The sequence below is a fragment of the Pseudomonas sp. Lz4W genome, assembly GCF_000346225.2.
GTDB lineage: Bacteria > Pseudomonadota > Gammaproteobacteria > Pseudomonadales > Pseudomonadaceae > Aquipseudomonas > Aquipseudomonas paraversuta.
Genome location: NZ_CP017432.1, coordinates 2,049,091 through 2,164,433 on the forward strand (window position 1 = coordinate 2,049,091; position 115,343 = coordinate 2,164,433).

Annotated in this window: 92 protein-coding genes, 1 tRNA gene and 2 pseudogenes (2 of these 95 only partly in view); 53 read left to right on the forward strand and 42 right to left on the reverse strand. The window is 60.2% G+C overall.

The window, feature by feature from the left end; genetic code table 11:
• From B195_RS09685 to B195_RS09725, 9 genes are all read left to right on the forward strand, one after another.
• Positions 1-994, forward strand: partial view of an MATE family efflux transporter gene (locus B195_RS09685; protein WP_003446464.1) — the 3' portion only. 362 nt of this gene lie to the left of the window's left edge; 994 of the gene's 1,356 nt are visible here — the last part of the coding sequence; the start codon falls outside the window, past its left edge; the stop codon is at positions 992-994.
• Between the two features lie 284 nt (positions 995-1,278).
• The gene (locus tag B195_RS09690; RefSeq protein ID WP_003446465.1) at positions 1,279-2,259 is read left to right on the forward strand and encodes a YCF48-related protein; all 981 of its coding nucleotides are present in this window, start codon (positions 1,279-1,281) and stop codon (positions 2,257-2,259) included.
• The gene (locus B195_RS09695; RefSeq protein WP_003446467.1) at positions 2,256-4,688 is read left to right on the forward strand and encodes an RND family transporter; all 2,433 of its coding nucleotides are present in this window, start codon (positions 2,256-2,258) and stop codon (positions 4,686-4,688) included. Before B195_RS09690 ends, B195_RS09695 begins: the two co-directional genes overlap by 4 nt.
• Before the next feature lie 166 nt (positions 4,689-4,854).
• Positions 4,855-6,099: a helix-turn-helix transcriptional regulator gene (locus B195_RS09700; RefSeq protein ID WP_369826381.1), complete on the forward strand. Its 1,245-nt coding sequence runs from the start codon at positions 4,855-4,857 to the stop codon at positions 6,097-6,099.
• A 52-nt stretch (positions 6,100-6,151) separates the two neighbouring features.
• Positions 6,152-6,919: an SDR family oxidoreductase gene (locus tag B195_RS09705; protein WP_003446472.1), complete on the forward strand. Its 768-nt coding sequence runs from the start codon at positions 6,152-6,154 to the stop codon at positions 6,917-6,919.
• 16 nt (positions 6,920-6,935) lie between these two features.
• Positions 6,936-7,769, forward strand: a complete 834-nt coding sequence (locus B195_RS09710; protein WP_003446474.1) for an SDR family NAD(P)-dependent oxidoreductase — start codon at positions 6,936-6,938, stop codon at positions 7,767-7,769.
• A 244-nt stretch (positions 7,770-8,013) separates the two neighbouring features.
• Entirely contained in the window at positions 8,014-9,051 is a 1,038-nt protein-coding gene (locus B195_RS09715) for a Rieske 2Fe-2S domain-containing protein (RefSeq protein WP_003446476.1), read from the forward strand.
• A 28-nt stretch (positions 9,052-9,079) separates the two neighbouring features.
• Positions 9,080-10,255, forward strand: coding sequence for an MFS transporter (locus B195_RS09720; protein ID WP_003446478.1), 1,176 nt, complete (start codon positions 9,080-9,082; stop codon positions 10,253-10,255).
• A 75-nt stretch (positions 10,256-10,330) separates the two neighbouring features.
• The gene (locus B195_RS09725; protein WP_003446479.1) at positions 10,331-11,359 is read left to right on the forward strand and encodes an AraC family transcriptional regulator; all 1,029 of its coding nucleotides are present in this window, start codon (positions 10,331-10,333) and stop codon (positions 11,357-11,359) included.
• A gap of 97 nt (positions 11,360-11,456) precedes the next feature.
• Here the strand turns inward: B195_RS09725 and B195_RS09730 are convergent, their stop codons facing one another.
• The 5 genes from B195_RS09730 to B195_RS09750 form a co-directional block, all read right to left on the reverse strand.
• Complete coding sequence (locus tag B195_RS09730; RefSeq protein WP_003446481.1) at positions 11,457-12,980, reverse strand: SulP family inorganic anion transporter; 1,524 nt, start codon at positions 12,978-12,980, stop codon at positions 11,457-11,459.
• A 73-nt stretch (positions 12,981-13,053) separates the two neighbouring features.
• Positions 13,054-13,782 (reverse strand): carbonic anhydrase, encoded by a 729-nt coding sequence (locus tag B195_RS09735; protein WP_003446483.1) that lies wholly within the window; start codon positions 13,780-13,782, stop codon positions 13,054-13,056.
• Between the two features lie 268 nt (positions 13,783-14,050).
• A complete protein-coding gene (locus tag B195_RS09740) occupies positions 14,051-15,106 on the reverse strand; it encodes a permease (RefSeq protein ID WP_051060451.1) in 1,056 nt (351 codons plus the stop codon).
• A 100-nt stretch (positions 15,107-15,206) separates the two neighbouring features.
• The gene (locus B195_RS09745) at positions 15,207-15,428 is read right to left on the reverse strand and encodes a YgdI/YgdR family lipoprotein (protein WP_003446487.1); all 222 of its coding nucleotides are present in this window, start codon (positions 15,426-15,428) and stop codon (positions 15,207-15,209) included.
• A 286-nt stretch (positions 15,429-15,714) separates the two neighbouring features.
• Entirely contained in the window at positions 15,715-16,389 is a 675-nt protein-coding gene (locus B195_RS09750) for a histidine phosphatase family protein (protein WP_003446489.1), read from the reverse strand.
• 207 nt (positions 16,390-16,596) lie between these two features.
• On the opposite strand from B195_RS09750, the gene B195_RS09755 reads away from it, so the two are divergent.
• From B195_RS09755 to B195_RS09765, 3 genes and pseudogenes are all read left to right on the forward strand, one after another.
• A complete protein-coding gene (locus B195_RS09755) occupies positions 16,597-17,301 on the forward strand; it encodes a YoaK family protein (protein ID WP_029612987.1) in 705 nt (234 codons plus the stop codon).
• Between the two features lie 85 nt (positions 17,302-17,386).
• A pseudogene (locus B195_RS09760) lies at positions 17,387-18,137 on the forward strand (electron transfer flavoprotein subunit beta/FixA family protein).
• A 2-nt stretch (positions 18,138-18,139) separates the two neighbouring features.
• Entirely contained in the window at positions 18,140-19,096 is a 957-nt protein-coding gene (locus B195_RS09765) for an electron transfer flavoprotein subunit alpha/FixB family protein (RefSeq protein WP_003445058.1), read from the forward strand.
• A gap of 78 nt (positions 19,097-19,174) precedes the next feature.
• Here B195_RS09765 and mgtE read toward each other — a convergent pair whose 3' ends face one another.
• Together mgtE and B195_RS09775 are read right to left on the reverse strand one after the other, a co-directional pair.
• Positions 19,175-20,560, reverse strand: a complete 1,386-nt coding sequence (gene mgtE / locus B195_RS09770) for a magnesium transporter (RefSeq protein ID WP_003445057.1) — start codon at positions 20,558-20,560, stop codon at positions 19,175-19,177.
• A 1,165-nt stretch (positions 20,561-21,725) separates the two neighbouring features.
• Positions 21,726-22,055 (reverse strand): hypothetical protein, encoded by a 330-nt coding sequence (locus B195_RS09775; RefSeq protein ID WP_003445056.1) that lies wholly within the window; start codon positions 22,053-22,055, stop codon positions 21,726-21,728.
• Between the two features lie 605 nt (positions 22,056-22,660).
• On the opposite strand from B195_RS09775, the gene selD reads away from it, so the two are divergent.
• From selD to B195_RS09810, 7 genes are all read left to right on the forward strand, one after another.
• Positions 22,661-23,695: a selenide, water dikinase SelD gene (gene selD / locus B195_RS09780; RefSeq protein WP_003445053.1), complete on the forward strand. Its 1,035-nt coding sequence runs from the start codon at positions 22,661-22,663 to the stop codon at positions 23,693-23,695.
• The gene (mnmH, locus tag B195_RS09785) at positions 23,695-24,780 is read left to right on the forward strand and encodes a tRNA 2-selenouridine(34) synthase MnmH (RefSeq protein ID WP_003445051.1); all 1,086 of its coding nucleotides are present in this window, start codon (positions 23,695-23,697) and stop codon (positions 24,778-24,780) included. Before selD ends, mnmH begins: the two co-directional genes overlap by 1 nt.
• A gap of 129 nt (positions 24,781-24,909) precedes the next feature.
• The gene (locus B195_RS09790) at positions 24,910-26,574 is read left to right on the forward strand and encodes an AMP-binding protein (protein ID WP_003445050.1); all 1,665 of its coding nucleotides are present in this window, start codon (positions 24,910-24,912) and stop codon (positions 26,572-26,574) included.
• Positions 26,575-26,601: 27 nt separating this feature from the next.
• Positions 26,602-27,369 (forward strand): SDR family NAD(P)-dependent oxidoreductase, encoded by a 768-nt coding sequence (locus tag B195_RS09795; RefSeq protein ID WP_003445049.1) that lies wholly within the window; start codon positions 26,602-26,604, stop codon positions 27,367-27,369.
• Between the two features lie 10 nt (positions 27,370-27,379).
• Positions 27,380-28,573: an acetyl-CoA C-acyltransferase gene (locus B195_RS09800; RefSeq protein WP_003445048.1), complete on the forward strand. Its 1,194-nt coding sequence runs from the start codon at positions 27,380-27,382 to the stop codon at positions 28,571-28,573.
• 9 nt (positions 28,574-28,582) lie between these two features.
• Positions 28,583-29,710: an acyl-CoA dehydrogenase gene (locus B195_RS09805; protein WP_003445047.1), complete on the forward strand. Its 1,128-nt coding sequence runs from the start codon at positions 28,583-28,585 to the stop codon at positions 29,708-29,710.
• A 16-nt stretch (positions 29,711-29,726) separates the two neighbouring features.
• Positions 29,727-30,500, forward strand: coding sequence for an enoyl-CoA hydratase (locus tag B195_RS09810; RefSeq protein ID WP_003445046.1), 774 nt, complete (start codon positions 29,727-29,729; stop codon positions 30,498-30,500).
• 737 nt (positions 30,501-31,237) lie between these two features.
• On the opposite strand, the gene B195_RS09815 is transcribed toward B195_RS09810, so the two are convergent.
• The 5 genes from B195_RS09815 to B195_RS09835 form a co-directional block, all read right to left on the reverse strand.
• Positions 31,238-32,389 carry an acyl-CoA dehydrogenase family protein gene (locus B195_RS09815; protein ID WP_003445040.1) on the reverse strand — a complete coding sequence of 384 codons (1,152 nt, stop codon included), beginning with the start codon at positions 32,387-32,389 and terminating at the stop codon, positions 31,238-31,240.
• Between the two features lie 3 nt (positions 32,390-32,392).
• Positions 32,393-33,499 (reverse strand): enoyl-CoA hydratase/isomerase family protein, encoded by a 1,107-nt coding sequence (locus B195_RS09820; protein ID WP_003445038.1) that lies wholly within the window; start codon positions 33,497-33,499, stop codon positions 32,393-32,395.
• Positions 33,500-33,646: 147 nt separating this feature from the next.
• Entirely contained in the window at positions 33,647-34,417 is a 771-nt protein-coding gene (gene hbdH / locus B195_RS09825; RefSeq protein ID WP_003445036.1) for a 3-hydroxybutyrate dehydrogenase, read from the reverse strand.
• A gap of 118 nt (positions 34,418-34,535) precedes the next feature.
• Complete coding sequence (locus tag B195_RS09830; RefSeq protein WP_003445034.1) at positions 34,536-34,817, reverse strand: peptidylprolyl isomerase; 282 nt, start codon at positions 34,815-34,817, stop codon at positions 34,536-34,538.
• Positions 34,818-34,920: 103 nt separating this feature from the next.
• Positions 34,921-36,006 (reverse strand): 3-deoxy-7-phosphoheptulonate synthase, encoded by a 1,086-nt coding sequence (locus B195_RS09835; protein ID WP_003445032.1) that lies wholly within the window; start codon positions 36,004-36,006, stop codon positions 34,921-34,923.
• 721 nt (positions 36,007-36,727) lie between these two features.
• Here B195_RS09835 and uvrY point away from each other — a divergent pair.
• The 9 genes and pseudogenes from uvrY (at position 36,728) to B195_RS09875 (ending at position 48,996) form a co-directional block, all read left to right on the forward strand.
• Positions 36,728-37,366 carry a UvrY/SirA/GacA family response regulator transcription factor gene (gene uvrY, locus B195_RS09840; protein WP_003445030.1) on the forward strand — a complete coding sequence of 213 codons (639 nt, stop codon included), beginning with the start codon at positions 36,728-36,730 and terminating at the stop codon, positions 37,364-37,366.
• Between the two features lie 2 nt (positions 37,367-37,368).
• Positions 37,369-39,192 carry an excinuclease ABC subunit UvrC gene (uvrC, locus tag B195_RS09845; protein ID WP_003445027.1) on the forward strand — a complete coding sequence of 608 codons (1,824 nt, stop codon included), beginning with the start codon at positions 37,369-37,371 and terminating at the stop codon, positions 39,190-39,192.
• A 224-nt stretch (positions 39,193-39,416) separates the two neighbouring features.
• The gene (gene pgsA, locus B195_RS09850; RefSeq protein ID WP_003445025.1) at positions 39,417-39,974 is read left to right on the forward strand and encodes a CDP-diacylglycerol--glycerol-3-phosphate 3-phosphatidyltransferase; all 558 of its coding nucleotides are present in this window, start codon (positions 39,417-39,419) and stop codon (positions 39,972-39,974) included.
• A gap of 65 nt (positions 39,975-40,039) precedes the next feature.
• Positions 40,040-40,115, forward strand: a tRNA-Gly gene (locus tag B195_RS09855).
• A gap of 895 nt (positions 40,116-41,010) precedes the next feature.
• Positions 41,011-41,256 (forward strand): annotated as a pseudogene (locus tag B195_RS23235) (Ig-like domain-containing protein); the annotation flags it as partial.
• A gap of 21 nt (positions 41,257-41,277) precedes the next feature.
• Positions 41,278-43,602: an Ig-like domain-containing protein gene (locus tag B195_RS09860; protein WP_158525121.1), complete on the forward strand. Its 2,325-nt coding sequence runs from the start codon at positions 41,278-41,280 to the stop codon at positions 43,600-43,602.
• 317 nt (positions 43,603-43,919) lie between these two features.
• Positions 43,920-46,271 carry a type I secretion system permease/ATPase gene (locus B195_RS09865; RefSeq protein WP_003446300.1) on the forward strand — a complete coding sequence of 784 codons (2,352 nt, stop codon included), beginning with the start codon at positions 43,920-43,922 and terminating at the stop codon, positions 46,269-46,271.
• Positions 46,268-47,512 carry an HlyD family type I secretion periplasmic adaptor subunit gene (locus B195_RS09870; protein WP_003446301.1) on the forward strand — a complete coding sequence of 415 codons (1,245 nt, stop codon included), beginning with the start codon at positions 46,268-46,270 and terminating at the stop codon, positions 47,510-47,512. The genes B195_RS09865 and B195_RS09870 overlap by 4 nt, the downstream gene beginning before the upstream one ends.
• 2 nt (positions 47,513-47,514) lie before the next feature.
• Entirely contained in the window at positions 47,515-48,996 is a 1,482-nt protein-coding gene (locus B195_RS09875) for a TolC family protein (RefSeq protein WP_003446302.1), read from the forward strand.
• Positions 48,997-49,046: 50 nt separating this feature from the next.
• Here B195_RS09875 and B195_RS09880 read toward each other — a convergent pair whose 3' ends face one another.
• The 4 genes from B195_RS09880 to B195_RS22930 form a co-directional block, all read right to left on the reverse strand.
• Positions 49,047-50,384: an MFS transporter gene (locus B195_RS09880; protein WP_003446303.1), complete on the reverse strand. Its 1,338-nt coding sequence runs from the start codon at positions 50,382-50,384 to the stop codon at positions 49,047-49,049.
• Between the two features lie 232 nt (positions 50,385-50,616).
• Entirely contained in the window at positions 50,617-51,258 is a 642-nt protein-coding gene (locus tag B195_RS09885) for a 3-oxoacid CoA-transferase subunit B (protein ID WP_003446304.1), read from the reverse strand.
• 8 nt (positions 51,259-51,266) lie between these two features.
• Positions 51,267-51,959, reverse strand: coding sequence for a 3-oxoacid CoA-transferase subunit A (locus tag B195_RS09890; protein WP_003446305.1), 693 nt, complete (start codon positions 51,957-51,959; stop codon positions 51,267-51,269).
• A gap of 208 nt (positions 51,960-52,167) precedes the next feature.
• Positions 52,168-52,311, reverse strand: coding sequence for a hypothetical protein (locus B195_RS22930; RefSeq protein WP_158525122.1), 144 nt, complete (start codon positions 52,309-52,311; stop codon positions 52,168-52,170).
• 36 nt (positions 52,312-52,347) lie between these two features.
• Between B195_RS22930 and benA the strand changes: the two genes are divergently transcribed.
• The 8 genes from benA to B195_RS09930 all read left to right on the forward strand — a co-directional run bounded on the left by benA (position 52,348) and on the right by B195_RS09930 (position 60,844).
• The gene (gene benA, locus B195_RS09895) at positions 52,348-53,712 is read left to right on the forward strand and encodes a benzoate 1,2-dioxygenase large subunit (RefSeq protein WP_003446307.1); all 1,365 of its coding nucleotides are present in this window, start codon (positions 52,348-52,350) and stop codon (positions 53,710-53,712) included.
• Positions 53,709-54,197, forward strand: coding sequence for a benzoate 1,2-dioxygenase small subunit (gene benB, locus B195_RS09900; protein ID WP_003446308.1), 489 nt, complete (start codon positions 53,709-53,711; stop codon positions 54,195-54,197). The genes benA and benB overlap by 4 nt, the downstream gene beginning before the upstream one ends.
• A gap of 62 nt (positions 54,198-54,259) precedes the next feature.
• Entirely contained in the window at positions 54,260-55,273 is a 1,014-nt protein-coding gene (gene benC, locus B195_RS09905; RefSeq protein WP_003446309.1) for a benzoate 1,2-dioxygenase electron transfer component BenC, read from the forward strand.
• Between the two features lie 34 nt (positions 55,274-55,307).
• The gene (locus B195_RS09910; RefSeq protein ID WP_003446310.1) at positions 55,308-56,066 is read left to right on the forward strand and encodes a 1,6-dihydroxycyclohexa-2,4-diene-1-carboxylate dehydrogenase; all 759 of its coding nucleotides are present in this window, start codon (positions 55,308-55,310) and stop codon (positions 56,064-56,066) included.
• Between the two features lie 60 nt (positions 56,067-56,126).
• Positions 56,127-57,464, forward strand: coding sequence for an MFS transporter (locus B195_RS09915; RefSeq protein ID WP_003446325.1), 1,338 nt, complete (start codon positions 56,127-56,129; stop codon positions 57,462-57,464).
• A 22-nt stretch (positions 57,465-57,486) separates the two neighbouring features.
• A complete protein-coding gene (gene catA, locus B195_RS09920; protein WP_003446327.1) occupies positions 57,487-58,425 on the forward strand; it encodes a catechol 1,2-dioxygenase in 939 nt (312 codons plus the stop codon).
• Between the two features lie 74 nt (positions 58,426-58,499).
• A complete protein-coding gene (locus B195_RS09925) occupies positions 58,500-59,699 on the forward strand; it encodes a benzoate/H(+) symporter BenE family transporter (RefSeq protein ID WP_003446328.1) in 1,200 nt (399 codons plus the stop codon).
• A 170-nt stretch (positions 59,700-59,869) separates the two neighbouring features.
• Positions 59,870-60,844, forward strand: coding sequence for an AraC family transcriptional regulator (locus B195_RS09930; RefSeq protein WP_003446329.1), 975 nt, complete (start codon positions 59,870-59,872; stop codon positions 60,842-60,844).
• A gap of 17 nt (positions 60,845-60,861) precedes the next feature.
• Here the strand turns inward: B195_RS09930 and glcF are convergent, their stop codons facing one another.
• From glcF to B195_RS09965, 7 genes are all read right to left on the reverse strand, one after another.
• Positions 60,862-62,079, reverse strand: a complete 1,218-nt coding sequence (glcF, locus tag B195_RS09935; protein ID WP_003446330.1) for a glycolate oxidase subunit GlcF — start codon at positions 62,077-62,079, stop codon at positions 60,862-60,864.
• Between the two features lie 3 nt (positions 62,080-62,082).
• Positions 62,083-63,147 (reverse strand): glycolate oxidase subunit GlcE, encoded by a 1,065-nt coding sequence (gene glcE, locus B195_RS09940; RefSeq protein ID WP_003446331.1) that lies wholly within the window; start codon positions 63,145-63,147, stop codon positions 62,083-62,085.
• On the reverse strand, positions 63,147-64,646 hold the full coding sequence (glcD, locus tag B195_RS09945) for a glycolate oxidase subunit GlcD (protein WP_003446332.1): 1,500 nt from the start codon (positions 64,644-64,646) through the stop codon (positions 63,147-63,149). The genes glcE and glcD overlap by 1 nt, the downstream gene beginning before the upstream one ends.
• Before the next feature lie 716 nt (positions 64,647-65,362).
• Positions 65,363-66,571, reverse strand: a complete 1,209-nt coding sequence (gene gltS, locus B195_RS09950) for a sodium/glutamate symporter (RefSeq protein ID WP_003446333.1) — start codon at positions 66,569-66,571, stop codon at positions 65,363-65,365.
• A gap of 357 nt (positions 66,572-66,928) precedes the next feature.
• Positions 66,929-67,468, reverse strand: coding sequence for a DUF1523 family protein (locus tag B195_RS09955; protein WP_003446335.1), 540 nt, complete (start codon positions 67,466-67,468; stop codon positions 66,929-66,931).
• Between the two features lie 225 nt (positions 67,469-67,693).
• Positions 67,694-68,134: an EamA family transporter gene (locus B195_RS09960; protein WP_003446337.1), complete on the reverse strand. Its 441-nt coding sequence runs from the start codon at positions 68,132-68,134 to the stop codon at positions 67,694-67,696.
• 272 nt (positions 68,135-68,406) lie between these two features.
• Complete coding sequence (locus B195_RS09965; protein WP_003446339.1) at positions 68,407-69,633, reverse strand: acyl-CoA dehydrogenase family protein; 1,227 nt, start codon at positions 69,631-69,633, stop codon at positions 68,407-68,409.
• Between the two features lie 381 nt (positions 69,634-70,014).
• Between B195_RS09965 and B195_RS09970 the strand changes: the two genes are divergently transcribed.
• Complete coding sequence (locus tag B195_RS09970) at positions 70,015-71,415, forward strand: LLM class flavin-dependent oxidoreductase (protein WP_003446341.1); 1,401 nt, start codon at positions 70,015-70,017, stop codon at positions 71,413-71,415.
• Positions 71,416-71,493: 78 nt separating this feature from the next.
• The gene (locus tag B195_RS09975; protein WP_003446343.1) at positions 71,494-72,930 is read left to right on the forward strand and encodes an FAD/NAD(P)-binding protein; all 1,437 of its coding nucleotides are present in this window, start codon (positions 71,494-71,496) and stop codon (positions 72,928-72,930) included.
• A 131-nt stretch (positions 72,931-73,061) separates the two neighbouring features.
• On the opposite strand, the gene mgrA is transcribed toward B195_RS09975, so the two are convergent.
• From mgrA to msuE, 5 genes are all read right to left on the reverse strand, one after another.
• Positions 73,062-74,099, reverse strand: a complete 1,038-nt coding sequence (mgrA, locus tag B195_RS09980; protein ID WP_003446361.1) for an L-glyceraldehyde 3-phosphate reductase — start codon at positions 74,097-74,099, stop codon at positions 73,062-73,064.
• A gap of 31 nt (positions 74,100-74,130) precedes the next feature.
• Positions 74,131-75,231, reverse strand: coding sequence for a sigma-54-dependent Fis family transcriptional regulator (locus tag B195_RS09985; RefSeq protein ID WP_003446370.1), 1,101 nt, complete (start codon positions 75,229-75,231; stop codon positions 74,131-74,133).
• Positions 75,232-75,239: 8 nt separating this feature from the next.
• Positions 75,240-76,427 carry an acyl-CoA dehydrogenase family protein gene (locus B195_RS09990; RefSeq protein ID WP_003446372.1) on the reverse strand — a complete coding sequence of 396 codons (1,188 nt, stop codon included), beginning with the start codon at positions 76,425-76,427 and terminating at the stop codon, positions 75,240-75,242.
• Between the two features lie 177 nt (positions 76,428-76,604).
• Entirely contained in the window at positions 76,605-77,744 is a 1,140-nt protein-coding gene (gene ssuD / locus B195_RS09995) for an FMNH2-dependent alkanesulfonate monooxygenase (RefSeq protein WP_003446374.1), read from the reverse strand.
• Positions 77,745-77,754: 10 nt separating this feature from the next.
• Complete coding sequence (gene msuE / locus B195_RS10000) at positions 77,755-78,318, reverse strand: FMN reductase (protein ID WP_003446376.1); 564 nt, start codon at positions 78,316-78,318, stop codon at positions 77,755-77,757.
• 377 nt (positions 78,319-78,695) lie between these two features.
• Here msuE and B195_RS10005 point away from each other — a divergent pair, with 377 nt between their 5' ends.
• Entirely contained in the window at positions 78,696-79,796 is a 1,101-nt protein-coding gene (locus B195_RS10005; protein ID WP_003446378.1) for a polyamine ABC transporter substrate-binding protein, read from the forward strand.
• Positions 79,797-79,902: 106 nt separating this feature from the next.
• Complete coding sequence (locus B195_RS10010; RefSeq protein WP_003446379.1) at positions 79,903-81,000, forward strand: P1 family peptidase; 1,098 nt, start codon at positions 79,903-79,905, stop codon at positions 80,998-81,000.
• Between the two features lie 583 nt (positions 81,001-81,583).
• On the opposite strand, the gene B195_RS10015 is transcribed toward B195_RS10010, so the two are convergent.
• Positions 81,584-83,323: a dipeptidase gene (locus tag B195_RS10015; protein WP_003446381.1), complete on the reverse strand. Its 1,740-nt coding sequence runs from the start codon at positions 83,321-83,323 to the stop codon at positions 81,584-81,586.
• Between the two features lie 107 nt (positions 83,324-83,430).
• Positions 83,431-84,219 carry a helix-turn-helix transcriptional regulator gene (locus B195_RS10020; RefSeq protein WP_003446382.1) on the reverse strand — a complete coding sequence of 263 codons (789 nt, stop codon included), beginning with the start codon at positions 84,217-84,219 and terminating at the stop codon, positions 83,431-83,433.
• 92 nt (positions 84,220-84,311) lie between these two features.
• Here B195_RS10020 and B195_RS10025 point away from each other — a divergent pair, with 92 nt between their 5' ends.
• Together B195_RS10025 and B195_RS10030 are read left to right on the forward strand one after the other, a co-directional pair.
• Positions 84,312-85,136, forward strand: coding sequence for a carbon-nitrogen hydrolase family protein (locus B195_RS10025; protein ID WP_003446384.1), 825 nt, complete (start codon positions 84,312-84,314; stop codon positions 85,134-85,136).
• A complete protein-coding gene (locus tag B195_RS10030; protein WP_003446385.1) occupies positions 85,133-86,233 on the forward strand; it encodes a polyamine ABC transporter substrate-binding protein in 1,101 nt (366 codons plus the stop codon). Before B195_RS10025 ends, B195_RS10030 begins: the two co-directional genes overlap by 4 nt.
• 58 nt (positions 86,234-86,291) lie before the next feature.
• Here the strand turns inward: B195_RS10030 and B195_RS10035 are convergent, their stop codons facing one another.
• The 5 genes from B195_RS10035 to nikA are packed head-to-tail and all read right to left on the reverse strand — an operon-like array spanning position 86,292 to position 91,208.
• Entirely contained in the window at positions 86,292-87,095 is an 804-nt protein-coding gene (locus B195_RS10035) for an ABC transporter ATP-binding protein (RefSeq protein WP_003446388.1), read from the reverse strand.
• Complete coding sequence (locus B195_RS10040) at positions 87,092-87,865, reverse strand: ABC transporter ATP-binding protein (protein ID WP_003446389.1); 774 nt, start codon at positions 87,863-87,865, stop codon at positions 87,092-87,094. The genes B195_RS10035 and B195_RS10040 overlap by 4 nt, the downstream gene beginning before the upstream one ends.
• Positions 87,862-88,707, reverse strand: a complete 846-nt coding sequence (gene nikC, locus B195_RS10045; RefSeq protein ID WP_003446390.1) for a nickel ABC transporter permease subunit NikC — start codon at positions 88,705-88,707, stop codon at positions 87,862-87,864. The genes B195_RS10040 and nikC overlap by 4 nt, the downstream gene beginning before the upstream one ends.
• Positions 88,704-89,645, reverse strand: a complete 942-nt coding sequence (gene nikB / locus B195_RS10050) for a nickel ABC transporter permease subunit NikB (RefSeq protein WP_003446393.1) — start codon at positions 89,643-89,645, stop codon at positions 88,704-88,706. The genes nikC and nikB overlap by 4 nt, the downstream gene beginning before the upstream one ends.
• A 3-nt stretch (positions 89,646-89,648) precedes the next feature.
• The gene (gene nikA / locus B195_RS10055; RefSeq protein WP_369826383.1) at positions 89,649-91,208 is read right to left on the reverse strand and encodes a nickel ABC transporter substrate-binding protein; all 1,560 of its coding nucleotides are present in this window, start codon (positions 91,206-91,208) and stop codon (positions 89,649-89,651) included.
• A gap of 106 nt (positions 91,209-91,314) precedes the next feature.
• Between nikA and nikR the strand changes: the two genes are divergently transcribed.
• Positions 91,315-91,734 carry a nickel-responsive transcriptional regulator NikR gene (gene nikR / locus B195_RS10060; RefSeq protein WP_003446397.1) on the forward strand — a complete coding sequence of 140 codons (420 nt, stop codon included), beginning with the start codon at positions 91,315-91,317 and terminating at the stop codon, positions 91,732-91,734.
• On the opposite strand, the gene B195_RS10065 is transcribed toward nikR, so the two are convergent.
• Together B195_RS10065 and B195_RS10070 are read right to left on the reverse strand one after the other, a co-directional pair.
• Positions 91,725-92,885: a phytanoyl-CoA dioxygenase family protein gene (locus B195_RS10065; RefSeq protein WP_003446399.1), complete on the reverse strand. Its 1,161-nt coding sequence runs from the start codon at positions 92,883-92,885 to the stop codon at positions 91,725-91,727. The genes nikR and B195_RS10065 overlap by 10 nt on opposite strands.
• A complete protein-coding gene (locus B195_RS10070) occupies positions 92,882-93,724 on the reverse strand; it encodes an SDR family oxidoreductase (RefSeq protein ID WP_003446400.1) in 843 nt (280 codons plus the stop codon). Before B195_RS10070 ends, B195_RS10065 begins: the two co-directional genes overlap by 4 nt.
• Before the next feature lie 136 nt (positions 93,725-93,860).
• Here B195_RS10070 and B195_RS10075 point away from each other — a divergent pair, with 136 nt between their 5' ends.
• A complete protein-coding gene (locus B195_RS10075) occupies positions 93,861-94,883 on the forward strand; it encodes a LacI family DNA-binding transcriptional regulator (protein ID WP_003446401.1) in 1,023 nt (340 codons plus the stop codon).
• Positions 94,884-95,083: 200 nt separating this feature from the next.
• Here the strand turns inward: B195_RS10075 and B195_RS10080 are convergent, their stop codons facing one another.
• Together B195_RS10080 and B195_RS10085 are read right to left on the reverse strand one after the other, a co-directional pair.
• Complete coding sequence (locus B195_RS10080) at positions 95,084-100,126, reverse strand: RHS repeat-associated core domain-containing protein (protein ID WP_100917158.1); 5,043 nt, start codon at positions 100,124-100,126, stop codon at positions 95,084-95,086.
• Positions 100,127-100,291: 165 nt separating this feature from the next.
• On the reverse strand, positions 100,292-101,335 hold the full coding sequence (locus B195_RS10085) for a LacI family DNA-binding transcriptional regulator (RefSeq protein ID WP_003444854.1): 1,044 nt from the start codon (positions 101,333-101,335) through the stop codon (positions 100,292-100,294).
• A 153-nt stretch (positions 101,336-101,488) separates the two neighbouring features.
• Here B195_RS10085 and B195_RS10090 point away from each other — a divergent pair, with 153 nt between their 5' ends.
• From B195_RS10090 to B195_RS10105, 4 genes are read left to right on the forward strand one after another with little or no spacing between them, the layout of a single operon-like run.
• Entirely contained in the window at positions 101,489-102,568 is a 1,080-nt protein-coding gene (locus B195_RS10090) for a fatty acid desaturase family protein (RefSeq protein WP_003444855.1), read from the forward strand.
• 29 nt (positions 102,569-102,597) lie between these two features.
• On the forward strand, positions 102,598-102,918 hold the full coding sequence (locus tag B195_RS10095; protein WP_003444856.1) for a MocE family 2Fe-2S type ferredoxin: 321 nt from the start codon (positions 102,598-102,600) through the stop codon (positions 102,916-102,918).
• 17 nt (positions 102,919-102,935) lie between these two features.
• A complete protein-coding gene (locus B195_RS10100) occupies positions 102,936-104,177 on the forward strand; it encodes an NAD(P)/FAD-dependent oxidoreductase (RefSeq protein ID WP_003444857.1) in 1,242 nt (413 codons plus the stop codon).
• 1 nt (position 104,178) lies between these two features.
• Positions 104,179-105,048 (forward strand): sugar phosphate isomerase/epimerase, encoded by an 870-nt coding sequence (locus B195_RS10105; RefSeq protein ID WP_003444858.1) that lies wholly within the window; start codon positions 104,179-104,181, stop codon positions 105,046-105,048.
• Here B195_RS10105 and B195_RS10110 read toward each other — a convergent pair.
• Positions 104,966-106,207: an MFS transporter gene (locus tag B195_RS10110; protein WP_003444859.1), complete on the reverse strand. Its 1,242-nt coding sequence runs from the start codon at positions 106,205-106,207 to the stop codon at positions 104,966-104,968. The two genes, B195_RS10105 and B195_RS10110, sit on opposite strands and share 83 nt — an antisense overlap.
• A 599-nt stretch (positions 106,208-106,806) precedes the next feature.
• Here B195_RS10110 and B195_RS10115 point away from each other — a divergent pair.
• From B195_RS10115 to B195_RS10125, 3 genes are all read left to right on the forward strand, one after another.
• A complete protein-coding gene (locus B195_RS10115; protein WP_003444860.1) occupies positions 106,807-108,138 on the forward strand; it encodes an MFS transporter in 1,332 nt (443 codons plus the stop codon).
• 159 nt (positions 108,139-108,297) lie between these two features.
• Positions 108,298-109,524, forward strand: coding sequence for an OprD family porin (locus B195_RS10120; protein ID WP_003444861.1), 1,227 nt, complete (start codon positions 108,298-108,300; stop codon positions 109,522-109,524).
• 132 nt (positions 109,525-109,656) lie between these two features.
• Complete coding sequence (locus B195_RS10125; RefSeq protein WP_003444865.1) at positions 109,657-110,370, forward strand: GntR family transcriptional regulator; 714 nt, start codon at positions 109,657-109,659, stop codon at positions 110,368-110,370.
• 2 nt (positions 110,371-110,372) lie between these two features.
• Here the strand turns inward: B195_RS10125 and B195_RS10130 are convergent, their stop codons facing one another.
• Positions 110,373-111,323: a PDR/VanB family oxidoreductase gene (locus tag B195_RS10130; protein WP_003444867.1), complete on the reverse strand. Its 951-nt coding sequence runs from the start codon at positions 111,321-111,323 to the stop codon at positions 110,373-110,375.
• A gap of 59 nt (positions 111,324-111,382) precedes the next feature.
• A complete protein-coding gene (locus tag B195_RS10135; protein ID WP_003444870.1) occupies positions 111,383-112,441 on the reverse strand; it encodes an aromatic ring-hydroxylating dioxygenase subunit alpha in 1,059 nt (352 codons plus the stop codon).
• Positions 112,442-112,720: 279 nt separating this feature from the next.
• On the opposite strand from B195_RS10135, the gene B195_RS10140 reads away from it, so the two are divergent.
• Complete coding sequence (locus B195_RS10140; protein WP_003444872.1) at positions 112,721-113,860, forward strand: metallophosphoesterase; 1,140 nt, start codon at positions 112,721-112,723, stop codon at positions 113,858-113,860.
• A gap of 1,347 nt (positions 113,861-115,207) precedes the next feature.
• Positions 115,208-115,343, forward strand: the start of a protein-coding gene (locus B195_RS10145) for a sugar transporter (RefSeq protein ID WP_003444849.1). The gene runs 1,049 nt beyond the window's last position; the window shows 136 of its 1,185 coding nt (coding positions 1-136); its start codon is at positions 115,208-115,210; the stop codon falls past the right edge of the window.

Here is a 115,343-nt window from a genome sequence, read left to right on the forward strand (position 1 = left end):
CACTCCGGCCGATGTGCTGGATGAAGCCGTCGGTTATGCCCAGGTAATGATGCTGATCCTGCCCTTGCTGATGGTGTTCATTCTGTTCACCCAACTGCTGCGCGGGGTGAGCGATACCCTGTCGCCGTTGCTGGCGCTGATGGTATCCACCGCGGTGGGCCTGCTGCTGACCCCCGCCTTGATCAAGGGCTGGGTCGGGCTGGCGCCCATGGGTATTCAGAGCGCTGCACTGGCCGGTCTGGTGGGCAACCTGTTGGCCATGCTGTTTCTGGGCTATCGCCTGCGTCATAAAAACAGTGTGATGGCACCGGACCGCGAGCTGTGGGCTGCGCTGCGCCTGAACCGGGAAATTCTCGGCAAGGTGCTGCGCATCGGTTTGCCCACCGGGGTACAGATGGTGGTGTTGTCGCTCTCGGAGCTGGTGATTCTGGCGCTGGTCAACAGCCACGGCTCCCAGGCCACAGCCGCCTATGGCGCGGTGACCCAGATCGTCAATTACGTGCAGTTTCCGGCGCTGTCGATTGCCATCACGGCGTCGATTCTCGGGGCCCAGGCAATCGGGGCAGGGCGCAACGAGCGTATCGGGCCGATCCTGCGTACCGGCATGCTGATCAACCTGTGCCTGACCGGCGCTCTGATCGTGCTGGGCTATGTGTTGTCGGACTGGCTGCTGGGGCTGTTCATTACCGATGTCGATGCGCGGATTCGGGCCGAGCACCTGTTGCACATCATGCTCTGGAGCATTCTGGTGTTCGGTTTCCAGGCGGTGATTGGCGGCATCATGCGTGCCAGCGGCGTGGTGCTGGTGCCCATGGGCATCACGATTTTCTGCGTGTTGTGCATCGAACTGCCGGTGGCCTATGCCCTCAATGCCCACTTCGGCCTGGAAGGGGTGTGGATGGCGTTCCCGGTCACCTACCTGGCGATGCTGGGATTGCAGACGGCGTATTACCGTCTGGTATGGCGGCATAAGCAGATACAGCGTTTGGTCTGAACCCGTACCCCTGAAACCCTGTAGGAGCGAGCTTGCCTCGCGAGCTGTTGGCCATTTTAAAGCCCGCTCCTGCAGATATGTACATATGCAGATACATAGAGAGGCAAGTCAGGCCGTCCGGGCTAGGCCATTTGGACGATGTGCCCGTGACCCACCAGTCCGAAGATCGAAGGCAGGTTCTAGGCACCTCGCCGCCGAGGTAGCCAGAGCATCCACGATAATAAAAAGAGGACTGGCTGCATGAACTCTGCCCAGCAACTGAATCGTGCAGCGAGGCTTCGACCATGCGTGCAATGATCGGCTATCTGGTTTGCCTGATTGTCGCGGCAACCGTCGTTTTCACCTTCACTCCCCATCCTGCACCCGTTGTCGCCTCTGTTCAGTTGCGTCCCGATCGTCTGCAGATCAACGGCATGCTGTACCTCGATCAGCGCGTGGTGGCTGTGGGTGAGCGCGGCAATATTCTGCTCAGCGACGACCAGGGTTTGTCCTGGCAGTCCGCCGTGGTCAAGCCGCAACGTGACTTGACCCTCACCGCGCTGGTGCAGCTGTCGGACAAGACGCTGTTGGCTGTCGGCCATGATGGCTGGATTTTGCGTTCCGCAGACGGGGGCGCGAACTGGACTGAAGTGCGTCACGACGATGAAGTCGCCGAGCCTTTGCTGGGAATCTGGAATGCCGGAGGCAAGCACGTGCTGGCGTTCGGCAGTTTTGGCAAGTTTTACCAGTCCGATGATGACGGCCGTACCTGGCAAGCCCAGCCGCTGGAAGTCGACAGTGCCCACCTGAACGGCATGGACGGCGGCGCGGATGGCCGGCGGATGCTGGTGGGCGAGCAGGGTCTGGTGATGCGCAGCGACGATGGCGGGCGCAATTGGCAGAAACTGCCCGCGTTCTATAACGGGTCACTGTTTGGCGTGGTGCGTTTGAGCCCCGACCGCTGGGTAACCTACGGCATGCGCGGGCATGTCTTTGTCAGCCAGAACTTTGGTCAGAGCTGGGATCCGGTGGCGGTGGGCAATCAGTTGCCGCTCTATGGCCATGCCCTGTTGCCCAGCGGCGGCGGGCTGTTGATAGTTGGCGCGGGCAGTTCCGTGGTGCGTCTGGATGGCAACGGCCATTTAGTCAGTGCCAGCCGCTTGCCCGGTCTGGGCACCTTGACCTCGGCGGTGCTGGTGGGCTCACAGCGGTTGCTGGTGGGCGGTGAGCGCGGGGTATTCCAGGGCACTGATGGCAGCGTTGCTGCGTTGGGAGATGCCAAATGAGCACGGCTAAATCTGCAGTTGACCGCGTCGTCGAGCGTACCGCCGACCTGTTGATCGCCTGGCGCAAGGGGTTGCTGGCACTGTTTGTGTTGCTGACCCTGGCCCTGGGCTACAGCGCCACCCACACTCAGCTCGATCCGGGCTTTAACAAGCAAATCCCGGTGCGCAACGAGTTCATGGTCAATTTCCTCAATTTCAGTCAGTACTTCACCGGTGCCAACCGTTTTCTGGTCAGCGTGAAGTGGAAAGGTGAGGGCGATATCTATAATCGCGAGTACCTCGACACCCTCAACAAAGTCACCGGCGACGTGTTCTTTATCAACGGCGTCAGCCGCGCCAGTGTTACCTCGTTGTTTACCGCCAATGTGCGCTATATCGAAATCACCGAAGAAGGCTTCTTCGGGGATGTGGTGGTGCCGCCGCGTTTTACCGGGTCTGGCGAAGACCTGGCCCAGGTTCGCAGCAATATTGCCCGCTCTGGGCAGATCGGGCGGCTGGTGGCCAATGACCTGAAGTCGTCGATGGTACGTGCCGACTTGCAGGACCTGGACCCGCAAACCGGCAAGCCGGTGTCCTATGCCGAGGTCGCCAAGCGGCTGGAGGACATTCGCGCCAAATACAGCAACGACGATATCGAGATCAATATTGTCGGCTTCGCCAAGCTGGTGGGGGATGTGATTGAAGGTTTGACCACGGTAATCAGCTTCTTCGTGATTGCCTTTGTGATCACCGGCTTGATGCTGTGGCTGTATTCCCGCTCCTGGCGCCTGACGCTGGTGGCGCTGGTGGTGGCTTTGCTGCCGGTGGTGTGGCTGCTGGGCCTGCTGCCTTTGCTGGGGCTGGGGATCGATCCGATGTCGATTCTGGTGCCGTTCCTGATTTTCTCCATTGGCGTGTCCCACGCGGTGCAGATGACCAATGCCTGGAAGCAGGACGTGCTGGCCGGCAGCCCTTCGGTACAGGCGGCCCACAGTGCATTTTGCAAGATTTTCATTCCCGGCTCGCTGGCGTTGCTGATGAACGCTCTGGGCTTTGGCGTGATCATGCTGATCGATATTCCCATCGTCCATGAGTTGGGGGTGACTGCCTGTATCGGCGTGATGCTGATGATCATCACCAACAAGTTGATGCTGCCGATCATCCTTTCTTATCTGAAGCTCGAACCCCGCGCTCTGGCCCAGGGGCTCAAGGCTGCCGGGGGCAAGCATGCACTGTGGTGGCGGCTGTCGGCACTGGCCGAGCCCAAACCGGCGCTGGCGGTGTTTGTCATCAGCCTGTTGCTGCTGGGTGTGGGTGCCTACAAGGCGCGGGATCTGGCCGTGGGCGATATCGGCGTCGGGGCTCCGGAGTTGCGCGCCGATTCACGCTACAACCAGGACAACCAGAAAATCATTAACAGTTACTCCATCGGCCTGGATGTGATGTCGGTGTTTGTTCAGGTCAAAGGCATTGAAGAAGGCTGTCTGGCGCCGCAGGTGATGCGGGCGATCGAGTCGTTCGACTTCCAGATGCGCAGCGTGCCCGGCGTGCAGTCGGTGCAGAGCGTGGCCGGCATGGGCAAGAACGTGATTGCCGGCAACAACGAAGGCAACCCGCGCTGGTCGGCCATTCCGGGCTCCGAGCGCGGTTTGAGCCAGGGCGCACGGGCCTATATGCCGGACGACGGACTGGTGACCGAAGGTTGTCAGCGCATGCAGATTCTGGTGTTCCTGACCGATCATGAGGGGGCGACCGTCAGTCATGTGGTCAAGGAAACCCAGCGCATCATTGCTGGCCTGCAAACCCCAGAAGTGCAGTTCTTGATGGCCGGCGGCAATGTGGGGGTGATGGCGGCTTCCAACGAGGCGGTGAAACAGGCCGAAGTGGTAATGCTCGCCGCCCTGTTCGGTTCGGTGGCGCTGTTTTGCTGGCTGACCTTCGGCTCGTTTCGTGCGGTGCTGTGCATTCTGGTGCCGTTGGCGATCGTGGCCATTCTGTGCAACGCCCTGATGGCGACCCTGGGCATAGGCCTGAAAGTCGCAACCCTGCCGGTAATGGCGCTGGGAGTCGGGGTGGGGGTCGATTACGGGATTTATCTGTACGAGCGCATAGCCCATGAAATGGCTGACGGCAAAGATCTGCGCAATGCGTTTTACCAGGCCATGTGCCAGCGTGGTACGGCAGCGGTATTTACCGCACTGACCATGTCCATCGGTGTGTGTACCTGGGCTTTTGCACCGCTCAAGTTCCAGGCTGACATGGGCGTGCTGCTGTCCTTTATGTTCCTGGTCAACGTGCTGGGGGCGATTTTCCTGCTGCCGGCCCTGGCTGCCTGGTTCAACCTGGGACGGCCGCTGGTCAAGGTCAGGACTGTGGTTGAACCACAGGCCCATGCCGGGCATTACCCGCTCAAGCAGAGCGTGTCTGCCAAGGATCAGTCAAACCGTTGAAATAGAGGGTTGGCCGGGCTTGTATGCCGGTCAACATAAAGAAATACTGAGTCGCTTTTGCGCAGGGTTGACGGAGCATCCCGCTTCTGCGCAAAGGCAAGTCGCTAGTCATAAAAACAATAATGAGGGCAGGTCTTTGAATCTGGCCCAATGCGAGGAAATGTCCGTGGATACAGTGACCCTGAATCACCAAACCCTGACCAGTCTGGGACTGGATTTGTCCGATTACGATCAAATGATCGGCAGGTTTTATGATGGAGCGCTGGACCCTAAGGTCATGGGCCGTACCCTGTGCGCCGTGCGTGAAATGTTTGCTGCCAACTATGCGACGCTGATTCTGCGGGTGCCGGATCAACCGGACCTGGGGTTGATGATTGTGGCGGGTGACATCGAAGGCGAGGGTGAGCTGACCTATCAGACGTACCCCCAGACCAACACGCCTTTTGCCGGCCAGGCCCTGGATCAGGTCTTCACCGTCGAGGACCTGATGAGTGAGTCGGACTGGACCCACTCTGCCTATTTCAAAGCCTATTGCGGGCCGCAGAACGTGTATCACGTGATGGGCGCCGACATCTCCACCCCGGACGGCGGCAAGCTGCGTTTCCGGATCACCCGGCCTAAAACCTCGCCCAGATTTTCCACTGCGGAACGTGCCCTGTGCGGTATGTTTTTGCCCCATTTGCGCCGCGCCCTGCACCTGCACAATCTGCTGGACCGCAGTGAGTCCATGAGCGAGCTTTATGCCCAGGCCATCAGCCGGCTGTCGGTGGCGACCATTGTGCTCGACGAGACGGGCAAGGTGCTGCGCCTAAACCCGGTGGCCGAAGAAATCCTTAAAAGCGCCGATGGCCTGAAACTGGTGGGCGGCCGACTGGAGGCCACCTATCCCAGCGACAACCGCGAATTGCAGCGTCTGGTCAAACACGCGTTCAGCCCCGAAGTACGCGAGGGCGGGTTGACCGCCGATGCCATGTCCGTGACCCGGCCTTCGGGTCAGGTCAGCCTGGGCCTGGTGGTGGAGGCGATTCCGTCGCTGGAATGGGCTGAGGGCAAGAGCAAGCCGGCGGCGGTGATCTATATCCGCGATTCGGTGGGCAAGTCCCTGGCCAGTGAAGTGGTGACCAAGCAATTGTTCAACCTGACCAAGGCCGAAACCGCGCTGGCCATGGAGCTGGCGAACGGCTTGTCCCTGGAAGAAGCGGCCGAGAACCTGAACATCCGGCGCAACACGGCGCGGGCACACTTGCGCTCGATCTTTTCCAAAACCGGTGTGCGCCGTCAGACCGAGCTGGTAAGGATTCTGCTGAACAGCGTGGTCGCGCTGGGAAAGCCCAAGTGCGCCTTGCGGGGGGATGAGTCGGTGATTGTACCGGCGCCGCAGTTGGCGCGGCCCGTTCGTAAAAGCGCTTAAGCACTCACGTCAGTCAGGCTCGCGGTGAGCCTGCATTATCAAGGAAAGTCTTATGCCAGTTACAGCTGTCAGCGGTTCCGCTTCCGGGATCGGCGCCGCCGTGTGTGCGCAATTGCGGGCTGCGGGGCACCGCATCATCGGAATTGACCGGGCCAATGCCGAGGTGGTCGCCGACCTGTCCACCCGTGACGGGCGCCGGGCGGCAGTGGCCCAGGTGCTTGAACAGTCTGGCGGTGTGCTTGACGGGCTGGTGTGCTGTGCCGGACTGGGCGTTACCGCGTCTTCCAGCAGCCTGGTGCTGGCGGTGAACTATTTTGGTGTCAGTGAATTGCTTGACGGCCTGGCCGATGCGTTGGCCAAGGGCGAGAACCCGGCGGCGCTGGTGATAGGTTCAGTGGCGGCCACCCAGCCCGGTGCCGATCAGCAGCCAATGGTTGCAGCGCTGCTCGCCGCTGACGAAGCGCAGGCCCTGCAACTGGCCGATGCCCTCGGCCAGCCGCATGTGGCCTATGCCAGCTCCAAGTACGCGGTGACCTGTGAGGCCCGGCGCAAATCGGTGCAATGGGCCAGGCAGGGAATCCGTTTGAATGTGGTTGCCCCTGGAGCCGTCGAGACTCCGCTGCATCAGGCAGCCAAGGATGACCCGCGGTTTGGCAAGGCGGTGAGTGATTTTGTTGCGCCATTGGGGCGCGCCGGTCATCCCGAGGAAATCGCCCGGGTGGTGGCGTTTTTGCAGTCGCAGCAGGCCAGCTTTGTCACCGGCAGCGTGATCTTTGTCGATGGTGGTATGGACGCGATGGTGCGTGCGCAACGCTTCTGATTTTTGAGGAACCCCTATGAACAAAGTGGCATTTATTACCGGCGCCAGCCGTGGCATCGGGCGTGAAACAGCTCTGGCATTCGCCCGTGCAGGTTTTGATCTGGCCATTAGCGCGCGCAGTCTGGATGAAGGTGAAAGTCATGTGCACGGCTTGCGCAACCCGGACGGCACGGCACTGCCCGGCAGTCTGAACGGCACCGCGGCAGAGATTCGCGAACTGGGGTGCAAGGTTCTGGTGGTGCCCATGGATCTGCTCGACAGTGACTCGGTACTGGCCGCCAGTGAGGCGGTGTTTGCCGAATATGGCCGGGTGGATGTGCTGGTCAATAATGCGATTTACCAGGGTCGCGACCTCAACTCGCCCTTTATGGAGTTGCAGCCCGAGACCTTGCAGCGGGTGTTTCAGGGCTATGTGCTGACCCCGTTTTTGCTGACCCGGGCGGTGGTCGGGAAAATGCTGGAGCAGGGTGGCGGGGTGGTGATCAACGTCACTTCCGGGGCCGGTGAAACTGACCCTCCAGTGGCTGCCGGCAAGGGTGGCTGGGGCTATGCCTATGGTGCAGGCAAGGCTGCGGTGTCGAGGTTGTCGGGTATTTTGTCGGTGGAGCTGGGTGAGCAGGGGATACGGGCTTATACCCTCAACCCCGGGGTTGTGACCACTGAGGCGCTGCGCGCAACCATTGGCGATAAAGGCGTGATTGCCCTGCGCGCCGGCTCTGCGCCGCCAGAGGTTCCGGCGGCGGTGATGCTGTGGTTGGCGACTGACGAAGCCGCGCGCGATTACCAGCGTCAAACCATTCACTGCCAGCCGTTTGCCCGTGAGCACGGGATAGTTGCCGACTGGCGCTGACACGCCGGGCTCCTGCAGGGGTTATGCATTTTCATGGCTGCACTCTGCAGGAGCGGGCTTGCCCCGCCACAGGATCGGCGGGCTGTCTGTGCCTTGGCCGGTTGCCTGCATCGCCGGCAAGCCTGGCTCCCAGAGGATTTGTGCAAGTCCTGTCTCTAGTCCATCTGAACGATGAGCCCGCCTCCCGCCTCGGTGAAGATCAATCAGGCACGCGTCCTGGTCCCTAACCTGAGGAATAATAAAAATGACTAAACTCGCTGAAATCCACGTCGAGAATGCGTTAGCTCCGCGCTTTGGCCGGGGATGGCATTGCCTGGGCGAGGCGGATGAATACCGTGATGGAAAATTACATACCCTGAACATCTTCGGCTCCCGCCTGCTGGCCTACGCCACCTCCAAGGGCGAGATCAGTGTGCTCGACGCCCATTGCCCGCACATGGGTGCCGACCTGTCCCAGGGCACTATCGAGAACGACCGTGTGGTCTGTCCTTTTCACCATTGGCAGTACGAAGCCAGCGGGAAATGTGTCGAGATCCCGTATTGCAAGCGTATCCCGCCCAAGGCCAAAACCCGCGCCTGGCTGACCTGTGAAGTGAACAAGCTGCTGTTTGTCTGGAACAACCCGGAAGGCAAGCCGCCCGCTGAAGATGTGGTGATTCCGCACCTGCCGGAAATGGACAGCGATGAGTGGCTGCACAGCTGGCATCTGGACAAGATGATCATCGACACCAATCCTCGCGAGTTGGTCGACAACCTGGTGGATGCCCAGCATTTCGGCCCGGTGCACGGCACGCCGACCAAGTATTTCCACAACGTTTTCCAGGGGCATATTGCCGAGCAGATTTTCCATGGCGACTCCGAGCGCCTGGGCGGGGATCTGGTGGCGGAGTCGGCCTATTACGGCCCGGCCACTCACCTGACCCGCATGCGCGCCATGTTCGACGGTCAGGAAATCAAGTCCATTCTGCTCAACTGCCACGTGCCGATCGGCCCCAACAGTTTTGAACTGCGTTTTGGCTGCATGGTGAAAAAAGTCCCGGGCTGGAGCGATGCTCAAAACGAAGCGCTGGCGCTGGATTATGTGCAGCGTAACCGCGATTCGTTCTATCAGGACGTTGATATCTGGACCCACAAAGTCCGGGTCAATAATCCGGTTCTGGCCGAGGGCGACGGCCCTGTGTATCAGCTGCGCGAGTGGTATCAGCAGTTCTTCACCGATGAGGCCGGCGTGCCGGCGAGCATGGCCGAACGCCGTGAAATCACGACCGTTGATCAACGCTGATTGATCAGCTCAGGGAAGGGCACTGCCAATGATGTTGAATCAACGCAAAACGCTGGTGTTTATGCTGGCCGCGAGTCTGGCATCGACCATTGGCGGTTTGCCTTTCAATACGCTGCCTATTTTGCTGGGTTCACTGGCGGATAGTTTTGGCTTTGCAGCGAGCCAGATCGGCTTGCTGGGGTCTGTGTGCTTTACCGGTTATCTGCTGGGTACCCTGGTGGCCGTGGGCTTTATTGACCGTTGCAACTGGCGCGCACTGACCTTCGGGTGTGCGCTGGGCTCGGCGCTGGCGTTGCTCGCCTCCTCGCAGTTACCTGCAGCTGCGCAGTTGCCCTTGTGGGCCCTGATCGGTTTTTTCGCAGCGCTCATGACCTGTCTCGGGTTGCGCATCATGGCCGAAATGCCTGACAAGGAGCGGGCCTTGGGGATGCGCCAGGGCATTGAACTCGGTCTGGTGGCACTGGTGCTGTTTGTCCTGCCCTCGCTGGTGATTGCCCATTTTCACTACGCAGGGGCTGCGCTGGTGTTGGCGGCAATGATTCTGTTACTGAGCCTGAGCGCATTTGCATTGCCCGGGCGCAGTGATTTCGCGGTTGATCAAGCGAAAGACAGTTCCCTTCAAGGCCGTTTTCGCTTCCCGGTGCCGGCATATTGGGCCCTGGGCTTTTTCTTCGTGTTTGGCGCCGGTCAGATTGGCCTGTGGGCGTTTCTTGAACGCCTGGGGCATGGGCTGGATGTGGCACCGGCGCAGATGGGGGTGGTGTTTGCGGTGCTCAAGTTGCTGGGCGGCGCGGCTGCCCTGGCGCTGGCCCTGATCGGCGACCGCCTGGGGTCGCGCTGGCCGCATTTGCTGGTGTTGGCCGTGATTGGTGTCGGCTTGCTGTTGTTGGCCTATGCCCAGGGCTTTGTGATGTACGCCCTGGGGGCCTGGATCTGGGAAGTGGGTTTTTGCTGGGGCTGTATTTACCAGAGCGCCGCTGTCGCCAGGCTGGATCCGAGCGGGCGCGCGATCATGTTGGTACCGGCAGCGTTCGCCCTGAGCTCGATGGTCGGACCGGCCCTTGCCGGGCAATTGGTCGCCGGCGGGTTTGACGGGTTGTTGTGGCTGGCACTGGGCACGGCCGTGGTGCCAGTGCTGGCCTTTGCCGGATTACTGGCCAGTCGCCTGACGCTGCGGCCGTTGGCGCTACCCGCACAAGGCTAAGGTACTACTGGCTTTTTGATCCGTGCTGCTTAAGATGTCTGACATCTGAAGGTCACCGGGCTTGGATCAGGGCCAATGCTGAACAAAGACACCATCTCTATTCATCTGGTGCGTGAGGCGCTGCTGCAGAGCTGCGCGCCGGGCAAGGCCATGGACGAAGTGCTACATAAGGTCGGGATCGACCCGCAGTTGCTCGGTCAGCCGCAGGCCCGGGTGCCTGCGGTTGTTTATGCGCGCCTGTGGCGACTGCTGGCGCGACGCCTGGATGATGAGTTCTTTGGCATGGACCCGCGCAAGCTCAGGCATGGCAGCCTGGCGTTCATGTCGCGCGCGGCCATGGTCCAGCCCACCCTGGCCCAGGGGCTGGAGCTGGTACTGGGGTTTCTGTCGTTGATGCTCGAACGCATGCCTGCGCGTCTGGTACGCCAGCAGAGCCTGGCGGAAATTGTCTTGCATGAATCTGACGCCGGGTCGGGCCGCGCTTTTACCTACTTCACCTACTGGATGATCGTGCATGGCGTTGCCTGCTGGCTGGCGGGCCGACGGATTCCGATCATGGCCATCGAGCTGCGCTGCGCGGCGCCTGATTACTGCGAAGATTATGAAGTGATGTTCTCCGCCAACCTGCGTTTTGACCGCCCGCGTACGCGGATGATCTTTGCCGCTGATTGTCTGGCAGCCCCGATCAAGCGCAGCCCCGAGGAGTTACAGAGCTTTCTGGCCCAGGCGCCGGCCAATATCCTGGTCAAGTACCGTGATCCGCAAAGTCTGGGCAGTCAGATCAAGCAGGATTTGCGGCAATTGCCTGCGCATCAGTGGCCGGAAACCGGGGGCATGGCCCAGCGGTTGTGCATGTCGGCTTCAACCTTGCGTCGGCGTCTGGCGGAGGAAGGGCAGACCTGGCAAGGAATAAAGGACAGTGTGCGCAAGGAGCTGGCTATTGGCTGGCTGGCAGAGCCGCAACTGAGCTTCGCCGATATTGCGCTGCGCCTGGGCTTTGCCGAAACCAGCTCGTTTTACAAGGCGTTCCGCAAATGGTCGGGGACCAATCCGGGGCATTATCGGAGTTTGATTTTGCAGGGGGCGGAGTCCCCGACGGCGTAGGCACGGATGGATAATCGATCGCTGTGCAATCGATCGATCGCAGCCTTGCGCAGCTCGTCAGCGACTACGCAGGTTGCGATCGGCGACGCGGTTGTCGTTAAGCCGAGCCTAGCCCTGTAGTCGTGCGTATCCTGCCTTCCAGGCGACGCTTGAGGCCCCGTGGTTCGATCATCAGTCTGGACCCCTTGGCCGCATTGGCCCGGCCCCATTCCTCAAACAGTTCCAGGCACGAGTGGTCGATATAGCTCAGGTTGTTGAGCGGTACATGCACGCTGCTACCGGCAGGAACCCGCGACAGTATCTGGGTCAAGGCCGGAACCTTGAGGAAGGTTGCCGCGCCGGTCAGGCGTAACTCCATTTCACCCGCCACGGGCAGTTCAATCAGGCTGATCTTGAGCCTCGATGCCTTCCACGCCAGTTTCGCCAGGGTCAGACCAAAGCCCACCAGTACCCCGGTCAGCAAGTCGCTGAAGATGATCGCCAGCGCTGTTGCCGCGTAGGTAAACATCGGCATCCGCCCATAGCGCCCAAGACCACGAAACGCCTTGAGATCCACCAGCTTGATCCCGGTATAGACCAGTACACCCGCCAGGCTCGCCACCGGAATGCTTTGCAGCACACTGGACAGCAGCAATACAAAAGCCAAAAGCCAGACGCCATGGAACATCGCCGAAAGCCGCGTCGTGGCACCTGCCTGTACATTGGCCGAACTGCGCACTATGACGCCGGTCATCGGCAAGGCTCCGACCAGGCCACACAGCATGTTGCCGACACCCTGCGCCGACAGTTCTTTATCGAAGTCGGAGCGCTGGCCATTGTGCATGCGGTCAACGGCTGCCGCCGAGAGCAGGGTTTCGGCGCTGGCGATAAACGCCACGGCGAACGCCGCAACCAGCAGGCTGGGGTCGGCCAGGTTGAGCAGGTCGGCAGGGCGTAGCCAGTCGATGGCGTCTGCCAGGTTTTCCGGGACTTGCACGCGCTTGACCTGCAAGGCCAACAGCAGGCTGGCACCCGTGGTCAGGCCCACGCCCAGCAAGGCGCCGGGGACAAAACGCAATTTATGCGGGCGTAATTTATCCCAGGCCCACATCACCAGCATGGTGGTCAGGCCAAGCAGGCCGGCTTGCCAGCCAAGACCGGGAATGGCCTCGGCCACGGCGGCCGGGAAGCCTGTCAGGTTGTCCAGCCCCGACGGTTGGGGGACGCCGTCGAGCATCACATGCACTTGTGACAGTACGATCAGTACCCCGATCCCGGCGAGCATGCCGTAGACCACGGCCGGGGCCGTAACGCGGAACCAGCATCCCAGGCGCAGACGCCCGGCCACCAGTTGCAGAAAGCCGGCCAGTAGCAGGATCGGCCCCAGCATGGCCATGCCGTGCTGGCGCACCAACTCGAAGACCAGGACTGCCAACCCGGCGGCCGGACCACTGACTTGCAGCGGTGAGCCGGCCAACCAGCCGACGACCAGGCCACCGATGATCCCGGTGATCAGGCCTTTGGCCGGCGGCATCCCGGAGGCGATGGCAATGCCCATGCACAAGGGCAGGGCGACCAGAAACACCACCACCGAGGCCAGCAGCTCCCGTGGCAGTACAGCTTTTAATTGTGCAGCACGCATGATGATTCTCCCTGAGGTTTATTGAGGCGCATCCAGGCTTGTCTGAACTGTGTAATGCGGTGGCAAGGAGGGGTCAGAAGCGCGCTCTGGGGGTCGCGCAAGGGATGTCTTGCAGGCTGTCCAAAGGCAGAAAACAGCCGCGCTCGGCGTCGTAGGCTTTGATCTGACTGGTTTCGATGTTGTAGACCCAGCCATGGATGAACAATTGTCCGTTGGCCATGCGCGAGGCCACGGACGGGTGAGTGCGCAGGTGCTGCAACTGGGCAATCACGTTTTCTTCGGTGAGGGCGTGCATGCCTTCGGCTTCATTGGCACAGGCACAGTTCTCCTGGACCATGGTTTTGGCAACTTCGGCATGGCGCAACCAGGCTTTGACCGTGGGCATTTTGTCCAGGCTGCGGGGGTTGAGCACAGCACGCATCGCGCCACAGTCGGAGTGCCCGCAAACGATGATGTGCTGCACGCCCAGTGCCAGGTTGGCGTATTCGATGGCCGTTGATACGCCGCCGTTCATCTCGCCGTAAGGTGGCACGACATTGCCGACGTTACGGGTCACAAACAAATCTCCGGGGGCACTCTGGGTGATTAATTCGGGGACGATGCGTGAATCTGCGCAGGCAATGAACATTGCCCTTGGTCGTTGGGCCGTGGCCAGTTTTTTGAACAGGTCTTTCTGTTGCGGAAAGACCTCCCGATGAAAATGTAAAAAACCTTCGACAATAAGGTGAAGCGCTGCGTCGGCATGTTCTGTTTCGGGAGGGGAACATGCTGCAGCCGATGACTGTGTGACTTTATTATCCATCATTCAACCTCTGTGGCAGAGCGGGTTAATAGTTAATGCGAGTCATTTGTGACTCGCCGGTCACACTAGCGCGCGAAACTTAACTAAACCTTAATGGGCCGCTCTAGAACAAGGGTTTGATGATGTTAAAAGGCAACTACAGTGGCGGTGTGAGAGGGGGGAGGGCGACCGTGGTGCCTGGGTCGCGAGCAGGCTTTTTATGACACAGAGCTCGCGAGCAAGCTCGCTCCTACAGGGTAGGGGGCAATAGCAGCCCCCGGTGCAGGGTTCAGAGCAACCACATCCCCGCCAGACCGCTGAGCACGCCCACCAGCATGGTCATCAGCGCCACGCTGATCAGGACCCGGGCGTCGAAGTCTTTGCGCAGCATCAACAATGACGGCAGGCTCACGCTCGGCAAGGTCATCAGCAGCGCTACGGCAGGGGCGGTGCCCATGCCCAGAGCCATCATGGTTTGCACAATCGGGATTTCAGCTGCCGTCGGGATCACGAACAGGGTGCCGATAATGGCCAGCGGTACCAGCCACATCAGGCTGTCGCTCATGGCACCGTCCACATGGGGGAACAGCCACACCCGCGCCGCACCCAGCAGCAGGACTGCCAGCAGGTAGACCGGGATGGTGTTCCAGAACAGTTGCCATAGCGTGCGGCCCCAGCGGCTGAAGAAATTCTGCTGATCGATCACACTGGCTTCCGATACGGCATCCAGGGCTGCTTCAGGGATGCTCTCGGGACGCGAGATGCGCTGCGCAATCAGGGACACGCCGATCACCAGTATCAGCCCTGCGACCAGACGCAGCGCGGTAAAGCCCCAGCCCAGTACAAAGCCCATGAACACCAGGGTGGCCGGGTTGAGGACCGGGTTGGCGATCCAGAATGCCAGTGCCGCACCGACCGATACTTTTTGCCGGCGCATGCCGGCGGCCACAGGTGCGGCGCAGCAGGTGCACATCATGCCAGGAAGGGCGAACAGGCCGCCGCGCAGGGTCGAACCTAGCCCGGCCTTGCCAAACAGGCGCAGTAGCCAGTCGCGGGGAATCAGGACCTGAATCAGTGAGCCGAGAATGACCGCCAGGACGGCTGCTTTCCAGATCGCCAGGAAATACACCTTGGCATAGGCCAGTGCAGCGGCAACGGGTTCGCCCTGATTGTCGTTGAGGATCGACGCACCGATGCTGTGGTTATCGGCGGCGACAAACGCCTTGAAGTAGTAGGGCGACCATTTGACGTAGTACAGACCGATCCCCGCGACCAGCAGGAACAGCAAAGGCTTCCACCAGAATGACCAGCCCCGGGCGGGTCTGGGTGAGGAGAGACTGGACATAAAGAATTACCGAACGCTGGGAAATAGCGCGGCATCATACCTGAGCGCACAGTCCGGGGGGTGGCTGCTTGCCCAGGAGCAACTTGCCAGTGACCGGGGGTCAGTCCGATTTAACGGTGGCGACGTCAGCGGCCTTGATTTTGATGTGCTTGCCGGCAATGTCGACGAATTCGTAAAAGCCATCCTTGCCGGTGGTTTTTGGCTGGTCTTTGGTCAGGTATTGCGTGCCGTTTTGCAGGGTCACGACCGTAGGTGATGCACAGCCCGCCAGGCCCAAGACAGCAGCCAGGAGTAAAGGCAAACCGATAACGTTGATCTTCATGCAAGTACCTTGGTTCGTTCGCAAATAAGCAGTTGGTCGTGCCGGGCCTGATGCAATGGCCAGCGTTGAAAGTGGTTGCCGCATGTGACCGCTTTTTACGTCGGGAGTGCGTCATGGGCAGAGATAAATTTTAAACGGCCGGTGCATCGCGACCGGGCCCGCAGCGTGGGCCGTATTAAACGCCAGCAGGCCCGGGAAAAGCCAGAAACTGTGGTACGTCACTGGTTTTACAGCGATTGCAGGGCGGCGGCGAGCATGGCCCCGGGCTCGATCAGGAGCTGACCCGTCAGGTCGGGCAACCTTTGGCGCCATTGTTCAGGCCCTGCTTGTCCACCCGGCTAAGGAGGCTGGCCTTGCCGTCTTTCCAGGTCAGGGTCAGCACATACAGGGAATCAAAGTCACCGCCGGACCAGTCGTCAGTCAGTGTGGTCTTTTTGCCCAGGGCTTTGCTGGCGACGCCGTTGATCAACTCGGGCAGATAGCCATGGGACCATGCGGTGTAGATGGTTGCATTGTGATACTTGTCGTCAGTCAACTCGTTGGCCAGGGCCCGGGTATCGTTGGCCGAGTACTCCAGGTTGATCGGCAAACCCAGTTTGATGGCGCTGGGATTGATGGTCATCAGCGGCCGGACATAACTGTAGGCGTCATCGTCGGCGCCTTCTTCAACCTGGCGCGAAGGGTCGGCGGCAAATACGTAATCGGCCTTGCCATAGCGTTGTGGCAGCAGGGTCGCCAAATCTATGGCACGGTTCAGTCCCTGGCAATTGAGTTGCCCAAGACCGTCGGCAGGTTTTTCCGCATGGCGCATGAAAACCAGTGTCTGCACACCGTCTATGGGTTGGGCAAAAACTTTATCGGCATGCACTGCCAGCGTGATCGCACCGGCGACGAGTAGCGCGGGGATGACGCCGAGCAGATAAGGCTTGAGTCGGGGGGTGTTCCAAACAGCTTTGGTCATGGGGCTCTTCTGGTTAGGTCCATTAAGGCTGACCTGCCTGGACGCGGCGAGTGGGGGTTCTCGGGCGTTGATCCCTGTCGTGTGTAAACGTCCTATGATTCTCCTCCTTGAGTCAAAGTGTCTATTAGACGCCTTTTTCGATATTGGTTCGGTTATACCTGTGCAATATGGGGATTTTCTTACAATTTAAGCCTGAGGGCCCGATCGATGCTTCCTGTGCCACTTAGAAGGTCCAGCAACCCCCTTCATCAGCGTGTGCGTGCCTTGCGCGGCCGGGTGGGGCTGGGGTTGGTCGCAAGTTTGTCGGTACTGGCGGGCATGACCGATGCCATCGGCTTTCTGGCCACCGGCGATTTCGTCTCGTTCATGAGTGGTAACACCACCCGAATGGCAGTGGCGATTGGCGAGGGTGATGGGTCCATGGCGCTACGCCTGATCTTTGCCGTGCTGGCGTTTATTACGGGCAACGCCGTGGGTGTTTTGCTGGGGCGTTTGAGCGGTCGCCGGGCGTTACCCTTGATGCTGGTGATTGCCGGTCTGTTGTGCACGGCGGCGCTGTTGCCGTTCGATACCCGGGTTCCGGCATTGCTGGCGGCAATTGTGGCCATGGGCATGCTCAATGCCGCTGTGGAGCAGGTTAACGGCCTGCCGGTGGGGCTGACGTATGTGACCGGCGCGTTGTCGCGTTTTGGCCGGGGGCTGGGGCGCTGGATGCTGGGGGAACGGCACAGCGGCTGGCGGGTGCAACTGGTGCCCTGGACCGGGATGTTGCTGGGAGCTGTACTGGGGGCATTGCTGGAGGCGCACTTCGGGCTTCGGGCCATGCTGTTCAGTGCCGGTTTTGCCACCGTACTGGGGCTGGTGTCGCTGAAGATTCCGCGGCGCTGGCAGCGAGATTACATGCCGCGCTAGGCGGCTTGTCTAACCCGAATGGTCGATACGCGGGTCAGTGCCTGCAGGATAAGCTGGGGCACCAATAGCCATCGGGGGAGAAATAATGAAGGTGCTGGCCTGTATCAAGCGAGTGGTCGATTACAACGTCAAGGTTCGCGTCAAAGCGGACAACTCCGGCGTTGACCTCGCCAACGTCAAGATGTCGATGAACCCCTTCTGCGAAATCGCTGTGGAAGAAGCCGTACGCCTGAAAGAGAAAGGCGTTGCGACTGAAATCGTCGTCGTCTCCATCGGCCCGACCACGGCTCAGGAACAGCTGCGTACCGCGCTGGCTCTGGGTGCCGATCGCGCCATCCTCGTCGAATCTGCCGAAGACCTGACCTCGCTGGCCGTGGCCAAGTTGCTCAAGGCCGTGGTCGACAAGGAACAGCCGCAACTGGTGATCCTGGGCAAACAGGCCATCGACAGCGACAACAACCAGACCGGCCAGATGCTGGCTGCGTTGACCGGCTACGGTCAGGGCACCTTCGCTTCCAAAGTTGAAGTGGCGGGCGACAAGGTTGCCGTTACCCGTGAAGTTGACGGCGGCGCGCAAACTGTTTCGCTGAGCTTGCCGGCCATCGTCACCACCGACCTGCGTTTGAACGAGCCGCGTTATGCGTCCCTGCCAAACATCATGAAGGCCAAGAAGAAGCCGCTTGAAGTGCTGACGCCAGAGGCGTTGGGCGTTTCGACCGCTTCGACCAACAAGACCCTGAAAGTTGAAGCGCCGGCGGCACGCAGCGCCGGCATCAAAGGTCAAGTCGGTGGCTGAACTGGTCGAGAAACTGAAAAACGAAGCGAAGGTAATCTAAAGATGACTATCCTGGTAATCGCCGACTTTTTAGAAGGAAAGGATGGCAAGGCGCTGGCTCCGGCCACGCTGAACACCGTGGCCGCTGCCGCAAAAATCGGTGGCGAGATCAACGTTCTGGTTGCAGGCCAGGGCATTGGTGCTGTGGCTGAAGCTGCTGCGCAAATTGCCGGTGCGGCTAAAGTGCTGGTGGCTGACAACGCGGCTTACGCCCATCAGTTGCCGGAAAACCTTGCTCCGCTGGTGGCCGCTCTTGTACAAGGAGCGGGGGCTGCGGGCTACAGTCACGTCCTGGCTGGCGCTACTTCCAACGGTAAAAACATCCTGCCGCGGGTTGCTGCGCAGCTGGACGTTGACCAGATCTCCGAGATCATCTCGGTTGTAAGCGCTGACACCTTCACCCGTCCGATCTATGCCGGTAACGCCATTGCCACCGTGCAGTCCACTGCGCCAGTCAAGGTGATCACCGTGCGTGCCACCGGTTTCGATCCGGTTGCTGCCCAGGGTGGTTCGGCAGCCATTGAAGCGGTTGCAGCAGTGCACGATGCAGGCATTTCCTCGTTCGTTGGTGAAGAGCTTGCCAAGTCGGATCGTCCAGAGCTGACAGCTGCCAAAATCGTCGTTTCCGGCGGTCGCGGCATGCAGAACGGCGATAACTTCAAATACCTGTATGCACTGGCCGACAAGCTGGGTGCAGGTGTCGGCGCCTCCCGTGCGGCGGTTGATGCCGGTTTTGTAGCGAACGACATGCAGGTCGGCCAGACCGGCAAAATCGTTGCGCCACAGCTGTACATCGCAGTTGGTATCTCCGGCGCGATCCAGCATCTGGCCGGTATGAAAGACTCCAAAGTGATCGTTGCGATCAACAAGGACGAAGAAGCGCCGATCTTCCAGGTGGCCGATTACGGCCTGGTTGCGGACCTGTTCGAAGCCGTTCCCGAGCTGGAATCTGCGGTCTGAACTACCCCATGTAAAAGGCCCTCCTGATCAGGAGGGCCGAAAGGGCTAAAGCGCGATGCTGCGGGGGTGTTGCGCAACTCAGGCGGTTGTTTGAGTCAGCAGGTCACCGAGGAAGGCATAGGCAAATCCGAAGTAAATGAATACACCCACCAGGTCCATCACTGAGGTGATCAGCGGTGAACTCAGGGTGGCCGGGTCGGTACCGATCCGGCGGGCCAGGAAGGGCAGCAGTGCACCGATTATTCCGCCCAGTGTGGTGCACACCAGCATGCTCAGACCCACCACCATGAGGATGTCGAAACCTACACCCTTGCTGAAGTGCGCCAGAACGATTTCCAGAACCGCGATGGCAATACCCAGTGCAGCCGCCACTGGCAGTTCGCGCTTGAGAATGAACCACACGTCACGCCAGCGCAGTTTCAGTTCACCCAGCGCCATGGAGCGGATCACCAGGGTCGCAGACTGGCTTCCGGTATTGCCGCCCATGTCGACAATGGGGGCGATAAAGGCGGCCAGGATGATTGCCTGGGACAGGATTTCCTCTTGGGCTGCCACGAAGTTGCTGGTGATGATGCCGAAGAAGGTCAAGATCGCCAGCCAGAAGACCCGCACGCCGAACATTTTCTTGAAAGGCGAGTTGCGCACATCCAGATCAGGCCCGCCCAGTGAAGCTGTACCCCCGAACCGCGCCAGCTGGGTAGCATCCTGCTCTTTTTCGATATCCATGGCGTCGTCGACGGTGACTATGCCGATCATGCGTTTGTCTGCATTGATCACCGGCAGTGCCAGCAGGTCATAGCGGCGAATGAGTTCGACAGCGGCTTCCAGCGGCTGCTGGGCCTGGGCAAGTACCGGTTCGTGCTTCATCAAATCACTGATCCGGGTGGCCGGGGTGGCCAGTACCAGATCGCGCAGGGCAACTGTACCCAGTAGACGCCGCTCAGTGTCGAGCACGAAAAGCACATCAAGGGTCTCTTTGTCCGGAGCCATCGCGCGCAGGGATGCGATGGCTTGTTCGACGTTCATTTCAACAGCCAGTGCGGCGTAGTCGGAGGACATGGCGGAGCCAACGGTGCCCTCCGGATAGGCTGCCAGCTTAAGGATGTCATCACGTTCGCTCTTGGTCAGTTCCGGCAGCAGTTTCTGCCGGGCATCTTTGCTCAAGCGGTTGAATATGTCGGCCCGGTCATCCGAAGGGAGCTGCTCGAACAGAGCAACCACTTCATCTGCCGGCATTGCTTGCAGGAGCAAGTCCTGGCGGGCCGCCGGGAAGTAAGCAAAAAGCGTTGCGCGTTGTTCGGCGCTCAAAAGCAGGAGCAAGCTGGCGGTCTGGACCGTATCGCAATGATCCAGTGCATCGATCACGTCGATGGCAGGGGTGGTGCTGACGATCTGGGCAAATACCTTGGCATCAAGTGAGCGAGCGAGGGTGCGGACAGCAAACAGCAGATCTTCGCGGTTCATTATTTTTCTCCCGCGGTGTGGGACTGGACGGTGTGACGTGCATGGGAGCGGATCAGTGGGCGTGCTGAACGCTGCAAATTACTCAGGCAGGCAGAGGAAAAGCTCAAAGGCATGACTTTCTCCTGGCTGGCTGCCCATGCAGAGGGGCCCGGGTGAAATCAAGGCGCGCCTCTGGCATGGAGCCAGACAATTGGACTGGAAATAAAAAGGACTATGGGTGGCGTTGATCTATCGGGGTCGGGGTCCATGAGACACCTCCATGGTTCACTGATGCGCTGAACGTACTAAGCACTGGTCAGTGGGGGACAAGCAGGGGCGAACACGCCGCAGGCTGACCCTGAGTCGATGAAAAAGGCCTTGCTGGTACTGTCGGCCAATAACCTGTGCGGCAGGGATCGGCATGACCTGGGCGCTGAAAATTGCGCGCAGTATCCGCGGCATTGCAACCCGGTCGGAGTTGTAATACCGGAAACAGTTGGAGTTGGCTAAAAGTGCGTAGTCTGGTTGCCCAGCGCTATAAGAAGCCGTATCTCGATCTTGGCGAGAAACGGCAGAAGAAAGGCTGCGCGTTATCTCGCTGAGATTTTACCGATTGTTTTAACTGGTCGGTCACTGTCGCTCGAACAAGTACCCACAAAGGTCTCCGCTATTAATAAGGCGCCGAGATAATAAACAGGAAAAGATAAAACTGTAAATTGGAAAGTTGTTGGCGGCAGAGTGTGTATTTGCCGATTCCCCCCGTCGCTCATGGCTGCAGGGCACGGGTTATAGGCGTGTGCTGGAGATGGGCGGGTATGGGGTAAAATGTAAGTGTATTTTTCTGATGATAACTGTCTTATCTAGACAGCATATAGACAGTATTCGAATGGCAAGCTGCCGGTTATTAATGGTTGAGAGAAAGTTGGAGCCGAGTTGCGGGTTTAACTATCAAGTAGGCGGCACTGGAGTGATATGACTTCAGGTCTTTGTAGAGCAGGCAGTATGAGGGGGGTTGATAGTTTGTTGCTGGTTTCGAGTCGTACATCTATTTGTCATAGTTGCGTGGTAGTGCATCGCCGGCTTGTGCAGATGTTTTGAAACAAGAAGGGCTGAGTTCCGTACGGAACTCAGCCCTTGGGCCCGGGTGTAAAACTGTTCCACCCGGGTTTTGCATTACCGAAGGTTATCAGCTGTAGCTGTTAACTTTGACCAGTACCGGCTCGGTTTGAGCCTTTTCCCAGGTCAGGGTCAGGGTTTGCAGTACGCGCGCCATGTAGTCGGTATCGGCAGCGGCCTTCTTGCCCACGTAGCCCTGGCCACGGCGGTACATCTTGAGATGGGCGCGCATTTGTGGGCGGTCCTTCTCGAATGCGGTTTCTTCCTTGCAGGCAGCGACCGGGTCGATGCGAACATCACCAGCTTCGCTGATCCACAGGATGTGGTCGTTCAACGTGTCTTTCTGGGCGGCGAAGAGTCGAGCCAGCTCATTAACAGTCGGTTGATTATTCAGGTTCATAGCTAACTCCTTGACCACTCGTTGATCTGTCTAATTGATTCGCGCAACTGCACCTGCAGCGCTACGTAGTGTCTATCTAAAGCAGATCCGGCCTTGAGTCAGTCCTGTGTAGTGGATATCTCAAGCACTACACAAACAGCGTACAGCGAGGGAGAGCAGCGTGAACCAGGATGCAAGGGTGACATGACACATCAGCCACAAGCGTCTTGAGGACGTTTCGCTAGCAACTCACGCCCTGAACGTGGACGATCAAGCCAGGTCAGCTTCATCAATTCTGCCTTGTGGGCAGTACCTATCCCGGAACAGCTCGACAGCTCGTCGAACATGCTTACAACAACCCTTTCCAGCGCTTCCGGTGGGGAAGACGTCTGCATAATGCTGGGGGAAAAGTGAGTCGTCAATACATATGTAGTGATTATTTTAAGGCACTACATATGTGACTCGGCAGTCTGTTTTCTGCATGCCGGTCATCGTCCGGGGCAAGGCGAATTGCCCGGGAGCGGGCCTGTCTGGCGATGATTGCACCCTGTGCTGCCTGATATAGCGGCTCCTGCCTGTACCCGCTCTGCTAGTATCTGGCGCTTTGACAACGACTAGAGGTACCCATGAGCGAGCCGATTCGCCTGACCCAGTACAGCCACGGTGCGGGCTGTGGCTGCAAGATTTCGCCTCAGGTACTGGAAGTGATCCTTGCCGGCAGCGGGGCGCAGAACCTCGACCCCAAACTCTGGGTAGGCAATGCGTCCCGCGACGATGCAGCTGTTTATGCCCTGGATGAGGAGCGCGGTGTGGTTTCAACCACCGATTTCTTCATGCCAATTGTTGATGATCCCTATGATTTCGGGCGGATTGCGGCCACCAATGCCATCAGTGACATCTACGCGATGGGCGGTGATCCGTTGATGGCGATTGCGATTTTGGGCTGGCCGGTACATTTGTTGCCCCCGGAAGTGGCCCGTGAAGTGATTCGCGGCGGCCGTGCGGTCTGTGACGAAGCGGGCATTCCTCTGGCGGGCGGCCACTCGATTGACACCCCGGAGCCAATTTTCGGTCTGGCGGTGACCGGTGTGGTCAACAAGCGCCATATGAAACGCAACGACACAGCCACCGCAGGTTGCCATTTGTACCTGACCAAACCCTTGGGCATCGGCATCCTTACCACTGCCGAGAAAAAGGGCAAATTGCGCACTGAAGACGTCGGCGTGGCACGGGACTGGATGTGCAGCCTGAACAAAATCGGCAGCCAGTTCGCCAGGCTCGAAGGGGTCACGGCAATGACCGATGTCACCGGTTTTGGCCTGCTCGGGCATTTGGTGGAAATGGCCGACGGCAGTCATCTGACTGCACAGATCAAATACGCCAAAGTGCCGAAACTGGCCTCGGTCGAGTACTACCTTGAACAGGGTTGCGTGCCCGGCGGCACCTTGCGCAATTTTGACAGTTACGCGAGCAAGCTTGCGCCGTTGCAAGAGCTGCACAAGCTGGTGCTCTGTGATCCGCAAACCAGTGGCGGACTGTTGGTGGCCGTCACTGCGCAGGGTAATCAGGCGTTCATTGAGATGGCTCGCGAGCACGGGCTGGAACTGGAATCGATCGGCCAGTTGGTAGAGCGACAGACGTACGCGGTTGAGGTGTCATGATGGCTCATGACGTAACCGACTTCCGCGAGCTGTTCCTTAATGACCGGCCGATGATGGACACCCGGGCGCCGATCGAATTCAACAAGGGCGCCTTCCCCGGCGTGGTCAACCTGCCGCTGATGACCGACCACGAGCGGGAGCGTGTCGGCACCTGCTACAAGCAACAGGGCCAGCAGGCCGCCGTGGTGCTCGGGCACCAGTTGGTGTCGGGCCAGACCAGGGCCGAGCGTCTTGAGGCCTGGGCCGACTTTGCCCGCGCCAACCCGGATGGCTGCCTGTATTGCTTTCGGGGCGGCATGCGTTCGCAAATCGTCCAGCAATGGCTCAAGCAGGACGCCGGGATCGACTACCCGCGGGTTACCGGCGGCTATAAGGCATTGCGTACCTTCTTGATCCAGACCGTCGACGACGCTGTGCAACAGTGTGACCTCACCGTACTTGGCGGCATGACCGGCACCGGTAAAACCGACGTGCTGGTGCAGCTCGACAATGCGCTGGACCTCGAAGGGCACGCCAATCACCGGGGTTCAAGCTTCGGCAAACGCGCTACCGGACAGCCTTCGAACATCGACTTTGAAAACCGTCTGGCCATTGATGTGCTGAAAAAGCGCGCCCGGGGCCACGAACGTTTGGTGCTGGAAGATGAAAGCCGCACGGTCGGTAGCTGTGCCTTGCCGTTAGCCCTTTATCAGCGCATGCAAGACGCGCCGATGGTCTGGCTCGAAGACAGTCTGGACAGCCGCGTCGAGCGCATTTTGCGTGACTACGTGGTGCAGCTGTGTGCCGAATTCACCGCCAAAAACGGTGAGCACGGCTTCACCCTGTTTTCACAACGCTTGCTGGAAAGCCTGTCCAATATTCAGCGACGTCTGGGCGGCGAACGTCATCAGCGTTTGCAGGCGGTGATGCAAGCGGCGCTCAAAGAACAGGCGAGTTGCGGGGCGGTTGATCTGCACCGGGTCTGGATCGAGGCTTTGCTGCGCGAATATTACGACCCGATGTATAGCTTTCAGCGGGAGAAAAAAGGTTCGCGCATTGTCTTTGCCGGCGATCAGGCGGCCGTGCTGGAGTACCTGCGAAGCTAGTTGCGCATTGGCCAAACCAGTCACTCAGCTTGAGCGGTTTGACTATTGTTGCAGAGCCCTCCCGAGGCGATCATCAGCAGGATTTTTCACGGTTCCCATCCTAAAAATAAAGACCGAGGGATTCTGCTGATGCGCGACTATCTGACCACGATGGCTGACTTTGATTACCAGCGAACGGTGACTGGAGCACTGGACGGTCATCTGGCAGCACTCAATGCCTGCGTCGAATGCTGCGACCGCCACGCCCTGCCGGGCCGTATTGCGTTGTTCTGGGAAGGGCGCGATGCCACCAGCGCGACCTACACCTTCAGCCGGTTACAGGAACAGGCAGCACGCTTTGCCAATTTCCTGCTGGCTCAAGGGGTCCGGCGCGGCGACAAAGTGGCAGGCTTGCTGCCACGCAATGTCGAGCTGCTGGTGGTGGCCTTCGCCGCCTGGCGTATCGGCGCCATCTACCAGCCCCTGTTTACCGCGTTCGGTCCCAAGGCTATCGAGCACCGTATCAACAGTTCGGGGGCGGCGCTGGTGGTCACCGATGCGGCTAACCGTTACAAACTCGATGAGGTCAATGCTTGCCCGCCGATTGTCACTGTGGCCGGTGCCAAGGGGCAGGGCCTGGTTCGCGGTGATTTCAGTTTCTGGGCCGAGCTGGACAACTACCCGCCGGTCTGTGAACCGGTGATGCTGACCGGCGAAGATCCGTTTTTGCTGATGTTCACCTCGGGCACTACCGGGCCGGCCAAGCCGCTTCTGGTTCCGCTCAAGGCAATTGTCGCGTTCCAGAGCTATACCCGCGATGCGGTGGATTTGCGCCCCGAGGATTCATTCTGGAACCTGGCCGATCCGGGCTGGGCCTACGGCATTTATTTCGGAATTGCCGGGCCGCTGTCGATGGGCCATCCCATCACCTTCTACGATGGTCCGTTCACGGTTGAAAGCACCTGTCGGGTGATCACCAAGTACGGCATCACCAACCTCACCGGTTCGCCCACGGCTTACCGCATGCTGATTGCCGCCGGAAGTGCGTTCTCAAGCAAGGTCAAAGGCCAGTTGCGTGCCGTGAGCAGCGCCGGTGAACCGCTGAACCCGGAAGTCATTCGCTGGTTCGCCGATGAGCTCAACGTCACCATTCACGATCACTACGGCCAGACCGAACTCGGCATGGTGCTGTGTAATCACCACGGCCTGGATCATCCCGTGCATCTGGGTGCCGCCGGCTTCGCCTCGCCGGGCCACCGGATTGTGGTGCTCGATGACAATCATCAGGAGCTGCCGGTGGGCCAGCCGGGGATTCTGGCCGTGGACCGCAGCCAGTCGCCGATGTGCTGGTTCGCCGGCTATCAGGGCTTCAACACCAAGGCATTTGTCGGCAATTACTACTTGAGCGGCGACACCGTGGAGTTGAATCCGGACGGCAGCATCAGCTTTGTCGGACGCAGCGATGATGTGATCACCACTTCCGGTTATCGGGTCGGACCTTTCGATGTTGAAAGTGCCCTGATCGAGCATCCCGCAGTGATCGAAGCCGCCGTGGTGGGCAAGCCGGACCCCGAGCGTACCGAGCTGGTCAAAGCCTTTGTCGTACTCGGCCCGCAGTACCTGGGCGATGCGCAACTGGCTGAAGCCCTGCGTTTGCATGTGCGTCAGCGTCTGTCGGCCCATGCCTATCCCCGCGAAATCGAGTTCGTCAGCGAATTACCCAAAACCCCGAGCGGCAAATTGCAGCGCTTTATTTTGCGCAATCAGGAAATCGCCAAGGCCGAACTGGCCGCAAGCGCCAAAGTCACGGCTTGACCGTCAGGCAAAATTTCAGGACATATCATGCAAATCGAGAACAAGGTTTTTATCGTCACCGGCGGTGCCTCGGGACTGGGGGCTGCAACGGCCGAGATGCTGGTCCAGGCCGGCGCCAGGGTCATGCTGGTGGACATGAACGCCGACGCCGTGGCCGCACAAGCCACCAGGCTTGGCAGCCAGGCCCGCAGCGCGGTAGCGGATATCAGCCAGGAAGGCGCGGCGCAGGCGGCCGTTGAGGCCACGCTAGCGGCCTTCGGCGCCGTCAACGGGCTGGTCAATTGCGCGGGGATCGTGCGCGGCGAAAAAATCCTCGGCAAAAATGGTCCCCATGCCCTTGAAAGCTTCAGCCAGGTGATCAACGTCAACTTGATCGGCAGCTTCAACATGCTGCGCCTGGCCGCCGAGGCGATTGCGCAAGCCACTGCCGATGCAGAGGGTGAGCGCGGGGTGATCATCAATACTGCCTCGGCTGCCGCCTTTGACGGTCAGATCGGCCAGGCGGCCTATGCCGCTTCCAAAGGTGCAATCGCCAGTCTGACCCTGCCTGCGGCGCGTGAATTGGCGCGTTTCGGGATTCGGGTGATGACCATCGCCCCGGGCATTTTTGAAACGCCGATGATGGCCGGCATGACCCCGCAGGTGCGTGAATCGCTGGCCGCCGGCGTGCCGTTCCCTGCGCGCCTGGGCAAACCTGCCGAGTACGCTGCGCTGGTGCGGCACATCATTGAAAACAGCATGCTCAATGGCGAGGTGATCCGTCTCGACGGTGCCTTGCGCATGGCCGCCAAATAAGAGGTATGAAATGACAATTGCCAATGATCCGGTAGTGATTGTGAGTGTGGCGCGTACGCCCATGGGTGGTTTTCAGGGCGACTTCAAAGGCCTGACTGCACCGCAACTGGGTGCCGCTGCCATACGTGCCGCGGTCGAGCGCGCCGGCGTAGCACCCGATGGCGTGGAAGAAGTGCTGTTCGGTTGCGTACTGTCTGCCGGTCTCGGTCAGGCCCCTGCCCGACAAGCCGCCCTGGGGGCAGGGCTGGACAAGGGGACGCGCTGCACCACCCTCAACAAGATGTGCGGCTCGGGTATGGAGGCCGCCATTTTGGCCCACGACCGGCTGCTGGCCGGCAGTGTCGATGTGGTGGTGGCCGGGGGCATGGAAAGCATGTCCAACGCCCCCTATTTGCTCGACCGTGCCCGCAGCGGTTACCGCATGGGGCATGGCCGGGTACTGGACCACATGTTCCTCGACGGCCTGGAAGACGCTTACGAGCGAGGACGTCTGATGGGCACTTTTGCCGAAGATTGTGCCCAGGCCCACGGCTTCACCCGTGAAGCCCAGGACGCCTTTGCCGTGGCTTCGCTGACCCGTGCCCAGCAAGCGATCAAGGACGGCAGCTTCAGCGCCGAGATCGTGCCGGTGCAGGTGACTGTCGGCAAAGAGCAGCACCTGATCAGTGATGACGAGCAGCCGCCCAAAGCCAATCTGGCAAAAATCCCGAGCCTCAAACCGGCTTTTCGCGAAGGCGGAACGGTGACGGCAGCCAACTCCAGTTCGATTTCCGACGGCGCGGCGGCCCTGGTGTTGATGCGCAGCTCGCAAGCGCAAAAACGCGGCCTCAAACCATTGGCGGTCATCCACGGCCATGCGGCCTTTGCCGATGAGCCCGGGCTATTTCCGACGGCGCCTGTGGGGGCGATCAAGCGGCTGATGAGCAATACCGGCTGGACCCTGGATACAGTCGATCTGTTCGAAATCAACGAAGCCTTTGCGGTGGTCAGTCTGGTCACCATGGACGAGCTGGCTATCCCCCACAGCAAGGTCAATGTCTACGGTGGCGCCTGTGCCCTGGGCCATCCGATTGGCGCCTCGGGCGCGCGGATTCTGGTGACTCTGATTTCGGCCTTGCGCCAGCACAAGCTCAAGCGCGGCGTAGCAGCGATCTGCATCGGCGGCGGTGAAGCCACGGCAATTGCCGTGGAATGTCTGGATTAAGGAACTCGTATGCTTGCCACTTCAGAACAATTACAGATTCGCGACGCGGCGCAGCAGTTTGCCCAGGAGCGTTTGAAGCCCTTTGCAGCCGAGTGGGACAAGCAGCATCGCTTCCCGCGCGAAGCCATCAACGAGATGGCCGGGCTGGGTTTTTTCGGCATGCTGGTGCCCGAAGAGTGGGGCGGCTGTGACACCGGCTACCAGGCTTACGCCATGGCCCTTGAAGAAATTGCCGCTGGCGATGGTTCCTGTTCGACCATCATGAGCGTGCACAACTCGGTGGGGTGTGTGCCTATCCTCAAGTACGGCACCGAGCAGCAGAAACGCGAGTTCCTCATCCCGCTGGCCAGTGGTGCAATGCTGGGGGCCTTTGCCCTGACCGAGCCACAAGCCGGCTCAGATGCCAGCGACCTGAAAACCCGGGCTCGCCGCGAAGGCGACTACTACGTGCTCAATGGCTGCAAGCAGTTCATCACCTCGGGGCAAAATGCCGGCGTGGTGATAGTGTTTGCCGTCACCGATCCTGCGGCGGGCAAGCGCGGGATTACGGCCTTTATCGTGCCCACAGATGCGCCGGGCTACAGCGTGGCGCGGGTTGAAGACAAGCTGGGGCAGCATGCCTCGGACACCTGCCAGATCCTGTTTACTGACCTGAAGATTCCGCTCGCCAACCGCTTGGGCGAAGAAGGGCAGGGCTACAAGATTGCCCTGGGCAACCTGGAAGGCGGTCGCATCGGCATTGCCTCACAGGCGGTGGGCATGGCTCGCGCAGCCTTTGAGGCAGCCCGTGATTATGCCCGCGAGCGCGTGACGTTCGGTCAGCCGCTGATTGAGCATCAGGCGGTAGCGTTTCGCCTGGCCGACATGTCCACCGAAATCGCCGTCGCCCGGCAAATGGTGCGCTACGCCGCTGCCCTGCGGGACAGCGGGCAATCGGCGCTGGTCGAGGCCTCCCAGGCCAAGCTGTTCGCCTCGGAAATGGCCGAGCGCGTCTGTTCCCGGGCGTTGCAAACCCTGGGCGGTTATGGCTACCTGAACGACTTCCCGCTGGAGCGGATCTATCGCGATGTGCGGGTATGCCAGATCTACGAAGGCACCAGCGATATCCAGCGCATGGTTATTGCGCGCAATCTTTGAATTGAGGACTTGATCGATGAGCTACGAAACCATTCTGCTGGACATCCACGACCATGTTGGCCTGATCACCCTGAACCGGCCGCAGGCGCTGAACGCCCTGAATGCGCAACTGATCAGTGAAGTGAACCATGCGCTGGACCAACTGGAAGCCGACAACAGCATTGGCTGCATCGTTATCACCGGTTCGAAAAAATCCTTTGCTGCGGGCGCAGATATCAAGGAAATGGCCGACCTGACTTACCCGCAAATCTATCTGGAAGACCTGTTTTGCGACAGTGACCGAGTGGCTACCCGGCGCAAGCCGATCATTGCCGCGGTGGCTGGTTTTGCCTTGGGCGGCGGCTGCGAACTGGCGATGATGTGCGACTTTATCCTGGCTGGCGATAACGCCAAGTTCGGCCAGCCGGAAATCAATCTCGGGGTGTTGCCGGGTATGGGTGGAACCCAGCGCCTGACCCGCGCAGTGGGTAAGGCCAAGGCGATGGACATGTGCCTCAGCGGTCGCTTCATGGGCGCTGAAGAAGCCGAGCGTTCAGGGTTGGTCTCCCGTGTGGTACCGGTTGATGAGTTGCTGGAAGAAGCCTTGAAAGTCGCCGCGACCATTGCCAGCAAATCGTTGCCGGTGCTGATGCTGACCAAGGAAAGCGTCAATCGCGCGTTTGAAGTCAGCTTGACGGAAGGCGTGCGCTTTGAGCGCCGGGTATTCCACTCCTTGTTCGCGACCCAGGACCAGAAAGAAGGCATGGCCGCATTCGTAGGCAAGCGCGCAGCACAGTTCAAAAATCAGTAACCCCCCCTGTAAGAGCGAGCAAGCTCGCTCCTACAGGTTTGTTGCCAGATCAGACATTTCTTCAGGTCCCGGGCAATCACCATGCGCTGAGTGAATCCGGCTGACTGGCACGCCGCGGCAAGCACCAACCCTCTGTAGGAGCGAGCTTGCCTCGCGAGCTCTAGAGGCTCGCGAGCAAGCTCGCTCCTACAGATTTGTTGTCAGATCAGATAGTTCTTCAGCCCCCGGGCAATCACCATGCTCTGAGTGAGTCCGGCTAACTGGCACGCCGCGGCAAGCACCAATTCTCTGTAGGAGCGAGCTTGCTCGCGAGCTCCAGAGGCTCGCGAGGCAAGCTCGCTCCTACAGATTTGTAGTCAAATCAGACATTTCTTCAGCCCTCGGGCAATCACCATGCGCTGAGTGAATCCGGCTGACTGGCACGCCGCGGTAAGCACCAATCCTCTGTAGGAGCGAGCTTGCCTCGCGAGCTTTAGAGGCTCGCGAGGCACTCGCTCCGACGGGGGTGTGGTCACATCAGATAATTCTTCGGCCCCCGGGCAATCACCGTGGCGAGCAAGCTCGCTCCTACAGGTTTGTTGCCAGATCAGACATTTCTTCAGGTCCCGGGCAATCACCATGCGCTGAGTGAATCCGGCTGACTGGCACGCCGCGGCAAGCACCAACCCTCTGTAGGAGCGAGCTTGCCTCGCGAGCTTTAGAGGCTCGCGAGCAAGCTCGCTCCTGCAGGTTTGTTGTCAGATCAGATAGTTCTTCAGCTCCCGGGCAATCACCATGCGTTGGATTTCACTCGATCCTTCATAGATCTGGGTGATTCGCGCGTCGCGGTAGTAACGCTCCACCGGATAATCTTCAAGGTAGCCATAGCCGCCATGGATCTGTATGGCTTTGGAACACACAAACTCAGCTATTTCCGAGGCAAACAGCTTGGCTTGCGAGGCTTCCGACAAGCACGGTTTGCCCGCGCTGCGCAGTCGGGCCGCATGCAGGATCAGCAACCGTGCTGCATTGAGCCGGGTTTGCATGTCCGCCAGCATGTTGGCCACACTCTGGTGCTCGATGATCGCTTTGTCGAACTGCACCCGGTCACGGGCATACCCCAGCGCCGCCTCAAAAGCGGCACGGGCGATCCCCAGGGCTTGAGCGGCAATCCCTATGCGGCCGCCTTCAAGGTTGGACAGGGCAATCGCCAGGCCTTTGCCGCGCTCACCCAGCAAGCTAGCTTCAGGGACCGTACAGGTGCTCAGGGTGACAGCGCAGGTGTCCGAGGCGCGAATGCCCATTTTGTGTTCGGTGCGGTCAACGATAAAACCCGGGGTGTCGGTGGGCACCAGAAATGCCGAAAGGCCTTTTTTGCCCAACTGCGGATCAGTCACAGCAAACACAATCGCCAGCTTGGCGCGCTTGCCATTGCTGACGAACTGCTTGGCGCCGTTGATCACCCACTGACCGTCACGCAACTCGGCGCGGGTGCGCAGGTTGTGCGCTTCCGATCCGGCCTGGGGTTCGGTCAGGCAAAAACAGCCAATGGCCTGGCCGCTTGCCAGGTCCGCCAGCCAGGTTTCTTTCTGTGCCTGGCTGCCATATTTGAGGATGGGGCCGCAGCCGACCGAGTTATGGATACTCATCAGTGCGCCGGTGGCGCCATCGCCGGCGGAAATCTCTTCCACGGCCAGGGCGTAGGCCACGTAATCGACATAGGTACCGCCCCACTCTTCGGGCACCACCATGCCCAGCAGGCCCAACTCGCCCATTTTCGACACCAGTGCGTCGTCGATCCAGCCGGCCTTTTCCCAGGCCTGGGCATGGGGGGCGATTTCGCGGCGGGCAAAGTCGCGAGCCATGTCGCGGATCATGACCTGCTCTTCAGTCAGTTCGAGGTCTTGCATGGCTCAGACTCCGTGCTGTTTGAAGTGGGTGAAGAAGCTGGCGACATGGGCCGGATCAAGCTCGTCGAGGGTGGCCGGGTTCCAGTGCGGGGTTTTGTCTTTGTCGATAATCAGCGCTCGCACGCCTTCGATCAGGTCGCCGCGATCAAACCACTGACGGTCAAGATGCAGTTCAAGGGCGAAGCATTGTTCCAGCTTGAGTTCGCGGCCGTGGCGCAGCATTTGCAGGGTCACAGCCATGCCTAAAGGCGAGCGTGTCTGCAGCAGGTCGGCGGTTTCAAGCGCCCACTCGCGGCTTTCGGCAGCTGTTGTCGCGCGCAGTGCGGCGACGATGGCGGGCACGCTGTCGAGGGCGAAAACCTGATCAATCAAGGGGCGAAATTTGGCCAGCGGTGCCTCAGGCAAGTTGGGCACGGCGAAAGTGGCCAGTAGCGCCTTGAGGTCTTCAAGGGGGTTTTGCTGCCATTGCAGGGTGTCGAGGCTTTGATCCAGTTCAGGCAGTCGGGCACTTTCGGTGTAGCAGTCGGCAAGGCCGCAATACAGCGCGTCAGCGGCGCGGATGTGCACGCCGCTGACCCCCAGGTAGGTGCCCAGCTGGCCCGGGGTTCGGGTCAGGAAATAACTGCCGCCCACGTCCGGAAAATAACCGATCGAAACTTCGGGCATTGCCAGTCGGCTGCGCTCTGTCACCAGCCGCAGGTCGGCGCCCTGAGCCAGTCCCATGCCGCCACCCAGAACGTAGCCGTCCATCAGCGCGAGCACCGGTTTGGGGTAGTGATGCAGGGTCAGGTCGAGGGCGTACTCTTCTTCGAAAAAGGTTTTGTGCAGGGTGCCACCGCTCTTGTAACTGTCATACAGCGAGCGAATGTCGCCGCCGGCACAGAAGGCTTTTTCGCCTGCTCCGCGCAGCACGACTGCCTTGATCCTTGAGTCCTGGGCCCAGGCATCGAGCTGATGTTGCAGGCTGCGCACCATTTCCAGGTCGATTGCGTTGAGGCCGGCGGGGCGGTTCAGGGTCAGGTGGCCAATCTGGTTGCGCACCTGGGCCAGGACCGTGCTTTGAGTCGGCTCGACATCCTGTGTCGGTGAGGATGAAACCTGAGCAGTCATCACTAACTCCCTGCTTTGTCTTGTTATTAGGTGTGTTCGCGGGCGAACGATAGTCGATGCTAACAGTGCAAATTTGCACTGTACAACCCTGATAAGTGCAGGGTTGGTGTGCATTTTTGCATGTCGGGTGTGCAGCAATGCGCAGGCTTACTGCGCCAGCCAGCCACCGTCGACATTCCATGCCGCACCGCGCACCTGACTGCCGGCTTCGCTGCACAGGAACAGCACCAGTTCACCCAGTTGCGGCGGGGTGACGAACTCCAGTGAGGGTTGTTTCTCGGCCAGCAGATCGTGCTGCGCCTGGTAGGGGTCGATACCCTGGCTGATACGCTGGTCAATCTGCTTCTGGACCAGCGGGGTCAATACCCAGCCAGGGCAAATTGCGTTGCAGGTGATGTTGCTGGTGGCAGTTTCAAGGCCCACGACTTTGGTCAGGCCGATGACCCCATGTTTGGCGGCCACATAAGCAGCTTTGCCGACCGAGCCCACCAGCCCATGCACCGAGGCAATATTGACGATGCGACCCCAGCCACGTTTGCGCATGCCCGGCAAGGCAAGGCGGGTGCTGTGGAAGACCGCAGACAGGTTGATGGCGATGATCGAGTCCCAGCGCTCCACCGGGAATTCTTCAACGCTGCAGACATGCTGAATGCCGGCGTTATTGACCAGGATGTCGATGCCGCCGAATTCACGTTCGGCGTAGCTGAGCATGTCGGCGATTTGTGCGGGATCACTGACATCTGCCGGATGATGGCCAACCTTGCCGCCGAACTGTTCCATCTCGGCAACGACTTTGCTGGCGTCGCCAAAACCGTTGAGTATCAGGTCGGCTCCAGCTCTGGCCAGACTCTGTGCGATGCCCAGGCCGATGCCGCTGGTGGAACCGGTAACCAAGGCAGTTTTACCCTTAAGGCTCATGATCAATTCCTCAGGTGAGACACGACGGGTTCGTGAATGAGGAAACGTAGCACGAGGCTTGCAATCGCGGATACGAAACGGCCCGCCAAAGGCGGGCCGTTTTCACGCAGGGCCGGGATCAGTCCTGGCGGCTGGTGACTTCCAGCAGGTGGTAGCCGAACTGGGTTTTAACCGGGCCTTGCACCACGTTGATTGGCGCGCTGAATACGACAGTGTCGAATTCCTTGACCATCTGGCCCGGGCCGAACGAGCCCAGATCGCCGCCTTGACGGCTGGACGGGCAAGTGGAGTTAGCTTTTGCGACTTCGGCGAAATCAGCGCCGCCTTCGATTTGTGCTTTCAGTTCGTTGCACTTGTCTTCGCTGGCAACGAGGATGTGACGGGCAGTGGCTTTAGCCATGAGAGAGTACTCCTTTCAAGAAAGTGCTGAGCCTACCGGATTCAGTGGGGTTTTTCCTGGCAAAAGTTCCCGGGGCGGCATTTTTGCTGCCGCCCCGGCTCTCTCAGGCGCTAGCCTTGGCGCAGAGGCGCTGCGCCTGCAGTTGTCCGGCTGCATGGCGCAGCAGTTGTTCGGTCGCATCCCAGCCCAGGCAACCGTCGGTCACGGACACACCGTAACGCAGGGTTGCGCTCAACGGCTGGCAGCCTTCGAACAGATGGCTTTCGAGCATCATGCCGATCAGCGAGCTGTCGCCTTCCAGGCGCTGGGCAAGTACGTCATTGAACACCTCGGGCTGGCGCAGTGGATTTTTGCTGCTGTTGGCGTGGCTGCAGTCCACCATCAATCGGGCGGGTATGGCATTTTTCTCAAGCCCGGCCCGGGCGCGGGCCACGCTGCTGCGGTCGTAGTTCGGGCCGCTATGGCCGCCGCGCAGCACCAGATGGGTGTCGGGGTTGCCCGGGGTCTGGACGATTGCCGGATGGCCCTGGCTGTCGACCCCGAAGTGACGATGGCCATGGGCGGCAGAGCGCATGGCATCGCTGGCAATCGCCACGCCGCCGTCGGTGCCGTTTTTGAATCCTACGGGCATCGCGAGGCCGCTGGCCATTTCGCGGTGAATTTGCGACTCGGTGGTGCGTGCGCCAATGGCCACCCAGCCCAGCAGGTCGTCGAAGTAACCGGCAGCCATGGGTTGCAGTAGTTCCGTAGCAATTGGCAGGCCCATGCCCAGCATCTCGAGCATCAGTTCGCGGGACAGGGTAAGGCCGTGGGCCATGTCATCACTGCCATCCAGGTGCGGGTCGTAGGCCAGGCCTTTCCAGCCCACAGTGGTGCGAGGTTTTTCGATGTAGGCACGCATCACCAGCAACATGTCGTCGCGCAGATCGTGGGCCAGAGCGGCAAGGTTGCTGGCGTATTCCAGAGCAGAGACCGGGTCATGGATGGAGCAGGGGCCGACCACTATCAGTAAGCGGGAGTCTTCACCGTTCAAGATGGCGCGAATGGCCTGGCGTTGCTGGCTGACCTGACGGCCAAGGGTGTCGCTGAGGGGCAGCTGCTGTTTGAGCTGCGCCGCGCCGGGCAGGCGTCGGGTCAATACGGATGCAGGAGACTGGTGTACCGGCAGAGCAGAAATGGATGCGTTCATGGTGTACGTCCTGGGCAGGCGGCGGATTGTTCCGCGCGCTCGGCCCTACTGGGGTGTTCGACAATTGGCCAGACTGGCTGTGAGTGCATGCGTGCCACCAATGTGGGTCCGTTCGGAGGCGGCTGACTGTCCCGAGCGGCGGCTGATAAATCGCCATGCAGTGCAAAGGTCGAAGCGGTAATAAGTGGCGTAGTTCATGGGGAAGATTCCTTTAATTAATGATTTTCGGGGCCTGAAAAAACAAAACCCCCGGTCGGGAAGCCGACCGGGGGTGAGAATTCTCTGGTAGGCGACCCCTAAGTAGTGGGCGCCGTGTGGGTATCAGGCGCGCCAGTGGCTAAACCAATACCCAAAATAAAATCGTGCAGCGTTCGCGCACACAGATTCGGCCACGCGAGATTCGCCTGTGGTCTTACAAATGTCTGTGGGGGCGTGATGCAACATGTGCTGTCTCCGATAAGTGCTGGGAGCTTACTCGACTCCGCCGGACCTGTTCAATCAAAAAATACTATGGGCCCGAGCTGGCAAAACTATGGGCGCGCGCAGGGGGCAGGGAAGGGGTGGCAACCACAACCGGTCACGGTTGTGTCCTGCAAGGTCACGGCTTTGCGCTTGCTTTGCAGTTTTGCCATGGATCATTGGCTCATGATAGGTAGGTTGGGTTAAGAGTTTTTTGCTAAGGTGTCGGCAATCAACCAAGACCAATTTGCGAGGTGTCGACTTGATTCGGGTTCTAGTGGTCGATGACCATGATCTTGTGCGTACAGGCATCACCAGAATGCTGGCCGATATCGAGGGCCTGCAAGTGGTCGGTCAAGCCGAGTCCGGTGAGGAGTCGCTGATCAAGGCGCGTGAGCTAAAACCGGATGTGGTCTTGATGGATGTCAAAATGCCCGGTATTGGCGGCCTCGAAGCTACCCGCAAAATGATGCGCAGCCACCCTGACATCAAAGTGGTTGCAGTGACTGTGTGCGAAGAGGATCCGTTCCCGACGCGGCTGTTACAGGCTGGGGCTGCCGGGTACATGACCAAGGGTGCCGGTCTCGCAGAAATGGTCCAGGCCATTCGCCTGGTGTTCGCCGGCCAGCGCTATATCAGCCCGCAAGTGGCTCAGCAGCTGGCGCTCAAGTCGTTCCAGCCTGCCAGCGACTCGCCGTTCGATGCCTTGTCCGAGCGAGAAATCCAGATTGCCCTGATGATTGTCGGCTGCCAGAAGGTCCAGGTGATTTCCGACAAGCTTTGCCTGTCCCCGAAAACGGTCAACACCTATCGCTATCGGATATTCGAGAAGCTGTCAGTCAAAAGTGATGTGGAACTGGCCTTGCTGGCTGTCCGGCACGGCATGGTAGACGCTGGTTGACGATGACTGACAAGTTCGATGCCAGTGCGTTTCTTTCGACCTGCAGCGGTCGGCCCGGCGTGTATCGCATGTTCGATGGCGATGCGCGACTGCTTTACGTGGGCAAAGCCAAGAGCCTCAAAAAGCGCTTGGCCAGCTATTTCCGCAAAACCGGCCTGGCGCCCAAAACAGCGGCGCTGGTGGGGCGTATCGCGCAAATTGAAACCACCATTACGGCTAACGAAACCGAGGCGCTGCTACTTGAGCAGACCCTGATCAAAGAGTGGCGGCCGCCGTATAACATCCTGTTGCGCGACGACAAGTCCTATCCCTACGTATTTCTGTCGGACGGCCAGTACCCGCGCCTGAGCATTCATCGCGGCGCCAAAAAACTGAAGGGCAAGTATTTCGGACCTTACCCCAGCGCCGGGGCCATTCGTGAAAGCCTGAGCATCCTGCAAAAAACCTTTATGGTGCGCCAGTGCGAAGACAGCTACTTCAAAAACCGCACCCGTCCTTGCTTGCAGTATCAGATCAAGCGCTGCAAGGGGCCTTGCGTCGGGCTGGTTGACCCCCAGGTGTATGCCGAAGATGTGCGCCACTCAGTGATGTTCCTTGAAGGCCGCAGCAGTGCGCTGACCGACGAGTTGAACAGCGAGATGGAGCAGGCCGCCAGCACCCTGGACTTTGAACGCGCTGCCGAAGTGCGTGACCAGATATCGTTGCTGCGCCGGGTTCAGGATCAGCAAAGCATGGAGGGCGGCACCGGCGATGTGGATGTCATCGCCGCGTTCGTCAACCCGGGCGGTGCCTGTGTGCATTTAATCAATGTGCGAGGCGGGCGAGTGCTGGGCAGCAAGAACTTCTTCCCCCAGGTCGGTATCGAGGAGGACGTTGCCGAAGTCATGGCCGCCTTCCTCGGGCAGTACTACATCAGCAGCCCTGAGCGCGATCTGCCGAGCGAATTGATCGTTAACGTCGAGCATGAAAGTTTCGACGCAATCATCGATGCCATCGAGGCCCTGCGTGGACGGGAACTGGCCATCAGTTACCGTGTGCGCGGCACCCGTGCCCGCTGGCAGCAATTGGCGGTGACCAATGCCGAGCAGGCTCTGGGGGCCCGCCTGGCCAACCGTCTGCATGTGGCGGCGCGCTTTGAAGCCCTGGCTCAAGTGCTCAAACTCGATGAGATCCCGCAACGGCTGGAGTGCTATGACATCAGTCACTCCAGTGGCGAAGCAACGGTTGCGTCCTGCGTGGTATTTGGCCCTGAAGGTCCGATCAAGTCCGACTACCGGCGTTTCAACATCGAGGGTGTCACCCCTGGCGATGACTATGGCGCCATGCATCAGGCACTGATGCGCCGTTTTAGCCGGCTAAAAGAGGGCGAGGGCAAGCTGCCGGACATTCTGCTGGTGGATGGCGGCAAGGGGCAGTTGTCGATGGCCCGGGATGTGCTCAATGAACTGGCAATCCCGGACCTGGTGTTGCTCGGTGTGGCCAAGGGCACCACCCGCAAGGCAGGCTTCGAAACCCTCTACCTGAACGACGCGGCCCATGAGTTCACGCTCAAAGGTGATTCGCCGGCCTTGCATCTGATCCAGCAGATCCGCGACGAAGCTCACCGCTTTGCCATTACCGGGCATCGTGCCCGGCGTGGCAAAACCCGGCGCACCTCAACCCTGGAAGGCATCGCCGGGGTAGGGCCGACCCGCCGTCGCGACTTGCTGAAGCATTTTGGCGGGCTGCAGGAGCTGACCCGTGCCAGCATCGAAGAAATCGCCAAGGCGCCGGGGATCAGCAAAAAACTCGCAGAGCTGATTTATGCGAATCTGCACAGCGAATAAATAACCCTTGGCCCCGGGTTCTCTTCACAAGACCTCAAACCTGCCCTTGTCGCTTAAACTGGCTGCTCAGCAGGGCAGCCGATTCTGGTATGGTTGGGGTCTGTCACATTATCCGACTTGTGTGGGAACTCCGTTAGACATGCACCGGGAATGCTCCTAGAATTTGTCTCTCAGACCGCAACACCGAGTAGACTGCCCCCCTCACCTCGTAGCCAGTTGTGCCGATGAATATCCCTAATTTGATCACCGTACTACGCGTTCTGCTGATTCCTTTCTTTATTCTGTTGTTCTATCTCCCCTATAGCTGGAGCTATGTGGCCTCCAGTTCAGTCTTCGCATTTGCGGCGGCGACGGACTGGCTCGACGGATACCTGGCCCGGCGGCTGGAGCAAAGCACCCCGTTTGGCGCTTTCCTGGACCCGGTTGCCGACAAGCTGATGGTCGCTGTAGCCCTGGTTTTGCTGGTGCAGGAACATCACAACGTGTGGCTGACCCTGCCTGCCGCAGTGATCATTGGCCGTGAAATCGTAATCTCTGCGCTCCGTGAATGGATGGCAGAGCTGGGCGCGCGGGCACAAGTTGCCGTGTCCAACATGGGCAAGTGGAAGACCGCGGCACAAATGCTGGCGTTGATCATCCTGCTGGCCAATCCGTCCGATTTCAGCTTCTGGGTAGTGGTGGGTTATGCACTGCTGCTGGTCGCTGCGGGGCTTACCCTGTGGTCGATGGTGCAGTATTTGCGGGCTGCCTGGCCGCATTTGAAGACCACCTCGACCAAATAAATAAAACTTTTTGAATCAAGGGCTTGACGCATTTTTTGATTCATATAGAATGCCGGCACCAAGACGCGGGAATAGCTCAGTTGGTAGAGCACGACCTTGCCAAGGTCGGGGTCGCGAGTTCGAGTCTCGTTTCCCGCTCCAAACATTGCACTACAGATTTTTACCGATCTGCAAGTGATTGAAACAAGGACCTTAGGGTCCTTTTTTCGTTGCGGCGAAAACCACTGAAATCCAGCACTGTCCGGTGTGTCCTGTATTCGGTCCGGGAGGATGGCGCACAGGGAAAGGCAGATTGTTGGCGGAGCAATTCAGCCAGCAAAAATAGCCGTTGGCCCCTGACTCTGATCAAGCCTTCGCGCGGGCATTATCAGAAATCTTTATTGAGTGTGTCCGTATCGCGGGTATTGAAGCCATGCCGGCAAACTAGCCTCATACAAGCGCGCTTTGATGGTCCAAGATATTAATCTTTGTAAACTCTCTAGGCAACAGGGTTGTATCGTTCGTTATATGTCCGGGCTTTAATACGTTGACAGGGCCCTAACGGTTGTTCGGCAGGTGTCCGGCTTTATTGTGCGCATGACAGTATTCTGCTTTTCTCTGTAATGAACTTGATGGTTTGTTAAATCTGTATTTGTGCCTTCGAACAGTCTGTTGGTTATTGCGTTTAAAATATGGGTGCCAAATTCGGCAGGGTTTACGGCCTGCATTGATTATCTGTTTTATGTCTAATTAGTCGTCCACGGATCGTATTGATAATACAGGGGATTTTGAGAAGTCCGGTGCTGTATGCAGGCGCTATAGTAGAGCTGTGGGTGATTGACGAGTTTTTAAGAGTGCTCTGATTGTTATAAGTTGTTGTCTGTGGTTTTCGGCCCGCTAGCAACTTGGGGTTACATAAATCAACGCTGCTTGAGTGTTTTTAACGTTGGGCAGTGCTTTAGACTTTTCGGCGTTAATTTTAACGCTGCCTTATTAACTGATATTGGCCGTAATAATTAATACGCAATGTTTTTTAAGATGATAAGGGTCTAGATAGATGGCAACTCCGAATACGCCTGCTTTTATTACGCAAATAGTTGATCAGTGCATTGACTACACTGGCGATATTTTTGATCGTGGAATCACAGTCGACCCAACTCCCCAGTTGAGCGGCAGGGCGCCTGCCAACAGCCCTGTATATATATATGACGGTGGGAAACTGATCGGTAGTGCAAAGGCGGACGGGAGTGGGAACTGGAGTTTCACCCCTGATCGCGAACTTGGCACCGGCTTACATGCTCTCACCGTTATGGCTCACGGCAAAATGAGCGAGCCGCTAATTATCACTGTTGAGGCAAGCGGTGCCTCCACTGGTCGTCCAGTCATTACCAGTGTTGTCGACAATCAAGGTGACTCGGGTCAGGTGGAGCATGGCGCGACCATCAGCGATAAATCGCCCACCCTGTCCGGCACTGCAGCCCCTAACGCCTATGTCGAGATTTTTTCCAGCGGTCGGTCCGTTGGCGTTGTCCAGGCCAATGCCGAAGGCCACTGGAGCATCACCCCGACGTTGTCAGAAGGGCTGAATATCCTTAGCGTCAAGTCGCAGGGGCAATACAGCGAAATTTTCACACTTAATATTGAGACAGCGACCACGGTCAAACCGACCATCGAGAACGTCTACGACAATCTGGGTGAGTCAGGTCTGGTGGGCGAGGGCGCCATCACCGACGACAACACCCCGACGGTCTCGGGCAATGCGCGGCCGGGTGCAATTGTTCAGCTGTATGCCAACGGTCGCGAAGTCGGTCGCACCCAGGCCGACAGCAACGGCAACTGGAGCATCACTACTTCCGCACTGGAAAACGGCCAGCAAGTGCTGAAAGTAGCCTCCGAAGGCCAGTTCAGCGACGGTTTCACCATCAATGTCGAGGCTTTCATAACCCCTCCACTGAGCATTCAGAGCGTCTACGACAATCAGGGTACGTCAGGCCTGGTGGGCGAGGGCGCCATCACCGACGACAACACGCCCACGGTCTCGGGTAATGCGCGGCCGGGTGCAATTGTTCAGCTGTATGCCAATGGTCGAGAAGTCGGTCGTACCCAGGCCGACAGCAACGGTAACTGGAGCATCACCACTTCCGCTCTGGAAAACGGCCAGCAGGTGCTGAAAGTAGCCTCCGAAGGCCAGTTCAGCGACGGTTTCACCATCAATGTCGAGGCTTTCACAACCCCTCCACTGAGCATTCAGAGCGTCTACGACAATCAGGGGACGTCAGGCCTGGTGGGCGAGGGCGCCATCACCGACGACAACACCCCGACGGTCTCGGGTAATGCGCGGCCGGGTGCAATTGTTCAGCTGTATGCCAATGGTCGCGAAGTCGGTCGCACCCAGGCCGACAGCAACGGCAACTGGAGCATCACCACTTCCGCTCTGGAAAACGGCCAGCAGGTGCTGAAAGTAGCCTCCGAAGGCCAGTTCAGCGACGGTTTCACCATCAATGTCGAGGCTTTCACAACCCCTCCACTGAGCATTCAGAGCGTCTACGACAATCAGGGTTCGTCAGGCCTGGTGGGCGAGGGCGCCATCACCGATGACAACACTCCGACGGTCTCGGGTAATGCGCGGCCGGGTGCAATTGTTCAGCTGTATGCCAACGGTCGCGAAGTCGGTCGCACCCAGGCCGACAGCAACGGCAACTGGAGCATCACCACTTCCGCACTGGACAACGGCCAGCAGGTGCTGAAAGTAGCCTCCGAAGGCCAGTTCAGCGACGGTTTCACCATCAATGTCGAGGCTTTCACAACCCCTCCACTGAGCATTCAGAGCGTCTACGACAATCAGGGTTCGTCAGGCCTGGTGGGCGAGGGCGCCATCACCGATGACAACACTCCGACGGTCTCGGGTAATGCGCGGCCGGGTGCAATTGTTCAGCTGTATGCCAATGGTCGCGAAGTCGGTCGCACCCAGGCCGACAGCAACGGCAACTGGAGCATCACCACTTCCGCTCTGGAAAACGGCCAGCAGGTGCTGAAAGTAGCCTCCGAGGGCCAGTTCAGCGACAGCTACATAATTGATGTTCAGGTGCCGGCCGAAGTGGGTGAGCCGATCCGGCCTGCCATCGAATATGTATATGACGATTTCGGCAGTGATGTCGGGCAACGCTACAGTGGCGATACGATTGACGATCGTTCGCCCGTGCTGGCCGGTACAGCAGGCCCGCACGCAATCGTTCAGATCTACTCCAATGGCCAACTGATCCATACCCTGCAGGCCAACGATACAGGGTACTGGGGTTTCACAGCCTGGCTGCCATATGGGGAGCATACGCTCACGGCGGTGGTCGGAGGTGTCAGCAGTGAGCCGTTCGACCTCACTATCGTTGACCCGTTGCAAGAGCCCGTAGCGGACGAATACAGCTACGCGCTGTCACTCGACAATGTATTGGCCGATAGCCACCTCGATGTGTTTGGCGAAACCGTTGCGCCTGTGGCTGAGCTGGATCCCGTGCAGACCCTGAGGCTGATGGACTCCTTTCTTTCCGAAGCCGGGCATGCGCCGTCTGGCAACGTCGCGGGCTTCACTTGCATGGCTTTTACACCGGAGCTGTTACTACCTGTTGAGGAGTTGCTGCAACCGCCGCTGTGATGGTTCTCGCCTGAAAACATGCTGCAGGTCGGCCGGTCTTTGAACACCGACTCAGTTGTATAAGCGGGAATTCCGCGATGCCGGTAGCCGGTATCGCGGTTTTTTTGCCTTGCGTTTCTCCAGGCTCGACTGCCAACCGTCCAGGCTGCTCAGCGGCAGGGTTCAGCGTTTGTTTAACCGCAGTCAGCATGTCTTCAAAGCATATCGAACTCTATTCCCAATGGACCCAAGGTCCCCGCAAGCGATCGCCCTACTGCTGCGGGTGATCGTCCAATACCAATTTCGCCGTATGGCGAACCCTCTTCAGGAAGCATGTGATGGCCACAGACATGCCTGTCAATTCAAGCATGGAGGCTCGGGCGGTGCCTGAGCCTTCGACCACTATCGAGGATTCGCTCTTGCAGAGCGTGTCATGGATTTGTGACCACTATGGTTTGGGCAAGTCGCCCCAGGCTCTCACCGCCGGCTTGCCCAAGGGCAGCTTGCTCTCGCCATCGCTGGCCTTGGCAGCGCTGGCCAATGCCGGTTTCACGGCTGGTCTGGTGGACCGGCGCCTGTATGCCCTGCCAAAGCAGTTGATGCCAATGATCCTGCTGCGCAAGGAGCAGGGTGCCTGCATTTTGCTGGATCGACGGATTGATACCGATAGCGAAAAAAAATCCCGTTACCGCTACCAGCTGGTCTTGCCGGAGCTGGGCAATGAGCCTGTCGAACTCGGCCAGGCAGAGATGGACGCGATGTATGCCGGTCATGCCGTTCTGGTCAAGCCAACCGCCAGGATCGATACCCGCGCCGGCGATCAAACGCCTCGGCCTGCCGGCCACTGGCTGTTCAACACCCTGTGGCGCTATCGCCGCTACTACCGCAGTGCAGCCATCGGCGCGGTACTGGTGAACGTGCTGGCGCTGGCCAGCATCTTTTTCACCATGAACGTCTATGACCGGGTGGTGCCCAACCAGGCTTTTATCACCTTGTGGTCGCTGGGCATCGGTGTGGCGATCGCGATGATCTTTGAGGCCATTGCACGCTATGTGCGGGCCTACCTGCTGGATGTCGCTGGTAAAAAGGCGGATCTGGTGCTGGGCAGCATGTTGTTTCGCCAAGCGTTGTCGGTGCAGATGGAGCATAAACCGGCGTCATCCGGCTCGTTTGCCAACCAGTTGCGTGAATTTGAGTCGGTGCGTGATTTTGCAACCTCGGCAACCCTGGCAACTATTTCTGATTTGCCATTCGTGTTGCTGTTCGTAGCGGTGATTTTCGCCATCGGGGGCCCATTGGGCTGGATTCCGGTGATGCTGATTCCATTGATTCTGATCATCAGCATTGCCATTCAATGGCCGCTCGCACGCACCATGAAAGAAAACCTGCGGGAGTCGTCGCTCAAGCAAGGCGTGCTGATCGAGTCGGTAGAAGGTCTGGAAACCCTGAAAGCCGTGGGCGGTGAAGCCTACATGCAGCGGCGCTGGGAGCACTTCAGTGCACTGGCGGCCAATACCTCGCTTAAATCGCGCCAGATGAACAACTCGGCCACTGGCATGGTCGCGTTTTTCCAGCAGTTTCAAACCGTGGTGCTGATCATCACCGGGGTTTACCTGATTGATGCCGGTGACCTGAGTATGGGGGCGTTGATTGCTACCGTGATGCTGGCTGGTCGCGCGACTGCACCGCTGGGTCAGGTAGTAGGGCTGGCCATACGTTTTCAGCAGGCCAAGGCGGCCATGCAGTCGCTTAATCGATTGATGGACATGCCCGTGGATCGCGCCCCCGGGACCGAGTACCTGGCCAAGCCGCACCTCACTGGCCAGTTGACTCTCAAAGGTGTTGGTTTCTCTTATCCGGCGCCGCCGATGCAACCTAACCCGCCGATACTCCAAGGCATCAACCTGAAGATCCGGGCCGGTGAGCGTGTGGCAATTCTGGGCCGCATCGGCAGCGGTAAATCGACGCTGTTGCGGATCATGGCGCGCCTTTATCAACCGGTCAGCGGGCAAATGTTCAGTGATGGTCTGGACGTCAGCCAGATCGACCCGGCCGACTGGCGCCAAGCGGTAGGCTACGTGGGGCAAGACGCCCGATTGTTCTATGGCACCTTGCGTGAAAACGTGATGATCGGCCGTCCCCAGGCCAGCGCTGAAGAGTTTCTTCGAGTGTTGCGCCTGACCGGCCTGGACCATGTTGCATCCAGGCATCCCAGCGGTATCAACCTGCCGATCGGCGAGATGGGCGAAGGCCTTTCCGGCGGGCAGCGCCAGCTGGTTTCGCTGGCACGCAGCCTGATTTCCCGTCCGCAATTGCTGTTGCTGGATGAGCCCACCAGCGCGATGGATTCCCAGACTGAAGTGCTGTTCCTCGAGCACCTCAAGCGGGCCACCGAAGGTCAGTCCATGGTGGTCGTTACTCACCGGCCATCACTGTTGGCCCTGGTCACACGCATCATCGTGGTCGACGACTGCAAGATTGTCGCCGACGGTCCCAAAGACAAAGTCCTAGCGACCTTGTCGGGCAACGCCCAAGGACTATCCGCAGTCGGCGGCGAGGCCCCGGGCAGCGCCGCCAGAGTCAAGGTCGGCCCGCCACGGCCATTCACCGCGCCAGGCCCTGAAGCGGCCGGTAATCCAGGCCAGGTAACAGCGGTTGGCGAGCCCGCTCGCAAGGACACGTCGCAATGATCAGCAAAATTTTCCGCCGCAACAAGGGTGAGGCCGCGCTCGCGCCCGGCGATGCGGCGTTCATGAATGACGTCCAGGAATCGTTACTGGCCCAGACCACGCCTGGTTCCAAACTGGTGCTGTACCTGATCCTGGGTGTACTGGTCAGCGGGCTTGTCTGGGCCAGTTATGCGCGGGTTGAAGAAATCACCCAGACAGAGGCGAGAATTATTTCCATGAGTCGTGAACAGGTGATCCAGAGCCTGGAAGGCGGGATCCTGGCACACATGTATGTTCGCGAAGGCGCGGTGGTCGAGAAGGGTGAAGTGCTGCTCAAAATTGACCCGACCCGTGCCCGGTCGAGTTATCGCGAGGCCTTGTCCAAAGTCATCGGCTTGCGGGCCAGCATCACCCGTTTGCGCGCTGAAGCGTATCAGACACCTTTGGATTTCGATGACACGGTCAAGCAGGACCCAAGCGTCGTGGCCCAGGAAACCCAGGCGTTCAATGCGCGCCAGCGAGCGTTGAATGAAAGCGTGTCAGCGCTGGAGCGCAGCCATACCTTGACTATGCGTGAGATCCGCTTGGCAGAACCGCTGGCGGCCAAAGGCTTGATGTCGGAGGTTGAATTATTGCGCATGCAGCGTCAGGCCAATGACATCAAATCGCAAATCGTCGAGCGCACCAACAAGTTCCGTGCCGATGCCAATTCGGAGCTCAGCAGAATGGAGATGGAACTGGGCCAGACCCATGAAAACCTCATCGGCAGAGCGGACATCGTTGATCGCACCACTGTGATTGCGCCGGTACGCGGAACGGTGAAAAACGTGCGGGTCAATACCATCGGCGGGGTTATCCAGCCAGGCGAAAATATCCTCGAGATCGTTCCGCTGGAGGAGCAGTTGCTGGTCGAGGGCAAGATTCGTCCCGGCGACGTGGCGTTCCTGCATCCAGGTTTGCCGGCCACGGTAAAAGTCACGGCTTACGATTACGCCATTTATGGCGGCCTGAAGGGCGTTGTCCAGTACATCAGCCCGGACACACTCAAGGACGATCAAAAAGTCGCTGCGGGACGCGCCGACGACACCTATTACCGGGTGCTGGTACTGACCGACAGCAGCACACTTGAAGCCGGTGGCAGGAGCCTGCCGATCATTCCGGGGATGCTGGCGTCGGTGGAAATCCGTACGGGTGAAAAAACCATCCTCGACTATTTGCTCAAGCCCGTCTTAAAGGCTCGCGAAGCGTTCCGGGAGCGCTAATCATGATGTTAAATCTTGCCCGTTCGGGGCATGTTGCGCCGGGCCACCTGGAGAGTAAGTGGCCCATTTGCGTGAGCTGGTTATTCACCCTCTGCCTGGCGGCCTGTTTGAATTCGGCGCCCCTGCAAGCCGAAGAGCAACCGCCAATATCTCAAGCGGTAGCCAGCCAGCCCGTCAGGGTCCAAACGCTTGCAGGCGTGTCCGCCGTTGCGCTGGCAGGGTTGCCGGAACGTGTTGCTGTGCGTACGCCCGGTGCAGTGCCGGGGCCGTCAGAACATGAATTGCGGGATATGTTCTGGCGCGCCGTACAGTCGGCGGTCGAGCTCAGCCCGCTGGTCCGTCGTGCCCAAGCCGAACACCAGGCCGCAGTGGACGATATCGATGAAGCCAAAGGCCAGCGCTGGCCGCAGCTGGGTATTGCCATGCAGTCAAAAACCGCCGGGCTCGGCCCGGGGAAAGACAATATCAGCACCGGCTCGGCGGGGATCAATTTCAATCTCAGCACGCCAGTGTATGACTGGGGCCGTATCGGCAAGACCATCGCCAGCCGCCAGCATCTGGCGCAGGCCGCTAATGCGAGCATTGAGGCGCAGCTGGAAAACACGGCATTCGAAGTGCTGGCTACGATGGTTGAATTGGGTAAACAGCGCATCATCATCGATCTTGGCCAGCAGTACGAAAATCGCATGAGTGATCTGGTACAGATGCTCGCCGGGATCGTTGCGGTCGACAAAGGTCGCTCCAGCGAACTGACTCAGGCCAGGGCGCGTCTGCTCCAGGCGCAGTCGGCACGCGATAATGCGCAAACCCAGGCCTCGGGCGCCGAGATACAGTTGCGCAAACTGATCGGTGAACGACCGATCATGATCCCTCGCACCCGCCAATGGAACATCCGCCTGGCCAGCCTGGACGGGTTGTTGCAGCACCTGGATGATCATCCCGATATCCAGCGGGCTCAATCCAGCGCCCGGGCGGCTCAATTGCAGGCGCAAGTCGTACGTTCATCCTCGTTGCCACAACTGAACTGGGTGATCAGCAAGACCACTGCCGAAGATGGCATTGGCCGCAGCCAGCCACTGCAAACGTCGCTGGCGGTAAGTTGGGCGGCGTTCCGGGGCGGCTCGACACGGGCCGCCGAGCGCGCAGCATTGCATCGTGCCGAGGCCGGTCGCCAGGAAGCCGAGCAGCAGCGCCTGGATCTTGAGTACTACATCCGCAACGCCAGTCACGATGCCCGAACCCTGTTCGAACGCGCCGAGCTGTACCGGGACTTGACGGCTGAAACCGACCAGATACGCCAGGCGTTTTACCAACAGTGGTACCACTTGGGTAAACGTACGCTTCTGGATGTACTGAGTGCCGAGAGCGATCACTTCAGTAATCAGGTCAGCGAGATCAGCAGTCGTTTCGACGGCTATCAGGCCATTTTTCGGCAGTACGCCAGTGCTGGCTCCTTGCTGCAATGGTTGCGCGGTGGGCGCTGAACCGCATCAGGCCGCCGAAACCGGTCATGAGGTCCAGGCAGATGCAAGTCTCAATGGGCCGCCAGCGGCTGGCAGCCGGCGGCTTCGGGCCGGGGGCGAATGATCAGCAGGGCGACCGTGGCAATCACCAACGGTACCACCAGCGCGCTGTAATAGCCTGCAGGGCCGCCGTGTTCGAGAAACCAGCCGCCGCTCGCAGAGCCGATGATGGCTCCCACACGCCCCAGCGCAATGGCCCAGCCGGTGGCAGTTGCGCGCAATGCGGTGGGATACGCCTGGGCAACCATGTAGTTCAACACGATTTGCTGACCGCCAATACCCAGGCCTGCGCAACCGGCGAGGGTGAATACCAGTGCCCAGTGGTTGCCACTGTTAGCCAGGCCCAGGCACAGGGCAATGCCAAATCCGAACAGGATCAGCAGCAACAGTCGGGTATTGATTTTCGGCAGGATGATCGAGAGCGGGATCGCGCAAACCACAAACACCGTATTGACCGCCACCGTGCCCATGGGCGCCTGCTCTGCCGGCAGGCCGGTGGCTTTGAGCACGGTAGGCAGCCAGGACAGAAGCATGAACCATGCAATCCAGTTGAACAGGTACACCGTCCATATCCCGAGAGTGTTGCGGGCCAGCCCTGTGCGGAACAAAGAGCTCACCCCGGTTTTAACCTCCAGTTCCGGAACACTGTAGGTACTGTCCGGGTCAATCCGGGTTTTTGTGATGCCTGTGAGGATTTTTCCGATCTGGTTGCGGCTGACAACGCTTTGGCGCCTGGTTAAAAAATACAAGGATTCGGGGAGGGCGAAGATCAGTACCGCCAGCAGTAACAGCGGCACGATGCCACCCACTGCAAAGATGCCTTGCCAGCCAATGGACGGCAGCATCCAGGCGGCCAGCAAACCGCCCAGAATGGCCCCGGCAGGCAAACCCAGCAATACCGTAGTCATGATCGTGCCACGCTGTCTGGCGCTGCCGTACTCGGCTGCCAGCGATAGCACCACGGGGGTCGCGCCGCCCATGCCGATGCCTGCAATAAAGCGCAAGACCAGGATCTGTTCCGTCGTTCGGGCAAAGGCGGTCGCCAGGGATGCAATGGCAAACAGTGCGACTGCAGTGATGATGATCGGCCGGCGCCCGAGCTTGTCGGCCATTAGCCCCAGAGCCATTGCCCCGAGCACCATGCCGACAATCCCGGCGGTCAGGATCGGTGCCAGCGCACCAGCCCCCAGCCCGAACGCCTGAATGATTGAAGGGCCGGTGAAGGCGATCGCCTGGGTATCGAAACCGTCGAGAATCGCCACGAAAAAACACAGGGCAAAAACCCGCCATTGAAAGGCGCTGATGGGTCTGCTGTCGATCAATTCGGGAATGGAATAGTGCGTGCTCATGGCGGCTCCGGCAGTTCCAGGATTTTTATAGTTATGGGCAGGCACAGCCTGCCGGGGCAGAGGCTAAATGCCGCTGCCGTGGGCGTCTAATATCATTTGGGTGGCGTGCAATACCTCAAAGGTATGGCTGGCGCAGGGGCGGTAAAGACCGGCCATGCAGACCGGTGCTCCGATCCGCTGGCGGTGAGGGGCAGTGAGGCCGCAGGCGACCCCATGCAGCTGGACTGGGGTGTTATTGAAGCAACGGCACGCCGCTGAGTTCCTGCAAGGCTTCGAAGCTGATATCCGCCAGAATTTCACGTACCAGCAGGCCTTGGGCGGTGACGTCCAGAATCGCCAGATCGGTATAGATCCGGCTGACGCAGCCGATGCCCGTCAGCGGGTAGGTACACTGCGGCACCAGTTTGCTTTCGCCGGTCTTGGTCAGGTGATCCATCATTACGAATACCTGGCGCGCGCCGGTGGCCAGGTCCATAGCGCCGCCCACCGCAGGGATCGAACCCTCGGCGCCCGTGTGCCAGTTGGCCAGATCGCCTTTGACCGAGACCTGAAAAGCACCCAGTACGGCAATGTCGATGTGGCCGCCGCGCATCATCGAAAACGAATCGGCGTGATGGAAATAGGCGCCACCGGCGAGCAATGTCACATGCTGCTTGCCGGCGTTGATCAGGTCATCATCTTCTTCCCCCGGGGCCGGGCTCGGGCCCATGCCCAGCACGCCGTTCTCGCTGTGCAGGAACACTTCCTTGTCACCCAGGTAGTTCGCCACCAGGGTCGGTACGCCGATGCCCAGGTTTACATAAGCACCCTCGAGAATATCCTCGGCCACGCGCTGGGCCATTTCATTGCGCGAAAGTTTTTTCATGACGGTCATGGTGGGCCTCAGTTGACGTTGGCGATCGGGGAGCGGGCGGATGGCACCTGGACCACACGCTGGACAAAGATCCCCGGGGTGATGATGTGCTCGGGGTCCAGTTCACCCAGCTCGACGATCCGGTTGACCTGGGCGATGGCCGTGGTCGCCGCCATGGCCATGATCGGTCCGAAGTTACGCGCGGCTTTGCGGTAGGTCAGGTTGCCCCAGCGGTCGCCCTGTTCGGCCTTGATCAGCGCGACATCGGCGTGCAGTGGCATTTCCAGCACATAGTTGCGGCCCTCGATGACCCGGGTTTCCTTGCCTTCGGCCAACAACGTGCCGTACCCGGTCGGGGAATAGAACGCACCGATTCCGGAGCCCGCCGCACGGATGCGTTCGGCCAGGTTGCCCTGGGGTACCACCTCCAGCTGCACTTTCCCGGCCCGGTACAGCTCGTCAAACACATAGGAGTCGGACTGGCGCGGGAACGAGCAAATCACCTTGGCGACCCGTCCGGCCTTGAGCAGTGCGGCCAGGCCGATTTCACCGTTGCCGGCGTTGTTACTGATGATGGTCAGGTCGCGAGCGCCCGAGGCAATGACCCCGTCCACCAGTTCCGACGGCATGCCGGCAGTGCCGAAGCCACCCACCATGATGATCGAGCCATCGGCAATTCCATCCAGTGCGGCAGCGATGGATTCGAAGGTTTTGTTGATCAAGGCGTGCTCCTGTTTTTAGTTTGAGTGAACAGATCAATCTGCATGGCCGACCACTGGGGCACGGTCCGACAGAGCATGTGCCTAGGGTGCCAAACATTCAGCCCGAGAGGGCGGTGCTGCATGCGATGTCGTGCGATTAACGAACGCTAGGTGACGTTTTGCTCGCCCCGCAGCGCCATTTCGAAGCGCGGGATCTGTTGTTATGTCCTTATAAATCAAGGCCTTGGAGCATCATGGCAACGCTGCGCCGGGCCCTGCGAGGCAAGACGCCGATGGCCGGCGTGCCACTTTGCACAAAGCGGATAGCGGTCTGCAGGTAACGGATATTGCCCGGCGCGCAGGTCGTGGACACTGCCAATACCCCATAACAACAACGGAGGCTCAGGCCATGTCCATAGGCGTCGAGTATCTCAATTCCTTGCTTGAAGAAAACCGTGATGAAGGCCGCTTCCGCTGCAAGCGTGAGATGTTCACCGACCCTCGCTTGTTCGACCTTGAAATGAAGCACATTTTTGAAGGCAACTGGCTGTACCTGGCCCATGAAAGCCAGATCCCGCAGAACAACGACTACATCACCCTGCAGATGGGTCGTCAGCCGGTCTTTATCGCGCGCAACAAAGACGGGGTGCTCAATGCCTTCCTCAATGCCTGCAGCCACCGCGGGGCGATGCTGTGCCGGCACAAGCGCGGCAACAAGTCGTCCTATACCTGCCCGTTCCACGGCTGGACGTTCAACAACTCCGGCAAGCTGCTCAAGGTCAAGGACCCGGGCAACGCAGGCTATCCCGCCAGCTTCAACTGCGAGGGCTCCCACGACCTGACCAAAGTCGCCCGCTTTGAGTCATACCGGGGTTTTCTGTTCGGCAGCCTGAATGCCGATGTGGTGCCCCTGGCCGAACACCTGGGGGAGTCGGCAAAGATCATCGACATGATCGTCGATCAGTCCCCCGATGGCCTGGAAGTCCTGCGCGGCTCCTCCAGCTACATCTACGAAGGCAACTGGAAACTGACCGCCGAAAACGGTGCCGACGGTTACCACGTCAGTTCGGTGCACTGGAACTATGCCGCCACCCAGAACCAGCGCAAAGAACGCCAGAGCGGTGATGCCAACCCCACCATGAGTGCCGGTGGCTGGGCCAAAAGTGGTGGCGGCTTCTACTCGTTCGACAAGGGCCACATGCTGCTCTGGACGCGCTGGGCGAACCCCGAGGACCGGCCGTTGTATGAGCGCCGTGATCAGTTGGTCAGTGATTTCGGTCAGGCCCGCGCCGACTGGATGATCGGCAACTCGCGCAATCTGTGCCTGTACCCCAATGTCTATCTGATGGACCAGTTCAGCTCGCAGATCCGCATTGCCCGGCCGATTTCGGTCAACCAGACCGAGATCACCATCTACTGCATTGCCCCGGTGGGCGAGAGTGCAGAAGCCCGGGCCCTGCGCATTCGTCAGTACGAAGACTTCTTCAACGTCAGCGGTATGGCCACCCCCGATGATCTGGAGGAATTCCGTTCCTGCCAGATCGGTTACCAAGGCAGTGCCACCGCCTGGAACGATATGTCCCGTGGCGCCGAACACTGGGTCGAAGGGCCGGACGAGGCGGCGCTGGAAATTGATTTGCAGCCGTTGCTCAGCGGCGTGCGCACCGAAGACGAAGGGTTGTTTGTGGAACAGCACAAGTACTGGCAAGACACCATGTTGCAGGCCGTGGCCGCTGAACAGGCAGGCAAGATCCCTGCGCGGGAGGTCCAATGAGCCTGTCATACGACACCGTGCGCGATTTCCTGTATCGCGAAGCCCGGCATCTGGACGATAAACAGTGGGACCAGTGGCTGGAACTCTACGCCGCCGATGCGACGTTCTGGATGCCGTCCTGGGATGACGATGACGAGCTGACCGAGGACCCGCAAAGCGAAATATCGCTGATCTGGTACGGCAGCAGGGAAGGTCTGGAAGACCGCATTTTCCGGATCAAGACCGAGCGTTCCAGTGCCAGCATCCCGGACACCCGCACCTCCCATAACTTGAGCAATATCGAGATTGTCGAGCGCAGCGCGGACCAGTGCGTGGTGCGTTTCAACTGGCACACCCTGAGCTTTCGCTACAAGACCGTCGACAGTTATTTCGGCACCAGCTTCTACACCCTCGACACCCGCGGTGAACAGCCGCTGATCAAGGCCAAGAAAGTGGTGCTGAAAAACGACTATGTGCGCCAGGTCATCGATATCTACCACCTGTAAACCGGGCTGCATTCCAGCGCCCGCCAAGCGTGCGGGGGGAGTGCAGTCATGCGAGGTATGCCATGAGCCACAAGATTGCCCTGAATTTCGAAGACGGCGTGACCCGTTTTATCGACGCGAGCGCCAGCGAAACCGTGGCTGACGCAGCGTACCGCCAGGGGATAAACATTCCCCTGGACTGCCGTGACGGTGCCTGCGGTACCTGCAAATGCTTCGCCGAATCCGGTGAATATGACCTGGGTGAGGAATACATCGACGATGCCCTGACCGCCGCCGAGGCCGCTGAAGGTTTTGTCCTGACCTGCCAGATGCGCGCCAGGGGTGACTGCGTGGTGCACATCCCGACGTCATCGGATGTATGCAAAACCCGCCAGTCCTCCTATGAAGGCGCCATCGAGGAAGTGCGGCGCCTGTCAGACAGCACCCTGTCGTTGTCGATTCAGGGGGCCGGGCTGGCTGACCTGACATTCTTGCCGGGTCAGTACGTAAACCTGCAGGTGCCGGGCAGTGATCAGACCCGTGCCTACTCTTTCAGCTCGGTGCAGAAAGACGGGCGTGTCAGCTTCCTGATTCGCAATGTCCCCGGCGGCCTGATGAGCCATTTTCTCACCGAGCTGGCCAGGGTCGGCGACCACATGAGCCTGGCCGGCCCCCTGGGCAGCTTTTACCTGCGCCCGATCAAGCGGCCCTTGCTGTTGCTGGCCGGCGGTACCGGTCTGGCGCCGTTTACGGCCATGCTCGAGACCATCGCGCAAAAGGGCAGTGAGCATCCACTGCACCTGATCTATGGCGTGACCAACGATTTCGATCTGGTGGAAATCGACCGCTTGCAAGCCCTGGCAGCGAGCATTCCCAACTTCACCTTCAGTGCCTGCGTGGCCAACCCGCAGAGCGCATGGCCGCAAAAGGGCTATGTCACCCAGCACATTGCCCCGGAGCATCTGAATGGCGGTGATGTGGATATTTATCTGTGCGGACCGCCGCCGATGGTTGAAGCCGTGAGCCAGTACATCCGCGAGCAGGGCATTTCCCCCGCCAACTTCTACTACGAAAAATTCGCCGCCAGCGCTGCTTGAACACGCGGCTAGGACAACGGGTCTGGAGATCATCATGAGCATGAGATTCAAGGATAAAGTCGCGCTGGTCACCGGCGCGGCGCAAGGCATAGGCCGCGCGGTGGTGGAACGCTTGCTGCTGGAAGGGGCCAGGGTCGTTGCGGTTGACCGCAGCGAGCTGGTGCATGAACTGGCACCCCAAGCCCTGACGCTGACCGCAGACCTGGAGCGCTATGAAGATTGCCAGCAGGTGATGGACCGGGCCGTCGAGCACTTCGGCAGGCTGGATATTCTGGTCAATAACGTAGGCGGCACTATCTGGGCCAAACCCTTCGAATATTATCTGCACGCGGAGATCGAGGCGGAGGTGCGGCGCTCGCTGTTTCCGACCCTTTGGTGCTGTCACAGCGCGCTGCCGCATATGCTGGAACAAGGCAGCGGTGTGATCGTCAATGTGTCCTCGATCGCCACCCGCGGGGTCAACCGTGTGCCCTATGGCGCAGCCAAGGGCGGGGTGAATGCACTGACCGCCTGCCTGGCCTTTGAAACCGCCGGGCGCGGTGTGCGGGTCAATGCCACCGCCCCCGGTGGCACAGATGCACCGCCGCGCCGGATTCCGCGCAACAGTGCTGCCGCCACCGAGCAAGAGCAACAGTGGTACTCGCAGATCGTCGAGCAGACCAAGGACAGTAGCTTGATGAAACGCTACGGTTCGATCGACGAACAGGTGGGGGCCATCCTGTTCCTGGCGTCCGATGACGCGTCCTATATCACCGGCGTTACCTTGCCCGTAGGCGGTGGCGACCTGGGCTGAGCCCGATACACAGCGGTACCCGAAACACAGGCGCCCAATAACAACAAGAGAATAAAAGCCATGGGAACTCTGGATGTTCATGCAATTGTCGACAATGCCCGGTTTGGCCGATTCCACTGGATGGTCATGTTGTGGTGCGCTCTGCTGCTGATTTTTGATGGTTATGACCTGTTCATCTACGGCGTGGTACTGCCGGTGATCATGCAGGAGTGGGGGCTGACGCCACTGCAGGCCGGGGCGCTGGGCAGTTATGCCTTGTTCGGCATGATGTTCGGCGCACTGGTGTTCGGCAGTCTGGCGGATCGCATCGGGCGCAAGAAAGGCATCGCGATCTGCTTTGTCCTGTTCAGTGTCGCGACCATCATCAATGGCTTTGCCAGTACGCCCACCGAGTTTGCAGTCTGGCGCTTTATAGCCGGCCTTGGCTGCGGTGGCTTGATGCCGAATGTGGTTGCGCTGATGAATGAATATGCACCCAAACGCATGCGCAGCACCCTGGTGGCCGTGATGTTCAGCGGCTACTCCCTGGGCGGCCTGATTTGTGCCGGCGCCGGAATTTACATGTTGCCCGCCTTCGGCTGGCAGTCGATGTTTCTGCTGGCGACGTTACCGTTGCTGTTGCTGCCGCTGATTCTTTATTACATGCCCGAATCCATTGGTTTTCTGGTGCGCCAAGGGCGTGATGAGCAAGCCCGGGCACTGTTGCTGCGCCTGCAGCCAGGCCTTGTGATTGCAGCGGGTGACCGGCTGCTGGTTGATGACCGCAAGCAGGCAGCGGCGTCGGTGCTGGAGCTTTTTCGCGAAGGCCGGGCGGTGCGGACAGTGGCGATCTGGGTGGCATTTTTCTGTTGCCTGCTGATGGTCTATGCGCTCAGTTCCTGGTTACCGAAGTTGATGGCCAGCGCCGGTTACAGCCTGGGCTCGAGCCTGTCGTTTCTGGTGGCACTGAACCTGGGGGGCATGCTGGGTGCCATCAGTGGCGGCTGGCTTGGTGATCGGCTGAACCTGACGAAAGTCATGGTCGTCTACTTCCTGATCGCCGCTGCGGCCATCAGTCTGCTGGGCTTCAACAGCCCGACGCCGCTGCTGTACCTGCTGATAGGTGTGGCGGGCGCTACCACCATCGGCACGCAAATCCTGTTGTACGCCGGTGCCGCCCAGCTCTATGGCCTGTCCATCCGCTCCACTGGCCTGGGCTGGGCCTCGGGCATCGGCCGTAACGGTGCGATTGTCGGGCCGGTGCTGGGCGGGCTGTTAATGGGCCTGGGCCTGCCGCTGCACCTGAACTTTGTCGCCTTTGCCATCCCCGGCGTGGTGGCTGCGCTGGCCATGGCGGTCTTTGCTGTCAGCGCCAGACGGCGCACGTGTGCCCCTGCGTTGCCGGCCCGGGCAATATAAATCAATAAAAGAGGTAGTCAGAATGACCGTGAAAATTTCCCAGACCCCTGAGCTCCAGGCCTTTTTCAAGGAGGTCAGCGGTACGGGCAACGACCAGGGCAGCCCGCGGGCCAAACAGTTGCTGCTGCGCCTGGTGAACGAGGTGGCGCGGATCGTCGAAGACCTGGAAGTGACGGATGACGAGTTCTGGGCGGCGGTGGATTATCTCAATCGCCTGGGTGCCCGTAGCGAGGCCGGGCTGCTGGTCGCCGGTCTTGGTGTCGAGCATTTTCTCGATCTATTGCAAGACGCCAAAGACGCCAGTGCCGGATACGTCGGCGGAACCCCGCGCACCATCGAAGGACCGCTGTACGTGGCCGGGGCGCCGATCAGTCAGGGCGAGGCGAGGCTCGACGATGGCAGCGAAGATGGGGTGGCGACGGTACTGTTTCTCGAGGGTGTGGTGCGCGATACCGACGGTAATCCGGTCCCGGGGGCGATTGTCGATCTCTGGCATGCCAACACCCGGGGTACCTATTCGTACTTCGACTCCAGCCAGTCGGAGTACAACCTGCGCCGACGCATCGTCACCGATGCCCAGGGCCGCTATCGCGCGCGCTCCATTGTGCCGTCCGGCTACGGCTGCAACCCGGCCGGCCCGACCCAGGAGTGTCTGGACCTGCTCGGACGCCACGGCCAGCGCCCGGCGCATATCCACTACTTCATCTCGGCTGCGGGCTACCGGCACCTGACCACCCAGATCAACCTGTCAGGGGACAAGTACCTGTGGGATGACTTTGCTTTCGCCACCCGCGATGGCCTGGTCGGCCAGGTGGTGTTTGTCGACGACCAGGCAGTTGCCCGCAACCGGGGAGTGGATGGCCGTCATGCAGAGCTTGAGTTCGACTTCCAGTTGCAGCCGGCCGCCAGTCCGTGCGGCGAGCAGCGCAGCCAGCGTCCGCGGGTGTTGCAGGACAGCTGAGACCACGCCGAGTGCTTATCCCGGGCCGGGTGAGGGTGCGCCGGCACTCAAATCCCGGCGACCATGAGGTACCTATGCCAACTCTGTTTCGCGACCTGTCATTGTCGGCAGTGATTGCCGGGTTTATCGCAACATTGATTTCCTACGCGGGCCCGCTGGTTATCATTTTCCATGCTGCTGAGCAGGCGCATCTGTCAGCCGTTGAGTTGTCGTCGTGGGTCTGGGCGATTTCCATCGGCTCGGCAGTGCTCGGTGCTTTCCTGTCCCTCAAGTACAAAGTTCCGGTGGTGGTGGCCTGGTCGATTCCAGGCTCGGCGCTGCTGGTGACGGCGTTGCCCCAGATCGGCCTGAATCAGGCCGTGGGTGCCTACCTGGTGGCGAACCTGTTGCTGTGGGTAATAGGTTACAGCGCTCTGTTCGATAAATTGCTGGCCCATCTGCCGGGGTCGATTGCTGCCGGGATGCAGGCCGGCATTCTGTTCAGCTTCGGTATTCAAACCTTTCGCTCGGCACCTGAGGCGCCGCTGTTGATCGGCGCGATGTTTCTGACCTATATCGGTTTTCGCAAGCTGTGGCCCCGCTATGCAGTGGCGGCTGTGCTGGTGGTGGGGGCGGGCATTGCCCTGATCAGTGGCGAGTTTCGGGGCGAGGCCCTGGTGTTCGCGTGGGCGACGCCGCAATGGATAGTGCCCGAGTTCAGCCTGTCTGCCACTTTGAGTCTGGCGTTACCCATGCTGCTGGTGGCCCTGACCGGGCAGTTCATGCCCGGTATAGCCGTCCTGCGCGGCGCCGGCTATACCACGCCGGCAAGCCCGTTGATCACTGCCAGTGCCCTGGTCGGTGCATTACTGGCCCCTTTCGGCTGTCACGGGCTCAACCTTGCCGCAGTGACTGCCAGCCTGTGCACCGGACGCGAAGCCCATGAGAATCCCCGCAAGCGCTACGTCGCAGCGCTGTCGGGCAGTTTGTTGTACCTGTTACTGGGCATGGCAGGGGCAACAGTGGTGTCGGTATTTGCAGCCTTTCCCCAGGCTTTGATTGCGGGCCTGGCCGGCCTGGCGTTGTATGGCGCGATCAATGATGCTCTGGTACGCAGCGTGTCAGATGCCAAGGACCGTGATGCCGGCCTGTTCACCTTTCTGGTGACCGCATCGGGGGTTTCTTTTCTGGGTTTGTCAGCCCCTTTCTGGGGCTTGCTGCTGGGGTTGACGGTGCATGTGGTGATGCTCAAACGGCGGCCGGTCAGTGTGTGCGCAACATCCACCGAGGGTTAGCCTGGGTGCTTGTACAGCCCGGCAGGCTGTTCGAATACCTTTGAGGTATCGTGCCGAACCTTATTTGTATTGGTATTAAGGCGGATCCTGGTCGAGAATCCCGAGGCCTGCTTGTAACTGTCACATTTGTACTGCGCCTGATTGATAAAAATAATATAAGAGTGACCGCCATGAATATGCCCCTGCTAAGCGAACGCAGTGAGGTGTTCAAGAACGCCGACCCCCATGCGGTATCCGGCTATGTGAATCAGCATGTCGGCAGCCATTGTATTCACCTGCCGCGCAAAGCCACTGCCCAGGCGCACTTGAATCACCGCAAGTTTGCCAGCCTGGACCTGTGCCGGATCAGCTATGGCTCCAGCGTGCGTGTGGTATCCGATGCGCTGGAGGACATCTTCCATCTGCAGGTTCTGCTGCGCGGTGACTGCCTGTGGCGTGGCCCTAACGGGGTACACCATCTGGTGCCGGGGGAGCTGTTGCTGATCAACCCCGATGATCCGGTAGACCTGACGTATTCCCATGACTGCGAAAAATTCATCCTGAAAGTGCCGAGCAGGCTGCTGGAGCAGATCTGCCAGGAGCAGCGCTGGCTTTACCCGGGCGAAGGCATCCGTTTTCTGCAACAGCGCTATGCACTGGATCAACTGCAAGCCTTTGTGCCCTTGCTGGCCACCATCTGCACCGAAGCCGAGGATGGTGCTGCGCTGGCCCGGGTTCAGGAGCATTACGCCCATATAGTTGCCAGCAAGATGTTGACCCTGATGCGCAATAACGTGCGGCGCGAACACCTGGCCTGTTCCAGCAGCACCTTCGAGCGACTGGTGAATTACATCACTTGCAACCTGCAGCAAGACATCAGTGTCCAGAGCCTGGCCGATCAGGCGCAACTGAGCGTGCGCTCGTTGTACGCCCTGTTCGAGAAACACATGTGCACCACGCCGCAACGTTTTATCCGTGAGCAGAAACTGCTACGGATCCAGGCGTGCCTGGCCGATCCCAGCTGCAACGTGCGCAGCGTCACCGAACTGGCCCTGGATTATGGTTTTGTCCACCTGGGGCGATTTGCCGAACAGTATCGCCGGCAGTTCGCCGAGTTGCCTTCCGACACCTTGAAGCGCCGGATGCAGGCAATGGCCCTGGCTTGATGCCGGGCCCGAGCGGCTCAACCCGGGGTGTCATCCAGCAGTTCGATCCAGTGCCGGACAGGGGTGCGCCCGGCGCCGTCGAGGTGGCTCTGGCAGCCGATGTTGGCGCTGACGATGAGCTGCGGCTGGCCGCTCTCCAGGGCGTTGAGCCGGTTGTCACGCAGCTGGCGCGACAGTTCGGGCTGGGTCAGCGAATAGGTACCCGCCGAGCCGCAACACATATGGCTGTCCGGGACCGGCGTAAGGTTGAAACCCAGGCCGGTCAGTAGCTGTTCGACCGCGCCGCCGAGTTTTTGTCCGTGCTGCAAGGTGCAGGGGCAATGGACGGCGATGGAGGTTGTAGCCTTGACCCCGAGTTGCTCCAGGGGCTCGTCACGCAGCACCTCCACCAGATCCCTGGCCAGGGCGCTGACCTGTGCGGCCCTGGCGGCATAGGCCGGATCGTGGCGCAGCAAATGCCCGTAATCCTTGATGAAGGCGCCGCAGCCGCTGGCCGTCTGGACTATGGCTTCGGCACCGTTTTCGATACCCGGCCACCAGGCGTCGATATTGCGTCGGGCACGATTGAGTCCCGCCTCTTGAGCATTCAAGTGATAGTCCACGGCACCGCAGCATCCGGCCTGGCTGATCGGCGTAACGCTGATGTGCAGGCGGTCCAGTACCCGGGCCGCAGCGGCATTGGTATTGGGGGCCAGGCTCGGCTGCACGCAGCCTTCGAGCATCAGCACCTGACGCCGGTGCCGGGTCGCGGGGCGCAACCCGGCCGGGCGCACGCTGCGCGGCAGCTTGGCCTGGAGCACCTCGGGTAACAGGGCCCGAAAGACTTCGCCGGTATTGATCACCGCTTTGAACAGCCCGGGGTTTGGCACCATCCCCAGCAGACTTTTGCGCAGCAGACGCTGGCCCAGGGGGCGCGGTACGGCCGCGTCGACCACCGCGCGGCCGATATCCAGCAGGTTGTGGTAATCCACTCCGGACGGGCAGGTGGTTTCGCAGTTGCGGCACGACAGACAGCGATCCAGGTGCAGCTGGGTCCTGGCCGTGGGCGCATGGCCTTCCAGCACTTGTTTGATCAGGTAGATGCGCCCGCGCGGGCCATCCAGCTCATCACCGAGCAATTGATAGGTGGGGCAGGTGGCGTTGCAGAAGCCGCAATGCACGCAGCTGCGCAGAATGCTTTCGGCCTCTGCTGCCCGTGGCAGCAGTGCGGCCTGCTCGCTGAGGAGGGTCTGCATAGTTCAAAACTCCGCGTACATTCGGCCCGGGTTGAAGATCCCTTGCGGGTCCAGTTGCGCCTTGAGCTGGCGGTGATAGCGCAGCAACGCGGCGGGCAATGGTTGAAAGGGGCTGTCGATCAGACCGTGGCTGTAACAGGTGGCATGGCCGCCGGCCTTTTGGGCAATAGCGCGAATGACCCCGGCATCGGCGTCGGACTTCAGCCACAGCTGGGCGCCGGCCCAATCGACCAGTTGTGCGCCGGGCAAATCAAGGGCGCCGCTGTTGTTGGGCACTGACAAGCGCCACAGCGGCGGGCCAACGTCGAAAAAGGCCAACTGCTGTTCATTCAGGTCGTTCCAGAAACCGGGGTCCAGCGCTTCGCCGCCGAGGCGTTCATGGGCAGCCGCCACCGATCCTTCGCCACCTTCCAGACGCAGGTGCAGGCGCTGCCCGTCATGGCAGGCGGCGCTGACAGGCAGGGGCTGCTGGCCCCATCGGGCAAGATTTTCCAGTGCCCGGGCGCGATCCATCTCCAGCGAAACACTGAAGCAGCGTCGGGGTTTTGGCAGCACTTTCAACGACACTTCGGTGATCAGCCCAAGGCAGCCGTAACTGCCCGTCAGCAAGCGCGACAGATCGTAACCGGCAACGTTCTTCATCACCTCGCCGCCGAAGCGCAGGTGTTTGCCCAGACCGGTGATCACCCGGGTGCCGAGGACGAAGTCGCGCACCGAGCCGGACCAGGGCCGGCGCGGGCCCGACAGGCCGGTAGCGACCATGCCTCCGACTGTGGCTCCCGGGCCGAAGGACGGCGGTTCACAGGGCAGCATCTGCCCGGCTGCGGCCAGGGTTGCGGACAACTCAGCCAGAGGGGTGCCGGCGCGGACGGTGATCACCAGCTCGGTGGGGTCGTAACTGACAATGCCGCGATGGCTGCGGGTATCGAGGACTTCACCGGCCACCGCACGCCCGAGAAACGCTTTGCTGTTGGAGCCCTGGATCAGCAATGGCGTGGCATTGGCCAGCGCCCGGTTGACCTGCTCCAGCAACGCCTGGCTGTCATCGACACTGTGTTCGGCATCCATCAAAAACGCTCCAGTTCAGGGAAGGGCAACTGGCCCATGTGCACATGCATGGCCCCGAACTCGGCGCAGCGCTGCAGGGTCGGGATATTTTTTCCGGGATTGAGCAGGCCCTGCGGGTCGAATGCGGCCTTGACCCCGTGGAACAGGGTTAGCTCATCGCTGTTGAACTGGGCACACATCTGATTGATTTTTTCACGGCCAACCCCGTGCTCGCCGGTGATGCTGCCGCCGACCTTGACGCACAGTTCAAGGATTTTGCCCCCCAGGGCCTCGGCCCGGTCCAGCTCGCCGGGCTGATTGGCATCGAACAGGATCAGCGGGTGCATATTGCCGTCGCCGGCGTGAAACACGTTGGCGACCCGCAGCCCGTACTCCCCGGCCAGGGTGGCGATCTCCTTGAGCACGGCGGGCAGTGCGCGGCGGGGAATGGTGCCGTCCATGCAGTAGTAGTCCGGGGATAACCGGCCCACTGCCGGAAACGCATTTTTGCGTCCGGCCCAGAAGCGCACCCGCTCGGCTTCGTCGCGGGCCAGACGCACCTCGGTGGCACCGGCCAGTAGCAGAACCCTGCGCACCCGCTCGCAATCGTCATGTACATCGGCTTCGACGCCGTCCAGCTCGCACAGCAGAATGGCCTGGGCGTCTACCGGATACCCGGCATGAATGAAATCTTCAGCGGCCCGGATCGCCAGGTTGTCCATCATCTCCAGGCCCGCGGGAATGATGCCCTCGGCAATGATCCGGGCCACTGCAAGCCCGGCTTTTTCCACGCAGTCGAAAGCTGCCAGCAGTACCTTGGCAACTTGCGGCCTGGGCAGCAGTTTGACCGTGACCTCAGTGATGATCCCGAGCATGCCTTCGGAGCCGGTGAATAGCGCCAGCAAGTCGAAACCGGGGGCGTCGAGGGCGTCAGAACCCAGACTCAGGTGTTCCCCTTCGACGGTAAGAATCTCGACCCTGAGCAGGTTGTGTACGGTCAGTCCGTACTTCAGGCAATGCACGCCACCGGCGTTTTCGGCCACGTTGCCGCCGATGGAGCAGGCGATCTGGGAAGACGGGTCCGGCGCGTAGTACAAACCTGTAGCGGCGGCCGCCTGGGAGATTGCCAGGTTGCGCACCCCGGGCTGAACCCGGGCACTGCGGGCGGCGGGATCAATGTGCAGAATGCGGTTGAAGCGCGCCATCACCAGCAACACGCCTTTTTCCAGCGGTAATGCACCACCGGAAAGCCCGGTGCCGGCGCCCCGTGCGACCACCGGCACCCGGCGCTGATGGCAGAGTTCGAGCAGGCCCTGTACCTGCTCAACGGTACGCGGCAGTGCCACCAGCATCGGCGTGGTGCGGTAGGCCGACAGACCGTCGCACTCGTAGGGCTTGAGATCTTCTACCTGGTGCAGGAGATCCAGATCGGGCAAGCGTTGCTGCAGAGCCTGTAGCAGCGAATCTTTATCGACGGCGGGTAGATAACCGTCAACGCGTTCGTCGTAGAGAATATTCATCGGCGATCAAGGTCCCCTGGTTGTTTTTATTGGAGGCCTGTTCACGGGAACAGTTGCCTGCATCATTGGCTCCAGGTGGCCTGCTGTCCATGTGTTGCGCGTCGGATGCAGCGTTTTTTTAAAATTCCAATTTAATACTCATATTATTCAGTCGGTTGCTGATGTCGCCCGCAGGTCTCAAGGAACGCGCTCAGCAAAGGGGCGGTGGCGGATCCGGACGGGCTCGCCGCCATGACCACGAGGTCCTGCCGGTCACGCGACGCGCGCCAATGATCGCTGCACTGTTACAGGCACTCAGTCCGCGCTCGGTTTCGAATGGGCTGATGTCAGGGTATGACCTGCAAAAAAACACCCGCGTTACAGAATTGCCCTGTAGCAGGGGATGAAACGGGAACAATCTAAAGTGTGATGCTTATATAAGGCGGCGGGATATAAATTATAAAGGGCGGTGCAATCTCTCGAAGTTGAGAGTTTCACCTCTTTATGGGGATGGTTTTGTCGAAGGATTATTATATTTAATAAAACACCTGCGCAACTTTCAGTCAGGGCGACAAGTTGATGTAAAGGGCAGGGTATTGAAGACTGCAAGTTGCGATCGACCGCAACAACTGTCGATCGCAAAAAGGTTTATTTGTTGTTGCGCTGCCCCGGGTGCCTTTATGGCCGGGCAGTCCGGGCAGTCCGGGCACTGACAGAGCAGGCCCGGTAGCGGTGGATCAGGAGCCGGCGCCGAGGAACGGCAGCAACAGGTACAGCTTGATCACGATGACGTTAATGATGTCGATGAAGAACGCCCCCACCATTGGCACCACCAGAAAGGCTATCTGCGAAGGACCGTAGCGCTGTGTCACCGCCTGCATGTTGGCGATGGCCGTCGGTGTGGCACCCAGGCCGAAGCCACAGTGGCCTGCCGCCAGAACTGCAGCATCGTAGTTGCTGCCCATGACCCTGAAGGTAACGAAAATGGCGTACAGGGCCATGACCAGGGTCTGTGCCACCAGCAGGATGAAAATAGGCAATGCCAGGGCTGCCAGATCCCAAAGTTTGAGCGACATCAAGGCGATGGCCAGGAACAGCGACAGGCTGACGTTGCCAAGGACCGAGACTTCACGCTCGAACACTTGATACAGGCCCAGCGCAGAAAGGCCGTTGCGCAAGATCACGCCCACGAACAGGACGCAGACGAAGGTCGGCAGCTCGAAAGCCGTGCCCAGCAGCAGGCCGTTAAGAAGGTTGCCGCCCAGCAGGCTGACGGAGATCAGCGCCAGGGTTTCGATAAAGGAAAACGGCGTGATCGAACGCTCTTCGTTGGGTTGCTCGAAGCCTTTTGGCAGTTGCACTTCTTCGTGGGTAAGGCCGGGGGTCTTGACCCGTTTGATCAGCAGACGGGCGACGGGTCCGCCGATCAGGCCACCCAGCACCAGGCCAAAGGTTGCAGAGGCCATTGCCAGTTCCGAAGCGGAGGCCAGGCCGTATTGCTCGGTAAATGTCGCGCCCCATGCCGCCCCTGTACCGTGGCCGCCGGACAAAGTTACGGAGCCGGTCAGCAGGCCCATCAGGGGGTCGAGCCCCAAAGCCGTGGCCAGACCGATGCCCATGGCGTTCTGGACCACTAAAAGTCCGGTCACCACCAGCAGGAACACGCTTACCACGCGTCCGCCTTTTTTAAGACTGGCGAAGTCCGCATTCAGGCCGATCGTGGCGAAGAACGCCAACATCAAAGGCATCTGCAGTGAAGTATCAAACCGCACTTCAACGTCGAACAGGCGCAAAGTCAGGAGCAGCAAGGCAACGACCAGGCCCCCGGCAACGGGTTCAGGAATATTGTAGGTACGCAAAAATCCGACGCGGGAAACAAGCCCGCGTCCCAGCAACAGCACCAAAGAGGCAGCCACCAGCGTTCCATAAAAATCAAGCTGAAACATCGAGGCATTCCTATTATTAGTTCAGAAGCAGACTGTCCCTTGCCAGCTTGCAGAGCGGACTGAGTGGCCTCAGCCCTGATTGATTCGAAGTACCGGCAGCCGTCACTGGCCTGCCAGTTAAATTGAAGCGCGGGATAGTAGAGGAGTCAGCGTAGTTCTGAGGCAACTTAAGTCAAACAAAATGTTTCTATGTTGCGAGTCGCGGATCGCTATGCCGGATCAATAATCCTGCGGCTGTTACCGAACTAACTATGGCGTTGGTTTACGGCCTGTTATCAGCTGGCCCGTTGGCTGTTTTCAGGCCCCCCGCCACAGGGGGCCTGAAACTTGTCAGTTGCAGCGGGCGAACGGGCAGGATCAGTGCGCCGGCACCTGATTGCGGCGCTTGAAGCGACGTCGTAGCGAGACCGCGATAAAAATCACCACCAGGGTCAAACCGCCCAGAAATATCGTATTGAACCAGGGGAAGGGTTCAGTGCGGCTGGTGGTGGACTCAATGGCCGTGATATTCGGGAACACCGAGAGGATCTTGATCCTCCATCCGTAATAGCGAATAAGCGCCAGCTGCTCGGCATCACGGGAGTAACCCTGGGCCTTGGCCTGGATGTCCGCAGAGTCGAACTTGAAATACCAGGGGAACGACCAGCCGGTGTCCTCGTTGCGATAGACCATGACATTCTTGGTATCAGGGTTTTCGGTATTGATGAAATACACATCCCGGGTCGGACCGTCAGCCGGGTTCTCAGCGTTGATGACGCCATTGTGATCGACCCGCTTGACTTCAACCCCGGTGACCATCACCACGTCGTGTTGCGGTAGAAAGTAGAACAGCCCCAGCGCCACTGCGCCCACGGCGAGCAGGGCCAGGCCCAGAATGATGCTCTTGAGCCACTTCATGCGATAACCCTGTACATAGTGTTGATTCCTGATTGCTGTTGATTGACCGTAGAGCGCCATAAACCTTGCTGATGCCGCCAAAGGCAGTGATCGATCCTGCAGGAATGCCGGGCAAGCCCTGATTTGCGCGGAACCTTATCGCAGTCTGGGCCAGGGACTACAAGTTCCGCGGATGCCTCTTACATAATTTGTATCAGTTTAGACCGTCAAGCCCGGTTCGGGGTGCTACCGGCGCCACGCCAGCAATACCACGCCGGTGGTGATCAGGCTGATACCCGCCCATTGCCGCAGGTCGAGCTTTTCGCCCAGCAGGGTCACGCCCAGTACCGCCACAATCACCACACTGAGTTTGTCCACGGGCGCGACCAGGGACGCCTGGCCCAGTTGCAGGGCGCGGTAATAGCAAAGCCAGGAGGCGCCTGTGGCCAGACCGGACAACACCAAAAACACATAGCTGCGGGTCGAGATTGAGCCCAGTGACTGATACTGGCCGGTGGCATAGACGATCAAGCCCAGGCTCACCAGGACCACGATGGTGCGGATAAACGTGGCGAAGTCGGAGTTGATCCCGGTGATGCCGATTTTTCCAAAAATGGCGGTCATGGCGGCGAACACCGCCGAGAGCAATGCCCAGAAGGTCCAGGATGAAAAGAAAGACGAGCCCATAGGGTCAGCCTGTGTGATGAATTGAGGTGGGGTGAGCATACGCCAGCTTTCAGTGCCCCGGGACAACGCCAGCAGAGGTTCACGGGCAGCGGCTGACATGTCTGCCGCGGCCAGCCGAGAGGCCTCCCTGCGCGGTAGTGGACAGGATCGTGATCACCTGTGGGGTATGGCGCCTTGGTTGGCACCGGACACAAGGTACGAGATGAAACCTGGCGCAGACTGAGGAACAGCCCTGCAGGAGCGAGCTGGCTCCTGCAGTCGGAGGAGGGGGCTTATCCTGCCTTCAGGCTATTACCGATCTGCCACACATACAGCGGTTCGGTACCGTTGATTGTCCAGTCGCCGACAATCCGCGCCTTGTAAATCCAGGGGTTGTGCGAGGCCGCGGTGCGGGCGTTGCGCCAGTGACGGTCCAGTGACTTGCTGACGCTGACACCCGAAGCGCCCAGGGCGTTGAACAGGTCAGTGGCCGCTCGCAGAATCAGCTCCGAGACCACCACCTGGGCTTTTGCAGTTTCAATCTCGGCGTCGATATTGGCCTGGCGCTCGAGTGCCTGATCGTGGCCAAACCGCGCGACATAAGCCCGCTGCAGCGGCCCGGCGCAGCGCAGGGTCGCGGCTTCGGCTGCGTATACCTGGGCGGATATCTGTCCCACAACCTGCTGGATTTGCGCATCGCCGCGGGTGGTGTCGGCAGTGCCATGGCTGAACACCCGTTTGCGCTCGCGTATCTCTTGCGTCACATCGCGTTCTATCGCACGGCCGATGCCGGCCAGCACGGCCAGGAGTACCAGCTGGTAAAAGGCGGTCTGGTATTTGAAGCGGGTTTCGAAGGGGATCAGGTGCTCGGCAGGCAGCGGCACGTCCACATACACCGAGGTGCCGCTGCCGGTGGTGCGCTGGCCGAAGCCGTCCCAGTCGTCGCTGTGGGTGACGCCGGGGTGGCGGGCATCTACCACCGCGATGACATCAGCGCCGTTGTCCGAGCGCCGGGCATACACATCAATCCAGTCGGCGAAGATACTGCCGGTGCTGTAGTACTTGGCGCCGTTAAGCACAAAGCCGGCTGCCTGCGGGCTGACTTTGGTGATGACTTCGCCCAGCTTGACCGAGCCCACTTCGGTCCAGCCATTACCCACCAGCTCGCCTGCCACGAAACGTGCGAACCAGGCATCCCGGGCCGGACCTGGCGGTGCATTGAGGCGATCTTCGACAAATGCAAAGTGGGCACGCAGTGCTTGAGGGATATTGGAGTCAGCTTCGGCCAGCTCGATCAGCAGCTCAAACAGCTGGGGCACCGAAGCACCGGCCCCGCCGTGTTCGACCGGCACCCGCACCGCGCCAAAACCGGCCTGCTTGAGTAACAGGATGGATTCACGGGGCAGGTCACGGCCCTGTTCACGCACGACGTTGCCGGTGGCGATTTGCCGAAACAGCGGGCGGAAGCGATTGGCCAGGGTTTCGTAGTCGGTGCCCTGGGACAGAGGTGAGACGGTCATGGCAGTACTCCTGAAGAAAAAGATTCCTGCCTGGGGGATTGCATAGTCTGTGCCGTTTGCCCGGGCCTTTAAAAACGTCCCATGTGCACAGCGAACTGCCTGCCAGCCAACAGCGCTGCCACAACCTGTACCCAAATCGCACAGCCGCAATCCGTAGTCGCTGACGAGTCACGAGGCTGCGATCGGCAGCGAAGCTGTCGTTGATCCTGGCCCCAGGTTTATCAGCTCTATTGAGTACCCAGGTTTTGCGACTGCTGCGCCGCCATGTGCCTCATCAGCGACTGCAAGACAGGTGTTGACGGCACGCCCTGTGCAATAGCGACTGCAATGATTTCCATTGTCGCAACGGCGTTGCAGCGCCGCAGTTTCAGGAGTAATTCGATGTCCCGCGAAATCCGTCTCAACGCTTTTGACATGAACTGTGTCGGCCACCAGTCCCCCGGCCTGTGGGCGCATCCCCGTGACCGTTCATGGCAGTACAAGGACCTCGAATACTGGACCGATCTGGCGAAAATCCTCGAGCGAGGCAAGTTCGACGGGCTGTTTATCGCCGATGTGCTGGGTATCTATGACGTCTACCGCGGTAACGGTGATGCTGCCATCCGCCAGGGCGCCCAGGTGCCGGTCAATGATCCGTTGCAGCTGATTCCACCGATGGCGCTGGTGACCGAGCACCTGGGGTTCGGCCTTACCGCTTCGCTGTCATTCGAGCACCCGTATCCCTTCGCCCGCCGCCTGTCGACCCTCGACCACCTGACCAAGGGCCGTGCCGGCTGGAACATAGTCACCTCCTATCTGGAAAGCGGCGCCAGGAACATCGGCCAGCAAGCACTGACCGAGCACGATGCGCGCTACGACTATGCCGAGGAGTACCTGCAAGTTTGCTACAAGCTGTGGGAAGGCAGTTGGGAGGAGGGGGCAATCTTGCGCGATCGCGAGCGGCGGGTATTCAGCGACCCGAGCAAGATTCATGAGATCCGCCATGTCGGCAAACACTTCCAGGTGCCGGGTATTCACCTGTGCGAACCCTCGCCCCAGCGCACGCCTCTGCTGTATCAGGCCGGCGCTTCCAGTCGTGGCCGCCAGTTTGCTGCCGAGCAGGCCGAATGCGTGTTTGTCGCCGCGCCGTCCAAGGTCTTGCTGAAAAAAACTGTCAGCGATATCCGTCGGCGTGCTGCCGAGGCGGGCCGCGATCCGGCAAAAATCCTGATCTTCAACTTGCAAACGGTGATCCTCGGCGAAACCGATGCCCTGGCCAAAGCCAAGTTTGAAGAATACAAAAGCTATGTCAGCTACGAAGGCGCGATGGCCTTGATCTCGGGCTGGACCGGTATCGACTTCAGCCAGTTCAAGCCCGATCAGGCGCTTGAAAACGTGCCCACCAATGCGATCAAATCGGCGGTGGAAACCTTCTCCAGCGCTGATCCAGATACCCTCTGGACCCCCAATGCACTGGCCGACTGGGTGGGTATCGGCGGCTTTGGCCCGCTGTTCGTCGGCGGCCCTGAAACCGTAGCCGACCTGCTTGAAGAATGGGTCGAAGAGACCGGGGTCGACGGCTTCAACCTGGCCTATGCGGTGACCCACGAGACCTTTATTGACGCCGTGGAGTTGCTGGTTCCGGAGTTGCAAAAACGTGGCGTCTACAAAAAGGAATACACCAAGGGCACCTTGCGCGAGAAGCTGTTCGGCGAAGGCCCGCGCCTGGCGGACGGGCATCCGGGGGCGGCCTGGCGCAACCTCGGTGAATTGAACCGCGGCCGACAAAAAGAGCGCGCCTGAGTCGCAACGCTGGACACCGCAGGATCTGCAGAAGATCCTGCCGGTCGAACTGTAAAACCCCCAAAGCGAGTGAATACCATGAGCGAGCCACAAGCCGGACAGGCAACCCCTGCCATCCGCGAGGCCGATGTCTTGATTGTTGGCGGTGGCCTGAGCGGCACCCTGTTGGCCATGCAACTGCTGCGCTTGCCAGGTGCCCGGCGCATCGTGCTGGTGGAGCCCCGGCCCGAGCTGGGACGTGGCGAAGCCTACAGTGCGACGCAACCGGGGCACACCCTGAACGGCAATGCGGCGCGCATGAGCGTCGAGCCGGACGATCCCGATGACCTGACCCGCTGGCTTGAAGCGCACATCGCCGCTGGTGGCTGGCCGGAGTCCGATCAACAGCATGTAGCGGTGGCCGAGCTGTTCCCGCCACGGGGGCTGTTCGGGCTGTATGCCCAGCAGAAACTGGCGCAGGCACAGCAAATCGGAGCCGCGGCAGGTTCAACCCTGACCCACGTCCGTGATGCCGTGGTGGACCTGCAAACCCATGAACAGGGGGTCACAGTGACCCTTGGCGACGGTGGCCGATGGCAAGCCGCTGCAGCTGTGCTGGCCACCGGCATGTTCCCGGCCGCGCGTACCGCCCAGCGCCAGTCCAGCGGGCTCAATGCCGCTGCCCTGGACCCCTGGGATGTTGCAGCCTTGCGTGGTTTGCCGGTGGATGCGCGGGTACTGATCATCGGCTCCGGGCTGACCATGGTCGATGCCCTGGAGACCTTGCATCAGGCCGGGCATCGCGGTCCGATCCAGGTCTACTCGCGCCACGGGCTATTGCCCCAGGTTCGACGCCAGCCGCCGGTTTGGGAAGACTTTCTGACCCTGGCACCACAGCTGCGCAGCCCCCTGCAATTGTTCCGTGAACTGCGCCGCCAATGTCGTTTGGCACAGGCCCGGGGTATCGACTGGCAAGCACCGCTGGATACGGTACGGGTGCATATAGGCAGGCTCTGGAACCAGGCCAGCGATGCGCAACGGCGTCAGTTTGTACGCCATGTGCGGCCCTGGTGGGAAAGTCATCACCACCGTTCGCCACCCCAGGGCAATGCGTTACTGCAACGCCTGCTCAGTGAAGGCCGCCTGACGATTACCGCAGCCTCCCTGCAAGGGGTGGACGCGGTGGGCGGTCGGCCACGGATTCGTCTGCGCTACCGGGGGCAGGCTGAATCGGTATGGGTCGAAGGTGACGGGCTGATCAACTCCACCGGCATCGAGTACGACTGGCGCCGGGTGGATAAACCGCTGCCGGTACAGCTGTTGCGACGTGGGCTGGTGCAGCCCGGAAATCTGGGGTTGGGGATTGCTGCCGATGCTTCAGGTGCCGTGCTGGATGCGGCATCACAGCCTGCGCCACGGCTGTTTGCCATGGGCCCTCCATTGCGCGGAATGTGGTGGGAAAGCACTGCGGTGACCGACGTTGCCTTGCAGGCCAAGGCTCTGGCAGAGCGGTTGGCCAGGCAAGCTCGCCTGTAGGAGCGAGCTTGCTCGCGAGCTTCTCAAGAAGGCCGCGTTCATTCGGTCATCAATATAGGCTCGATAGAAAGCTCGCGAGCAAGCGCCTACAGGGTTTTATGTTGAAGGTTACAGAACCTGTGGGCGCCTGGTCATTCGGCCAGCGAGGGCTTCTGCCAGAGGTTGATCCCGCCTTCTTGGGCGAAGCGGTCGATCTCGGCCAGTTCCAGCTCGCTGAAGCTCAGGTTCTGCAACGCCGCGACGTTCTCGATGATTTGCTCCGGCCGGCTGGCACCTATCAGCGCCGAGGTCACCCGCGGATCGCGCAATGTCCAGGCCAGCGCCATCTGGGCCAGGCTTTGGCCGCGGCGTTTGGCGATCTCGTTCAGTGCACGCACATGGGCGATATTGGCGTCGGACAGATGCGAGGCTTGCAGCGAGCCACCCCCCGGACGATTGACCCGTGCATCGGCCGGTACCCCGTTGAGGTACTTGTCGGTCAGCAGCCCCTGAGCCAGCGGAGTAAAGGCAATCACGCCGGTGCCCAGCTCCTCGGTGGTGTCCAGCAGGTCCTTTTCAACCCAGCGATTAAGCAGGTTGTACGCCGGCTGGTGGATCAGCAACGGCACTTTCCACTCTTTGAGCAAGGCCGCCATTTCGCGGGTTTTTACCCCGGAATACGAGGAGATCCCGATGTACAGCGCCTTGCCCTGTTGCACTGCGGTGGCCAGGGCGCTGGCGGTTTCTTCCAGTGGCGTGTCGGGATCGAAGCGGTGCGAGTAGAAGATGTCGACATAGTCCAGCCCCAGGCGCTGCAGGCTCTGATCCAGGCTGGCCAGTACGTACTTGCGCGAACCGCCGCCCTGGCCGTACGGGCCGGGCCACATGTCCCAGCCAGCTTTACTGGAGATAATCAGCTCGTCACGGTAGTGCTTGAAGTCTTCGCGCAATAAACGGCCAAAGTTGATCTCGGCACTGCCGTAGGGCGGGCCGTAGTTGTTGGCCAGGTCAAAGTGGTTGATGCCCAGGTCGAAGGCAGTACGCAACAGCGCGCGCTGGGTGTCGATCGGCGTGCTGTCGCCAAAGTTGTGCCACAGGCCCAAAGACAGTGCTGGCAGCAGCAGCCCGCTGCGACCGGTACGGCGATAAGGGATGGATTGATAGCGGTTTTCGGCAGCGATATAAGTCATCGAATCCTCATGGGGCAGGTGTTTGGACAGTTCAGATGCACAGGTTTAGCATTCTTTCGCTTTGCGGTGTGTCATTGGGCCGGCGTTTGTTGACCGCCAGTTCGCCGATGTTGATCAGTCGGGAGCGGGTGATGTTGCGGCTCAGGCCCAGCAGGTTGGCGGTGTGGACCTGATTGTAGTGACAGAAGCGGTAGGCGGCGCGGAACAGAACCTCCTCGACTTTCTCGTGCAGGGCTGCGGGGTGTTCTTCAAAGAGTTGCTGAAAGGCCCGCTCCAGCAGGGCTTCGGCAGATTTGTCGGTGCCGGCGGGCTCCTCCTGGCGTTCGATGCGCATATTGGACAGGCGCAAATCGCCACTCTGGATCAGGCCGTCGCGGCAGATCAACAGCGTGTGATGGATCACGTTTTCCAGCTCGCGGATGTTGCCCGGCCAGCCATAGCCCTGCAGCTTGCTTTGCGCTGCAGGACTTAGCCGTACCTCGCCGTAGCCCAGGCGTTTGCTGTAGGCCTCGATAAAGTGCCGGATCAACGGCAGGATGTCGCCGGGCCGCTCGCGCAACGGGCTCAGCTCAAGGCTTACCACGTCCAGGCGATAAAACAGGTCCTCACGAAAATGCCCGGCATTAATCGCCTTTTCCAGCTGCACGTTGGTGGCCGCCAGCACCCGCACGTCGATGGGTATGCTTTTACGCGACCCCAGGCGCACCACCTCGCGCTCCTGCAGCACCCGCAGCAGCTTGACCTGGATGGCCATCGGCAAATCACCGATTTCATCGAGGAACAGGGTGCCGCCGTCAGCTTCTTCGAACCAGCCGGCCTTGGCACTGAGCGCGCCGGTGAAGGCGCCTTTCTCGTGCCCAAACAGCTCCGCTTCCACCAGTGACTCCGAAAACGCGCCGCAGTTGACCGCAATGAACGGCCGGTTACGGCGTGCGCTCAGGTTGTGAAGATGGCGGGCGACCAGTTCTTTGCCGGTTCCGGTTTCACCAATGATCAGTACGCTGGCTTCGCTGGGGGCGACTTGCTGCAAATGGGCCAGCAACGCTCTGGATTTCGGGTCTTCGAATACTTGCGCGGTGGCGCGGATCGACGTTGCCAGGGCGGGTGAGGGCGGTAGCGTCAAAAGCTGCATAGGCTTCTCTAGGAATAGAAAGTGGGAGTAGGCAGGTTCTGGTTCAGTGCCCAGTCGCCCAATTCTTGAAGCTTGTAATCCAGCGGATCGTGCAGGCTTTGGGTACGCAGGTTGCGCCAGTGCCGGTCCAGACCTACAGCGGCGTGGGTGGCGCGGGCGCCGGTGACTTCAAAAACCTTGCTGCACAGCTCCAGCCCGTGGCGGTGGGCGGCGACTTTGGCGGTGGCGATGGCCACGGCTACCTGTCCGCGCTCCTGTTCGCTGAGCCTGGGACCCTTGGCCCAGGCCTTGTCCAGTTGCGCGGCGGCGTGCTCGACCAGCAGCCGGGCACTTTCCAGGCCCACCCAGAAATCGCCGTAGTGCCCCAGTACATAGGGGTCCTGATGGTTTTGCGCGGCGCCGGATTTAAACCAGGGGCGGGTTTCACCGAGGGTGTACTGGCGTGCCTCTTCGAACGCGCCCTGAGCGATGCCGAGAAAAATGTTGGCGAAATGCAGCTGTGCAATCAGAGGCCGCAGGCAGGCGAACGGGGTGCTCAAAGGTCCCGGATCGAGCAGCAAGTCCGACTCTTCGACCCGTACCCGCTCGAAGGTGGCACTGCCACTGTCGGTCTGGCGCTGGCCCATGTTGTCCCAGTCGCCATGCAAGGTAATGCCGGTACGTGCGCTGGGAATGGCGGCGATCAACAGCTTGCCACCGGCGGCCTCATCCACCGCCGAGGCGATCAGCATCTGCGAGTCGCTGGCGCCGGAGCAGAAACTTTTTTTACCGGAGAATTCGCGCCAGCTGCCGAAATTGCGCACGGTGGTGCGGGTGTCCAGCGGGTTGAGGGCGTTGCCCCAAAACCAGTTCTGGCGGGCGGTCAGTTCGAACCAGGGCTGCCATTGCTCGGGGCGTGCGAACAGCCGGACAGTGGCGAGCATCAAGTGATGAAAGCCCAATACGTGGGCAATGGAACTGTCGACCCGGGCGAACTCGCGCACCACCTCAAAGGTATCGCTCCAGCTGGCGCCGAGGCCGCCGAACTGGCGGGGAATACTCATGGCCAGCAGGCCGCTGGCGCGCAGCGCATCCCGTTGCGCAATGGGCGTACCGCCACGCTCGTCGCGTTCGACCGCGCTGTGGGCCAACTCGCTGGCCAGCGCCCGGGCGGTGTGCAGCGGGGTAAGTGCTGCGTCTTGTAGATGGGCTGTCACGGGTTATGGCCTCCATTCAAAAAATCCTGCCGCTGTGCCCCTGTGTTTCTGTAGGAGCGAGCTTGCTCGCGAGCCGTTTGGGGCGGTTTTATATCTGCGGCGCTGTTGTGAAGAGCTCGCGAGGCAAGCTCGCTCCTACACAGCAAGCTCGCTCCCACACAGGGGACAGGGCAGGCCTCAGGCTTTGGCCGGCAGGACGTCGTTGGCGATCATTTCGCCAAAGGGGCCGGTCAGGTTGGTGATACCGCGTCCAGCCAGGCTGGCATACGGCTCGGGCAACAAGGGGAATACCAGCTCGGCAAAGCGGTAGGCCTCTTCCAGATGCGGATAGCCGGAGAAGATGAAGCTCTCGATCCCCAGGTCGGCGTACTCCTTGATCCGCGCTGCCACCTGTTGCGGGTTGCCCACCAGTGCAGTACCGGCGCCACCGCGCACCAGGCCGACACCGGCCCACAGGTTGGGGGCGATTTGCAGGTTGTCGCGACGGCCGTCATGCAGCGCGGCCATACGCCGCTGGCCTTCAGAATCAAAGCGCGAGAAGGACTTCTGGGCGGCGGCAATGGTCTCGTCGCTGATGTGTTCGATCAGTTTGTCAGCCGCTGCCCAGGCTTGCTGTTCGGTCTCGCGCACGATGACATGCAGGCGAATACCGAAGCGCAGGGTACGGCCCTGGCGGGCAGCACGCTGGCGTACATCGGCCAGTTTTTCGGCCACGGCCGCCGGTGGTTCGCCCCAGGTCAGGTACACGTCGACCTGTTCGGCAGCCAGTTCGTGGGCGGCTTCGGAAGAGCCGCCGAAATACAGCGGCGGATAGGGTTTCTGCACGGGCGGGTAGAGCGCCTTGGCGTTCTGTACGCGCAGGTGCTTGCCTTCGAAATCCACAGCTTCGCCTTGCAGGACCCGGCGCCAGATTTTCAGGAATTCGTCGGTGACTTCATAGCGCTCGCTGTGATCGAGGAAGCTGCCGTCGCCACGGTTTTCATCCGGGTCGCCGCCAGTCACCACATTGATCAGCAGACGCCCGCCGGACAGCCGGTCCAGGGTTGCGGCCATGCGTGCCGAGACCGTCGGCGAAATGATCCCCGGGCGGATGGCCACCAGATAACGTAAACGCTCGGTCAGCGGCACCAGTGCCGAGGCGATCACCCACGAGTCTTCGCACGAGCGGCCGGTGGGGATCAGCACCCCGTGGTAGCCCAGATCGTCGGCCGCCTGGGCCACCTGTTTCAGGTAGTTGAGGGTGACCGGGCGGGCGCCCTGGGTGGTACCCAGGTAATGGCCGTCGCCGTGGGTGGGAAGAAACCAGAACACATCCATGACAGAGTCCTTAAGCGATTTTCAGCAGGTTCCTGGCAGACACGCCGAACAACGGCGCGGCACGTTCTGCAGCAAGGCGGATGCGAGTCTTCAAGGGCTCACTGGTTATCTGGTAATTGGCAAAATCGGATTCGACGGCATACACCCCGATCGGCAGGGTCAGTGCCTGAAAGAAACCGAACAGCGGCCGCAGCTGGTGTTCGAGCACCAGGGCATGGCGCTCACTGCCGCCGGTGGCGGCCAGCAACACCGGGGTATCGATCAGGCCGTTGATATCCACCAGATCGAACAGGTGCTTGAGCAGCCCCGGGTAGGAGCCGCGATAGACCGGTGTCGCAACAATCAGCAGGTCGGCGTTCTCGATGGCCCGGATCTGTGCTTCGACCTCGGGGCCAAGCTCCTGGCGTGACAGGGCGCCGCCCAATTGCCGGGCGATATCGCCCAGCTCAATCAAGTGACTTTCGAGGGTAAGCCGGGTTTTCAGTTCGTCGAGAATCGCCTCGGCCAGCACCAGGGTGCGTGAAGGGCTGAATGCTCCCCCGGAAACGACGACGACTTGCAGCGCTTGAGACATGGTTGATCCTTGGCTGTTGGGCAGCGGACTGTGGACAGGTAATACCCTTGAGCAAACTCCGTACCAACAGACAAAGCCCCTGAATGCGGGGGTTGGCGCATCGGCTGCTGTTTTTGGGGCAGGTGTTTGCTGATCCACTGTTGGCTGGGCAACAGTTCCTGCAGGCTCGACGGCTGGATCCGGACATAAACATTGGCCATAACTATCCCCTTTTGGCCTGCCTCCCACTGTGATGCGCCAGGGTTGTCGGCAAGAATCAAAAGCACCCGCCCTCTAACAAGAAAGTTTGCCGAGCTTGCCCTTGGCCATTTGCAGGCCGCTGCCGTGTACAGAACATAAAAAATATCGATCTCACGCCGACTTCGGGGAACACACGCATGCACACAATCAAACGCTTACTGGGCCTTACCGTCTGCGGACTGACCCTGCTGGCCAGTGCCGTACAGGCCGAACAGCGCGAATTGCGGGTGTACAACTGGGCAGACTACATCCTGCCTTCGGTGCCCAAGGACTTCGCCAAACAAACCGGGATCAAGGTGATCTGGGACACCTTTGATACCAACGAATCCCTGGAGGCCAAGCTGCTGACCGGCAACTCGGGGTATGACCTGGTGGTGCCGTCGAACCAGTTTCTCGATACCCAGATCAAGGCCGGGGTATTCCAGAAACTGGACAAATCCAAACTGCCCAACTGGCAGCATCAAGACCCGGCCTTGCTCAAGCTGTTGCAGACCAACGACCCCGGCAACCAGTACGCGGTGCCCTACATGTACGGCACGGTGCTGATCGGTTTCAACCCGGCCAAGGTCAAGGCCGCGCTGGGCGACAATGCACCGGTGGACAGTTGGGACCTGGTGTTCAAACCCGAGAACATGGAAAAACTGAAATCCTGCGGCGTGGCCATGCTCGACTCGCCTTCCGAGATCCTGCCGCTTGCCCTGCACTATCTGGGTCTGGACCCGAACAGCCAGAACCCGGCCGACTATGAAAAAGCCAAGGAACTGATGTTGAAGGTTCGTCCTTACATCACCTATTTCAACTCGGCCAAATACATGACCGACATTGCCAACGGTGACATCTGCGTGGCCATCGGTTATTCCGGCAGCTTCTACCAGTTCGGCAACCGGGCCAAAGAGTCGGGCAACGGTGTGGTGGTTGACTGGCGTCTGCCCAAGGAAGGCGCGCCCATCTGGTTCGATACCTTTGCCATTCCGAAAAGCGCGAAAAATGTCGCCGAGGCCCATGAATTCCTCAACAACTTGCTGGAGCCCAAGGTCATTGCCCCGATCAGCGATTTTCTCGGTTATCCCAATGCCAACAAAGACTCGCTGCCCTTGATCAGCAAGGACATTACCGGCAACCCCAACCTGACCCCGACCAGCGAAGCCCTGAACAACCTGTATGTGGTGCAGCCGCTGCCACAGAAGCTCGAGCGTGTACGCACCCGGGCCTGGACCAGCATCAAGTCGGACAAGTAAAGGATTGATCCATACCCTCTTTGGGGTAGTGAATGGGGGGTATCGTCAAGTGTTGCCCGGGTTTCTACACTGGGCGCACTTTACTGACCACAACGAGAGCAGAACGATGCGTATCCGTGAGCTTGGCATAACCATTGGTTCGGGCACCCCGGGCCTCTATAACGCAATCACCGATGTTGCGGGTGTGCGGGTCGGGCATCACACGCTGAATGTAGAAACCGCCGAAGCTTCCATCCATACCGGTGTCACGGTCATCGAGCCGAGGGCCGGTGCGGCGCATTTGCAGCCGTGTTTTGCCGGGGTCCATGTGTTGAACGGCAACGGTGACGCAACCGGTCTGGAGTGGATTCGCGAAGCCGGTTTACTGACCACGCCCATCGCCTATACCAACACCCACAGCGTCGGTGTAGTGCGCGATGCGCTGGTGGCCGCAGAACGTGAAATGGGCAAGAAGCACACCTATTGGTGCATGCCTGTGGTACTGGAAACCTACGATGGCACCTTGAATGACATCTGGGGCCAGCACGTGCGCCCCGAGCATGTGCAACTGGCGCTGCAGGATGCAAGGTCCGGCCCTGTCCAGGAGGGCAATGTGGGTGGTGGCACGGGCATGATTTGCCATGAATTCAAGGGTGGCATCGGCACCGCTTCGCGGGTGCTGAGCACTGAGCAGGGCGGCTGGACCGTTGGCGCTCTGGTGCAGGCCAACTACGGCGTACGAGAAGCGCTGCGGGTGGCGGGGTATCCGGTCGGCAAGGTACTGAATGATGTGCCGTCGCCGTTCAGGAGCGAGATCAATGTCGGCGAGCCGGGCATGGGTTCCATCGTGATTACCATTGCTACCGATGCGCCTTTGTTGCCGCATCAATGCACCCGGCTTGCGCAGCGGGCCAGTGTTGGTCTGGCACGTGTTGGAGGGGGCACTGAGGATTCCAGTGGCGATATCTTCATTGCCTTTTCGGTGGGCAACAGCAGTTTGCCGGCGGCTGATTTTGGTCATCCGGGGGCGCCGACCACCGAGTTGCAGATGGTCAATAACGATTACATCTCACCGTTGTTCGTGGCTGCCGCAGACGCGGTAGAAGAGGCCATTCTCAATGCCATGCTGGCTGCCAGTGACCTCAAGGGTTGCGCCAGCCAGGTGTTTTCCCTCAAGCCAGAGCGCCTGCTTAGCGCCCTGGCCAAAGTAGGCTGGCAACCCTGAGCCCACAATAGTGATGGTTCGCTGGCCGGGCGGGTGGGCAGGTGCACCTGCAGGAGCGAGCTTGCTCGCGATGGCAGCGATCCCGGTGTAAGCATCGCTGGCAAGCCAGCTCCCACAGAAATGATGGTGCACTGGCTAGGTGGGTGGGCAAGTGAACCTGTAGGAGCGAGCTTGCTCGCGATGTCAGCGATCCCGGTGTAAGCATCGCTGGCAAGCCAGCTCCCACAGTAATGATGGTTCGCTGGCCAGGCGGGTGGGCAGGTGCACCTGTAGGAGCGAGCTTGCTCGCGATGGCAGCGATCCCGGTGTAAGCATCGCTGGCAAGCCAGCTCCCACAGCATTCATGGTTCGCTGGCCAGGTGGGTAGGCAGGCGCACCTGTAGGAGCGAGCTTGCTCGCGATGGCAGCGGTGCCGGTGTAAGCATCGCTGGCAAGCCAGCTCCCACAGTAGTGATGGTTCACTGGCCGGGCGGGTGGGCAGGTGGACCTGTAGGAGCGAGCTTGCTCGCGATGGCAGCGGTGCGGTGTACCAGGTAAACCCCGGTGTATGCATCGCTGGCAAGCCAGCTCCCACAGAGGCGGGTCAGAGGTTCGGCAGCTGGCCGACGCGCGCCATCATTTCGGTCACGATCTGCAGGTCCAGCATGAACTGGTTCACTGTCTTGAACTCGTTATCGTTGTGACCGGTGTATTTGACCCCGGGCATCGCCAGGCCGAATTGCACGCCATTGGGCAGTTCATGCACCGAAGTCGCACCCGAGGAGGCGCCGAACTTGTGTTCCATGCCCAGGTTTTCAGTGGCCACCGCCAGCAGCGCCTTGACCCACTCGCCTTCAGGGTTGCGGTACATCGGCTCGGCAATGGAGGTCTCCAGGGTCAGCGGGATATGGTTGTTCTTGCTCCACTGCGTCAGTTTTTCGGTGATTTCGGCTTTCAGCGCTTCCGGGGATTCACCCTTGGGCACGCGCAGGTTGACCGCCAGTTTGAAGTTGTTGTCGTCCATCCCGACATAGGTCAGGGAAGTGGTCAGCGGCCCCATGAAATCATCGGCAAAACCGATCCCCAACTTGCCGCCCAGATAGTCCAGGCCCCAGTTGTCGGCTGCATAACGGGCCGCATCGGTGATGTGGTTGTGCTTGAGCGCCACCTGACCTTCGAGGCTGTTGATGAAGTCCAGCATCCGCGCCACCGGGTTTACTCCAGAGTCGGGTTTGGAGGAGTGGGCGGATACGCCGGTCACGGTCAGCACCACGTCCTTGCCAACCACTTTGGCGCTCACTTCGAAGTTCTCACCATTGTGTCTGGCATATTCAATGCCGGCTTTTTGCAGGCTGGCGGCCAGCTCGGCAGGCTTGTCAGTGACAAAAGTGGCGACTGATGTCGACGGGATCTGGTTGGTGGCCAGGCCGCCGGTCAGCGAAGTGATTTCTGCACCCTGGCCTTCTGCTTTACGCCGTGCAAAGTTGGCCATCACCGTGCCGTAGCCTTTTTCGGCAATGACCACCGGGTAGCCGCCATCCAGTGCCAGGTTGTAGTTGGGCGTCGGGTTGTGTTCGAAGTAATACGGAATGGCGTCGCCACTGGTTTCCTCGGTGGTGTCCACCAGCAGCTTGAAATTGCGCGCCAGTGGCAGGTTTTCTTCCTTGATCACCTTCATTGCGTACAGCGTGACCACGATGCCGTTCTTGTCATCTTCGGTGCCGCGGCCGTACATGCGGTCGCCGATCAGGGTGACCTTGAACGGGTCAAGCCGGGTGCCGTCTTTCAGTACCCAGTTTTCCGGGCTCACCGGTACCACGTCGGCATGGGCGTGGATGCCCACCACTTCATCGCCTTTGCCTTCCAGGGAGATCTCGTAGACCCGGCCATCGACGTTGCGATAGTTCAGATTGAAGGCCTTGGCCAGGTCTCTGATCTTGTCGCCGATCTTGATGAATTCAGGGTTCTTGTACGATGGCATGCCTTCCACGTTGACGGTGGGGATGGCCACCAGCTCGATCAGGGTCTGGGTGGCCGCGCTGCCGTACTTGATCCGCGTGTACAGGCCCAGCAGGCGATAGATCTCGTTCTGCTGCTCGGCGGACAGGGTTTTGTTGTCGAGAAAAGCATTGATCGCAGGGCCCAGGTCATCGGTTTTAGCCAGATCGCTCTTGGCCAGGCTGGTCAGGAACTGCCTGAAATCCGTTACCGATTTATCACTGAAGGACTTGAGAATGAGCTCGCTCTGCTGCGGGGTGATATTGGCCATAGCAGCCGGGGTGAACGCTGTGAGGCTGGCCATCATCAGGGTTGCGGCGGCCAGTTGCTTGAGTGAGAAATCCATTGTGCAGGGCATTCCTTTGCAGGTGGTTGAGGGTGAATAGCGGATGAATGTAACAAAACATTATCGAAAATGGGTCAAAAACAGCCCCCTTTATTTCACCCTCGCGCCTACACCGATTGCTGGGCTTGCAGGAACAGTGAAAACAGTTCCGACTGGGACTTGATTCCCAGCTTGCTGTACATGTGTTTGCGATGCACTTTTACGGTTTCGGCCGAGATTGCCAGTTTGCGGGCGATTTCCTTGTTCGAGCAGCCGCTGAGCAATAGCCGGCCCACTTCCATCTCCCGTGCGGTGAGGGGCGAACTCAACTGTGCAGTGGCCGCCTCCAGGCGAGCCTGCCAGTTGGGCGTCAGTTCTGGCGCTTCGCCGGGATCGCGTTCAAACAGCAGGCGTTGGCGCATCAGCGCCGCGACCCACGGCTGGACCAGTCCCAGCAGGGCGGTCTGTTCCAGGCTGAACCGGCACTGGCTGCCCAGGGACAGGCTGAGGGTGCGTTCATTGTCGAGTTGCACGTTGATATGCACCTCGTCGGTCACGATATTCAGACGGAAATAACGCTGGTAGTAATCGGTCTGTTCAAAGCATTCGGGAGCCACGTCCTGCAGCTGGAACAACCCGCTCTGGGGCGCTTCGCGGTTGGCGATATAGAACGGGTCCAGCAGGTACAGGCCCTTGAGGTAGTCCTGGAACAGCGGGTCCACGGCGCCGTCGGCACCGGGGGACTCGGCCAGTACCTGGGGCTTGCCGGCGCCGTAAATCAGCACCACCCAGTTGTCCACGGGCAGGTAGCGGCCGAGCAAGCGCACCAGCGCGGTCCAGAAATTGGGGCGATCGAGGGTTTCAATCACCCGGCCCATGGCGTCATGCCAGGCCACATCCTGCAATGTCAGACTCATCTTTGTACCCAGAGGGGGTTACCCCATCGATGTCATTTATTGGCGCGATGCCGCGTTCCATACTCGGTTCATCCCCCGTGCAAGGATCTGAGATGAAGATTGAACTGATGCAACTGGCAGGCCGTGACGGCGACACCGCTTATAACCTGACGCGTACCCTCAATGCCATCGCCACTTGTGAGGCCGGCACCGATTTGCTGGTGTTCCCCGAGACTCATCTGAGCGGCTTTGTCGGCGCCGATGAGCTGGCCCGCGTCGCCGAACCTGTGCATGGCCCGGCCCTGCAAAGGGTGTTGCAGGCCGTGCGCGAGCGGGATGTTTCGGTGGTGCTGGGCATGGCTGAACAGCACAACGGCACCTACTACAACACCTCGGTTCTGGTGACCCCCGAGGGCATAGCGCTGGCTTATCGCAAGACCCACCTGTGGCCAACCGAGCGCGGTGATTTTTGCCCCGGCGATCGTTTCAGCACGGTGCCATGGCGCGGGATTCGAGTGGGTTTGCTGATCTGTTATGACATCGAGTTCCCCGAAACCAGCCGTGCGCTGGCGCAACTGGGCGCTGATCTGATTATCGTCACCAACGGCAATATGGACCCCTACGGTGCGGTGCATCGTACCGCCATCATGGCTCGGGCCCAGGAGAACCAGATCTTTGCCGTGATGGTCAATCGCGTCGGGGCAGGGGATGACGGCCTGGTATTTGCCGGTGGCAGTACAGTGGTTGACCCCCATGGCCAGGTGGTCTTTGAGGCCGGACGCGAAGAAGTGCGACAGGTGGTGGAGCTGGACCTGAATCTGCTCAGGTTCGCCCGCCGTGATTACGACTATCTCAAGGACCGCCGTGTGCTGCTTGCCGGCGAACAGATCGTCCACCCAGATGGCCGCCGCGAGCTGCTGACCGGAGTTGCACAATGAAAAGTCAACGCAGTGTCAACTGGGCCCTGGCCACCCTGTTGAGTGTCGGTCTGGCCCAGGTGCAGGCGGCGGATTCTCAGGTGCATATCTACAACTGGTATGACTTTATTGCCCCGGATGCGACGAAGAATTTCCAGGCTGAAACCGGCATCAGCTCGGTGTATGACGTGTACGACAGCAGTGATGTGATGCAGAGCAAGCTCATGGTGGGAGGCAGCGGGTACGACGTGGTGGTCGCCAGCAACGATGTGCTGCCTAATTTGATAAAAGCCGGGGTGCTGAAGGAACTCGATCGCTCGCAGTTACCCAACCTGCCACACCTTGACCCGGCCATTCTGGCGAAAATGCAAAACAATGATCCCGGTAATCGCTATGCGGTGCCGTATCTGTGGGGCACCACGGGCATTGGTTACGACGCGGACAAGGTCAGGGCGACTCTCGGTCCTGATGCTGCGGTGGATTCCTGGGACCTGATCTTCAAGGAAGAAAACATCAGCAAACTGAGCCAGTGCGGCGTGGCCATGCTTGATGCCCCGGGCGATATTATCTCCATTGCCCTGCATTACCTTGGCCTGCCGCAAAACAGCAGCAACCCCCAGGATTACCAAAAGGCCGAGGCATTGCTGCTCAAGGTGCGGCCGTATATCCGTTACTTTGACTCGTCGAGGTTCATCACCGATCTGGCCAATGGCAATGTCTGCGTGGTGGTGGGCTGGGCAGGCGGGGTGCAGGACGCGAAAACGGCGTCGCTGGCGGCTGGCAATGGTCGCACCATTGGCTACAGCATCCCCCGTGAAGGGGCACCGATCTGGATCGAGAACCTGGTGTTGCTCAATGATGCACCTAACCCGCAACAGGGGCTGGCGTTTATCAATTACATGCTGCGCCCCGAAGTGATTGCCCGGACCTCTAACCACCTCAAATACCCCAATGGCAACCAGGACGCCAGGGAGCTGGTGGACAAAGTCATTCGCGATGACACTGATATTTACCCGACCGAGGCAGTGATGGCGACCCTGTTCCCGCTTCAGCCCATGGCACTCAAACTGGAGCGGATACGCACCCGGTTGTGGAGCAAGGTCAAAAGCGGGACCTGAGCCCCCGATACCCGGGGGCTGCTGCGCAGTCCAGCGCAGCTTAGTGCCTGGTCGGCGACTAGGCGCTGGCCGTGCGAGGGGCCACCTGTCGGGCCCCGGGCATCGCCGGCAGCACGGCTTCCTGCAGAATGCGCGCCGCAGGATGCTCGAAGCGCATCCCCGGCGTTACTTCGCGGTCTTCCACCAGGTTGCCGTCGGCCAGCACCACCACCCGCTGGCAAAAACGCCGGACCAGGCTCAGGTCATGGGTAATCAGCAAGAACCCTGTCCCGGATTCACGTCGCACCTCTGCGAGCAAATCAAGAATCTGCACCTGCAATACCCGGTCAAGGTTGGACAGGGCTTCGTCAAGAATGATCAGTTGCGGGCCAACCGCCATGGCTCTGGCGATCCCGGCCCTTTGCAGCTGCCCGCCGCTGAGTTGCGCCGGCAGTTTGTCGATGTCGGCCGGTTCGAGTTTGACCTGCTGCAACAGTTGTTCAACCCGGGCCTGGCACGCCTCGCGGTGCATGCCCGCAAGGTGGCGCAACGGCTCGGCAATGCTCCAGCCAATGCTGCGCTGGGGGTTGAAAGCACTGAGGGCATCCTGAAACACCATCTGCACCCGCTGCAAAAACTCCGGATGGGTGCCCTGCAACGCCTGGCCATTGAAGTGGATGCTGCCCTGGTCGGGCTTTTCCAGGCCCATCAACAGGCGGGCGAGGGTGCTTTTACCGCTGCCGCTGCCCCCCAGCAGGCCAAGGTTCTGGCCCTCGGGCAGGTCCAGATTCAGTTCGCTGAGCACCTGCACCCGATGCCGTTTGCTGAACATTGCGCCAGCGGTATAGCCGTGGCTGAGGTTGCGTATCTGGAATAAATTCATGCCGGGCAGCTCTCCATCGTTAACGAGTGATGCGCCGCAAGCAGGGTGCGCGCCTCCTGGCTCTGCGGGGCATGGAACAGGCTATGCACATCGGCCTGCTCGACGATCCGGCCGTGGGCCATGACCGTGACCTGATCGGCGCAGCGGGCCACGACGCCCATGTCATGGGTGATCAGCAGTACCCCGAGATTACGGTGCACCATCAGTCGTTCAAGCAGGTCGAGAAAGCGCGCCTGGGCCACCACGTCGAGATCGCTGGTGGGCTCGTCAGCCAGCAAGAATCGGCTGTCGGCAAGCAGGGCCAGGGCAATCATCATCCGTTGCAGCATGCCGCCGCTGAGCTGGAAGGCAAATGAATCGAGCACCCGCTGGCCGTCAAACAGGCCGACTTCAAGCAGGGTGGCGTGGATCAGTTGCTCGGCGTCGACGCCCCGTATGCCTCGCGCCTGCAGGGTTTCCATGGCGTGCTGGCGCAGTGAACGGACCGGGTTGAAAGCACTGCGCGGGTTTTGCAGTACCAGTGCCACTTCGCGCCCGCGCAGGCTGGCGGCCGCAACTGCCTGCCCGTCCAGCAACAGGCTGGCGCCGCTGCTGTGCACCCCGGGCGGCAACAGGTCGAGGATGCCCAGGCAGGTCAGGGATTTCCCCGAACCGCTGGCCCCCACCAGTGCATGGACCTCGCCGGCCTTGAGGGTCAGCTCGACACTCTCGACCAGGGTGCGTTGCCGGTGCTTGAGGGTCAGGCCGCTGATTTTCAGGGTATGTTTCATTCCTTGATCTCCGCCAGCACGCTGGGGTCAAGCCGGTCGCGCAAGGCGTCGCCCAGCAGGTTGAAGGCCATGACCGAGATAAAAATCATCAGCCCCGGCCACAGCAATAGTTGCGGCTGGGTCCAGATAAATTCCTTGGCGTCGTTGATCATCACGCCCCATTCGGGAGTCGGCGGGCTCACGCCCAGACCCAGGAACGACAGGCCCGAGACGTGCAGCATCATGTGGCCGATATCCATCGAGGCCAGCACCAGCAACTGTCCCACCACATTGGGCATCACGTGCTGGCGCAGACGGGTCAGGCGCGAGGCTCCGGCCAGCCGTGAGGCGAGCACATAGTCGCGGTTGCGCTGGGCCAGCACCATGCCGCGCACCATGCGTGCGTACCAGGCCCAGTGGGACAGGGCGATGGCAATGATGACGTTGGTCAGGCCGGTGCCCAGCAGCGCAATCAGGAAGAACGCCAGGACCAGGGTCGGGAAGGTCAGGAACATGTCGCACAGGCGCATCAGAAACATGTCGACCTTGCCGCCAACGATCCCGGCGATCCCGCCAATGACCACGCCCATGATCAGCACCAGGGCCAGCACCAGCACCACGCTGCCCAGGGACAACTGGGTGCCGACGATCAAGCGCGAAAGCACGTCGCGCCCAAGGTGATCGGTACCCAGCCAGTGGCTGGCGCTGGCGGGCAGCAGGCGATCATCCAGACTCACCAGGGTCGCGTCGTAAGGCGCAAGCCAGGGCCCGAATAGTGCCATCAACAGCAACAGGCCGACCAGCAGATAGCCGACCCGCATCCCGTGTTTTTTACCCGGCAAGGCCATGGTTGAGGTGCTCATGCCATCACCCCCGACAGACGCGTGCGTGGATCGAGCCAGGCGTAGCAGATGTCCACCACCAAGTTGCACAGCACCAGCAGGGTGGTGAGCAACAGGGTGAAGCACTGCATCACCGGGAAGTCGCGGTTGAGCACGGCACTGACCGCAAAGCGCCCGACGCCGGGCCAGGCGAAGATGGTTTCGATCACTAATGCACCCCCCAGCAGTTCGCCGATATGCATGCCGGTGGCGGTCACCAGCGGCATCCAGGCGTTGCGCAGGATGTGATCACGCCACACCCGCCGTTCGCTCAGGCCACGGGCCCGGGCGTAGAACACATGCCGCTGCTGGCGCACATCCAGCAGGCTGGCGCGCAGCAGGCGGGCGTTGATCGACATCGACATCAGCGCGATGGCCAGTACCGGCATCAGCAAGTGCTGCGGCCCGCCACGCCCCATCGGCGGCAACCAGCCCAGCCACAGGGAGAACAGGGCGATCAGCAAAAAGGCCAGCCAGAAGTTGGGCATCGACACACCGATAAAGGTGATGAAACGCACCACCTGATCCGGCCAGCGGCCTTTCCAGCGCGCGGCGGCCAGGCCCAGCGGGATGCTCATGAGCAGAGTGGTGAGCAGGGCCAGGCCACCCAGTTGCAGAGTGGCCGGCAGGTAATACAGCAGGTCGTCCAGCACCGGGCGGCCGGTGATGTAGGAGGTGCCGAAGTCCAGGTGCAGGGCATTCCACAGCCAGCTGATGTACTGCTCGGGCAGCGGGCGATCCAGCCCCAAAGCCTGGCGTGCCTCTGCCAGTGCGGTGTCGGTCGGCGGGATCTGCGACAGGCGCAGGTAATCCAGGGCCGGGTCGCCATTGCCCAGGTGCAGGAGGATGAACACGATCAGCGACACCCCCAGCAGCACCGGGATCAGCAGTACCAGACGCAAAATGATATAGCGCAGCATGGCTCAGGGCTTCCCGGTGGCTGGGTGCATGACTTCGAACGGCACGTCGAACAGCGTGCTGCCGAACTGGACGTTAGCCACATTGTTGCGGCTGACACTGATGGCGGTCAGATAGGAAATCGGCAAATACACCGCCTGATCGTGCAGGGTGGTGAGGATTTCGCGGTAGCCTTCGGCGCGCTGTTGCTCATCGGTCTGGCCCAGGACTTCGGCGATCCTGGCGTCGATGGCATCCTTCATCGGCAGGCCGCGCTGGGCCATATAGTCGGCGTGCCCGGCATAGCGCATGGAGCTGACAAAGGAGTGCGGGTCGTAAGGCGCGCCCCAGGTATCGGCGAAGATCATGCCGAAGCGGCCTTCACGCTGGCGCTGCACCAGCGCGCCGTCTTCCTCGGCCCGCAGCTTGACCTCGATTCCGACCTTGGCCAGCTCGCCCTGGATGATTTCGGCCAGGCTTTTTTGCAGGGCGCTGGTGCCCAGAAACACCAGTTCGATGCTCAGGGGCTGACCGTCCTTCTCAAGGATGCCCTTGCCCGACGGGGCTTTCCAGCCGGCGGCCAGCAGGGTCTGGCGCGCTTGCTGCGGGTCGTAGGGCGCGGCCTTGAGGCCCAGATCGGTGTACGGCATGTTGTTGGAAAACAGGGCGTCGGCACGGGGTTCCAGACCATGCAGGACCTTGGCGATGATGGTGTCCTTGTCCACGGCCTGATTGATCGCCTGGCGCACCGCCAGTTCGTTGGTGGGGGCCAGGCCGGTGTTCATCGCCACCGAACGGGTGGCCAGGGGCGCGGAAATGGCGGTGTTGAAACCTGAGTCGCGCAGGCGCACAAAGGTCCCGGGGGAGATTTCACCCTCGGCGCCCTGAATCAGATCCAGCTCCCCGGTCTGCAAGGCAATGGCGCGGCTGTCGGGGTCGGAGATGACCTTCACCAGCACTGAGCCGTAAGCCGGTCTGGCCCCCCAATAGCGTTCGTTGCGCTCGAAGCGGTCGTATTCGCCGCGTCGGGTTTGCGCCAGGATCCAGGGCCCGGTGCCCACCGGTGCACCCGGTTTGGCGTGCGGTGCGCCGAAGCGCAGCGGGCGCACTTGCGCCAGTTCCATCAGGGTCGGGTAGTAAGGGTGTTTCAGCTTGAGCACCAGGGTGTGCTCGTCCGGTGCTTCAACACCCTCCAGGGTGGAGACCAGTTCCATCCACTGATGGCGTTTGCTGTTGGCCAGTACGGCGTCCAGACTGGCTTTGGCGGCGGACGCATTGAACGGGCTGCCATCGCTGAAGGTCACCGCGTCACGCAGGGTAAAGGTGTAGGTTTTGCCGTCCGGCGAGACTGTCCATTGGGTGGCGAGCCAGGGTTCCAGCGTGCCCTTGTCGGTGTACCGCACCAGGGGCTCATAGACCATGGCCTGGGCGTACATCTGGTTTGGCGAGTAACCCCGGGGGTCAAGCGGCCCGGCATTGGTCGGCCACGAATAGGTGAGGGTGGGGGCCGGGTCGGCGGCGTGGGCTGCGATCAGGCCCATACTCAGGCAGACTCCGGACATCCATAAGGCAAGTTGTTTTTTCATCCTTGACTGCTCCACACTGCGTCTCCCTCAGGTTGATGGCCGCTGGCCTGTCCACTCATTGGGTATGAAGTCTATGTCAAAAGATCATAACTGCGAGGCCGATTAGATGCAGAGGGTCACAATCACGCTGGACGATGCCTTGCTGACTGCGATTGACCAGCGGGTTGGCACCCACGGTTATCAGGGACGCTCCGAAGCCATTCGCGATTTATTGCGCGCCGGTTTGCTGGAACCGCAGAACCGCAACCCGCAGGAGCCCTGCGTGGCCACCTTGAGCTATGTCTACGATCACGGCACCCGGGAGTTGTCCAAGCGTTTGAACACCGCCTTCCATGAGCACCATGACCTGACCCTCTCGACCCTGCATGTGCATCTGGATCAGGGCAAATGCATGGAAGTGTCGGTGCTCAAGGGCAGCATTGGCGAAGTTTCGGAACTGGCGCGCCACGTCATGGCCGAACGCGGGGTGCGGCATGGCAGCGCGCAGATCATTCCGTTGGGTGGTATCGAAGGTGATCAGGCCTGACGCTTGCTGCGCATCAGGCTGACCTGTTGCTCAAAGACTTCATACGACCAGCGCTTGTTCAGGGCCTCAAGCATCAACTGCTGCCCGGTCTGCGGTGCCAGGCCGTGAAGCGGCGGGTCGGTGTCCAGGTTGGTGGGGAATGCATAGCCGTCAGCGACCGCAGCAATCACTGCCGCCAGATCCCGGGCGTCCAGTTCATCCTGTTGCAGCCCCTTGAGCAGCGCCGGATAGAGCGCCAGCATCATGCTTTCGCGGTCCAGGCTTTCCATGGTCTTACCGAACGCCGAACTGATTTGCAGCAGATTGGCCATGCGCTGGCAGTTGGCGGTGTGGTTGCTGCCGGCGGCGTGAAACAGCGCCGGGTTGAAAAAAAGCATATCGCCCTTGCTCAGCGCCAGTTGCACCGCGTGCTGGTTGAAGTAGTCGATAAATGCCTCGTCCCGCCATGCCAGATACCCCAAGTCATATTGCTGGGAAAACGGCAGCAACAGGGTCGGCCCGGTTTCCAGCGGCATGTCGGTGTGGGCGATGGCGCCCTGCAAGGTCAGATACTGCGACAGCACATGCAGTGGCAACGGGTACCTTTGCACCTCGTCCACCGACTGAAAACCCAGGTGATAATCACGGTGGGGCTGCTGCGCCTGGCCGCCGGGATGCACCACGTTGACCTGGGCCGTGATCTGGAAATGCGGCCCCAGCCACGCCTCGGCAATCAGCCCGATCAGAGGGTTGGCGTAGTACTCGATAAACGACTCGGGTGAATACAGCGCCGCCTTTTGCAGGGAGTTCCATATGCGACCGTTGCTCCCTGCTTTGGCGAAATGATCGGCACCGGTTGCGGCCTGTGCCTGGCGGGCAAGAATCGCTTCGAATACCCGGCTATGGCGATCGACCACTTGCAGATCGCCATAGGCCTGGCGCACCACCAGCACCCCGGGGCCATGGCGCAACAAATGGTGCAGCTGGTTCATCAGCGGTAGCGGGTCGTCACGCAATGCCTTGTGTAGCGTATCGGCGTGATAGATCACCACATTGCTCTGGACCCCGGCGCAACCCGGGTAATCCGCGGCTTTGGCAGACTGCCCGCACAGCGCGGCAAAGTCACTCAGAGCCACTGCACTCTGGCGGACGAAAGCGCTGGCGCCGGTCATGCATCACCCAATGCCAAAGGTGCGTCCGGGCGCGGGGTTGAACCGTCACCACAGCCCATCACGCCTTGCTCCAGGTCAATCACCGAGCCGGTCATCATTCCGGACTCAGCGGACAGCAAAAAGGCCACGCTGCGGGCGACTTCTTCAGGCTTGAGCAGCCGGCCGAACGGCATCGACTGTTCCACTTCGGCCAGCCAGCCATCCTGTGCGCCGTGGTATTGGCGCTGGATCTGGTCTTCGTGGGGGGTGTCCATCCAGCCGATATTCAGACCGTTGACCCTGATCCGGTTGCGCAGGGTGCTGAAGGCCACGTTCCTGGTGAGGATCGCCAGTGCGCCCTTGGACGTCGAGTAAGCCGAGAGAAACGATTGGCCGCCATGGCCGCTGACGCTCTGGATATTGACGATGGCGCCTTCAACACCCTGGCGGATCATCAGCTTGATGGCTTCTTGCATAAGGAAAAACGGTGCCCGCACATTGACTGCGAAGATGCGGTCGAACAGTTCTGGCGAAGTGTCGAGAATGCTGCCTCGGTCAGACATGCCTGCGCAGTTGACCAACCCGTGCAAGGTGCCGAAATGTTTGCGTGCGGCTTCGATCACGGCGCGACAATCTTCCACACGCTCCATGTCGGCCTCGACGAAAAAGGCCTGGCAGTCCAGTTGTGCCAGCTGGCGCACCTGCTCGGCGCCTTTGTCACGGCTGCGCCCGCAAATGATCAGCCCGGCTGCACCGCGACGCGCCAGGGTATGGGCCACGGCTGCGCCGAGGCCTTGAGTACTGCCGGTAACGACAAAAAAACGGCCTGCGAACTGGGTGGAAAAATCGGCTTCAGACATGAACGTCTCCTGCGGTTTTTTATTGTTGTCGAGATCGTCGGGTGACACCTCGTGAAACCGAGACTAGCATCAGCCAAGCCTCATAACTGGCAGAAAAGACCTCATAAAAACCTCAAGAAAAAGCCCGGGGATTATCATGCTCAGCCGTGCCAAGCGTTTCTCCATCAAGCAAATTGCTACCCAGGCCGGTGTCAGCAAAGCCACGGTCGACCGCGTGCTGCACCAGCGCGGCAGTTTTCATCAGCAGACTCAACGGCGTATCGAGCAGGCCCTGGGCGAGCTGGAAGCTCAGGAGAAAAGTGGCCTGGCGATGGGTCGCACTTTTCATGTCGACGTCATCCTGCACACCCCGGAGCGCTTCAGTACGGCGGTAAAAGAAGCCATAACGGCACAGCTGAGCAGCATGGCGCCGTTTCGTATTTCGCCGCGTTTTCATCTGTTCGAAGAGATCGACCCCCAGGCCATGCACGACTTGATCCGGCGCTGCGCAGAGAAGGGCAGTCAGGGGGTGGTGCTCAAGGCGGCGGATGAGCCATTGATCAACCTTGCGGTCAACCGGCTGGTGGCGGCCGGGATTCCGGTGGTGACCCTGGTCACCGATTTACCCCAGAGTGATCGCATCGCGTACGTCGGCATGGACAACCGCAACGCCGGGCAAACCGCAGCGTACTTGCTGTCACGCTGGCTGGGTACGGAGGCGCAAGAGGTGGCGGTGGTGATCAGCAGCGAACGTTTTCGCGGCGAGGAAGAACGTGAAATGGGCTTTCGCATGTGGTTGCGTGGGCGGGCGCCGCACCTGCGGGTACTGGACATCAGTGAAGGGCTCGGGGTCTACGAACCGACCTTTGCCCGCGTGACTCTGGCCCTGGAACAGCATCCGCGATTGCAGGCGGTGTACAGCGTGGGCGGTGGCAACCGGGCGATTGTCGATGCTTTCGCCGCCCTTGAACGGCCGCTGCAAGTGTTTATCGGGCATGATCTGGATGAAGAAAACCGGCAATTGCTGGCCGAAGAAAAAATCGCCGCAATCATCGATCACAACCTGCAGGTCGATGCCCGACATGTGTTCCTGCATATCCTGCACTATCACCGGGTATGGAAAGCAGGTCCGATAAGCCCGTCACAGGTGCAGATCGTGACTCCGTTCAATTTGCCATAAGTCGTATCCGGTTGCGGCCTGGAGTGGCCGCTATATAGCGAACAACGGGCAAGGTCTTTAGTGTCTAAAAAGACCAGGTCGTTTCAACAGCAGGTTTCAAACAGCACAGCCCAATGCGAGGCATTGGGCTGTGCTGGCGGTATTGCCGGATGGAGGGGGAATAAAAACTTCATGGATCAAAAGTTGCCCCATCGAAACCCTTACAGCATTCGATTGGCCCATCCTCTGCGCATAAGTTCCCCCTGAGGGCCAAACCATTTGTAATCGTCTTCAAAATTCTGGAAGCCTGTTGGCCAGGACCTGTTACCCGCAGCCCTTGCTGTTTCGTAAGCCTGGTAAGTCGAGGCCTCTACAATTCTTAATCGGGACGGGTTGTTAATACCTGTTTCAACAGCAACCTGCCAAGGATAATACTGCGGGTGATTGCCAGTAATGATTTGTCTCACTTCGTTGACATAGTTTGGGTTGTTGATAACCGGCCTCCGGTACTCGACCTGTATTCCATTTTCCATACCTCTGGTCCCGGAATAAGGCAGCTCTAATGGCTGGACCGCCGTGCTTGATGTCGGATTATATACGGCGGCTCTATTGGCTCTGTTGGTCTGTCCTATGTTCTGCAAGTCACCCCGGGACAAGTGCGGCAAAAAGCTGTCCCGGATCGGTGTTTGTTCCAGTAAATAGGCAAAGTTCATATTTTGCATTTGCGGGGGTGGGGCGCTCGTTGCCACTCGATGAGCCCTGCCGGGAAACGCCCGGTTACCCCCCGGAGCGCCCCCTGCATGTTGCAATTTATGCTGCCAGCTGCCCACAAACTTGCCGGCCTTTTTGACCCCCTTGGCGGCAGCCCCGGCCATAGACGGGGCCGCCGAGCCCAGAATCCGCCCGGCGTTTTCATTGCCGGTGGCCAGCAAGGCTATCGAGGCCACATCCGCTGCCAGCGACACCACACTCAAGGTCGCGGTGGTGACGGCCGTTACATAGCTGGCGGTCAGCGCCGCTGTAGGCGCGGCCAACGCACCTAGGGAGGCCACGGTGCCGATTACGGCCAGGGCGATGCCGGCCGCCGGCAACAGCCAGTCCAGCCACGAATGGCCCGATGGATCGATGCGGTTGACCGGATCCCCGGCGCAGTAGGCATAGCCATTGAGGCCGCCTTCGCCGAAGGGGCTGAGGCTGTCACGGCTGTGGAAACGCATCAGCACCGGGTTATAGATGCGGTAATCGCCGAGGAAGTACCAGCCGCTGTCCTGTTCGCGCAAGGCGCCGGCGTAGCCCAGTCGGCTGGTGCCGGGCTGGCTCTGGCCGTAGGCGCCGTAGACCGGGGTATTGATCCCGTCGTTGGCCTCAGTGGTTATCGAACCCTGGGCATCGGTGCCCAGCAGCATCACTTCGCGCACTGCCGAAGCGAGACGGCTTTCAGCCACCGGGACGTCACCGGCCCGTACCCAGCGGGTCTGGGTGTCTTCACCCAGCTCGCAGCTGAGCTGGCCGCCGGTGTGGTAACGCCAGCGCGGGCCGGTAGAGTCTTCGGTCTTGATGATGTTGCCCGCCGGGCCGTAGTGCCAGCGGCGTTCGCCGGTAGGCAGAGTTACCCCGATCAGTCGGCCCAGGGCGTCGTAGTGCAGTGGATTACCGCGCTCGTCGCGTTTGAGATTGCCCAGCGCGTCGTACTCCAGGGTTACCGGTGCCGGGTAATCGGCGCGGCTGTGGCTGACGCTGAGCAGCTGGGTGAGGTCGGCGGAGTTATAGGTAAATGTACTGATATTGCTGGCGCTGGCGTCGGCAAATACCGTTTCCAGTCGACGAATATTGTCGAGGGCGTCGTACTGGAAGTGCTGCTCGCGGTAGGTTTTGCCGTGGGCATCTTCGGGCAACGACGGGCCTGCAAGGCGATGGGCAATCATCCGTCCGCGCAGGTCGTAGTCGAAGCTTTCACTACGCACCAGAACACCGTCACGGGTCAGTTCACGCTGGGTCAGCTTGCCGTCTTTACGCCATTGCTGGGTCTGCACTTCTACATGCTGTGCATTCGGCGTTCGGGTAGCCGTTTCACGACGGGCCGGGCGGCCCAGGCTGTCGTAGCCCAGGGTTACGGTCATATCCCGCGAGCCATCGTTTGATTGGGTTCGCTGCTGGTGAATCCGCGAGGCCGCATCGTAGGAGAGGGTGACCGTGACGTCAGGGCCTTGCTGTTGAATCAAGCGACCCAATTCGTCGTACTGGCAGCGCTGTTCGGCACCGTCGGCATCGGTCAGGCGCGTGACTTTGCCCGCCGGGGTGGTGCTTTGCTGTTGCGAGCGCGGCTGATCGCCGTGCCAGGCGTAGTCGGCTTTGCTCAGTTGGCCGGACGGGGACCAGTGATCTTTTTGCAGACCCAGATTGCCCTGGGATTCCAGCAAACGGCCGCTTAGCGGATCGTATTGATTGAACACGCTGATGCCGGGGGCTTGCAGCGACAGCAATGCACCGCCCAGTTCCGGTTGGCGCTCACTCTTCACCCGGGTACCGTCGGGCAGGATTTGGGTATGGGCGTGAATTTCGCCTTCGGCATATTCCCATTCAGAGACACTCTGCCCGACCTTTTCCCACACCAGTCGGCCCAGGCCATCATATTTGCGCTCGCCCAGCAGGACTTCATTAGTGCCCAAAGACGGATGAGTGATCGAGACCGTGGCCGGTAAATCACCGTCATGGCCTTCGGCGTAGGTGCGTTTAATGAGGGAGCCATCAGGCAGCGTGGTGGATACCAGCCGGTCCCGCACATCCCATTCTTGGCGGGTCTCCCGGCCCATGGCATCGAACTGGCTGATGCAGCGGCCAAGGCCGTCATAGCTCCAGCTCAGTTCGTGCTGAAGTACGCCATCGGCGCAATACAGTCTCTCGGTCAGCGGCTTGCCATCCAGGGTATGGGTGGTCACGGTTTTGGCCCCGGCCACGCCATTGGCGTCGGTCTGCCAGCTGCTGCCGGTCAGGGCTACCGGGTCGGCGAGGGTATGTTGGGTGATACCGTCTGCGCCGGTTTCAGTCAGCACATTGCCCCAGTCATCAAAGGTGCGTTCAGTGGTCAGGCTCAGGGCCGGAACGTCTTCGTTACCGGGATCGTAAGTCGTTTCACGGAACACCCGGCCCAGCACGTCATATTCGGCGGTCCAGGCGGTATAGGTCTCACCGCTGTCGGTCTGTTTTTCACGGCGGATTTCCCGGGCCATGCCATCGAGCCAGACAGTTTCCTTACGCCCGGAAGCGCCGATTCGGGTCTGGCAGCGCTGGTTCGCTGACAACGAATAGGCCCAGTTGACCTTGGCCTCGAAGGCTGAATCCGGGGCCGCGACTTCCTGAGTCACACGCCCCAGGGCATCGTGGGCAAAGGCCATGCGCAGCTGCTCGTCGGTCTGTTCGGTGACCATTAGCCCCGAGTACAGATCCTGTGAGGATTGGGAGCTGGATTTATGTCCGTCGTGGCTGGTGATCGTGACCTTTTCCTGCAATACGGCACGTTCCAGCGAACGGGCGTTGCGGGCCTGAGTCAGGCTGTAGCTGTAGGCCCGGGTAGTGCTTTTACCCTCTACCGTTTGGGTTTCGCTGAGCATGCGAGCGTGATGGGGCGAGGCCGGATCGTTAATGAAATTTTGCGTCGAGCGGCCCAGTTCACTGGACTGATTGCCCTCAACCAGCAACAAACGTTCTTCACTGCTCTGGACAAAAGTCGGCAATGCAAACCCGGGAGCATCCTGACGCACCGGCAGCGCCTGATAACGGTAGCGGGTCTGCTTGACCGGGCCTTCGGTGCCGGGTGGCGGGCTGACCGTACGACTTTTCAGGCGGGTGATGCGGCCCAGTGGGTCGGCCGGGCAGTTGTCGCTCTCACCGGTTACCGGGTAGTACTCCGACTCTTCAATCCCGCCCAGGGCATTACGGTGCCACACCGGGTTACCCAGCTCGTCGTAGCGGGTTTCTTCTTCGGTAACAAGTTCTCGCAGCACCCGTTGGCCATCCAGCTGCGCCTTGCGGGTAATGACCTTGTGCGGGAACTGGAAGTAAGGCAGTTGCCGGGCAATGGGCAGCCAGGGCTCGTCGTAATAGGTGGTCTCGGTTTCCTGCAGGGTCTGGCCCTGCAAGGTGCGTTCGCGGGTCAGCAGGTGGAAGCGGTTAAAGGTGCGGCTGATGGTTTGCAGGGCCGTGCCCCGGGCATCCATCAGGGTTTCGGTGGAGCCATAAAGAAAATCGCCGGCACCGGTCAGGTGGTAGAGGTTGTCTTCGCGATTACGCCACTGACGTACCGCCGGCCAGCCAAAATAGTTATTGCTGCCATACAGGCCGTAGTCATAGCGAACCAGCTGCACCGGCTGGCCATCTCCCGGATCCTTGCGGGTCTGACTGACCACCGGCATCCGCGCAAACGGCGCCCCTGCAGGCAGGTTGAGGCCGTTGGCCTCGCTGTAGGTCACTTCCTCGGTGCTGCCGGTGGGCTGGGTGCATTTGTTCAGCAGCAACAGACCTGAATCACTGCGGGTGTATTCAAACTGCCAGCCATTATCGGGCAGGCCGTCCACTGTCACCCGGCGCAACTGCCCGGAGACCCGGTGAAAAGACATCACCACCTGTGCGGGGGTATCCGGCTGTAAGGTCAGATGGGTTGTCACGCCCTCGTAGGCCAGAGCCAGCACCGTGCGGCCTTGGGCATCACTGACTTTTTGCAGGTACGCCGCGTTGCCGACCGAACGCCAGTCAAAGGTCAAGGCGCTACCGTCGGCGCCCACCAGGGTGCTGACCACCCACAGGCTGGCATGCCCCGGCAAAGGAATCAGGCGCTCACAGCTGCCGTCGTTATGCCTGACCCACATTTCCTGACGCTGCACCGTGACCGTCACCACAGGCAAGCGCACATCGGGGAAACGCATGCTCTGGCCGACAATCTCACCGCGAAAACGCTCGCCGGAATTGAGTTGCAACTGCTGGCTGGCGCCATCCCAGGAGGTGGTACCGAGCATCCAGCCCAGACCGAAGCCCTGGTCGGCAGCCATCAACGGACTATGGCTCAGATGCAATTGGCCGATGGGCCCGCGCAAATCATTGGCGGCGCCGGTGGGCAGGCTGATCGAGGCCGAGAACGCACCGGTGCGCGGATCGACGCCGGCACTGATGCTGCTCATAAAGTTGTAGGCCCCGGAATATACGTCGCCACTGCTGAGCAGGCTGGCGGCGGACTGGATGTCGGGGGTATTTCCAGAGGGGTCAAACATGGTTGCTACTCCTTGGTTCGCTGAAACGGAGTGGCAACATAGAGGCGCAGACTTAAGGGAAACAATGAGCAAGGGCTGTAGGTGTCTTCGCGACAAGAAGCTGCACGATTGCAGCCAAGGTGCACCTGCAAAGCTGTCTGGATTTCGTTGCACGGGATGGGCGGGTCACAGGTTCTCGCTGGTAACGATCTGCAGCGGCACATGGATGCGGTGACGCAACGGATCAAACTGCGGCGCTGTTTGCAGTTCTACCAGCAAGTCCATCAGCGCCGTGGCGATCAGCCCGGGCTGGGAGTCCACCACTATGCGAATCAACCCCTGCTTGAGCGCCTGCTGCGACAGCTGCGTGGACTCCGGCAAGATACTGCACAGGCCCGGGCGAGCGGGCAACTGGGCCAGGGCGCGGATGATGCCGTCACCACCGCCGCCGACCACGCACAGGCCGCGTAAATCGGCATGTCGGGCCAGCAGGTCCAGGGCCGCTTCTTCGGTCACGTCATCGTTGTCCATATTGATCAGCGGATCGAGCAGTTTGAGCCCCGGTGCATGCTCTGTGAGGTAACTGCGCAAGCCATCGACCCGCGCCTGATGCCCCTGGAAGCGGTGGCCGCCCAGCAATACGCCGATGCTGCCCTTGCGCGCATTGCAGGTATGGGCCAGCAACCAGCCCATGGTGCGGCCCACCTGGAGATTGTCCACGCCGACATAGGCCTCCTGCGCCTGTTCGTGGATGTCTGACAGCAGGGCAATCACCGGCACTCCGGCTTCACGAATCTGGGCAATGCAGGCATTGATCTGCGGATGGGTGAAGCTGACCACCGCCAGGCCATCGTACTGCACTGCCATGTGCTCGATTTGCGCCACGATGGCGCCGGGGCTGCGGTCGATCACGTACTCGAAATGGCAGCTCAGGTTGGCCTCGAGCTGACGGCGGGCCGCTTCGCCAATGGCGGCCGCCAGATTGCCGTAGAACGCCTGGGCAGTACCCAGCAGCAGAATGCCGAAGCGATAAGTGGGGCGGCGCTCGCGGATGCGCTGGCCAATCAGGCGCGCGGCGAAATAACCGACTGCTTCGGCGGCCTGGAACACCTGTTCGGCAGTGTCCGGGTTGACCGGGGCCCGGGCATTGAGCACCCGGTCTACGGTGGCCACACTCAGCCCTGCCTGAGCGGCAACGGTGGCGATGGTGGGGCGTTTATTGTTGTCCATGGTCAGCCTTGAAGAAGGCCTTGATAGAAAACTATCAAGCTGCACTGGGCCACGATGATAGCTTGATAGGGAATCTATTCAAGGCATTGAGGGCCATGGCATGGCTGCTTATATTTTCTCCAGAACAATAATCAAGCCAGCGGAGAAACTGCCATGTCCCACTCCAGTTCAACCGAACACCGCGACTATCGATTGACCGGCCCTGAAGCCGCGAGGGCTGCCGAAAAAGGCCTGGTCTCGGCCAGCTGGTATCAATGCCCGATCTCCCGCAAGCGCCTCAAGGAATTGATGCAGCGTCGCGATGGCCCGGCCCTGCGTGACACCGCGTTGTGGATTCTGGCGCTGCTGGCAACCGGGTTCGGTGGCTACTGGTTCTGGGGCTCCTGGGCCTGTGTGCCATTTTTTATTGCCTACGGGGTGTTGTATGGCACCGCCTCCAATGCGCGCTGGCATGAAATGGGCCACGGCACGGCGTTCAAAACCCGCTGGATGAACGATGCGGTGTATCAGGTCGCCAGCTTCATGTGCCTGTTCGAGCCTCATGTCAGGCGCTGGAGCCATACCCGTCATCACACCGACACTATCGTGGTGGGGCGCGATCCGGAAATCGTCGAGCCGCGTCCACCAAGTCTGGTGCGCATGGCGCTGAGCCTGTTCAATCTGCCCCATGGGTTCAATACCCTGCGCTCGGTATTGCGCCATGCAGCCGGGCGTATGGATGACGAAGAGCAGAGTTTTATTCCGCAGTCTGAATGGCCGGCAGTGGTGCGCACGGCGCGGATCTGGCTGGTGATTTACGCCCTGGTGATCGGACTGGCGCTGTATCAGCACAGCTGGTTGCCACTGATGTTTATCGGCCTGCCAAGCCTGTATGGCGCGTGGCTGTCCTACCTGTTCGGGCTGTCGCAGCATGTGGGGCTGGCCGAGGATGTACTGGATCACCGCAGTAACTGCCGGACGATTTACATGAACCCGCTGCTGCGCTTTATCTACATGAACATGAACTATCACCTTGAGCACCACATGTACCCGATGGTGCCTTACCACGCCCTGGCACAGTTGCATGAGGAAATCCGCCACGACTGTCCGCCGCCGTATCCAGACCTGCTTGCTGCCTTCAAGGAAATCATCCCGACCGTTATGCAACAGCGTAAAGACCCCGGTTATTTCATTGATCGTCCCACAGGGCCGCGCACTGCTGCGCCAGCGCAAAACCAGGCTGTCCCCGGCTGATCGCGACCACAACTACAAGAGAGAAGATCATGAGCGAGCAATGGATCGACGTCTGCTGCGTGGACGACATAGATGAAGAAGATGTAATGCGTTTTGACCACGGCCAGCACACCTATGCCGTGTACCGGTCGGCCGATAGCGAGTTTTTCGCCACTGCCGGGCTGTGTACCCATGAGTCCATCCACCTGGCAGACGGGCTGGTGATGGACCACGTCATCGAGTGCCCCAAACATAACGGGCGTTTTGATTACCGTTCGGGCAAGGCGCTTGGGGCTCCGGTGTGCGTCAACCTCAAGACCTATCCGGTACGGGTCGAGGCCGGTCGTTTGTATCTTGGCGTACCGACTTGAGAGCGGGGAGCCAGACCATGGATACAGTCAATGCTCCACTGGTGATTATCGGCGCCGGCCATGCCGGCGGGCGTGCGGCCCTGACCTTGCGCAGCGAGGGATACAGCGGGCGGTTGATCCTGATCGGTGACGAAGCCCATGCACCTTATGAACGGCCACCACTGTCCAAGGGGTTGCTGCAGGGCACCACCGACCTGGCGGGTTGCAGCCTGTGCGACAGCACCCGGCTGGGTGAGCTGGACATTGAACACTGGACGGCCGTTCCGGTGCTGTCGCTGGCACCGGCGCAGCATGGGTTGCAACTGGCCGATGGCAGCTGGCTAGCCTACGGGCGGTTGTTGCTGGCAACGGGTGGACGGGCACGGCGCTTGCCCAACGTGCCGGAGCATATGGCCAATGTGCTGTATTTGCGCACCCATGATGAAGCTCTGACCCTGCGCAACGGATTGCGCCCCGGCTCGCGGCTGGTGGTTGTAGGCGGCGGCTTTATCGGCCTGGAAGTGGCCGCGACGGCGCGGTCCCTGGGCTGCAGTGTGACCTTGCTTGAAGCCGGGCCGCGTCTGGCCGGGCGGGTGTTGCCCGAGCGCTTGTCCGGGGTGTTGCTGGATTTGCATCGGGCCCGGGGTGTTGATGTGCGCTTGAACGTGGCCATTGAAGCGGTGCTGGGCGGCGAGCGGGCCGAGGCGGTACAACTGGTGGACGGCCAGTGCCTGCCCTGTGATCTGCTGGTAGTGGGGATCGGCATGCAACCCAATGTCGAGCTGGCCAGGACCGCCGGGCTCGATGTGGGGCAGGGCATTCGGGTCGATGGGCAATTGCAGAGCAGCGCGGCGGATATTTTTGCTGCGGGTGATGTATGTGAATTTCGCCTGCACCCCAGCGGTGAGTTCCAGCGTCAGGAAACCTGGCGTAATGCCGAGCACCAGGGCCATCACGCCGCCCTCAATCTGTTGGGCGCCGGGCTGCCCTTCAACAGCATTCCGGGGTTCTGGTCCGACCACTATGACTGGGGTTTACAAACCACGGGGCAGATCAGCAGCGCTGAGCCCTCCGCCAGCCGGGCCACGGCAGACGGTGGCTTTGTACTGTTCTACCTCGATGCCGGGCAGCGTTTGCTGGGTGCTTGCGGCTGGGGCATGGGCAACAGCATTGCCAGGGATATCAAGCTCTGCGAACGCCTGATCGCCTGCGGTACACCGCTTCAGGTGCCTGCACTGATGGATGCCGGTGTGTCGCTCAAACAACTGTTGAGGAACTGATATGCGTGAATTTCTGGTGTTTCAGTCACTCTGGGCCATGCAGGATCACAACGGCCAATGCGACCAGCCCCTGGAAGCCCAGCTGGATAAAATAGCGGCCGCCGGGTTTGACGGGGTCACCGATCACTTTTGGCTGCCCCAGCCTGCTGCACGCCTGCACCGCGCCGCCAGTGCCCGGGGGCTGCAGATCGAAGGTCAGGTGTTTCCACAATCGGTGGATGATCTGGCGGCCGCACTGGACGTGGCCACCCAATACGGCTGCCATCACCTGACGCTACAGGCCGATGTGCGGCCGCGCAGCCTGTCTCAGGCGGTGAAACTGGCCGAAGGCTGGCAGCGGCTGGCCGAACAGGTGGACTTTGCGGTGCTGCTGGAAACCCATCGCTATCGACTGACCAATGACCTGTTTTTTACCCTGGATCTGCTGGCCGAGATGCCCGACCTCAAGTTGCTGGCTGATTTGTCCCACTACGTGGTCGGCCGTGAGTTGCCGCTGCAGGCCCGCGCCGAGGACGACGCCATGATCCACACCATTTTGCGAAACAGTTGGGGCTTTCACGGCCGTGTCGCCTGTAGCGAGCAGGTGCAGGTGCCCATCAGCTTTGCCCGGCATCAGCCCTGGTTGCAGCGCTTTGTGGGCTGGTGGCAATACGGGATAGAGGACTGGCTGGCCCGCCCGGACACGCCCCCAAGCCTGTCCTTCACCTGTGAACTGGGCCCGCCGCCCTATGCCATCACCGGTGCAGACGGGCGTGACATCAGTGATCGCTGGGCCGAAGCCCTGATGCTCAAGGCGTTGATGCGCGAGGTTTGGCAGGACTGCCACAAGCGTTCCGAGACAGGCGCCGCCACAGCAACCGGCCCAGGGTAATCGACCAGTTGCACAGGGCGATCAGCAGAATGATCGACAGCAGGGCAGGGATGCCGTAGTTGACGATCACGTGCCCGGCCAGCCATGGAAACCCGAACACTCCGACAAAATAAGCCAGGCTGAACAGCACCAGTGACTGCGCCGTGTGCCCGGGGGGCGCTTCATTGGCAGCCTGGCCATTGATCACCGAGTAGGTCAGGCCGTAACCCACACCCAGGGTCATCGCGGCCAACAAATAAGTGCTGGCCGAATTGACGCAGAACATGAACATCAACACCGAGGCTACGATCATGGCCGTGAGGATGCAGGCCATCACGTAGGGGTCGCGCCTGACGATAAAGCCTGCGATCAACAGCCGGCAGGAAATGGCCGCGCCCATGAATCCCAGGAAAAACAACGAATAGTCCAGCTGCATGAGACTGGCGTAAGAGGTTTGAAAACTCGAGAGCCCGCCGAAGATCGCACCGCCCAGGCCGACCATGACAATCGCCCATACAGCCTTTGAACGCAGTACCAGACGCGCCGCCGGTAGGGTGATTTTGCACACACTGACGGGGCCGACAGTGGCGCTCTGGCGTTTTATTTTCGGGCCGAGCAACACAAATACCAGGCCGCCCAGAAGGCTGGCGACGGTAGCCACCACAAACGCCGATTCCACCGGATAGCCCATTGCCTCGCCAGCGCGTCCGACCAGTGGACCGCTACCGATCCCGCTCATCATGCTGCCTGACAGCAGGGCGAAGTATTTAACCCGGCGCGCGGGTTCAATCATCATGGCCACGATGATCGGGCCCAGGGTGTAAAACACCCCCCAGCCAAAGCCCAGCAGCAAACCGGATACCAGCACCGCAGCGCCAAATGTCGGGACCGTGGCGAAGCCCAGGCACGCTGCTGCCAGCAGTAGTGCGCCGGCGGCAATGGCTTTGGGCGCGCCGAACAAATCAGTCAGGTGCCCGGAAAAAATCACCGCAGCAAAGGTGCTGAGCATGGCCACCGAAATGATCGTGCCGGCGTCGGACTCGCTGCCCCCGTGCGCGCTGAGCACCATGGCCAGCAAGAAGGTGGTGCCGTAAGACACCGATAACAGGTAACTGCCCAGGCAGAAAAGACCGAACACACCCCGGGTTGGCGTTGCAGCGGCAGATGCAGTGGAGGGCATTCAGGGGGTTCCTCGGGGGTTCGGTTTTTGTTGTACGTGAGCGTCGAAGCTTAATAGCAGGCAACAGCACCAGGTCGTGTTGCAAACCTTTGGATCCTGACATCGCGAAGCATTAAACAAAGCGTGTTTCTTCAACCCTGAGAGCGTCTTTTGCGGCTGCGATGGAACCCGTGATTGAGGTTTAGTGGATCCAATGGCTCGGGACCGATAGCCGAATACCTGGAAATATCGCCCTCGGCCCCGGGGCGCAAGGAGATTGGTCGATAATCGCACGCTAATAGTGAAGACTTTGTATTTATTCAACCTATTGATTAACAAATAAAAAATCGATTCATGTATCGCATTAAGGCCACTCCCCTGAAGGATATCCGGTCCTTGCACTGTCCCCTCATATTGCCTGTGGATCCATTAACGGGTTGACTAGCGCCAGGTGATTGCAGGGCCCCTCCTGAACGTCACCCATCAAAACTACAAAAAAAGGGTCTCGTCATGAATGGCTTATCCAGGGCGCAGAACTGCCTGAGTTCTGCTGACTTTACGTCTGTGTGCACTACCGTTTTTTGCGTGGTTCCGGTCTTTCGCGACAGGGAGGCTCAGCCATGTCCATGGAGCTGAAAACCGCCGTGGATAACGGCCCGATGAGTCGCTTTCAGTTGCTCGCGATCGGTATTTGCATTGTGTTGAACATGATTGACGGGTTCGACGTGCTGGTGATGGCGTTCACAGCGGCTTCGGTATCGGCCGAGTGGGCACTCAACGGTGCGCAGATCGGCTTGCTGCTCAGTGCCGGTTTGTTCGGTATGGCCGCAGGTTCCTTGTTTATCGCGCCCTGGGCTGACCGCATCGGTCGTCGACCTTTGATCCTGTTGTGCCTGGTGATCTCGGGCAGCGGCATGCTGCTTTCAGCCATGAGTCAGAGTCCGCTGCAACTGGCTTTGTTGCGCGGTCTCACCGGGCTCGGGATTGGCGGGATTCTGGCGAGCAGCAACGTGATTGCCAGTGAATATGCGAGCAAGCGCTGGCGCGGCCTGGCGGTCAGCCTGCAGTCCACCGGGTATGCCCTTGGGGCAACGCTGGGTGGCTTGCTGGCAGTCTGGTTACTGACCCATTGGGGCTGGCGCTCGGTGTTTGTATTCGGCGGGCTGGTCACCTTTGCAGTGATTCCGCTGGTGCTGTTGTGGCTGCCCGAGTCGCTGGATTTTCTGCTGGCGCGTCGTCCGGCAACCGCCTTGCAACGGATCAACCGTCTGGCCCGGCGTCTGGGGCAGCCGCCCCTGAGTCAAATGCCACCGCTGGTCGCAAGCCCGTCCGGCAACCGCAATGCCCTGGGTGCACTGCTGGCACCTGCAATGCGTCGCACCACGCTGGTGATCTGGCTGTTGTTCTTCCTGGTGATGTTCGGCTTCTACTTTGTGATGAGCTGGACCCCCAAGTTGCTGGTGTCGGCCGGGCTTTCCGCGCAACAGGGGATTACCGGGGGCGTACTGCTGAGTGTTGGCGGCATCTTCGGTGCGGCATTGATTGGCGGCTTGTCATCGCGCTGGCCGCTGGCCCGTGTACTGTCGCTGTTCATGCTGATTACCGCCGGTTTGCTGGTGCTGTTTGTCGGTTCGGCGTCTTCGGTGATGGCTGCCCTGGGGCTGGGCTTGCTGATCGGGATGTTTTCCAACGGCTGTGTGGCTGGCCTGTATGCACTGTCGCCGGTGGTGTATGACGCCTCCGTACGGGCGACGGGGGTGGGCTGGGGCATCGGGATCGGTCGTATCGGCGCCATTGTGTCGCCAATCGCTGCCGGGTTTTTGCTGGATGCCGGCTGGCAGCCGCTGCACTTGTATGGAGTGTTTGCCATCGTATTTGTGGTCGCGGCGGGCTGTCTGTTGCTGCTCAAGCCATCGTCGGCGCAGGCACAGCCGGTGCTGGCGTCGGCCTGATCATGTTCCGCCTGTAGGAGCGGGCTTGTCTCGCGAACCCTGTGCGATTGAAAAGATCGCGAGGCAAGCTCGCTTCTGCAGATTCAAATAACAATTAAAACGGGCGGGCTGTATCAGCTGCGGGGAACGGCTGCGCCCGATAATCGGAGAACAATAATAATGAAGATGATGACCGGCTTGCTCTCGTTGAGCTTTTGCGCCTCGGCACTGGCGCAGCAAGAGGGTTTCTTTGAAGGGTCGAGCACCGACTTGCTGCTGCGCAATTACTATTTCAACCGTGACTTCCGTGATCCGGGCGCCACTAAAAGCAAGGTGGATGAGTGGGCGCAGGGTTTTATTCTCAAGTTCAACTCGGGCTACACCCCGGGGCCGGTGGGCTTTGGTCTGGAGGGGATAGCCATGTTCGGGGTCAAGCTGGACAGCAGCCGGCTGGCCAGCGGTTCGGAATTGCTGCCGGTACACGATGACGGTCGCGCCGCTGACAATTTCGGCCGTGCCGGGGTTGCGGCGAAAGCGCGCTTTTCCGCTACGGAGTTGAAGCTCGGTGAGCTGCTGCCGGATGTTCCGCTGTTGCGCTACGACGATGGCCGCCTGCTGCCGCAGACTTTCCGCGGTGCCATGCTGGTCTCCAAAGAGATCGAAGGGCTGGGGTTGCAGGCGGGTCAGTACCGATCTGTCAGCTTGCGCAACTCTTCGGATATGCAGGATCTTTCGGCCTGGGCTGCGCCGGGGGTAACCTCCGACCGCTTCAATTACGCGGGTGCCGAGTACCGTTTCAATCAGCAGCGCACCCAGGTGGGGCTGTGGCATTCGCAGCTGGAAGATATCTACCAGCAAAGCTATTTCAATCTGCTGCACAAGCAACCGGTCGGCGACTGGGTGCTGGGGGCCAATCTTGGTTACTTCATTGACAAGGATGATGGCAGTGCCCGCATCGGCAAGGTCAGCAGCCACACGGCCTATGGCCTGTTTTCGGCAGCAACCGGCGGCCATACCTTGTATCTGGGCTTGCAGCGGGTGAGTGGCGACACCGGCTGGATGTCGGTGTACGGCAGCAGTGGCCGTACCCTGGGCAACGATATGTTCAACGGTAACTTCAGTAATGCCGACGAACGTTCCTGGCAGGCGCGCTATGACTACAACTTTGCCGCACTGGGAGTGCCGGGGTTGCTGGCCATGGTTCGTTATGGACATGGTGACAACGCCACCACCAAGCAAGGCACCAACGGCAAGGAGTGGGAACGTGATACCGAGGTCAGTTACACCTTTCAGAGCGGTACCCTGAAAAACCTCGGCCTGCGCATCAACAATGCCACCAACCGGCGCAGCTTCAACAGCGACTTTGACCAGACCCGGGTGATCGTGAGTTATCCATTGTCGATATAGCCTCGACAGGCCCGTAGGAGCGAGCTTGCTCGCGAGCTCTTGATCACGCAAAGCTCGCGAGAAAGCTCGCTCCTACGGGTTTTTGGATGCGCCTGTTACTATGGCCGCCCCTGTTTTCTGGAAGTTGTCTGGATGAGCAAGCCCGGTCAATTAGTGCTGATCGCACTGCGCAAAATGATTGCCTCAGGCGAGCTTGCCGCGGGCGAGCGCCTGATGGAAATCCCTACCGCTGAATTGTTCGGTGTGTCCCGGATGCCGGTGCGCATGGCGTTTCGCACCCTGGAGCAGGAAGGCTTGCTGGTGCGTTTTGGCGGTCGCGGCTTTCAGGTGCGCTCGGTGAGTGCCGATGATATTGCCGGCGCGGTAGAGGTGCGCGGTGTGCTGGAGGGGTTGGCGGCCCGTCAGACTGCCGAGCGCGGGTTGTCGGCCGAAGGGCGTAAAGTCCTTGAACTGTGCCTGATGCAAGGCGATGAGCTGTTCGACAAGGGCTTTGTGACCGAGGACGATCTTGAGATCTATCACGATCTGAACATGCGTTTTCATCAGGTGATCATCGAGGGTAGCCATAACCCGGCGATTGCCGATGCGCTGGCGCGCAATGATCACTTGCCATTTGCTTCGGTGACCGCGCTGGCGGTCGATCGCAAGGACATGGTGCGCGAGTACCGGCGTTTCAACTACGCGCACATGCAGCACCACTCGGTGTTCGATGCCCTGGTCAGTGGCCAGGGTGCCCGCGCCGAAGCCATCATGCGCGAGCACGCCAACGCAACTTTGCGTTATGCCGAAATATTTGGCTCGGCGGTGGCCAGTGAGCGGATGAAAGTGATTCACCGCCCGGACTGAGTTCAGATATCCAGCACCAGCAGCGGCGATTTCGAGCGTGAGCAGCAGGGTGTGAACTGATCGTTGCAGGCTTGCTCCTGCTCGGTGAGGAACATGTCGCGGTGATCCGGTATACCTTCAAGTACACGGGTCAGGCAGGTTCCGCAGACGCCCTGTTCGCAAGACATGGGGATGTCGATGCCATGGCTTTCCAGAACCTGGACCACGGTTTTGTCGGCCGGAATCTCGAATACCTGGCCGCTGCTGCCCAGCTTGACGGAAAAACTGCCGTCGTTGCTGCTGTCCATCGGTGCTGCAGCGAAGTACTCGCGGTGCAGCGCCGCTTCCTCCCAGCCCTGGGCCCGGGCGCTGTCCAGAATGTGCTGCATGAAGCCTCCCGGGCCGCATACATAGAGGTGGGTGTCGAGCTGTGGGTCGGCCAGTACCCGGACGGCGTTCAGGGCGGTTTCGGGCTGTTCGTCGAAGTGCAGAAACACCCGGTCAGCGAAAGGCGAATTGCGCAGGCGCTCAACAAAGGCGGCGCGAGTACTGGAGCGTGCGCAGTAATGCAGTTCGAAATCTGCACCGCTATGGGCCAGGCGCTCGGCCATGCACAGAATCGGGGTAATCCCGATCCCGCCGGCGAACAGCAGGCTGCGGCGGGCATCGTGGGTCAGTGCGAACAAATTGCGCGGCTCGCTGATGCGCAGGCGGTCGCCGGGCTTGATCTGTTCGTGCAGGCTTTGCGAACCGCCCCGTGAAGCCGGGTCCTTGAGCACGCCGATCACATAGCGATGGCGCTCGTCGGGATGGTTGCACAGGGAGTACTGACGGATCAGCCCGCCGGGCAGATGCACATCAATATGTGCGCCGGCGCTGAACCCGGGCAGGGCGCAGTCATCGATACTGGCCAGCTCATAGCTGCAGATGTCCTGCGCTTCGTTTTTGCGTGAAATCACCACCACATCAATCATGCCGGTTCCTTGTTCTTATGGGGGAGGCTGGCACGGCAGCGGCTGCCGTGCGCGGGTTGTTACTGTGCGCTGGCGATCAGTTGCGGTTCGGGGGAGCGTTCGCTGGCGATGATGCGCTCCAGTACCCGGCGTGACTGCACACCGCCCGAGTCGATATTGAGTTTGAGCAGGGCGCGGTGTGGATGGTCCAGCAGGTTTTGTTGCTGGCGCTCGAGCATCTCCAGGTCTTCGCTGAAGATCTGCCCCTGACCTTCGCGGATCGTATCGGTGAGGGCCTGGTCCTGGGGGTTGAAATTGCGCGCCATGCCCCAGAAGTACCAGATCGATGTTTCGGTTTCGGGGGTGATGAAGTCGACCACGATGCTCGACGCCTTGAACTCGGGGGCTGCGTGATAGCCGCCTTTGCCCGCATGGGCCACGCCCACTTCAATCAAGACATGGCTGGGCGGTGAAAAGCGGCAGATCTGCCAGCGATCCACCAGCACGTCGTCGGCCAGGTTATTACCGCGCAATGCCATGCGCCAGAAGGGCGGGGGCATGATGTTTTCCATGTGCCGCGCAGTGACCACCTCGTGGCCTTCGACGGTGGTGGTCGGGGCAACTTCGTCGATTTCTTTCTGGCCGATGCTGGAAGCGTGGACGTAGGTCTCGTGAGTCAGGTCCATCAGGTTGTCGATCATCAGGCGATAATCGCAATTGATATGAAACAGCCCGCCGCCGTAGGCCCATTCATCGCTAACCGCCCATTCCAGATGATGGATCAGTGCGGGGTCGGCCAGGTCCTGGTCGCCGGGCCAGACCCAGATAAAGCCATAGCGCTCAACCGCGGCGTAGGTTTTGTTGCACGGAAAACCGCGAACCCGCTGCCCTGGCATCTCCACGGTCTTGCCGTCGCAGCCCATGACCAGGCCGTGATAGCCACATACCAGATTGCCGTTATCGACATAGCCCAAAGACAGCGGAGCGCCGCGATGGGGGCAAAAGTCCTCGACCGCGGCGACCCGGTTTTCCTGGGCGCGATAGAAGACGATTTTTTCACCGCAAATCTGCCGACCCAGGGGTTTGTCGGCAATTTCATCCGGGGTGCACGCGACGTACCAGGTGTTTTTTGGGTACATGACCAATCTCCAAATCAGGTGTTATTGATTTTATGGATCCATTAGTAATCGGCTGTGCCTATGTGGTCAATGTTGTTTGGCATTAATAGCCGATTATCGAACGGTTAATTGGAGTGTTGGGCTTTAATGGATCCATTGGACGATATTCAGGCCTTGGATACATTCTGTAAGCATTGCCGTTTGCACTGCTGCGACCGGGTTGTCAGGCTCGCGTGCAAATCGGTCTCTCCTGCGCCAGAGTGCGCGAGTCAGACGTACAGGCTTATGGCAGGGGGAAACATGTTTCATTTCATCACCGCGATCATTGCTCTTTATGTGATCTGGCGCTTTGTCCGGCCGCTCTCCGTGGGCCGGGCGGGCAAGATCGGGCTGGGTGTTCTGCTGCTGTTGATCGCCGAGCACCACCTTGTCACCCGTACCTTCTTTGGCAGCATGGCGTCCCCCGAGGTTCCGGGTCAGGTGCTTGTGGTGTTGGGGTGGGCATTTGCCAGCCTGATACTGCTGGCGCTGCTGCTGTTGATCCGGGATCTGCTCGGCATTGTGGTCTGGGCCCTGCGGGGTAGAACCGGGCGGGTCTTGCTGGGCGGCAGTCGCCTAGGGATTGCCCTTGGCCTGATCAGCACGGGCCTGTCGGCTGTGGGTGTGTGGCAGGCGATTCGTGTGCCGGACGTCAAAACCATGGAGATCGTTTTGCCACGTCTGCCTGCAGAGCTCGACGGGTTGCGCATTGTGCAGCTCACCGACCTGCATGCCAGCCGGTTGTTGCAGGCTCCCTGGCTCCAGGCCGTGGTGGACAAAACCAATGCACTGAAACCGGACCTGATCCTGATCACCGGCGACCTGGTGGACGGTTCGCCCCGGGCTAGGGTCGACGACGTACAGCCGCTCAAGGATCTGCGGGCCCGTTATGGTGTGTTTGCCATCCCGGGTAACCACGAGTACTACGTCGACTACGTGCACTGGCTGCCGGCCTTTGAGCATCTTGGTTTGCATATGCTGCTCAACGAGCATGTGCTGATCACCCATAACGGGCGCGATCTGGTACTGGCCGGGGTCACCGACAAAGCGGCGCAACCGTTCAAGTTGCCGGAGCCGGACATCATCAAGGCCCTCAAAGGCGCTCCGGCGGGTGATCCGGTCATATTGCTCAGCCATCGCCCGGGCGGTGCACTGCTCAACGCGGGGCAGGGCGTTGACCTGCAACTGTCGGGGCACACCCATGGCGGGCAAATACTGGGTCCGCATCTGATTGCTAAGTGGGCTAACGAAGGCTTCGTCTCGGGGCTGTATGCAGTGGCCGGCATGCAGTTGTATGTGAGTAACGGCACGGGTTTGTGGAATGGTTTCCCGGTTCGACTGGGGCGGCCATCGGAAATCACCGAGATCGTATTGCGTGCACCGAAGGTGCAGCCGGAGTGAGAGGACCTGAGCGCAGGGAAACTCGTAGAGAGCCGTGATACATCAAACGGATATGTACGCGGTGGGATCTATAGATCTACCGGGTACATATCCATTACAGGCGTTTAACTGAAATATAGATTTCGCCCTTACGGCGAGTCCCTTTTGGCAAACGCCGAGTGTCGGACCATCCCAAAAAGAACCAAAAGGTCTGTGCCCTACCATACGGCCGAGCTCGCCTAGGCTCGCCCGGTACCCTCACTCCGGCGCTGTTGTGGGGGCACGCCGTGACGGGCCATCCATGGCCCGGCACGGCTGGCTCGGCGTCCTGCCTCGCCACCCCCACAACAGCACCTGCGTTCGGCCTCCTGTGATGGGCGTCTGCATTGCACCGACTATCGAGTGGCGGCAGGGACATCGCCTTTAAAAACAAAACAGCGCCTTCATGGGCGTTTTTGATCTGCTTTTGATCTGCTTTTGATTTGTTTTTGATCTTGATCTACTGGCCCCTTCGGGAGGCCGAGAGGAGGTTCTGCGTAGTGGTCCTCCCGGCATGGATGCCGGGAGAGCCGTGTTGGGCCATGGATGGCCCGTCACGGCGTGGCCACGGAGCGGGACCGGAGCGAGGGAACCTGAGCGCAGCGAAGGCCGTACGCTGGGGCAAGGCCTTTTTGGTTCCTTTTGTGGCTGTTTGACAAAAGGGACTCGCTGTAAGAGCGAAACCGATATTTCAGTTAAACGTCTGTAACGGATATGTACGCGGTACCGCAGTTAAAACTGAGCGTACATATCCGTTCTATGTATCACGGCTTTTTACGGGTTTCGCCCTTACGGCGAGGCACTTTTGGCAAACGCCGAGTGTCGGACCATCCCAAAAATACCCAAAAGGTCTGCGCCCTACCATACGGCCGAGCTCGCCCAGGCTCGCCCGGTGCCCTCACTCCGGCGCTGTTGTGGGGGCACGCCGTGACGGGCCATCCATGGCCCGGCACGGCTGGCTCGGCGTCCTGCCTCGCCACCCCCACAACAGCACCTGCGTTCGGCCTCCTGTGATGGGCGTCTGCGTTGCACCGACTATCGAGTGGCGGCAGAGGCATCTGCTTTAAAAGCAAAAAGCAAAAAGCAAAAACTGGCCCCAGCACCTAACCTTGATCTTGAACGTGGCCGCACCCCTAGGGGTGCGGCCAAATGTCCCGGGGGGGTATTTCAATGTGCTCCAACCGGCATCACAGAAGTCTATAGAATGCCGCCCCGTTGGTTCAGCCCCGACGCTTTCAGATGGCACCTGTTGTGCATACAACAAGGAGCATCAGCAAGACCGGATCCTGAACCTGTCATACCATCGCTAGCGAGTAGTTCACCCCTTAAATGAGCAACCCCACTTCTGCATCCCGCGCAAACTGGCAACCGGTCATCGCACTGGCTCTGGCCGCGTTCGTGTTCAATACCACCGAATTTGTCCCGGTCGGGCTACTGAGCGCAATTGGCGCCAGCTTCGACATGA

Excerpts from the sequence above, each read along its gene's own strand:
- B195_RS10070 (WP_003446400.1), bottom strand. The coding sequence starts at position 93,724 with ATGTCTGAAGCCGATTTTTCCACCCAGTTCGCAGGCCGTTTTTTTGTC.
- B195_RS09755 (WP_029612987.1), top strand. The coding sequence starts at position 16,597 with ATGCTTCCTGTGCCACTTAGAAGGTCCAGCAACCCCCTTCATCAGCGT.
- B195_RS09710 (WP_003446474.1), top strand. The coding sequence starts at position 6,936 with ATGAACAAAGTGGCATTTATTACCGGCGCCAGCCGTGGCATCGGGCGT.
- B195_RS09725 (WP_003446479.1), top strand. The coding sequence starts at position 10,331 with ATGCTGAACAAAGACACCATCTCTATTCATCTGGTGCGTGAGGCGCTG.
- B195_RS09750 (WP_003446489.1), bottom strand. The coding sequence starts at position 16,389 with ATGACCAAAGCTGTTTGGAACACCCCCCGACTCAAGCCTTATCTGCTC.
- B195_RS09765 (WP_003445058.1), top strand. The coding sequence starts at position 18,140 with ATGACTATCCTGGTAATCGCCGACTTTTTAGAAGGAAAGGATGGCAAG.
- B195_RS09885 (WP_003446304.1), bottom strand. The coding sequence starts at position 51,258 with ATGACCGTCATGAAAAAACTTTCGCGCAATGAAATGGCCCAGCGCGTG.
- B195_RS10030 (WP_003446385.1), top strand. The coding sequence starts at position 85,133 with ATGAAAAGTCAACGCAGTGTCAACTGGGCCCTGGCCACCCTGTTGAGT.
- B195_RS09860 (WP_158525121.1), top strand. The coding sequence starts at position 41,278 with ATGAGCGAGCCGCTAATTATCACTGTTGAGGCAAGCGGTGCCTCCACT.
- nikA (WP_369826383.1), bottom strand. The coding sequence starts at position 91,208 with ATGAAAAAACAACTTGCCTTATGGATGTCCGGAGTCTGCCTGAGTATG.
- B195_RS10135 (WP_003444870.1), bottom strand. The coding sequence starts at position 112,441 with ATGTACCCAAAAAACACCTGGTACGTCGCGTGCACCCCGGATGAAATT.
- nikB (WP_003446393.1), bottom strand. The coding sequence starts at position 89,645 with ATGCTGCGCTATATCATTTTGCGTCTGGTACTGCTGATCCCGGTGCTG.
- ssuD (WP_003446374.1), bottom strand. The coding sequence starts at position 77,744 with ATGGATGTGTTCTGGTTTCTTCCCACCCACGGCGACGGCCATTACCTG.
- B195_RS09740 (WP_051060451.1), bottom strand. The coding sequence starts at position 15,106 with ATGTCCAGTCTCTCCTCACCCAGACCCGCCCGGGGCTGGTCATTCTGG.
- B195_RS09705 (WP_003446472.1), top strand. The coding sequence starts at position 6,152 with ATGCCAGTTACAGCTGTCAGCGGTTCCGCTTCCGGGATCGGCGCCGCC.
- B195_RS09735 (WP_003446483.1), bottom strand. The coding sequence starts at position 13,782 with ATGGATAATAAAGTCACACAGTCATCGGCTGCAGCATGTTCCCCTCCC.
- B195_RS09830 (WP_003445034.1), bottom strand. The coding sequence starts at position 34,817 with ATGGCTAAAGCCACTGCCCGTCACATCCTCGTTGCCAGCGAAGACAAG.
- benC (WP_003446309.1), top strand. The coding sequence starts at position 54,260 with ATGAGCCACAAGATTGCCCTGAATTTCGAAGACGGCGTGACCCGTTTT.
- pgsA (WP_003445025.1), top strand. The coding sequence starts at position 39,417 with ATGAATATCCCTAATTTGATCACCGTACTACGCGTTCTGCTGATTCCT.
- B195_RS09960 (WP_003446337.1), bottom strand. The coding sequence starts at position 68,134 with ATGGGCTCGTCTTTCTTTTCATCCTGGACCTTCTGGGCATTGCTCTCG.
- B195_RS09690 (WP_003446465.1), top strand. The coding sequence starts at position 1,279 with ATGCGTGCAATGATCGGCTATCTGGTTTGCCTGATTGTCGCGGCAACC.
- B195_RS09800 (WP_003445048.1), top strand. The coding sequence starts at position 27,380 with ATGACAATTGCCAATGATCCGGTAGTGATTGTGAGTGTGGCGCGTACG.
- B195_RS09865 (WP_003446300.1), top strand. The coding sequence starts at position 43,920 with ATGGCCACAGACATGCCTGTCAATTCAAGCATGGAGGCTCGGGCGGTG.
- B195_RS09985 (WP_003446370.1), bottom strand. The coding sequence starts at position 75,231 with ATGCAGCTTTTGACGCTACCGCCCTCACCCGCCCTGGCAACGTCGATC.
- B195_RS09910 (WP_003446310.1), top strand. The coding sequence starts at position 55,308 with ATGAGCATGAGATTCAAGGATAAAGTCGCGCTGGTCACCGGCGCGGCG.
- B195_RS09955 (WP_003446335.1), bottom strand. The coding sequence starts at position 67,468 with ATGAAGTGGCTCAAGAGCATCATTCTGGGCCTGGCCCTGCTCGCCGTG.
- mnmH (WP_003445051.1), top strand. The coding sequence starts at position 23,695 with ATGGCTCATGACGTAACCGACTTCCGCGAGCTGTTCCTTAATGACCGG.
- mgrA (WP_003446361.1), bottom strand. The coding sequence starts at position 74,099 with ATGACTTATATCGCTGCCGAAAACCGCTATCAATCCATCCCTTATCGC.
- gltS (WP_003446333.1), bottom strand. The coding sequence starts at position 66,571 with ATGTTTCAGCTTGATTTTTATGGAACGCTGGTGGCTGCCTCTTTGGTG.
- B195_RS09930 (WP_003446329.1), top strand. The coding sequence starts at position 59,870 with ATGAATATGCCCCTGCTAAGCGAACGCAGTGAGGTGTTCAAGAACGCC.
- B195_RS10085 (WP_003444854.1), bottom strand. The coding sequence starts at position 101,335 with ATGGACAACAATAAACGCCCCACCATCGCCACCGTTGCCGCTCAGGCA.
- B195_RS10110 (WP_003444859.1), bottom strand. The coding sequence starts at position 106,207 with ATGCCCTCCACTGCATCTGCCGCTGCAACGCCAACCCGGGGTGTGTTC.
- B195_RS09805 (WP_003445047.1), top strand. The coding sequence starts at position 28,583 with ATGCTTGCCACTTCAGAACAATTACAGATTCGCGACGCGGCGCAGCAG.
- glcF (WP_003446330.1), bottom strand. The coding sequence starts at position 62,079 with ATGCAGACCCTCCTCAGCGAGCAGGCCGCACTGCTGCCACGGGCAGCA.
- B195_RS09815 (WP_003445040.1), bottom strand. The coding sequence starts at position 32,389 with ATGCAAGACCTCGAACTGACTGAAGAGCAGGTCATGATCCGCGACATG.
- B195_RS10120 (WP_003444861.1), top strand. The coding sequence starts at position 108,298 with ATGAAGATGATGACCGGCTTGCTCTCGTTGAGCTTTTGCGCCTCGGCA.
- B195_RS10090 (WP_003444855.1), top strand. The coding sequence starts at position 101,489 with ATGTCCCACTCCAGTTCAACCGAACACCGCGACTATCGATTGACCGGC.
- B195_RS10035 (WP_003446388.1), bottom strand. The coding sequence starts at position 87,095 with ATGAATTTATTCCAGATACGCAACCTCAGCCACGGCTATACCGCTGGC.
- B195_RS09775 (WP_003445056.1), bottom strand. The coding sequence starts at position 22,055 with ATGAACCTGAATAATCAACCGACTGTTAATGAGCTGGCTCGACTCTTC.
- B195_RS09970 (WP_003446341.1), top strand. The coding sequence starts at position 70,015 with ATGTCCCGCGAAATCCGTCTCAACGCTTTTGACATGAACTGTGTCGGC.
- B195_RS10140 (WP_003444872.1), top strand. The coding sequence starts at position 112,721 with ATGTTTCATTTCATCACCGCGATCATTGCTCTTTATGTGATCTGGCGC.
- selD (WP_003445053.1), top strand. The coding sequence starts at position 22,661 with ATGAGCGAGCCGATTCGCCTGACCCAGTACAGCCACGGTGCGGGCTGT.
- uvrC (WP_003445027.1), top strand. The coding sequence starts at position 37,369 with ATGACTGACAAGTTCGATGCCAGTGCGTTTCTTTCGACCTGCAGCGGT.
- B195_RS10040 (WP_003446389.1), bottom strand. The coding sequence starts at position 87,865 with ATGAAACATACCCTGAAAATCAGCGGCCTGACCCTCAAGCACCGGCAA.
- mgtE (WP_003445057.1), bottom strand. The coding sequence starts at position 20,560 with ATGAACCGCGAAGATCTGCTGTTTGCTGTCCGCACCCTCGCTCGCTCA.
- B195_RS09720 (WP_003446478.1), top strand. The coding sequence starts at position 9,080 with ATGATGTTGAATCAACGCAAAACGCTGGTGTTTATGCTGGCCGCGAGT.
- B195_RS09745 (WP_003446487.1), bottom strand. The coding sequence starts at position 15,428 with ATGAAGATCAACGTTATCGGTTTGCCTTTACTCCTGGCTGCTGTCTTG.
- B195_RS10105 (WP_003444858.1), top strand. The coding sequence starts at position 104,179 with ATGCGTGAATTTCTGGTGTTTCAGTCACTCTGGGCCATGCAGGATCAC.
- B195_RS10065 (WP_003446399.1), bottom strand. The coding sequence starts at position 92,885 with ATGACCGGCGCCAGCGCTTTCGTCCGCCAGAGTGCAGTGGCTCTGAGT.
- B195_RS09975 (WP_003446343.1), top strand. The coding sequence starts at position 71,494 with ATGAGCGAGCCACAAGCCGGACAGGCAACCCCTGCCATCCGCGAGGCC.
- B195_RS10100 (WP_003444857.1), top strand. The coding sequence starts at position 102,936 with ATGGATACAGTCAATGCTCCACTGGTGATTATCGGCGCCGGCCATGCC.
- B195_RS09835 (WP_003445032.1), bottom strand. The coding sequence starts at position 36,006 with ATGAACGCATCCATTTCTGCTCTGCCGGTACACCAGTCTCCTGCATCC.
- B195_RS10130 (WP_003444867.1), bottom strand. The coding sequence starts at position 111,323 with ATGATTGATGTGGTGGTGATTTCACGCAAAAACGAAGCGCAGGACATC.
- B195_RS09715 (WP_003446476.1), top strand. The coding sequence starts at position 8,014 with ATGACTAAACTCGCTGAAATCCACGTCGAGAATGCGTTAGCTCCGCGC.
- hbdH (WP_003445036.1), bottom strand. The coding sequence starts at position 34,417 with ATGAGCCTTAAGGGTAAAACTGCCTTGGTTACCGGTTCCACCAGCGGC.
- B195_RS09820 (WP_003445038.1), bottom strand. The coding sequence starts at position 33,499 with ATGACTGCTCAGGTTTCATCCTCACCGACACAGGATGTCGAGCCGACT.
- B195_RS10115 (WP_003444860.1), top strand. The coding sequence starts at position 106,807 with ATGTCCATGGAGCTGAAAACCGCCGTGGATAACGGCCCGATGAGTCGC.
- B195_RS09965 (WP_003446339.1), bottom strand. The coding sequence starts at position 69,633 with ATGACCGTCTCACCTCTGTCCCAGGGCACCGACTACGAAACCCTGGCC.
- B195_RS10010 (WP_003446379.1), top strand. The coding sequence starts at position 79,903 with ATGCGTATCCGTGAGCTTGGCATAACCATTGGTTCGGGCACCCCGGGC.
- B195_RS10020 (WP_003446382.1), bottom strand. The coding sequence starts at position 84,219 with ATGAGTCTGACATTGCAGGATGTGGCCTGGCATGACGCCATGGGCCGG.
- B195_RS10080 (WP_100917158.1), bottom strand. The coding sequence starts at position 100,126 with ATGTTTGACCCCTCTGGAAATACCCCCGACATCCAGTCCGCCGCCAGC.
- nikR (WP_003446397.1), top strand. The coding sequence starts at position 91,315 with ATGCAGAGGGTCACAATCACGCTGGACGATGCCTTGCTGACTGCGATT.
- nikC (WP_003446390.1), bottom strand. The coding sequence starts at position 88,707 with ATGAGCACCTCAACCATGGCCTTGCCGGGTAAAAAACACGGGATGCGG.
- glcD (WP_003446332.1), bottom strand. The coding sequence starts at position 64,646 with ATGAATATTCTCTACGACGAACGCGTTGACGGTTATCTACCCGCCGTC.
- B195_RS09915 (WP_003446325.1), top strand. The coding sequence starts at position 56,127 with ATGGGAACTCTGGATGTTCATGCAATTGTCGACAATGCCCGGTTTGGC.
- B195_RS10015 (WP_003446381.1), bottom strand. The coding sequence starts at position 83,323 with ATGGATTTCTCACTCAAGCAACTGGCCGCCGCAACCCTGATGATGGCC.
- B195_RS10075 (WP_003446401.1), top strand. The coding sequence starts at position 93,861 with ATGCTCAGCCGTGCCAAGCGTTTCTCCATCAAGCAAATTGCTACCCAG.
- B195_RS09925 (WP_003446328.1), top strand. The coding sequence starts at position 58,500 with ATGCCAACTCTGTTTCGCGACCTGTCATTGTCGGCAGTGATTGCCGGG.
- B195_RS10005 (WP_003446378.1), top strand. The coding sequence starts at position 78,696 with ATGCACACAATCAAACGCTTACTGGGCCTTACCGTCTGCGGACTGACC.
- B195_RS09795 (WP_003445049.1), top strand. The coding sequence starts at position 26,602 with ATGCAAATCGAGAACAAGGTTTTTATCGTCACCGGCGGTGCCTCGGGA.
- B195_RS10125 (WP_003444865.1), top strand. The coding sequence starts at position 109,657 with ATGAGCAAGCCCGGTCAATTAGTGCTGATCGCACTGCGCAAAATGATT.
- B195_RS10025 (WP_003446384.1), top strand. The coding sequence starts at position 84,312 with ATGAAGATTGAACTGATGCAACTGGCAGGCCGTGACGGCGACACCGCT.
- msuE (WP_003446376.1), bottom strand. The coding sequence starts at position 78,318 with ATGTCTCAAGCGCTGCAAGTCGTCGTCGTTTCCGGGGGAGCATTCAGC.
- B195_RS09790 (WP_003445050.1), top strand. The coding sequence starts at position 24,910 with ATGCGCGACTATCTGACCACGATGGCTGACTTTGATTACCAGCGAACG.
- catA (WP_003446327.1), top strand. The coding sequence starts at position 57,487 with ATGACCGTGAAAATTTCCCAGACCCCTGAGCTCCAGGCCTTTTTCAAG.
- B195_RS09880 (WP_003446303.1), bottom strand. The coding sequence starts at position 50,384 with ATGAGCACGCACTATTCCATTCCCGAATTGATCGACAGCAGACCCATC.
- B195_RS10095 (WP_003444856.1), top strand. The coding sequence starts at position 102,598 with ATGAGCGAGCAATGGATCGACGTCTGCTGCGTGGACGACATAGATGAA.
- benB (WP_003446308.1), top strand. The coding sequence starts at position 53,709 with ATGAGCCTGTCATACGACACCGTGCGCGATTTCCTGTATCGCGAAGCC.
- B195_RS09870 (WP_003446301.1), top strand. The coding sequence starts at position 46,268 with ATGATCAGCAAAATTTTCCGCCGCAACAAGGGTGAGGCCGCGCTCGCG.
- B195_RS09875 (WP_003446302.1), top strand. The coding sequence starts at position 47,515 with ATGATGTTAAATCTTGCCCGTTCGGGGCATGTTGCGCCGGGCCACCTG.
- B195_RS09730 (WP_003446481.1), bottom strand. The coding sequence starts at position 12,980 with ATGCGTGCTGCACAATTAAAAGCTGTACTGCCACGGGAGCTGCTGGCC.
- B195_RS09810 (WP_003445046.1), top strand. The coding sequence starts at position 29,727 with ATGAGCTACGAAACCATTCTGCTGGACATCCACGACCATGTTGGCCTG.
- benA (WP_003446307.1), top strand. The coding sequence starts at position 52,348 with ATGTCCATAGGCGTCGAGTATCTCAATTCCTTGCTTGAAGAAAACCGT.
- glcE (WP_003446331.1), bottom strand. The coding sequence starts at position 63,147 with ATGGATGCCGAACACAGTGTCGATGACAGCCAGGCGTTGCTGGAGCAG.
- B195_RS09695 (WP_003446467.1), top strand. The coding sequence starts at position 2,256 with ATGAGCACGGCTAAATCTGCAGTTGACCGCGTCGTCGAGCGTACCGCC.